The following is a 113209-nucleotide window of genomic DNA, read 5'->3' on the forward strand; positions in this document are numbered from 1 at the left end:
AGTATTAAATTGCTCCTTGAAAGTTATGTGGTGTAAAATGGAAGTATATCTGCAAGAAAAAGAGAAAGATACAGGGTCAAAAAGGGAAATACAAACAATGAGGTGGAGTATAAACATGAAATGGAATGCAAAATGGTTAGTGCCAATAATGGTCTTACTTACATTCATGGTACCTTTAAAAGCATTTGCTGATGCAGCGCCTGGAGATGTAATCGTAACACTTGGCGAAGATCTGACACCGGACCAAAAGGCAAAAATCTTAGAAGAGATGGGTGTTGACTCTAACGTTGATTCCGTAAATGTAACGAACGAAGAAGAGCATCAATATCTCGGTAAGTATATTTCCAAAGCGCAATTAGGAACACGTGCTATTTCATCTTCAAAAATCACACTTGCTGAGAAGGGTAAAGGGCTGCATGTGGATTCGAAAAACATCAACTGGGTAACCGACAGCATGATTGTTAATGCTCTTGTAACAGCAGGAGTAAAGGATGCAGACATCTATGTTACTGCTCCGTTCGAAGTGTCTGGAACAGCTGCTCTTACAGGAATCCTAAAGGCCTATGAACAGAAAGCTAACGTGAATATCCCTGAGGAAAAGAAGCAAGTTGCCAATGAAGAGGTTGTAAGAACGGCACAGCTTGGTGATCGAATCGGAACGAAGGAAGCCACACAGCTTATTACAGAAATCAAACAAGAGCTGGCCAAACATCCGGTTAATAATGAAGATGAACTTCGTGATCTCATCAAACGGGTAGCTGAGCGTCTCGGAATTCAGCTGACAGATGAAGAGCTGAACGGACTCGTTTCACTATTTAACAAAATGAAGGATCTTAACATTAATTGGGATAATGTTCAAAATCAGCTGCAGAATGTCCGTGATAACCTGGATGGATTTTTAAATAAAGACGAAACGCAATCTTTTCTCCAAAAGTTCATCGACTTTATTATTTCCATAATTGATGGCATAAAAGGCCTGTTCCAAAAATAAGAAAAAGCAAAGAAGGAGCCTGGTTAGGGCTCCTTCTTTTTTTATCCTTTTGGCTGTGGAGTTTCTTTAATGGAAAGATGAAGAAAAACAGAAGCCACTGCCCAATAGATGAGAAAAGAGAAGGGGACGTCTGTATGTAAAAGTTTCATGATGGCAAAGAAAACAGTAGGAAGTGTTACGGCATAGGCAGACATGATCCACAGCTGCCTGTAAGAAAGCTTTCGATGGCTGATATTTTGCAGCACTAATCCGATGACGGCCAAAACCGTAACCCCGATAAACTTTAACGCGACCGTAAAGACATAGATAAATAAAAATAACAAAGGTATCAGAACAGGCAGCAGATCGAATAAGGTGTTTGTCCAGGAGCTGATATCTTTCTTTGTCAACTTCACATCGCCGAGGGTGTTGTAAGGAACCTTCTGAGTTTCCCCGCCAGATATGACGATTGCTTCGTTATGCAAGAGAGCGATCACGTTTGTATAATCTGAGAGATCATCTTCTTTTATTGATCCTGTTGTATCAAAAATGAAGGTTTCACTGCTGTCTGTATGAACAACAGGCTTTTTCAGATCGGATGTTAGCTTTCCGTTTTGCAGCGAAAAGTCAGGAATCTCAGAAGTCATCGATTGCTTGAACTCTTCTATGCCCGATTTAAAGGCTAAAGAAAAGGCAATACCCACCGGGATTGATGTCAGCAGGATCAAAAAAAATACATAGCCTATGGCTTTGCCGATTCCCTGAAAACGGAGACGGGCAATCATTGGAGGGGAATACAGGCTTTTGAAAAAATGGTTGAAAATTCTCATTGAACTCCTCATTTCCTGAATGGTCTATATTAATTTTAGCGAATTATGAGGAAACAGACAATGAGGAGAACATTCCTTTGTAAAGGTTTTGCGAAGCGACTTTACATGACCTTCATAAAACTAGATAATGGCATAAGAATGATTAGATAAAAGGGGTTGTAATTCTATTGGGTGTTCAGGATATGCTGTTTCAATTTTTAGGCGGGCTCGGCCTTTTTCTATTTGGAATTAAATATTTAGGTGAGGGTCTGCAAAACTCTGCCGGTGATCGGCTGAGGAACCTTTTGGACAGTCTGACGACCAATTCATTTACAGGAATTCTGGCTGGCTTATTCGTAACCATGCTCATTCAATCCAGTTCTGCCACAACGGTATTGACGGTAGGGCTCGTAAATGCAAGAATGCTGACGCTTAGACAGGCAGTTGGGATCATTATGGGGGCCAATATCGGTACTACTTTCACTGCCTTTATCATTGGATTTGATGCAGCGGGATTTGGTCTGCCACTGCTTGCGGCAGGGGCATTCTTCGTTTTTTTTATCCGGAGTTACAAATATGTTTTCATCGGAAGAATTTTATTCGGCCTGGGCGGGCTATTTTATGGCCTTCAGCTAATGGGAGCAGGGATGGAACCTTTGCAGTCCTCCCTTGATTTTCAAAACATCACGGCACATTTAAACGATCAGCCGTTTTTGGGCATCGCCATTGGAACTTTGGCAACGATGATCCTTCAATCCTCAAGCGCGACCGTGGGCATACTGCAGCAGATGTTTTCAATGGACCTGATTCATTTAAACGGTGCCCTTGCTGTTCTTTTTGGTGATAATATCGGAACCACCATCACAGCTGTGATCGCATCGTTCGGGGCCTCTCAGAATGCCAAGAGAGCAGCACTGGTTCATGTGCTGTTCAATCTCATAGGGACGATTATTTTTGTGATTATCTTTATCCCTTACAAAGGGTTGATCCAATGGATTTCAAGCAGTCTCCATCTGGAGCCTGCCATGCAAATTGCCTTTGCGCACGGAATTTTCAACATCGGCAATGTTATTATCCTGTTTCCATTTATTTCATTGCTGGTCTTTACAGTCTCAAAATTGATTAAAGATGATCAATGGTCTGTTGACAGCAAGACGGTAAAATTGGACGAGAAAGTCATCAACAGTTCTCCGGAATTTGCCCTGCATCAAGCTAGGCAGGAGCTGCTGAAAATGGCTGATTATTCAAGGGAGGGTCTCAGCCAGGCGTTGCTTTTCTTCCAAACCCGGAAAAATAAGCATGCCGATACAGCCATGCAGTATGAAGAAGAGATTAACCGGTTTGACAGGCAAATCACCAAGTTTCTCGTTAAACTTTCTATTCATTCTTTGTCCAAGAATGAATCTAAAGAGCATACGATGCTTCTCAATCTGTGCAAGGACATCGAAAGAATCGGGGATCATATGAAAAATATGATTGATCTGGTCTGCTTTATGGCACGAAATAATATTAAACTTTCGGAAGTAACGTCACGCGACTTTGAAAACATGATGATCCTGACCCAATCCTGCCTGACAAAAGCGATTATTTCTCTTGAGAAGAACGATAAACCGATGGCTGAGGAAGTTCTGAACATTGAGGACGATATTGATGAAATGGAGAAAACACTGAGAAAGAAACACATTCAGGACATCAACAACAATTTAAGCACCGGCCAAGAAAGTGTGGTGTATGTTGACTTTATCAGCAATCTAGAACGGATCGGAGACCATTCTGTCAATATTGCAGAAGCAGTGCTTGATCGATAAACCTACTTAAAACACTACAGGAGGCTTACTGATGGATTATGTATATTGGATATTAATCGGCCTGTCGTTCGTTCTGGCATTCGCTGCCCTGATCTTTCCCATACTGCCTGGAGCGCTTTTTCTGGCTCTTGGGTTTGTGCTCTATGGAATTTTTTATTCCTTTCAGCCATTTACGCCCTTTTTCATCGGTGTAGAAGTGTTTTTGCTGGCAACTCTTTTTGTAGTGGATTATTTCAGCAATTTGTTTGGAGTAAAAAAACGGGGCGGTTCCAAAGCGGCCGTATGGGGCAGCACGATCGGCCTGCTCCTTGGCCCATTTGTGATTCCTGTTGCCGGCATCATCGCCGGACCGTTTCTGGGTGCGTTTATTGCAGAATTGATCATCGGGCGAAAATCAATAGGAGAAGCGGCTAAGGTAGGGTTTGGCTCAGTTCTTGGTTTTTTGGGAGGAACGGTTGCTAAGATCATCATTCAAGTGATCATGATTGGCTATTTTCTTTTTGTTGTATTATAAAAATAGTGCTTGCTAAAATGTTGGAGACGTGCTATATTTATGTCTGTCTCACCGAGGGCTTTCAAAATGGTCATGAAAAAAAGGTTTGACTTACATAGCTTAAAAATGATATAGTAATTCTTGTCCCTTAGAGGACAACATTGTTCCACAGTAGCTCAGTGGTAGAGCTATCGGCTGTTAACCGATCGGTCGTAGGTTCGAGTCCTACCTGTGGAGCCAAATTATGGCGGTGTAGCTCAGCTGGCTAGAGCGTACGGTTCATACCCGTGAGGTCGTGGGTTCGACTCCCTCCGCCGCTACCATATTTTTTTAGGCGATGGCGATCGTGGCGAAGTGGTTAACGCACCGGATTGTGATTCCGGCATTCGTGGGTTCAATTCCCATCGGTCGCCCCATTTTTATTTACATAACTATCTTAATACATAAAATGGACCCTTAGCTCAGTTGGTCAGAGCGGTCGGCTCATAACCGATTGGTCGTAGGTTCGAGTCCTACAGGGTCCACCATTTTTCAGCACATGGAGGTATACCCAAGTCCGGCTGAAGGGATCGGTCTTGAAAACCGACAGGGGTGTAACAACCCGCGGGGGTTCGAATCCCTCTACCTCCTCCATAATTTCTTAATTTTTATATCATCGCAGGGTGGAGCAACGAGCGTTACAGCATGATTATGCTGCGAGTACCTCGACGGATACACTCCAATGATTACTCGAGTAGAGGAAGAGGTAAAGCCTCTGAGAGACAGTCAATAATTACGGAGGAATAACATCGTCCGTAAACTTAATATCATCGCGGGGTGGAGCAAGCCTTCGTCCTTGAATCAGCATCTTAGCTGGCTTGTCTCGACGGATACACTTCAGGAATATGCTTGTAGAGGAAGAGACAGTAATAACTGCGGAGGAGTGACCTCGTCCGTAAACTTAATATCATCGCGGGGTGGAGCAGTCTGGTAGCTCGTTGGGCTCATAACCCAAAGGTCGCAGGTTCAAATCCTGTCCCCGCAACCATAATATCTAAAGTGGCTCGATAGCTCAGTCGGTAGAGCAGAGGACTGAAAATCCTCGTGTCGGCGGTTCGATTCCGTCTCGAGCCACCATTTTCATACATAGTCAACCTTTGCCCAACGTGGTGAAGGTTTTTTGTTTTTAATGAGAAAACTTTTGTTTTAATATCTCCCATAACGAGGGATAAAAGAAGTCCAGCTATGTACATAATAAACTTTGATTAAAGAGGGTTAATCGTTGAAAGTTCCGGGTAAATCTGATAATGTATGAGTTGGGATACTTATTAAACATTATTGTTGTTTAACTATGTTTTCAATTTTGGGGTTTTTTCTCCAAAATGAAATATAAAAAATGTTTACATACCAAGGAGGAGATTGATCATGGCAAAGTTTGAACTGCCTGCTTTACCTTATGCTGCAAATGCACTGGAACCACACATTGATGAGACTACAATGAATATTCACCACGACCGTCATCACAAAACGTATGTTGATAACTTGAACGCAGCACTTGAAGGCCAAGCTGAGTTTGAAAACAAAGGCCTAGAGGACCTTCTTTCCAATCTTGATGCATTGCCTGAAAACATTCGCACAGCTGTACGCAACAATGGCGGCGGACATGCGAACCACAGCTTATTCTGGGAAATCCTAAAACCAGGCGGATCCAACGAACCTACTGGTGAAGTAGCTGAACGCATCAACAGTAAATTCGGAAGCCTTGATTCATTCAAGGAAGAGTTTGCAAATGCTGCAAAAGGCCGTTTCGGATCTGGTTGGGCTTGGCTAGTTGTTAATAACGGTGAGCTTGAAGTAACAAGCACAGCGAATCAAGATAACCCTGTGATGGAAGGCAAAACTCCAATCTTAGGTCTTGATGTTTGGGAGCATGCATATTACTTGAACTATCAAAACAAACGTCCAGATTACATTAATGCATTCTGGAATGTAGTAAACTGGGATGAAGTTGAAAAACGTTATAACGAAGCAAAATAATGCAGAAAAGCCGGCCAGGTTCTTTGAAAAAGACCCTGGCCGTTTTTTTTATACTCTTTTTCTAATGATATACAATAAAAACCAATTCTTCGTTTGGCGAATAGCCCCTTTCAGGATGTGAAAACTACATGTGAATTGCAAAGGGGCGAGAACAAAATGAAGTTCAATTTGTTTGGAGACACGGACAGAACGAAAGAATTGCTGCTATTGCTTGTGGTAGGAGGGCTTTTTGCATTAAGTACGGCTCTGTCTAATACGTTTGTTAATATTTATTTATGGAAGCAATCTGGTGAGCTGAAGGATATCGCTCTGTATAATTTATCGATTGTGTGCATTCAGCCTGTTGCTTTTTTTATTGCAGGTAAGTTGACAAAAAAAATAGACAGGGTTATTGTACTCCGGATTGGTGTCATCATATTATCGCTTTTTTATTTGTATGTGCTTTTCCTCGGGAAGCAGGCAAGTGAGTATCTGCTCATTCTTGGCGGACTGCTCGGAGCTGGGCTTGGCTTTTATTGGCTCGCTTTTAACGTGCTGACCTTTGAAGTGACAGAACCTGATACAAGGGATAACTTTAATGGCTACCTTGGGGTGCTAACTTCCTTGTCCGGTATGGTCGGCCCGATTACCTCCGGGTTCTTAATCTCGCAGCTGGATAAGTTTACTGGCTACCGCATCATCTTCAGCGTTTCATTGGTTTTATTTTTCAGTGCGGTTATCATCAGTTTTTTCTTAAGCAGACAGAAGGCCGAGGGGAAGTTTTTTGTCTGGCAGATCCTAAAGTCGAGAGAAACCAACTTAAATTGGGGCCGCATCCTAAATGCCCATTTTTTTCAGGGATTCAGGGAAGGGACGTTCATTTTTTTGATTGTCATATGGGTATACATTATTTCAGACAGTGAATTTGCTCTTGGGACATTTGGGCTTGTTCAATCTGCCGTTTCTTTTGTTGGTTATTTTATCGTCTCCCGGATGATGACAAGAGATAGAAGGAAAAAATCCATCTTTGTCGGAGGATTGATCCTATTCCTTTCTCCGTTCCTTTTTCTGCTTCAAGTCACGTTTCCGCTGCTTCTCTTTTATGGTGTGGTCATCTCCATTGCCTATCCGCTGCTGCTCGTTCCCTATGTTTCCCTGACATATGATGTGATTGGCCGCTCGGATAACGCTGGGCCGATGAGGGTCGAATATATTGTGGTGAGGGAATTGTATTTAAATGCAGGACGGATTCTTTCTATTGTTATTTTGCTTATTACGATCACTTACTTTAATGGAGACTACAGTATTCCGGTGCTGCTGCCTGTACTGGGAGCCGGTCACTTTATCATTTATTTTTGTGTAAGATCAATTCGGTTTGCTACCCTTCAAAAATCTGAGATCATGTCGAACTATTCACAGAACAATACAGACAAGGAAGATGGGACTAGGGTATGACGTTTTTCTTTCGGAAACATTGATTTACTGTTAAAATTATTTTAGTAAATCAATTTGTCGAAAATGGAAAAATAGTATCGAACTATTTCCATACATAAGTAAGGGTGGAATGAATGACTAAAGAAAAAAAGAAAAAGAATCATGTACCGGTGCGTTTAAATGCGTTGTTTCTGGCTGTTTTTTTCCTTTTTTCAGTTTTGATCTTCAGATTGGGCTATGTTCAGATCGTACAGGGTGAAGAATATCACAGGTCCGCTGATAAAAAGGAAAATGTGACTGCAAGGCTGGATGCTCCGAGAGGGAAAATGTTCGACACACAGGATCGAGTGGTGGTTGACAACAAGCCGCTTTATTCCATCACGTATACCCGCACTCAGAAGACGAGTGCAGAGGACCGGCAGGCGATCGCAAAAAAATTGGCGGGCTATATTCAGAAAGATACAAAAAGCGTAACAGAACGCGATAAGAAAGATTATTTTATCTTTTTAAATAAAAAAGAAGTAGAAAGCAGGATCAGCCTGAAAGAGAAAAAAGGCCTGAGCGATGATGCTTATTACAATCTTATGCTTGATCGGATCACTAAGAAGGATCTGAAAAGCTTTACTCCTCATCAAATTGAGGTATTGGCCATCAAACGGGAGATGGACAGAGGATATGCCCTGACACCTCAACGAATTAAGATTGACGCAACTCAAAAAGAGATTGCAGCCATAAGTGAGCATTTGGCTGAATTGCCGGGTATAGATATCAAGCCTGATGCAAAAAGAGATTATCCTTATGGTGACACGTTCAAGGCACTGTTCGGGCAAGTAAAACAGATCCCGCAGAGTAAGATGGATTATTATGTTTCACGGGGAAATGAGCGCAATGATCTAGTGGGAACCAGTTTCCTTGAACAGCAGTATGAAGCTCTGCTTAGAGGACAAAAATCGAAAATGAAGTTTGTGACCGATAAATCGGGCAACCCGGTAGGTGATCCCGTTGAAGTGGACGGATCCAGGGGGAAAGACCTCATTCTGACCATTAACATGCAGCTTCAGCAAAAAGTCGAACAAATCATTGAAAAAGAACTGAAGAAAGCCAAGTCAGGAGGCTCGGCTTACGCAAACCGTGATCTGAACGAAGCGTATGTGGTAATGCTCAATCCGGAGAATGGTGAAGTGCTTTCCATGGCTGGAAAACAATACGATAAAAAGACAGGGAAATACAAGAATGCCCCATTTGGAACAGTGTATAATTCCTTCGCCATGGGTTCTGCCGTTAAAGGAGCAACCGTGCTTACTGGTTTGCAGCAAGGTGTGATCACGCCAAATACCCATTTTTACGATGCACCATTAACGTTTGGCGATGGCAGAAAGATGAAATCCCATGAAAACTTGGGGAGCATAGGCCCTGTAAAAGCGCTGGAAGCTTCCTCCAACATTTATATGTGGAACATCGCCATGAAACTTGCCGGCTATGACTATTCTCATAAGCGGTATATTGACCGCCATGTGAACGAGGCATTTAAAGTATTAAGGGATTCTTACAGCCAGTTCGGCCTTGGTGTACCGACAGGGATCGACCTGCCTTCAGAGGCCACAGGTTATAACACAGGCATGAGTGACCAATTGGCACAGGCGATGTTCTTTGCGATCGGACAATTCGATACTTATACACCTCTTCAGATGGCACAGTATGTCTCCACGATTGCCAACAATGGATATCGGATGCAGCCTCATCTGCTGAAAGAGGTTCGTGAACCATCCGTTCAGCCGGGTAAAATGGGGAAACTCGACTATAAGTTTGAACCCAATGTTATGAATAAAATTGAAATGAAACAGGAGTACCTTGATGTTGTTCATCAGGGGTTCCGCCAGGTTATGGTCGGAAGCAAAGGAACGGCCGCAGCTTATTTCAAACATAAGAGTTATAACCCTGCCGGCAAGACAGGTACAGCTGAAGTAGACAAGAAGTCAGGCTTAAACAACAAAACATTGATCGGTTATGCTCCATATAACCATCCGGAAGTGGCTTTTGCTGTTGTCGTCCCAAATGTACGAGAAGGCTCGATCAATAACGAAATCGGTGCAGCTGCACTGGATGAATATTTTAAACTGAAAAAAGACGGAAATAAGAAAAATTAACTAGATAAGTTCATTGCAAAACGCGTCCTTTGGGCGCGTTTTTTTCTGTGTATAATTTATTCTAGTTAGAAAAACATAGGACTGTAGTCTTGTTAAATTTACAATCTCTTTACATTCCATTCAAACAGCATTAATAATCCTCGCTTATTCTAGTAATGTAAAGTGATTAACAGAACTTGTTGGGGGTGTGCGATAGAGACAAAGGACACACAGATGAAGCAAAATCTCTATCAAAAAAATCTTTTAAAAATTATTCTAGGGGGACCAAAACATGAAGAAAATGAAATCCGCTTACCTTTTAGCAGTACTGGCCATGCTCCTCGTGTTCGCTACAGCATGTGGAAACAAAAATAATGAAGGTGCGTCAACAGATGGCGGCAAAAAAGCATCGGGCTCCATCGTTATCTCTGGTTCAAGTGCAATGCAGCCGCTTGTTGCAGCAGCAGCAGAACAATTTAAACAAGATAACCCTGACGCTGATATTCAAGTACAAGCAGGCGGGAGCGGAACAGGCTTAAGCCAAGTTGCTCAAGGTGCTGTTAAGATCGGTAACTCTGATGTTTTCGCTGAAGAAAAAGAAGGGATCCCGGCTGACAAGCTTAAAGATCACCAAGTTGCAGTAGTCGGTATGTCTGCAGCGGTGAACCCGGAAGTAGGCATTAAAGATATCTCTAAAAAAGACCTGATTAAAGTATTCACAGGAAAAGTGAAAAACTGGAAAGAACTTGGCGGGAAAGACCAAAAGATCGCGTTGATCAACCGTCCTGACTCTTCAGGTACTCGTGCTACATTCGTAAAATATGCTCTTGATGGACAAAACCCGGTTGAAGGTGCTGCGACAGAAGATTCTTCCAACACGGTTCAAAAGCTAATCAAAGAAACTCCTGGTGCCATCGGTTACCTTGCGTTCTCTTACTTCACAGATAACAGCGGTGTAACACCACTTAGCATTGATGGAGTTAAACCAACTGATGAAAACGTACAAACAGGTAAATTCCCAATCTGGGCTTATGAGCACTCTTATACTAAAGGAGAGCCAAAAGGCTTAGAAAAACAGTTCCTTGATTATTTAATGAGCGATGACATTCAAAATAAACTTGTTCCTGATCAAGGATACATCCCTGCAAGCAAAATGCAAGTTAAACGTGATGCTGAAGGGAAAGTTACGAAAAAGTAACCATAAAGAAAGTTAAGAATGCCTAAACAAGGGTAAGTGTCCATATTGAAGTGGATATTTACCCTGTTAGGGCGTTTTGGGGAGGTACGGAAAATGGATAATAAGACAATGACAGCCAGTCAAAGGCTGCTGAAAAAATCAAACAAGTCTGCACTTCAAATGGAAATGCGGGGGAAGTCCATAGTGTTAATCAGTGCGCTGATCATTATCAGTGCGACGATTGCTATTACAATTTTCCTAGGTACGAAAGGTTTACAAGCCTTTTTTAACAATGGGGTAAGTTTATATGAATTTCTAACCAGCACGAATTGGAATCCGACCAATGCAGAGAGTCCGGCGTATGGTGCCGTTCCGTTTATTTTAGGTTCTTTTGCTGTTACCATTTTATCTGCTTTGATTGCAGCTCCACTTGGTATTGGAGGAGCAATCTTTATGACGGAAATTGCACCTTCATGGGGTAAAAAAATTCTCCAGCCGGTCATTGAATTACTAGTTGGTATTCCATCTGTTGTTTATGGATTCATCGGCCTTTCCGTTCTTGTTCCGTTCTTGCGCGATACAGTGGGCGGACAAGGATTCAGTTTGCTCGCAGGTATGATCGTTCTTTCCATTATGATTCTCCCTACAGTAACAAGTATCGCAACAGATGCGATGAGTTCGTTGCCAAAGGGGCTCAGGGAATCTTCGTACGCGATCGGAGCGACACGTTGGCAAACCATTTGGAGAGTATTGATCCCTGCGGCTATGCCAACACTTTTAACCGCTGTGGTTCTTGGGATGGCTCGTGCGTTTGGTGAAGCACTTGCTGTTCAGATGGTCATTGGAAACGTCCGTACACTTCCATCTGCGATCACTGATCCATCAGCTACATTAACGACCATCATTACGTTGAATATGGGGCACACGACCTTTGGCAGTGTGGAAAATAATGTTCTTTGGTCGCTTGCGCTTATTCTTTTAGCGATGTCCTTTATCTTTATCATCTTAATTCGTTATCTTTCTTCAAGGAGGCAGTTCTAATGAACAGCAAAGTTACAGACCGTATTGCTACCTCTATTTTTTACTTGATCGCAGCAACCATCGTCACTGTTCTAGTGGGACTGCTCGGATACATTATCTTTCATGGTTTTTCAAAGCTTAATCTTGAATTTTTAACCTCTCCATCAAGCTCATTCAGAGCAGGCGGAGGAATCGGGAACCAGCTCTTTAACTCGTTCTACATCTTGTTCCTAACGATGGTGTTCACTGTTCCTCTTGGTCTTGGCGGCGGTATTTACATGGCAGAGTATGCCCGTCCAGGTAAACTTACGAACGCGATCAGAACGTGTATTGAAGTATTGGCTTCATTGCCTTCGATTGTTATCGGTATGTTTGGATTATTGATGTTCGTTAATCTTACTGGCTGGGGTTATTCCATCCTCGGCGGCGCTCTTGCGCTTACCGTGTTTAACCTTCCTGTAATGGTAAGGGTATGTGAAGATGCCTTGCGCACCGTTGCAAGGGATCAAAAAGAAGCAAGTCTTGCTCTGGGCATCACACACTGGCACACGATCAAAACGGTCCTGCTGCCTGCAGCGTTCCCAAGCATTTTGACAGGGGCGATTCTTGCATCAGGCCGTGTCTTTGGTGAAGCGGCAGCATTGCTCTTTACGGCAGGTCTTACTACGCCTACGCTTGATTTTGCAAACTGGAATCCGTTCGATTCGACTTCTCCTCTTAACGTGTTCCGTCCGGCAGAAACACTTGCGGTGCACATTTGGGCTGTCAATACACAGGGCTTAATTCCGGATGTGCGCGAAGTGGCAGACGGATCCTCTGCAGTTCTGATTATCTCTGTATTGATCTTTAACTTGCTGGCCCGCTGGATCGGCAGTGTGGTTCACAGAAAGATAACAGCTTCTAAATAACTTTAGAATATAGGTGGGGTAACATGAAAACTGTGATGGAAAAAAAAGAGACAAAACCATTAACTGAACAACCGAATAAAGAGAATAATCCGGTTGCTTTAAATATCGAAAACTTGAATATTTATTACGGTGACAACCATGCGGTAAAAGAGGTCAATTTTACAATCGAGAAGAACGGTGTGACAGCGTTGATCGGTCCGTCAGGCTGCGGAAAATCAACCTTCCTTCGTTCCATTAACCGTATGAATGACCTGATTTCCGGGGCACGAAGCACAGGTGGAATCATCTATGACGATGTTAATCTGATCGGCGATGACATAAATGTTGTCGCTCTTCGGAAAGAAATCGGCATGGTGTTTCAAAAGCCCAATCCATTTCCTAAGTCTATCTACAATAATATTACGCATGCTTTGAAGTTCAACGGAATCCGTTCGAGAAAGAAGCTTGATGAAATTGTGGAAGAAAGCCTTCGGAAGGCCGCTTTGTGGGATGAAGTTAAAGACAGGCTTCATGAGTCGGCTTTATCATTGTCTGGCGGGCAGCAGCAGCGCCTTTGTATTGCCAGAACCCTGGCCATGAAACCGAACATCCTTCTCCTTGATGAGCCTGCGTCTGCATTGGATCCTATTTCTAATGCTAAGGTTGAAGACCTGATCATAGAGCTGAAAAAGGATTATACCATTGTAATTGTGACGCATAACATGCATCAGGCTTCACGTATTTCAGATAAGACCGCTTTCTTCTTAAATGGAGTGCTGGTTGAATTTGATAAGACAGATAAGATCTTCACGAATCCATCAAAAAAGGATACAGAAGACTATATTACAGGCCGCTTCGGATAAGGGGGATAATGATGGGACAAGCAGTATTGGCAGCAGAGAAAATGGTTTTTGATATCAAGAATTTAAATTTGTGGTACGGAAAAAATCTGGCACTGAAAGATATCGATTTTACGATTTACAATAATGAGATAACAGCAATCATCGGACCATCGGGATGCGGGAAATCAACGTTTATCAAAACGTTGAACCTAATGATCCAGAATATCCCGGGAGTCAGGATGTCCGGTGAAATTAATTACGGCCATCATAACTTAATCAATGGAAAGGTGGACCTTGTCGATTTGAGAAAAAAAGTCGGTATGGTGTTCCAGAAAGCCAATCCTTTTCCAAAGTCAATCTATGAAAATGTAGCCTACGGACCCAAAATTCATGGGGTAAAGAAAAAAGGGAAACTGGATGAGATTGTAGAACGTTCATTAAGAGATGTGTTTTTGTGGGATGAAGTGAAGGACCGGCTAAATACATCTGCTTTAGGCTTGTCAGGAGGCCAGCAGCAGCGGTTATGTATTGCCAGAGCCATTGCCACCAAGCCGGATGTCATTTTGATGGATGAACCAACATCTGCACTCGATCCGATCTCAACTATAAAAATCGAGGAACTTGCTCTTGAGCTGAAGAAAAACTATTCCATTGTTATGGTTACCCATAACATGCAGCAGGCGGCAAGGGTTTCTGACCGTACGGCATTCTTCTTGATGGGTGAACTGATTGAATACGATCTGACGAGCAAAATCTTTTCCGCTCCTTCAGATAAGCGGACAGAGGACTATGTGACCGGACGTTTTGGATAATAAGAAGAGGAGTGACGAAAAATGGTGGTACGTGAAAACTTTCAGATCCAATTGAATGAACTTAAAGAAATGCTCGTTGAAATCGGTGAATTAACAGAGTACGCATTAAAAGAATCCATGGAAGCGTTAAAGGAACAAAATGTGGATAAAGCTCTTGAGGTAATTGAAAATGACCAGCGGATCAACCAGCTCGAAGATGAGATCAATGACGCGGCAATCCTCCTTATCGCAAAGCAGGCACCAGTGGCTTCAGATCTGCGCAGAATCATTGCCGCGATTAAGATCTCTTCCGATGTGGAGCGCATGGCTGATTTTGCCGTCAATATCGCAAAATCAACGATTCGAATCGGTGAAAAACCACTGATCAAACCACTCGTAGATCTTCCGAGGATGGCTGATATCGCGATCGGCATGCTCTCAGATTCCATCAGAGCATATGTTGACGAAGATATAGTACTGGCGAAAAACCTTGCTGATACCGACGATTCCGTTGATGAACTGTATGGAAAGATTATTCAGGAGCTGTTAGAGCTGATGACCCAGCATCCAGATTCTCTCGCTCAGATCACCCAGCTGTCTTTCGTATGCCGCTATATTGAAAGAACGGCAGACCATGCGACGAATATCGCTGAAAACATTTTATATCTCGTAAAGGGCAAACGCTACGGCTTAAATGAATAGCACAACAGAAAGGGAGTCAGCAGTTAAGCTGGCCCCCTTTTTTTTTATTTTGTTAATGAGTGTATTAGGTGAGGGTGTCAGCAAGCTTTTTGAAATTCATCTTGCTGTTCACCTTATAACTTCCAAACCGGACTTCCCCTTCAAGCTTATGGCTGCGGAGATATTTAAGGAACGATTTTCCGTCCTTGATGATCTTCTCTTTTTCAAGGAAGTCACAAACCTCTCCTGTGCTCATTCCTCTTGAAACGTGCAAAGTAGTGTTGTAGACTACTTTTTCTGCAGGTTTCGCCTCAGTAGCAGGCTCACTCGCTTTTGGAGCGGCAGCTGCCCGGCTTGCTTTGAGGGTTTGAAGTTCTTCGGTGGTAATAGCTGTCATATTTTTGGAGTGTAGATAGGTATTGACTGTATTGTCATTTAATTTGGCTTCTTTCTCCGGAGGAGCCTGTGTAAAGTAAACTCCTGCAATTAATCCTGTAGCCAGGATCATACCGGCTGAGAAACCTCTTAATGTATTATTTGTCATCATGAATCCCTCGTAATTAATTTATTTAGCTTTCTCGTTGATCATCATTTCATCTTCAAGGACTTTAAGCTTTTTCTTTACTTGATACATTTCTTTCATTAATTGAATCGAAAAGTTTTCAAGCTGTACTTCCAGGTTATTGCTTTTGTCCTTGCGGAACGAGATGACGAGTAAAATGATTCCTAATGCCAATAGGGAAAAAATGATAATTTCCATTGTATCCTCCTCTTATAAATACATTCCACCTATTTTTATACCATAGTATTCATAGGAAGAGTATATTTTTCGCCAAATCGCCAAACTTTTTGCGTAAATTCGACAAACGATATCATGGATTAAAGAAGCAATCCGTTCAAAGTCTTTTACTATTTGTAGAAAATTGGCGAATATTAATAGTTTTCTGCAAATAGTTTGTAAAGCAAACGGTTTCAAAAAATTTACAAAGCTTATTCTATCAGACATGCTAAGCAATCTACATTTTTCTACAATTTCCGTTTATTGTGAAAAAAATTTTGTGATGATACGATTACTTCAAATTAATAGGGAGGCATATAAATACTATTCTGCAAGATGTAATAGACCAATGTCTAACTAAACGACCGGGGGGAAAAAAATGATTAATGAGATCGTCAAAATGAAGGAAAAGGGTCTTACCCTTCAGCAGATCGCCGAAAAGATGAACCTCTCACTCGGCAAAGTGCAATACCGGTGGAACAAGTATCGGCAAGAAGCTGGAAAAGTGAGGGAAGAGGAGAATGCAGAGGAACTGATTCTGGCTGATCCTCCAAAACAGGAGCATAGCATCCAGTGGGTGATGCCATACGAATTTGACGAAGATACTTTGTTTGCCATGGTTCAGTCCCCAACGAGTATTTATGTATACTGGAGTATTTCGTCCATGAAGCAAAAGATGGTTGAACATCACTTCAGAACACCTTGGAGTGAACTGCCTAAACGAATGAAAATCTATGATGTAACAGATATCATCTTCCAGGGTCATAACGCACACCGAAACTTTGAAATCGAGATCCCTGAGATGACCAACAACTGGTTTATCCAGCACTTGGAACCTGATCGTACCTATGTCATTGATGTAGGAACAAGAACGTTTGATGGAAGCTTCTTCACAGTGCTTAGATCTAATTCTGTAGAGACACCAAGGGACCAGTCAAATGAACACCGTACCGGGAGCGTTATGAACTGGAAGAATGGTAACGCTGATGTACCAGAATGGATGGAAAATTTCAGCAGTTATTCATACTATCAAAAAATCAGATAGGAGCTCTAAATCAATGAAAAGTGGCTATTTCACATTTATACTGCATGCCCATCTTCCCTACGTAAAGCACAGAGAGGCTAACCGGCTCGAAGAACGATGGGTGTTCGAAGCAATGACAGAGACCTACATCCCGCTGCTTTGGGTGCTTGAGCGTCAGCCTGAAGGCTTCACCTGGAGTATTTCCTTTTCGCCGCCGGTGATGGAAATGCTGGCAGACCCTGTACTGCAAAGAAGATATTTGGAGTATCTGGATAGTACGGAAAATCTCATTAAAAAAGAAAAACTTCGCACTCTCGATCAAGACGAAGCGAAAGCCATCCAATTTTACAGTGAGCGTTATAAGAACATTCGGGACACATTTTTTAAATGGAACCAGAATCTGCTCAATGGTTTTAAACATTACCATTCGGCGGGAGCACTCGAATGCTTCACAACAGCGGCTACACATACGTTCTTACCTTACGTTCAGACCCGCGAAGCCTTACATGCTCAAATCGATATGGGTATCGCAACATTTAAACATCATTTCGGTGAAAAACCTAAAGGATTCTGGCTCCCGGAGTGTGCGTACACTCCCGGCATCGATCAGCTGCTCCATCAGAAAGGGATCTTGTACACATTTGTCGATGAACAAACGCTCCTGAACAGCAGCCCCAAATCTGCACGAGGCATCGGTTCCCCCGTCTACTCGCCGCATGGAGTGGCACTATTTCCAAGAAACCGCGAAATATCCGGAAAAGTATGGAGTTCGGTGAACGGTTATCCGGGTGATGTAGACTACCGTGAATTTTACCGGGATATCGCCTATAACAGGGAGCTTGATTATATCCTTCCTCATATCCATCCAGAAGGAATCAGGATCGATACCGGCCTGAAATATCACCGGATCACAGGTCCCGTCGAAGATAAACAGATCTATGTCCGTGAATGGGCAGAAGGAAAAATAAGACAGCACGCAGAGCACTTTACAGAGACGATAGAAACCCGGCTCAGAGAAAAGGAAGACGAATGCTTCCCTCCTCATCTTATTACGGCACCTTTTGATGCTGAATTGTTCGGGCACTGGTGGTTCGAGGGTACAGATTGGATCTCTGCGTTTCAGCAAGCAAGTGCCGGGAGAGTAGAATGGATTACTCCATCTGAATTTATAAGCCGCCATTATCGTGACCTTGAAACTGTACACGCTTCTTTTTCAACTTGGGGACGCAATGAATACGGAGAAGTCTGGTTAAATGAGAAGAATGCGTGGATGTACCGGCATCTGCATAAATGTGAAAGAGAGATCATATCAGCCGTTGCGCTGCACTCGCCGCTCACACCTGTTACAAAACGCTACGTTCAACAGTTGATTAGGGAATGGATGCTGGCTGCCAGCTCAGACTGGGCATTTATCATTGATAATGAAACATCAGCACAGTATGCCAATGAGCGTTTTAAAACCCATATTGAACGATTCCATACCATCAAGGAACTGTTACAGCAAACTCCAAATAATACTGCATCAATCGAAGCTTTTGAAAAGGATTTCCCATTTTTAAAAAGTATTGATACAAGTTATTTTGAAACTCCGCATGACCTCTATATACAGCAGCATTACAACCAGAAGCCTGAACAAGAAAAACGAAAAATCCTTATGCTATCCTGGGAGTTTCCGCCAATGGTAGTCGGCGGGCTCGCCCGTCATGTATTTGATCTAGCCAAAACGCTTGTTAAACAAGGCCACGAGGTCCATGTCGTCACATGCCATGTAGACGGTTACCCTGACTATGAGATCAACCAGGGAATATATGTTTATCGAGTAAGGTCCAATCAGCCTCAGACCGAGGAGTTCTTCCACTGGACGGGCAGCCTGAACCTTGCGATCGCCGATCAAGGGAGAGAACTTTCCAAAAAAATTGATTTTGATTGCATTCATGCCCATGACTGGCTTGTCAGTGTGGCCGCTAAAGGATTAAAACAGGAACTGAATATCCCGCTGATCGCAACGATCCATGCGACCGAACATGGCCGCAACAATGGAATTCATAACGCCCTTCAATATGAGATCAATCAAAAAGAGTGGGAACTTTGCTATGAAGCGAGCCAAGTCATCGTGTGCAGCCCATATATGAAAAAAGAAGTTGCCGCGGTGTTCAGGTTACCTGAAGAAAAGATTCATATCCTTCCAAACGGGGTTGATCCTGAACTGATTCAGACAGAAGAGGTTTTGGATGGTTTCCGTTTTAAAGAGCACCATGAAATTCTTGTTTTCTCAGTAGGGCGTGTAGTAAAAGAAAAAGGATTCCAGACCATCATCGAAGCCGCACATCTGGTCAAACAGAGGATGGGCAACATCAAGTTTATGATTGCCGGCAAAGGTCCGATGCTGGATGAATACCGCGATCGAATTCATAGGGAGGGACTTGAAGATTACGTTACTTTTACCGGTTTTGTATCAGATGATGACAGAAACCGGATCCTGTCGGAATGCGATATTGCGTTATTTCCGAGCCTGTATGAACCGTTCGGCATTGTTGCCCTGGAAGGGATGGTGGCAGGAAAAGCAACCGTTGTTTCAGATACGGGCGGACTGAGAGACATTATCCGCCATGAAGAGACCGGGCTGAAAATCTATCCCGGCAATCCGGAAAGTCTGGCATGGGCAGTCCTGACCCTTGCTCAAGATGAACATTTACGGCGCACTCTCGCCATCAACGGCAAGAGAGAAGCGGAAACCGTATTTAACTGGAAAGAAATTGCTCAACAAACAAGCGCATTGTATGAACAATGTTTAGAAAAAAATCCGGTATAAGGGGCTGTGTATAAATGAAAGGTGTAATAATGGCTGGGGGAAAAGGAACCCGTCTTCGTCCACTGACTTGCAATCTGCCTAAACCAATGGTGCCGCTGCTGCATAAACCCGTAATGGAGTACAGCATTGAGCTGCTGAAAAAATATGGCATCACGGATATCGCAGTAACGCTGCATTATATGCCAGAGGCCATCAAAAATTATTTTGGAGATGGCAGTGACTTTGGCGTTAACCTTCATTATTTTGAGGAAACGACGCCGCTAGGGACAGCAGGGAGCATTAAAAACGCAGAAGATTTCTTGGATGAGCGCTTCATCGTGATCAGCGGTGATGCCTTGACGGATTTTGATCTACTAAAGGGAATCCAATACCATCAGGAAAAGGACGCTCTCGTTACGATCTTTATGAAACAGGTCGAATCTCCGCTTGAATACGGTGTGATCATGACCAATCAGAACGGAGAGATCATCCGTTTCCTTGAAAAACCAAGCTGGAATGAAGTATTCAGCGATACAGTCAACACGGGCATTTATGTCCTCGAACCGGAAATTTTTCAATATATGGAGAAGGATTTTCAGACGGATTTCAGCAAAGACTTGTTCCCTCTCCTGATGAAAGAAGAGCGGCCATTGTATGGCTACCCGGCAGAAGGCTACTGGTCGGATATCGGAAGCCTGCATCAGTACCGGCAATCACACCGCGACATGCTGGATGGCCTTGTCAACCTGCCGTTCTCAGGGCATGAGATCGACCAGGGAATCTGGGTCGGGAACAATGTTGTCATTGAAGACGGCGCAAAACTGGAACGGCCGGTACATATTGCGGATGGAACAGTCGTCAGGGCAGGAGCGGATATAAAAAGCTATTCTGTCATTGGCCGGAATAATGTCATTTCTTCTCAAGCGTCATTAAAGAAAAGCATTCTTTGGCATGATGTTTATGTGGGATCCGAAAGCGAGCTGAGGGGTGCAACCATTGCAAATGGAACGATGGTCGAGCAGGGAGCAACGATCTACGAGCATGCTGTTGTCGGCAATCATTGCAAGATCGGAAAACGCTCCACTTTAAAGCCGGAAGTGAAAATCTGGCCGGAAAAAGAGATCTACGATGAAGCACTTGTGCATACTTCATTGATCTGGGGAAGAAAAGCGACCAAGTCATTGTTCGGCAGCCGCGGGGTCTCAGGGATCGCCAATGTAGAGATCACACCTGATTATATCGCAAGACTTGCTTCTGCGTATGGAGCTGTGCTGCCTTACGGTTCCAACATCGCGATCGCCAGTGATTCTCATTCTTTCTCCGGAATGATTAAACAGGCCTTCATCCAGGGATTGTTGTCATCTGGGGTAAATACTCTTGATACGAGCCCTACGGTAGCTCCTGTCGTCCGTTTTGCGATTGAGATGGATAATCTTCAAGGCGGTGTCTACATCCGTTTTTCAAACAGAGGCGGAGAAAAGCAAGTGTTAATCGAGTTCTATGACCACAAAGGCCTGCCGATCCATCCTGATCAGGAACGGAAGATCGAGAATGCTTATTGGCAAGAAGATTACCGACGTGCCGCTTTTGACATGATCGGCAAAAGTACCTACAACAATTATAAAAACGAAGAATATATTGAAGCCCTTTTACAGACCGTCAATAAAAAAAGAATCAGAAATTCAAAGTTTCGAATCGTTGTAAACTATAATCACCAGCCGTATCTCAGCTTTATTCCTATCCTTTTTCATAAATTGGATTGTGAGTTCTTGACCGTTCCATCTGAGACGGGACCTGAGGAAATGGCTTCCTTTGTCAGAGTGACGAATGCCAATCTTGGGATTCTTGTCGGTGAGGCCGGAGAAACGCTCAGCCTGATCACGGAGTCTGGAAAACTGCTCGATGAGGAAACGATGCTTTCTCTATATGTTCTCGTGACGTTTTACGAAGGAAAACAACACGAAATGGCTATCCCGGTCTATGGTTCTTCTGACCTTGACAGCCTGGCCGGCCGTTTGAACGGAAGGCTCATCCGCACGAAAGCCAATCCTCGATCCATTATGGAAGTCGGCACCGGGGTGATGAATTTTCAGTACGACGCCCAGTATGCACTCATTCACATCCTGGAGATGATGGCTACCCAGAAGATCACACTGTCAGAACTAGTAGGGTTGCTGCCAAATGTGAATATGCTGAGAGAGTATGTTCCTTGTCCATGGGATAAAAAGGGAAAAGTCATGAGAAAGCTTATGGAGGATATCCGTGATAATAATGTGGAACTCGTCGACGGCATCAAAGTCTTTCATCCTGAAGGCGGCTGGACACTGATTCTTCCGGATGTAGAACAGCCGGTCTTCACTGTGTATTCGCAGGGATCGAACATGGATCAGGCGAAAGAAGCTGCAGCTGAGTTCATCGATAAAATCCGGCTGTATCAGAAGGTTTAATGGATCATGCCGAGGCAGCTTGTAGCCGGAAACGGAAAAATTCTCGTAAACATTGATCAGCACCTTCAGATTAGAGACATTTATTATCCTTATGTCGGACAGCAAAATCACGTTCAGGGACATGCAAACAGAGTGGGGATATGGTCAGATGGCCATTTCTCCTGGCTGTCTTCGGAACACTGGAGCGTCCATACGGACTATCATAAAGATTCTCTTGTAACCTGCTGTACGGCTGAAAACAAACAGATGGGCATTCGCCTTGTATTTGAAGACGGTGTTCATCAGCGTGAAAATATGTTTTTGCGCCGAATAAAAGTGACGAACACCTCGAAGAAGGAAAAGAAAATCCGGCTCTTTTTTCATCAGGATTTAAATATTTATGAGACAGAGGTTGGAGATACTGCTTTTTACGCCCCGGATTCAAGGTCTATTATCCATTACAAAAAGAATCGCTATTTTTTGTTTAATGCTCTTTTTGGAGATAATGGCATATCACAGTATACGACAGGAATCAAACGGTTCCAAAGCGCTGAAGGAACATGGAAGGATGCCGAGGATGGATCGCTGCACATTAATCCGATCGCCCAGGGATCTGTAGACAGCACCTTTTCTGTGGAACATGAAGTTCGAGGAGAAGAAACCGTTGAAGCCTTTTATTGGATGACCATTGGGAGGAACAGGGAAGAGATCCTTGCACTGAACGAATACATCAAAGAAATCGGACCATCATTGACTATTGATAAGATCATGATCTACTGGAGGAGATGGGCGAATAAATCACCGCTGCCAGATACAGATCTGGAGGAAGAGATTTTAGCTCTGTATAAACGGAGCCTGCTCATTGTCCGGACTCAGACTAATGAAAATGGCTATATCATGGCTGCCAATGATTCTGACATCCAGCAATATAACCGGGATCATTACAGCTATATGTGGCCGAGGGACGGTGCACTTGTGGCAGCGGCAATCGCCAAAGCCGGCTATCAGGGGATGGTGAAAAATTTCTATAGAAGGTGTGCAGACGTGCTGACAAAAGAAGGTTTTCTGCACCATAAATACAATCCAGACGGCTCGATTGGTTCAAGCTGGCATCCGACTGTCGGAAAAGACGGGAAAGAACAGCTGCCGATACAAGAGGATGAAACGGCACTCGTATTATGGGCGTTTTGGGAGCACTATAAAGAGACCGGGGATATCGAATTTGCCCAATCTCTTTACCGATCGCTTATAAGGCCGGGTGCCCGTTTTCTTCTTCAGTTCATGGATGAGGAGCTTGATCTGCCCAATCCGTCCTATGACTTGTGGGAAGAAAGAAGGGGAATCTTTTCGTTTACGTGCTCAGCTGTTTACGGCGGTTTGATGGCAGCTCACTCTTTTGCTCTTTTATTTGGGGAAGATGACAGGGCTGCAAGGTACAAAGCGGGAGCAGAGCGCGTAAAAAAAGGAATGGAGAACCATCTTTACGATCAAGAAGCCGGCCGGTTCCTCCGGGGAATTTACTTGAACGAGGAAAATCGGGAAATAACGAAAGATTATACGATAGAAAGCAGCATGTACGGCTTGTTTGCATTCGGTGTTTTTTCCGCCAATGATGAAAGAGTGCAGTCTACGATGGAGGCAATTGAGCGGGAACTGTATATCAAAACACCGATTGGCGGAGTCGCAAGGTATTTTAACGATTATTATTTTCAGCAGACCCATGAAGTGGAGAAGGTGCCAGGCAATCCTTGGCTAATCTGTACACTGTGGCTTGCGAAATGGAAAATTGCTGCAGCCGTTGACCGGAACGGCCTCAAGCAATGCAGGGAATACTTGCACTGGGTGGTCTCCCACGCATTTTCAAGCGGAGTTCTGCCTGAGCAGCTGCATCCATTCTCTGGTGAACCGCTGTCCGTCGCCCCATTAACATGGTCCCACGCGACCTTCGTGGATGTCGTTGTCGATTATATTCAAGCTTATGAACGTCTTGAATAAAATGCACTTGCTGAAATTAAATGTGTCTGGTATTATATTAAAGTATGAATTAATTTGGAAACAAATCAATCAAAGCAGTACGCCATTTTTGTAATGGTTAAGGTTTGGAGGGAAAATACATGCGTGTAAACATCACTCTTGCTTGCACTGAAACTGGTGATCGCAACTATATTACGAAGAAAAACAAACGTAATAACCCAGAGCGCTTAGAGCTTAAAAAGTACAGCCCAAGACTAAAAAAATATACATTGCACCGTGAAACGAAGTAATGTAAGGAAAAGCCACCTAAATCCTTGGTAGACATGGGATTAGGTGGCTTTTTTATTTGCTTTTTTTCTCTTCATCACTTCTTCATTACTTCCTTTTATAATGAGCACATAGCTTTAAAGGGAGTGATAACGGCAGTCCTTGCTTTATGGAGGAAGTTTTGATGCAGGGAATAACAGTCAGTATACAGTTGCTGTTAGATAAGTAACTGGTAAAATAAGAATGAGAATGATTTTTAAGAGGAGATGCGGTATGGAGAAGAAGAACTTAAGAAAAGAAATGAAAAACAAACTGCTGTCTCTGGACTCAACGTTACATAAAACGAAGAGTAAAGATATTGCCAGGCAGTTATTCAACATGCCGTTATGGTCGAACGCGAAGCATATCGGGATTACGATTTCGAGGGGATTTGAAGTAGATACCCGGGAGATTATAAAAAAAGCATGGGTCGAAGGAAAAGAAGTAAGTGTTCCAAAGTGCAGCACTGATGGGGAGAGGGCGATGGATTTTTATAAGATCACCTCTTTTGAGGACCTGGAAAATGTATACATGAACCTTTATGAACCGATTCGTTCCAATACTCAGCTATCTTCTGCCGATAATATCGAGTTGATGATCGTACCTGGCTTGATCTTTAGTCCAGAAGGTTACCGCATCGGTTTTGGGGGCGGATTTTATGACAGGTACCTGGCATCCTATGACGGAAATACGGTTTCTTTGGCTTTCGACTTTCAGCTCTCACATTCGATACCTGTTGAACCGTTCGATATTCCTGTCCAATGGATTGTAACAGATCTAGGTGTTTATAAGGCGGAATTTTGATGGGATGGATCGTCTTTGGCATCATCCTGGGCTGCTTTGTTTTTGCGTCCTTTAAACTTAAAATGCTCACACTGAGCGGAGCATTTGCCAGCTGGGGAATGGGTATGGTTGTTTATGGGGCTTTTGGTTTCAACGGGCTGAGCGTGCTCCTTCTTTTCTTTATCAGCTCCTCACTTTTAAGTAAATGGGGAAAAGTGAAAAAGCAGCAGATGAGAACGATCGTAAAAGAATCAAAAGGGAGAGATGCGGGACAGGTCTTTGCGAATGGAGGCGGCGCGTTTTTTGCAGGAGCAGGCTATTTAATGTTTCCGCATCCTTTTTGGCTGCTTCTCTTGCTCGGCAGTTTGGCAGAAGCCGCAGCTGATACTTGGGCTTCTGAAGTGGGAGTCCTCTCTAGAGCAAAACCATATCATATCCTCCGCAGACAACGAGTAGAAAGAGGAATATCGGGCGCGGTGTCTCCCCTTGGGCTCACGGCAGCCGTACTGGGTTCTTTTGTGATCAGTGTGGCAGGGGCAATGCTGTTTTTTCATGGCGGCCGGGCCTTTATCGTCTTCTTGGCTGTGGGCATTGCCGGATTTTTGGGCAATGTTCTCGATACTCTGATCGGCGGGACAATTCAACTTTCCTACCGATGTAAGGTATGTGGAATTGAAGTGGAAGAGGCGGATCACTGCGGTGTAAAATGCAGCAAACTAAAAGGCTCGCCTGCCGTCACAAACAATGCCGTGAATTTTGTTTCCAGTGCAGCTGCAGGGCTAGCAGCAGGGGTGCTGATCCTATGGTTATGAAAATGAATTGTACGGGTGTAGTACTTGCCGGAGGAGAATCATCCCGTTTTCCCATTCATAAATCATTTGCTCGTTATGATGGTGAATATTTTTATGAACGGGCTGTCTCTTGTTTGAAACCTGTTGTATCCTCTGTTTATCTCGTTGCGCATCCATCCATCGCCCATAAACTGTCAGCTTCATCTGCAATGGTGATCCAGGACCTTCCATACCTGCAAGGACAAGGGCCGCTGGCGGGAATTCTTACGGCGATGAACATCAGAGAGGAAGCTGACTGGTACGCGGTCATCACGTGTGATATGCCTCTCATGAAAACTGAAATATATGAGATCCTTTTAACCGCTGCGTTGAGTATTCCGGGAATTCAGGCAGTTGTGCCTGTCGTGAAAGAACGCCAGCAGCCGCTTGCCGCACTTTACCATAAGAGCTGCAAACCGGTCATATCCCAGCTTCTTACTGAAGGGAAGAGGAGCATGCATGGTTTGCTGCAATCTGTAAATACGAAGTACATCGATGAACTCTGCGGTGATTGGAATCCACATGATTTTATAAATATTAATACACAGGAAGATTACTCCCTTTATATAGAAAAAGGGCTAAGGGAATAATTTGCACAATCATGGCAAAAAGTAAGAGCAAGGAGGAATGCTCTGTGACTAGATTTATATTCAAGCTTGCCCTTGTTGTTTCCTTGATCCTGATAGGTTATCAGTACAGATATCGGCTGCTCAATGTCATACTGGGAGTGCCTTTGCTCCGAAGATTCGCGGTTGGCCGAATGATGTCGTTTCCGGGTTTGCGTGATAAATTTATGAAGGAAATGTTCTGAGGCGCTGTTCGCGCCTCTTCTTTTTGGTATGAAAGCAAACGGAATCTTTTTTGATCTTGATAATACACTTTTTGATTATGACCGTGCTTTTGGGCTTGCCGCTATGCAAAGCTTCTCAGAAATGTATGGGGAACGGATGATAGTAGGGTGCACCAAAGTGAATATTGAACTGGATTGGTTTATAATTTTCAAAACATACTGCGACCATTTTTGGGCTGGCTATGAGTGCGGTGATCTTTCCCGTACCGCGTATCAGAACAAAAGATTTATAACTTCTTTGCAGGCATGCGGACTGCAAGCAGGATCCCATAGGGCTGCTGCTGTTTTTGAAGAACGTCTCAGAACGTACATCCCATCGTATTGTAAGCTGTATGCAGGGGTCTCACAAATCTTACAGGAACTTTGTGATCGTAAAATGTTGATGGGCATCATTACCAATGGAGAGAAAACGGTTCAGAGAAATAAAATAGAGGCCTTAAACCTTACGAACTGGATAAAGCCTCAACATGTCTTTATATCTGACGAGATGAATGTACAAAAACCCAATCCCGCCATATTTGAAAAGATTCAAGAGAAAACGGATTGCAGCAATCCTCTTTATGTCGGTGATTCTTGGGACCAGGATATTTTTCCTGCCACCGTGTCCGGATGGAAAGCGGTCTGGCTCACTACAAGAAGGAGTGAGCCGAAAACACAAGGCAGTCATTTGGAATACAGAAGAGCTGCTTCGGTCTCTGAACTGAATCAGCTTCTTATCTCGTATATTGAATGAGCTGGATATACTCTCCGTCCTTGAGCTTAAACAGGACCATCAAATGGGTCTTATCCTTGCTGAACAGGATAAGCGGCATGCTGCTGCCGATGGGGCCCACTTTGGATCCATTGCTTTTCTTGACACCGAGAAAATAATTTTTATACAGTCCTTCCCACAGGTTGCCGATAATTTTATTCGTCTGGTCTTGTGTGAAACCAGGGAGCGGACTGTTTTGGTACTGGGGCAGATCGTTTAGTGCCACAGCATTGTAATTCGCGCCGTTCACATTGTAGAACTGTTTGGCCCCGCTCCAGGTCTGCTGAAGAAATGGATAGGTCTTAACATCCAATTTGGTTTTTACAGATCGCTCACTGCTGTTCTTTGGGTTTTGGAAAGAAGAGAAGGAGCTGCCTTTGTGATAGACATAAAGATTTTTTTTGCTCATCGCCTGGGCGCTGCGATAGGTGTCTTCATTTCTATGAATTTCAGCATAGTGATAGCTGACACTCTGAGACAATTGATCGTTCCCTCCAGGCACTTTTTTAGACTGATTAAGTGTTCTGGTGTCTTGTTCCCATTTGTTCATCGTGCTTGTTAATACACCGTTCGCATACAACATGGAAATATCTTGCCGAAGATAGGCAGGCTTGTTCGTTTCAGATGATACATCCCAATTGAGTGTATAATTTTCAGCAGTTGAGCCGCCCAAAGTGACATTCGTCGTTGCTTTTGTGAAGGTTACTTGGGTGTCTATGGGAAAAAAGATGATACTTTCTTTGACAGGTTCCCTGCCAAAATAATACATAAAAAAGAGTATTGCGAAAAAAACAGGCAGAACGACACCAAGCCAATTTCTCATTTTCATAGGAATTAACCACCCCGCTGGACAGACTGTTGTTCCATGTTTATGCATAGCCGGCTAAAGAAAGAAGAAGGAATTTAATGAGAAGGAAAGAAATTCTTATAGTGAAGAACTAGACGATTATAGGAGAGAGGCACATCATGATCAATGAACAAGAAATACTTCAGAATATTAGTGACTTAGTCAGTATTCCAAGCCCAGCAGGCTATACAGATCACGCGATTTCCTATGTGAGCGATTTCCTGAAAAAGGAAAACGTTCCGTATTACATTAACCATAAAGGCGGGCTGATCGCGACAATTAAAGGAAAGGACGATTCGAAGCATCGTTTGCTGACGGCGCATGTGGATACGCTGGGTGCAATGGTGAAAGAGATAAAGGGCAGCGGACGCCTGAAGCTCACCATGATCGGAGGATTCCGCTGGAACGCAGTCGAAGGAGAATATTGCAAGATACATACAACTGACGGAAAAATTTATACAGGGACCATCCTAATGCATCAGACGTCTGTCCATGTTTATAAAGATGCGGGTGACGCAAAAAGGGACGAAGTGAATATTGAAGTTCGGATCGACCAGCAGGTGAAAACAAAAGAGGAGACAGAAAAACTCGGTATCTCGGTAGGGGATTTCGTATCCTTTGAACCAAGGGTGGAAATTACAGAGAGCGGATTTATTAAATCGAGGCATCTCGATGATAAAGCAAGCGTCGGTATATTGATGCATCTTATTAAAGTGATTAAAGATCAAAGGATTGAACTGCCTTATACTGTGAATTTCCTTATCTCAAACAATGAAGAGATCGGGTACGGCGGAAATTCCAATATTTCAGAAGAGACGGTTGAATATATCGCAGTCGACATGGGAGCGATCGGTGACGGGCAGGCGACCGATGAGTACACTGTGTCGATCTGTGCGAAAGATTCCAGCGGCCCTTATCATTACGGACTGCGCAAACATTTAGTCAAACTGGCTGAAGAGCATAGTGTCGACTACCGTGTGGATATCTATCCTTTTTATGGCTCTGATGCATCGGCGGCCATTAAAGCAGGCTATGACATTAAGCACGGATTGGTAGGAGCAGGGATCGATGCTTCACATGCCTATGAACGCACTCACGTACAGTCCTTGCGGCATACGGCGACTTTGCTGCTTCATTACATGCAGTCTGAACTCGTCTGATGAGTTTGAAGATTTTTTCATAAGAAACAGAAAGAAACCGCTGTCTTTTCAGCGGTTTTTTTCTTCTGTCTCTGCTATAATAATCAGGGTGATAAAATGAAAACGCTATATGATGTGCAGCAGCTCTTAAAGAGATTTGGAATCTTTATTTATACCGGACACCGGATGGCTGATCTTGAGCTGATGCAGGATGAACTAAGAACCCTGTACGATTCAGGTTTGATCGATCAACAGGAATTTAAGATGGCACTGCTGATTATTAAAGCTAACTATCAAAAATTCAGCTAATAAAATTGATATAAAAGGGTGACAGCTATGATTGAGAAATGGTATGTAGGCGTAGATCTTGGCGGAACAACAATTAAAATGGCATTTATCAGCGACTATGGTGATCTGATCAAGAAGTGGGAGATCCCAACGGATATCTCTGAAAAAGGAAAAAATATCACAACAGATATTGCGAAAAGCATCGACTCTGTTCTGGAGGAGCTTGGCGAAAAGAAATCCAGGCTCAATGGAATCGGCATGGGAGCTCCTGGATTTATAGATCTGTCCCGCGGATTTATCTACCATGCGGTCAACATCGGCTGGGTAAACTTCCCGCTGAAAGAACGTCTGGAAATGGAGACAGGGCTGCCTGTAGTCGTAGATAATGATGCCAATCTTGCAGCTGTCGGAGAAATGTGGAGGGGGGCCGGCGATGGAGCCAAAGACCTCCTTTGTGTAACACTTGGTACGGGTGTTGGAGGCGGAATCGTCGCCAATGGGAAAATTCTTCACGGAACCAACGGAATGGCAGGAGAGATCGGGCACATTACAGCCATTCCTGAAGGTGGTGCACCATGCAATTGCGGCAAAACCGGGTGTATTGAAACCATAGCATCTGCTACAGGCATATGCCGCCTTGCTCGTGAAGGTTTGGAAAAATATCCGGATTCCATCCTTCATAAAGAACAGGAAAAAGAGGATGGAATCACGTCTAAGGATGTTTTTGACGCTGCTGATAAGAAGGATGAGCTGGCGCTGTATGTCTTGGAGCTCGTGGGATATCACCTCGGTTTTATGATCGCGAACCTTGGGAATGCGATCAATCCAGGGAAAATTGTTTTTGGCGGCGGAGTATCAAAAGCTGGAGATAAAATCCTTCAGCCTGTCAAACAAAACTTTGATAAGTTTGCACTTCCGCGTGTAAAAGAAGGAGCGGAATTTGCTATTGCTTCACTAGGAAACGATGCAGGTGTATACGGGGGAGCCTGGATGGCGAAAAAATTGCATGAGGAAACAGTACTATAAACCGTATAAAGCTTTTCAGAAAGGGGCTGTCCTGAAAGTCAAAAATTGACCTTCAGGCAGCTCCTTTTTCGCGCAAAAAATCTTCAATGAAAAGTTGATTATAGTGGAAGGTGCGAGACTCCTGCGCGACTAGCGTGACAGGTGAGACTCCCGCAGGCGCTTGCGCCAAGAGGCTCACCGCACGCCCCGCGGAAAGCGAGCGGTCTGAAACGGAAATCAACGGCTTCCAGACTTCTTGGACAGCCCCTTTTTCTTTTCATTCATGACTTAACTTCGGGTTGAATACACTGAAAGGTAGAGGTTACATGATGAGGAGGAGCTTATGAAAATAACGGTAAGAAAGGGAGATACGTTTTCTTATTACAGCCAATTATTTGGACTCCCCTTACAGCTGCTGCTGGATTCCAACTTGCAAACGGATCCCGAATATTTGCTGCCCGGATCTTCGCTGCTCATTCCCGGCTATTTTCATCATGAGCATACGGTAAAAAAAGGAGACACATTCCATTCCCTCTCTAGGAGATACAATGTCTCTTTAGATGGCTTGTTTATATTGAATCAGGAAAATAATGCACAGCTTCTCAAAGAGGGAATGGTCGTGAATGTTCCGGAGCGAGCGGTACACCGTGTCGTTTCAGTCGGTGTGCCGTATGATTATAGTGTTCTGAAATACGATCTTCAGCGTTTATGCTCTCTTTATCCCTTCATTCGCTCTGACTGTTTTGGACAATCGGTATTAAAAAAAGACCTTGTTCAGCTGAAATGCGGAAGAGGGCGAAAGAAGGTGCACGTGAATGCCTCTTTTCATGCAAATGAATGGATAACGACCGGCATCTTGATGGTTTTTTTAAACGATTACTTGTTGGCGCTGACAAATAATACACCCATCCGGGGAATCAATATGCTGCCTTTGTACGAATCAGCGACGCTGTCAGCCGTTCCAATGGTCGATCCTGATGGTGTCGATCTCGTACTGCAGGGTCCGCCCGATATAGAGCCGTACCGCAGCCTGGTCAAAACCTTAAACAAGCAGCATCCCAATTTTAAAGACTGGAAGGCCAACATCAGGGGAGTGGATTTAAACAACCAGCTTCCGGCACGGTGGGAGATCGAAAAAGCTAGAAAGCCGGCAGAACCGGCTCCAAGAGATTATCCGGGAGATTATCCGCTTTCCGAGCCCGAAGCGAAGGCGATAGCCAATCTGACGGTCGACGAAAATTTTGACCGTGTTATCGCTCTTCACACCCAAGGGAAAGAATTTTATTGGGGCTTTGAGAAGGAAGAACCGGATGAAGCCGAAAAGATCGCCGAAGAATTCGAACGTGTAAGCGGCTATAAAGCAGTCCGCTACGTAGACAGTTACGCGGGATACAAAGACTGGTTCATACAGGAGTTTCGCAAACCGGGTTTTACTATCGAACTGGGGATCGGTGTAAATCCGCTTCCTCTTTCGCAATTCCAGGAAATTTATAAAGATACGCTTGGTATATTTCTGGCCAGTCTGTACATGTAAAGAAGCGGAGAAACCAGCAGCCATAAAAGAAGTGCACCCAATTGTGAGTCCAAACTAACAATTGGGGGCACTTCACTAGGTGCTGGTTTTTTCTTATGGGTTAAATCATGGTACACTGTTAGTATTCTCGATTCTATTAACTCAGGAGGTTATTATGGCTATTATAGACATTACGGTTATCCCGATCGGGACAGAATCCCCGAGTGTCAGTACATATGTTGCAGGAATACAGCGTGTTCTTGAAAAATATAATGATCAGATTAACTACGAACTGACCTCGATGAACACCATTGTAGAAGGGGAGCTGGATGTTTTATTAAACGTCATCAAAGAAATGCATGAAGCGCCCTTTCAGGAGGGCATACAGCGGGTGGCTACAAATATCCGCATTGATGATCGAAGAGACAAGAAATCTACGATGAAATCCAAACTGGAAAGCGTACGGAACAAAATGCAAGGGTAAATAAAAAACCATCCGCGATACTTCGCGGATGGTTTCTTGCTGTTCGGTTTAGTGGCCTGTAGAGCCTCCGCCTGTGAACAAATCGATAAAGGTCATGATGGTAAACCAGCCAAATACTGCAAATGTAAGAAACGCAAAACCAGAACCTAACATATTCTTAATTTTTAATGACCGCAGTAAACCTAGAGCAGCAAAAATTGTAACAATTGCGAAAATAATGGCTAAAGCCATATCCTATGCCCCCCTTACTCTGGAGTAATCTACTTAAATACTGAATTCCCTATGTATAGCAAAAAATCCGGGTACTGCCTTGTACTATTTTACTTGTTTTGTTAACTTTTGTACAGTCTCCATTTTATTAAGATTGGACTGTAATGGCAATATTGTAAGCACTTGCATATTTTTCGATCAGTTCTTTTTCTTCTTTGTCAACGAAGTACTTTGAGCTGTGGTCCCGTTGTTCTGTCCCAATTAAATGTTCGTCGAGCTGAAACAGGGCCATGCTGATCCCCTGGATGGTACCTCCGTTTATCGTGAAGGATAGAACAGTGTCTTCAAAGAGGTAAAAGTGTTGAGAAGCTGATCGGAATCCATAGTCCCAAAAGCGGTCTGTAGGCTGGAAGGATTCTGGAGAGTAAAGGGGATGCAACTCTTCGAAATAGTTCTGCGTTTCATAATAGGCTTTTAGTGCAAGAGCTTCTTCCATCGTTTTTACAATAATGATCTCTCCGCTCCGGTCGAACACATTGGCCAGTTCGGCTGTCTTTCTGACAACTTGGGCTGCAGCAGCAGGGTGTTTTTTAGAAACCGGTTTTATCTCAACTCCATAACAAAGCGACAAAGCCGTCTCCTCCGCATCTTTTTTAATTTTAGTGTAAAATAGGGGGAAATAGATTGCAATGGAGGGATACATATGAAATGGGAACGGCTGACTGTCGGACCAGTTCAGGAGAATACATATGTTTTATGGAATGAAAAAAAGGAAGGGATCATTTTTGACCCGGGCGGCGAGAGCAAAAAGATTATCTCCTTGGTTGAAAAACGAGGGGTAAAGCCGCTTGCTGTGTTGCTGACACATGCCCATTTTGATCATATTGGTGCTGTAGACGATGTAAGGGGAAAATGGCAGATTCCTGTTTATGTCCATAAAAAGGAAAAGGACTGGCTGGAAGACCCGAACAAGAACGGTTCCGCTCATTTCATGCAGGATATAACAGCAAAAAAAGCAGACCATCTGATCACGGAGGAAGGAGAGCTGCAGATCGGCAGCATTTCCCTGCAGGTGCTGGAAACTCCAGGACATTCTCCTGGCAGTGTATCTTATTATGTTTCAAGCATGGAAACGGTCTTCTCAGGAGACGCTCTTTTCGCAGGAAGTATCGGAAGGACAGATTTATATGGCGGGAATCAGGAGCTGCTCTTGAAGAGCATTCATGACAAGCTCTTGAACCTTCCTGAAGAAACGATGGTTCTTTCGGGCCACGGACCGGAGACAGCAATTGGCGCCGAAATGGATTCCAATCCTTTCTTAAGCGGTTTTTAAAATGCTCTCTTTGATCAGGGAGAAGATAAAAAACTCGCCAAACCAGGTCATATCCTATGAGGAATATATGAGACTGGCTCTGTATGCTCCTCAAATGGGCTATTATCAAAACGAGCGGGTGAAGATTGGAAGGAACGGGGATTTTTATACGAGCAGTGCAGCTGCCGATGCTTTTGGAGCCGTTTGGGCAAACGCGTTTTATCGAATGTTCCAGGAACAGCAGCTACCTTTTATTCTTTGTGAGATCGGAGCAGGGGACGGCAGGTTTGCCAAAAGCGTCCTCCATGAATGGGAGGCCAATGGTTATCCGCATCTGGAATATATCGTGGTTGAGTCGAGTCCTTATCATGCACGAAAAATAAAGGACAAGCTTTCTGAGGACCGTTTCATCCATTATTTTTCTCTTGAAGACATGAAGGCTGAATACCCATTTTTTCAAGGGATTCTATTTGCCAATGAACTTCTTGATGCGATGCCTGTTCATGTTGTTAAACAGGAAAAAACAGGTATGACTGAAATCATGGTATGCATAGATGAGACAGGAAACCTGGTAGAGCAGGAACAACCATTGGTTAATGCAGAACTCGGCATGTGGATCGCAGAACACCTCGGAGGGCTTTCCATCGGGCAGACCATCGAGGTTCCGCTGGCTATGACACACTGGCTTAACGATCTTTATGGATGGGTTGAAAACGGAGCAGTAGTGCTCGTCGATTACGGATATACGAGGGAAGAGTGGGACATGCCCCATCTTTTAAACGGGAGTCTGCGCGGTTATTTTCGTCATCAGCAAATCAACGATCCGCTGAAATTCCCCGGGGAGATGGACCTAACGTCTCATGTTCATTGGGACAGTGTAAAAACGATCGGTAAAATAGCAGGATTCCGGGCGGATGATTTTCAAAAGCAGACAGATTTTCTTCTGGAGAACGGGATTCTAGATCATCTGCGCGATACTGGCAGCCAAGATCCGTTCTCACCTGTGCATAAGAAGAACAGAGCGATCCGTTCCCTGATCATGGAGAACTCCATCAGCTCTTATTTTCAAGTTCTAATCCAAAAAAAAGACGGCTGCCGTTAAACGGCAACCGTTTTCTTTTTTCTTTTTAATGGCCGCCCGCTCCGGGAGTCATCATGAACGTTGTCCAGTATGTAAAACCGACAAAAAAGACTGTTAGATAAGCTCCAAAAATGTAAATATACATACGCTCAGATAAATTTAAGTAGCTTAGTGAAACAAATAAAATAGTTTGGCCCAAAAACAACAGTGACATGTTGGTTAAGTCCCCAAGATAGGCCATTACTGCGATAATCCCAGTCCAAAAGCCCAAAACCTTGTACATTCTTGCCATATGTATCCCTCCCTTTTCACCGAAGAACTCATTCCCTCTGTATTATATATGAATTTTTACTGGATTGTAAATGCCATTCTAACTGGATTTGGAAAAACAAAAAAAGAACACATGGCAGGTGTTCTTCGTAAAAGATGGCTGGGCTAGCTGGATTCGAACCAACGAGTGACGGAGTCAAAGTCCGTTGCCTTACCACTTGGCTATAGCCCATCGGAATAATTTTAGTATGGGTTGTGTCGAAAATTTTATGCAAGAAAGTGTAAATTATTTGAAGGGATTTAGCAGATTATGTCGTAAAGTTACCTTTAAGTTAAGAAAGAAGGTGATAACGCGTTGCCCATTGAAAAGAAAAGTGATGAACTGCTCCAACTCGCAGCAAGAACCAATGCTTCAGATATTCATTTTGTCCCCAAGAGGGAAAAAGGCCTGATCCAGTTCAGGATCGATGGCCAGCTTCATCAGGTAGAAGAATTAGCCTATGTAATTTTTGAAAGACTTGTTTCCCATTTCAAATTTAAGGCTGGTATGGACATCGGTGAACGCCGCAGGCCTCAGGACGGTTCGATGGATGTTACCATCAAAGACCATCTCCTTCATCTCAGGCTTTCCACACTGCCTACTGCCTTTCATGAAAGCCTCGTCATCCGCTTGCTTCCCCAGACCCATCCTTCAGAATTTCAATCCTTAGCCCTGTTTCCGCACTCACTCGAAGGACTTTCCCCCCTATTGCAGCGTGCCAGCGGCCTTATTCTCTTCTCAGGACCGACCGGTTCAGGAAAAACGACCATCATGTATTCTCTTCTTCAGCATATCCAATCCTTGTATACCCGCCATATCTTAACACTCGAAGATCCCGTGGAAAAGAAAGTTGATCTGTTTTTGCAGATGGAAGTGAATGAAAAAGCAGGAATTATGTATGGGGAAGGCTTTAAATCACTCCTTCGCCATGATCCCGATGTTATCATGATCGGTGAGATCAGGGATGAAGCTACAGCCAAGCTCGTGGTCCGGGCCGGAATGACGGGGCATTTAGTGCTTTCGACAGTCCATGCAGAAGACACATTAGGCTGTTTATTCCGGTTGATCGAATTTGGTTTGACCATTCAGGAACTTGAACAAACACTGCTCGGCATTGTTGCTCAGCGGTTGATTTCGCTGCGCTGCCCCTATTGCGGTGAAGTGTGCGACACTAATTGTTTTATGAGAAGAAAAAATAAAAGAATGGGTTTATTTGAACTGCTGTCAGGATCCGGGCTGGAAAAAGGTATAGAGTGGATTCGGGGCAACTCGAATCGGCCGGATGGTGAGAGAACATTGAATCATTTTATAAAACAAGGCATTGCTCTAGGATTTCTGCCTGCCCATAGCCTTGAGAGATGGGGGGTGGACAGGCTGTGAAAAAGGGAAGGAACTGGTCGAACAAACAGCAGGGAGCTTTTTTGATGCGCCTTGGCAGGCTGCTGGAACAGGGCTACACACTCCCAAAAGCAATTGCAATACTTAAGCTGCATCAGAACCGCTGGATGCAAGACGGTCTTCACCGGGTGTATGATTGCCTTAAAAGAGGATACTCCCTTCATGAAGCATTGGCACGAGAGAGATTTACAGGCGATGTGCTCGGTTTTCTTGAGTTGTCCGAAAAACATGGTGATTTGCGCTTCAGTGTCATGGAAGGTGCCAAAATGCTGCAGAAGAGGGAAGAAATCAAAGAACGATTCATTAAAGCGACAAGGTACCCGATATTCTTATTTGCTGTCGTTTTGTCGATATGTTTCATCATGTTTCGCTTGCTGATCCCCCACTTTTTATCTTTGTACTCCTCTTTAGACATCAATTTCCCTTATTTTACAATCGTAATGATTTCCATAATAAAGAAAGTTCCTTTCCTCTTTTTTCTGTTTGCTGCGTTTACTGTCACGGCTGCTGCAGCGTATATCGCTGTAATGAAAAAAATTTCTCCTTCCAAACGCATCTCGCTGCTCTTAAGAATTCCCATTGTAAAAAGAACACTTCCTGTCCTGATCACCCATCAATTTTCTATTCAGCTGGGCAGCCTGCTAAAAGGAGGATTGGCGATCAATGAGGCGTTAAAGATCCTCGAACAAAATCAATACATGCGATTTTTTCGAACAGAGGCTGCTTTGATGAAGCAAGAGCTCGTGAACGGGCTAAGATTTGAAGATATCGTTGCTCAAAAGCGCTACTTTGTTCCTGAGCTGTCTATGATTATTGCTCATGGACAATCCTGCGGAATGCTCGGTAAAGAATTGATTGCTTACAGTGAAATACTGCTCGCTTATGCAGAAGAAAAAATGGCAAAGTACATCGTTGTGGTCCAGCCGGTACTGTTTCTATTCATAGGGGTCATGATTCTTGTCATGTTTGTTTCGATGCTTTTGCCTATGTTTAAAATGATGGATTCCATTCAATAATTAAGGAGAGTTAGGATGAAAGATATGAACGAAAAAGGTTTCACGCTGATCGAAATGATGATAGTTCTCCTCATCATTTCTGTATTGCTTTTAATAGCGCTGCCGAGCATGGCAAAAAACCTTGGCGTCGCTAAAAATCTCGGATGCAAGGCAACACTGGATCTGGTTCAGGGCCAGGTAGGTGCTTATGAAGCCGATAAAGAAGAAAAATTGACGGATTTAGATACGTTGGTGACGGAAGGGTATGTGGATACGGTCAAATGTCCGAACGGAAACGCGCTGGAATTAAAAGGCGGAACGGTCGTTGAAACGGCTGATTAAACGGATCAACGGCTATACCTTGCTGGAGCTGATCATCGTTCTTTCGATCGGGAGTATCCTGTTGAGTGTTGCCTGCGCCTCACTTCAGAAATACTACAAAGGAAGGGAAGTGCATTTTTTTCTGGAGCAATTCAAGCGCGACTTGTATTTTACACAGCGAACAGCGATAAACGAGCAAAAGCTAGTTCATTTGCATATTTTCCCGGGTGAGAACCGGTATATTATTACCACCGGCATGAACGAAGTGTATAAGAATGTTAAATTCCCAAAGCAGATTCAATTTGAATCTGCAACGATGTCCTTGAAGATTACGTACAATAAAATAGGAAACATCAGTACTTCAGGAACGATGATTATCAAAACAGATGCTGGCAGATATAAGGTGGTATTTCTGTTGGGAAAAGGCAGGTTCTATGCTGAAAGATTCTAAAGGTTACTATTTGCTTGAAGCACTTCTCGCCTTAAGTGTCTTGTCAATCGTAATTGGCGGAGTTAGCCCGGTCTTGCACACCCTTTATACAGAACGCTTCACTCTTAAGCAAGACAGGGAGGCTTTAGAGCTTTTATCTAACAAACTGATTGAATTCGGAAATGATGATGAAGGGGGGACGTCCATAATCCGTGGACGTACGGCAGATTTTCAATGGAAGAAGAAAGAAGGGAGGATCTGCATTGAATTTACGGGGAAGAATGGAAGAGCCTATCGTGAATGTGATGTTGTTAAACAATGAAGGTTAGCCAAAAAGGGTTTACGCTCGTTGAAGCAATGGTGGCGCTGTCCATCTTTATCGTGCTGGCGGGCTTTGCGCCGCTGCTCATAAAAGTACTTTCGCCTCCGGTGCAAAGCGGTGTCTCAATGGAAGAATTGGAATCCTTTTATTCAGCGATCGGTCAGGCCATAAGGGAAGCGGTTAATGCGGAAGCAAGCGAAGAGAAACTGACCTTAACCACTTCTTCTGGACAGTCCGTCACCTATTCCTTCTATCAAAACCGGATACGAAAGCAGATCAATGGACAAGGATATGAAATCTGGCTGTTTTCTGTAAAGCGTTTTCGCCCTTCTGTAACTGGCCAGCTGGTTACGGTATCCATCACTGACACAGCCTCCCATGTCTATAAACGCGTGTTTGCCAGACAGGCAGAAATTGTTCTGGTGAATTCTTGAATAGCCGAGGATATATTTTCCCCACGGTTCTCGTTTTTTGTCTTATCTTCTCGATGCTGGCAGCACATCAGCTTCTCATTTTTATCGGTGAGAAACAGTTCATTGACGCACAGAGGGAACGGATGCAGCTGGATGCAATGATCGAGAAGTCCAGCCGGGATGCGATTAACAGCATAAAGAAAAATAAGAATCCAGCCGGCCGGTTTGCGTTCGACCATGGAGTGGTGGATTGCGTGGTGTCCACAGGGCAACCTCCTTCAATAGAAATAAAAATATCGGCAAGTTTGCGAAACCATCAGACAAAAAGCGTGGTTATATATTATAATAGCGAGACTAAAAGCATTACGAAGTGGGTGGAGGGTGCAAGTTGAAACCGATTTTTTTAACAGGATTCATGGGATCCGGCAAAACCACGATCGGTTCGCTGCTCGGCAAGAGATTAGACTTGCCGGTCGTTGATACTGATCACTACATTGAAGAAAAATACAATCAAAAAGTGGCAGAAATCTTTGCAGTTCATGGAGAAGTAGTGTTCAGGGGCTATGAAGCTTCTATCCTTCCTGAACTTCCTCAGCAGGATGCGATCATTACGACGGGCGGAGGAATGGCCGTTTCAGCGGAAAACCGGAAATACATGCTGGAAAACGGGTTTGTTATTTTTCTAAGCTGCCCGCTCGATACCATTTTTGAGAGACTGAAAGAAGACAGAAGCCGGCCATTGTTCAATCATGAAAAAAAGATAGAGATGGAGAAGCTGTACGATAGGAGGCTTCCTCTTTACCGTGATTGCCATTGGGTAATCGAGACCGGGGGATATGAGCCAGAAGAAACGGTCGAAGAAATTACAGCGAGGTTAGGTCGTTCCGATTTCGGGCAAACTGGTGACAAACAATAAAAAGGTGATGTCATCTTATGAATACCTATTTTAAGTTTGTCATTGAAGCAATCGTTAAGAGAATGAGCAGGTCTCCAGAGGAAAAACAAATGTTAAAACAGCAAAAAGCGGAACGAAAACAGCCTGTGCTCGTTTCTCTTTTTGGCATGGTCCCTTTTTCTCTGGGATTGATGTTCAAGAAGCGCCGGAAGTGAAGTTCCCTTTTGTTCTTATCATTTTTCAATCTACTGGAAGTATGATAATGTTGAACTATCATTTAAACGAAGAAGTGTGGTATAGATGGCTATAGAAAATGGGATTTATGATCGGCTGAAAAGACCGCTTAAAGATTTGCGGATCTCAGTCACTGATCAATGCAATTTTCGCTGCACCTATTGTATGCCGAAAGAAATCTTTGACGGGGACTATCCATTTTTAGAAAAAACAGAGCTGCTGAGCTTCGATGAGATCGTAACGATTGCCGAGCGCTTCATCTCCTTGGGTGTAACGAAGCTGAGAATAACGGGCGGTGAGCCTCTTATGAGGAAGAACCTCCCGGAACTGATCGGCCGGTTGAATCAGCTGCACGGTCTGAAGGACCTTGCTCTGACGACCAATGGCGTGCTTCTGCCCCGTGTCGCTCATGACTTAAAGAAGGCAGGAATGGACCGGGTTACTGTAAGCCTTGATTCTCTGGATTCCGAACTATTTGGCAGAATTAATGGAAGAGGGCTGGAAATCGATCCTGTTTTAGAAGGGATGAAGGCAGCCCACGAAGCAGGACTTAAAGTCAAAGTCAACATGATGGTCCGCAAAGGGGTTAACGATCAGGAAATTTTGCCGATGGCAGCCTATTTTAAAAAAACCCCCTACATCCTGCGGTTCATTGAATTTATGGATGTCGGCACAACGAACGGCTGGAACATGAAGGAAGTAGTTACAAAGGAAGAAATTCTTAAAGCCATTCAAACAGAACTTCCTCTTCTCCCGTCAGTTGAAAATTATTACGGGGAGGTAGCTTCCCGCTATCAATATGCTGATGGGGAAAATGAGATTGGCATCATCTCTTCAATTAGTGATTCTTTCTGTTCATCCTGTACACGGGCAAGGCTATCTGCAGATGGAAAGGTGTTCACTTGTCTCTTTGCTTCGAAGGGAATGGATTTTAAGACACCACTTCGTGAAGGCGCAACAAAAGATGACCTTGATAACATGATCACAAATCTTTGGGAAAACCGGAGCGACCGCTATTCTGATGAGAGAAGAGATGGAGCAGGCAAGAAGGAAAAAATTGAAATGTCATATATCGGGGGCTAAAGATAGCCCCTTTTTTTGCACTATTCTTTTGGTGTTCATGATGACAGAAAGGTATCAGACAAATAAAAGAGCCCGCCATTTATGATGTCCACGGTAATTTTCGGTTCGTATTGCGTACGGAGTGCCTCTTTTTCTACCTGATAATATTCCGGCTTTTCGATTTCATCCTCATAAAACCGATCCAATAGTTCTTCATCCTCCCGCCACCTGTTTTCGGCATCCTCCGCCCAGCTGTGATCATCTTCATGTATTTGCTGCTCAACGATTGCTTCGATTCGTTTTAATCCGCTCAACGGACGGATGAAGGGAGACAGTGTGTAGCAGAAATCCGGGATTTTCCGGGTAAGAGGAAGTGAACGAAGCTGTTCATGAAAGTTGCTTTCTATTTTCCCAGTAATCAAATGAATGCCGTAAGAAGAGATCATATCTTTTTTACGGTCACATTGATAGGAGGTTTTTAAATTCACACAGAGCCATGGATTTAAGGGGATGTTCTGCCCGGAGTCCTGGCGGATCGCTTCGTACATGCGGATGAACGAACCGAGTTTCTTGGTGGAGGCAAAAATCTGATGCAGCCTCGGTGAACCGAAGTGAATAAACTCCCCATTTGCGTCGGGGGGATGCTGCTGGCCTGTGATGAGAGTAAGAGCCATCGGGTTCGGTGTTCCGCCTGTTTTCTCTAGATAGTGCCAGTAAAAGGGCCGGTTCATCAGCAGTTTATCCAGCTCAACGGTGAGCTGGATCTTCATGTAACTATGATTTTTTTCCTCTACGATACAGTCGTTCGATTCAAAATAACGTTCAAGAAAATGATGAATCTCGTGCTGCTGCATGCTCTTCCCATCCTTTCTTTTTAATGCCTCCGTCCAGATTAATAAGAGCGGCAAGATTGTCCATTTTTACTTTTATTTCTCCTTCGCTTTCCGAGTTCAGCATGATATCCGAGATATAAGTTTCGATGTTTTTCAGTTCGAATTTTGCAAGGATCTCATCAAGCTCACCTATTACACTTTCAAACAAATTGATCTTATTATACAAAAGGTTTAAGATTCGTTCTTCAATGGTGTCCTGTGTCGCGAAATTATAAATATGAACGTCTCCTTTTTGCCCAATGCGGTGTATACGCCCGATCCGCTGTTCAATGCGCATAGGATTCCAGGGAAGATCATAGTTAATGATGTGCTGGCAAAATTGGAGGTTGATTCCTTCGCCACCTGCTTCAGTGGCAATAAGAACCTGTGCATGGTTTTTAAACAAGTGGGTCATGTAGTCTTTTTTGCTTCGCTTAAAGCCTCCCCGAAAAGGGACGGAGGAGATGCCATGCTGTTGAAGAAACCATTGCAAATATAGCTGTGTCGCTCTATATTCCGTAAAAATTATAACTTTATTTTTAATGGACTGTATCAGTTCCAGTGTTTGCAGTGCTTTTGAATTCTGTGAAACGTTCTCAATCTTTTTCATCAATGGGAGAATGGTCTGTTCAGTAGCGATGTTTCCGGCATCTTTCTGTAGCATGTTCTTTAAAGTAAGAAAGCAGGCTTCTCTTGAACTGCATACCTCTCGCTGCAATGTCAGGATCGAGAACTTGCTTCTATTAAAGTTTGGCTGCTCTTTAAGATCCGAGATGCTATTGTACAAGTCTCTCTCACTCTCAGAGAGTGTGATTGGAATCGTTTTGACCAGCCGTTTCGGCCATTTTAAGCCGGTCTCTTCTCTGCGGTTCCGGACCATAACTTTATTGACGAGCTGTTTTAGCTTCTCTTCATTTTTCAGTGAATGTTTATCGTTGCGGAAGTCTTTATCAAAATTCTCCTGATTGCCAAGATGTCCGGGTTTCAATAAAGTCACTAAGTTAAAAATCTCTTCCACCCGATTCTGTACAGGTGTGGCGGTAAGCAGCAGACAGAATTTTTTCTTCAAATGCTGTACGAATTCATAGTTTTTCGTATTTTTGTTTTTAAGTTTATGTGCTTCATCAATGACAATGATGTCGTAATCCTGATTGAGTACGATGTCCCGGTGGGGCTGCCTTTTTGCCGTATCAATCGATGAGACGACAACATCACACTGCTCCCACACATAGGATTTTTTCTGCGCTATTGCAGGGATGAAGAATTTTTGATTCAGTTCTCCTGTCCATTGAAGAACAAGGGATGCCGGTACGAGAATGAGCACCTTTTTAGCGAGTCCCCGGATCATATATTCTTTAATAATCAAGCCTGCTTCAATGGTCTTTCCCAGACCGACTTCATCTGCAAGAATGGCCTTTCCGTTCATTTTTTCAATGACCGTTTTTGCGACCTCAAGCTGATGGGGGAGAAATGTCAGCTGCGGAAGATGATCCGGTGCCTGAAGGCCGAGAAAATCAGGGATTGACAGGTTCTTCTCCGCTTCAAGCGCAAGATTATATAACTCCCATTTTGTCCAGGGTCCGTCATCTTCCATTCTTTTCACAAAGTCTTCATGCCAGTCCCGGTTAAAGTTAATGTTGAGATTCATCTACTGCTTTCCTTTCTCTGTACGGATAGCGCACCTATAGGTAATGGTATACAGATTCCCAAAATGGCGTTGCTTTTTAAACTGAAATAATGATAGGATAATAATGTGTTTCCAAGGTAAAAACATATATTTAGTATGGACGATGGAATATAATTACATACTTGCGAATGAAAGCAAGAGGAGAGACTATTTCGGTAGCGCCGAAGGAGCAAGCGGGAGCGAAACTCTCAGGCAAAAAGACTCTTGTTTGACGCGTCTCTGGAGAGCGTCCGCGGTCACGCGGCCACCAACGAAGAAACGAAGGGGCAAGCCCCTGAGAAACTTACTGGTTAAAGGACAGAGGGATACCTGGCAAAGGTATTTCTCTGTCCTTTTTTCGTGATATCCTGTTCAACGGATCAACTTGTGTGATTTTTACTTGGAATTTTTTGAATATTACCAATGATGGATTAAAAGGAGGAAGAGTAATGGGGGAATTAAAGCGTACACCACTTTTTGAAGTTTACAAGGGCCATGGCGGCAAAGTCATCGACTTTGGCGGATGGGAGCTTCCTGTCCAGTTTTCCCGTATAGGGGAAGAGCATGAGGCAGTCCGTACAAAAGCCGGGCTCTTTGATGTATCTCACATGGGTGAATTTGAAGTGAAAGGTGAAGGAGCAACGAACTTCTTGCAGTACATGCTCACCAATGACATCTCCAAGCTGAAAGACGGAAGCGCACAATATACCATAATGTGCTTTGAAAACGGGGGCACTGTTGACGACCTGCTTGTCTATAAGCACAGTGATCAGCATTATCTTCTCGTTGTGAATGCATCCAACATCGAAAAGGATTTTAACTGGCTTGAGTCACATGTAACAGAAGGCGTTGAGCTGACCAATATCTCTGATTCTACAGCTCAGCTCGCTTTGCAGGGGCCCGCTGCAGAGAAGATTCTTCAGAAGCTGACTGATACAGAGCTGTCCTCCATTGGCTTTTTTAAATTTAAAAATGATGTAGACCTGCAAAGCAACAGAGCGCTTGTATCACGCACGGGCTATACAGGTGAAGACGGATTTGAAATCTACTGCCGTCCTGAGGCTGCAGTCAAGCTTTGGGATCTTATCCTCAAAGCAGGTGCAGAAGAGGGAATTCTTCCATGCGGTTTAGGTGCAAGGGATACGCTGCGTTTTGAAGCGAAACTTGCGCTTTACGGCCAGGAGCTGACAAAAGACATCACTCCGATCGAAGCGGGAATCGGTTTCGCAGTAAAAACGGATAAAGAAGCAGATTTTATCGGCAAGGAAGTCCTCAAACAACAGAAAGAAGAAGGCGCACCTCGTAAGCTGGTGGGTATTGAGATGATCGACAAGGGTATTCCACGGTCTCATTATGAAGTTTTCAAGGATGGAGAACGCATCGGAGAAGTCACCACAGGCACTCAATCACCGACTCTGAAAAAGAATCTGGGTCTGGCTCTGATAAAAAGCGAGTTTACTGAATTAGGAACAGAAGTGGAAGTACAAGTAAGACAAAAACGATTAAAGGCGGTTATCGTTAAGTCGCCGTTCTATAAACGCAGCTAAATTAGCCACTGGGGAGGATATTCACATGACGTTTCGTTATTTGCCGATGACAGAGCAAGATAAAAAGGAAATGATGAAAGCTGTCGGTATAGCATCGACAGAAGAATTGTTCAAAGATATTCCAGAAAAGGTCCGCTTTAAAGGAGAACTTCAGATTGAAAAGGCCTTTTCTGAGCCAGAGCTTGTAAAATACATGTCAGGACTTGCGCAAAAAAACAAAAATACGAAAGACTATCCAAGCTTTTTAGGTGCGGGTGTCTATGACCATTACACACCATCAATCGTAAACCATGTAACACTCCGCTCTGAATTCTATACAGCTTATACACCGTACCAGCCCGAAATCTCTCAGGGAGAACTTCAGGCAATCTTCGAATTCCAGACGATGATCTGTGAGCTTACAGGCATGGATGTAGCGAATTCATCCATGTACGATGGGGGAACAGCCCTTGCAGAAGCGGCATTGTTATCTTCAGGACAAACGAAACGCAAAAAGATTATCGTATCCAAAAGTGTTCACCCGGAATCCCGTGCTGTTCTTCAAACCTACGCTAACGGACAGTTTCTCGAAGTTGTTGAGGTGGGAACAAAGGATGGACTGACGGATCTGGATCAGCTTAAAGAAGCGGTGGATGGAGAGACCGCCTGTGTACTCGTACAATATCCTAACTTCTTTGGCCAAGTGGAATCATTGAAAGAGATTGAGGAAATTGTTCACAGCGAAAAAGCCATGTTCGTTGTTTCGAGTAATCCGCTGTCATTGGGAGTACTTACTCCTCCTGGCAAGTTTGGAGCAGACATTGTCGTGGGAGATGCACAGGTTTTCGGAATTCCTCAAGGGTTTGGCGGACCTCATTGCGGCTATTTTGCCGTAACACAAAAGCTGATGAGAAAGGTTCCGGGACGTCTCGTCGGACAGACGGTCGATGAGAACGGCAAAAGAGGTTTTGTATTGACACTGCAGGCTCGTGAGCAGCATATCCGCCGCGACAAAGCGACCTCTAACATCTGTTCGAATCAGGCATTGAATGCCCTGGCTGCTTCTGTTGCCATGACCGCTCTTGGAAAGCAGGGCATCAGAGATATTGCAGGACAGAATATCCAGAAAGCGCATTACGCAAAGAATGTTCTTGAAGAAAAAGGTCTTTCCGTTCCATTTAGTGCACCTTTCTTTAACGAATTTGTCGTAAAACTGAACAAACCTGTAAAAGCCATCAATAAAGAATTGATTGAAAACGGGATGATCGGCGGATATGATTTGGGCCGGGATTATCCTGACCTTGAAAATCACATGCTCATTGCAGTTACTGAACTGCGTACTAAGCTTGAGATTGATAAACTGGCAACGGTATTGGAGGGTCTATAATGAACAATCATGATACAGCACTTATTTTTGAATTGTCCAAAGAGGGCAGAGTCGGCTACAGTCTTCCCGATCTTGATGTTCCGGAAGTAAGCCTGGATAGTCTTATTCCTTCTGATTATGTCCGTGAAGAGCCAGCTGAGCTTCCTGAAGTTTCCGAGCTTCAGATTATGCGCCATTATACGGCTCTTTCTAAACGCAACCACGGTGTAGACTCCGGATTCTATCCGCTTGGTTCCTGCACGATGAAGTACAATCCAAAAATTAATGAAGATGTGGCACGATACCCTGGATTTGCACAGATCCACCCTCTTCAGGACGAAGAAACTGTTCAGGGTGCGATGGAGATGCTTTATAACCTTCAGACCTCTCTTGCTGAAATTACGGGGATGGACGAAGTAACCCTTCAGCCGGCAGCCGGTGCCCATGGAGAGTGGACAGGATTAATGATGATCCGTGCTTACCATGAAGCAAATGGTGACAGCCACCGTACAAAAGTCATCGTTCCTGACTCGGCTCACGGAACGAATCCTGCATCAGCAACCGTTGCGGGTTTTGATTCTATTACCGTTAAATCCGATGAGCGCGGACTTGTTGACCTTGACGACCTTCGCCGTGTTGTAGGGGAAGATACAGCCGCTCTTATGCTGACGAACCCAAATACACTCGGTCTTTTTGAGGAGCACATCCTTGAAATGGCGGCTATCGTCCATGAAGCCGGAGGAAAACTTTACTACGATGGTGCCAATATGAATGCCATCATGGGCTACACACGCCCGGGAGACATGGGTTTTGATGTCGTGCATTTAAACCTTCATAAAACGTTCACAGGCCCTCACGGCGGCGGCGGACCTGGATCTGGTCCGGTTGGAGTGAAGAAAGACTTGATCCCGTTCCTGCCAAAACCTGTTCTTGTGAAAAAAGAAGAAGGATTCACGTTTGAATACGATCGTCCACAATCCATCGGCCGAGTAAAACCATACTACGGAAACTTCGGCATAAATGTCCGCGCCTACACCTATATCCGTACGATGGGTCCAAAGGGACTTAAGAATGTATCAGAGTATGCGGTGCTAAACGCCAACTATTTGATGAGAAGGCTTGAGCCGCATTTTGATCTTCCGTTCACACAGCATTGCAAACACGAGTTTGTACTGTCCGGCAGAAGACAGAAGAAGCTCGGAGTACGTACACTGGACATGGCAAAGCGCCTGCTTGATTTCGGTTATCATCCGCCGACCATCTATTTCCCTCTTAGCGTAGAAGAGGCGATTATGATCGAACCGACAGAAACCGAGTCAAAAGAGACGCTGGATGAATTCATCGATGCGATGATCCAAATTGCTCAGGAAGCCGAAAAGTCTCCAGAAGTCGTTCAGGAGGCGCCGCACTCAACAGTTGTCAAAAGACTGGATGAGGCGATGGCTGCCCGTAAACCAGTGTTACGTTATGTAAAGTAGAATACTAATAAAAAAGGTTCGGGAGATTACTCCCGAACCTTTTATCATGATGATTTAACTTTGCCAGTCCATTTTTTAAATCCGCCTCTCAAATGAGAAAGGTCAGTATATTTATTTTTACGCAGGAATTGTGCGGCTCTGGCACTGCGCATACCGCTCTCGCAGTATAGATAGACCGGCTTGTCCTGGCGAATTTCAATTTTACGCTGTTTCATTTGTGTCAGAGGAATGTTCCTCGCACCAAGTATATGCCCTTTTTTAAATTCCTCCGGTTCCCGGACATCAATCAGCTGTGCTTTACGGTATCCAGCTCTGAATTCCTCTTCGCTTAGCGTTGTTAAATATTTCTTTTGATACAGCGCGGTCACTACGAGGTAGACGAGAACCGCTGCCAAAATAGCAAGAACGATAATCCATTCCATTTCATTTGCACTCCTTTTTTCTATCTCCTACAATTATATCTTCACAGCCCGCCAGAATCAAAAGAATAATATAAAAAAATTGGCAGTACTTGATGTTTTGACAGGAGTCATAGTTTTGATAAACTAGTAGGGTACTAAAAAGGAGATAGTTATATGGAGAGAGAAAAGTGGTTATTCATTGATTCAGGAAACTGTGATCCTGCCTATAACATGGCATTGGATGAAGCATTACTGACGTGGCACAGCGAAGGCAAAATTCCACCGGTCATACGGTTCTATGGCTGGAATCCAGCAACGCTGTCCATCGGCTACTTTCAGAAGGCCGAAAAGGAGATTAACCTTGAGGCGGTTGAAAAATACGGCCTTGGCTTTGTGCGCCGTCCGACGGGAGGCCGCGGAGTTCTCCATGATCAGGAGCTTACATATAGTGTGATTGTTACCGAAGAGCATCATAACATGCCAAAAACAGTGACGGAAGCCTACCGGGTTATATCCGAGGGCATTCTGCAAGGTTTCCGCAACCTTGGTTTGGACGCCTATTTTGCCATCCCGCGTACAGAGGAAGAGAAGGCGGGATTGAAAAACCCTCGCTCGGCTGTCTGTTTTGATGCTCCTTCCTGGTACGAACTCGTGGTAGAGGGGAGAAAAGTAGCCGGCAGTGCTCAAACCCGCCAAAAAGGGGTTATTCTGCAGCATGGTTCCATCCTCCTGGATCTGGATGAAGACAAGCTGTTTGATCTTTTTGTGTACTCCAGTGAACGTGTCCGTGAGCGGATGCAGAAGGCTTTTAAGAATAAGGCGGTAGCCATGAACCAGCTCAGGGAAACACCGGTCACACAAGAAGAAGCGAAGAAAGCTTTCCATGCCGGGTTTGAAGAAGGATTGCATCTCGATCTGCAGCCGTACACTTTGAATGAAGAGCAGGAGAAAGAAGTAGAACAGATCGCTGAATCAAGATATAGAAGCAAAGAATGGACGTTTAGAAGATAAGGTGGAAATCGGGACAACGATGGCTGTCTCGGTTTTTATTTTTTGCACTTGTCAAGCCAGAAAAAATTTTTGGGCCGTCCACAAGGATGTTCAATAAAGCCCGATGTTACAAGGTTCCTTTCGTTGGTATTTTTTTCAATCTTTAAATGTGTAGAATTGAGGGGATTTGAAGCGGGAAAAACATCAAATTCTATGTTTTTCTTAATAAAGCTTGGTTTTTCTAGTTTGACAAGATAAATATTTTGACAACAGGTTTACCTATATATAGTATAGTGGTAACTTAACTACATACAACATATAGAAAAAAGATTGGATTTTTTCATAAGGAGGAGAATGATGGGAGTAGCGGTACATGACCCTTCAGGAATTAACATTGAAATGCTGAATAAGGATATTGAACAATTTCCCCAAGTACACCCCATAACAGGTGACATGAAAACAGCGCATAAAGGTGTTTCCCGTCTTGTAATGCTGGACAGGTACAGTTTTAAAGATACAGAGAGGAAAACATTAAAGGAAGGAGATTTCGTTGTATTAACGGTCAAAGAAGACCCGAAATTCCCTGCGAGAGGACTTGGATACATCGTCAGTATCGATTGGGAAGCGAAAACTGCGCGTGTCAGGGTAGAAGATGAGTTCAAGTCTGCCCTTGATAAGCCGGAGGAAGCGGAATCAGGAATTATCAACCGTTCTTTGGACGTGATGGACAAGCCGCTTGAAGTGTTTTATGAGCAGATCGCAAAGAGAAATGCGACAGGGCTAGCAAGTGTGGAAACCACTGAAGAAAAACGTCAGGAATCTTTCGAGAAGTTTTACAAAGAACTTTCCGAGATGAACTTTATTCCGGCAGGACGTGTTCTATATGGTGCCGGTGCAGAAACAGACGTTACGTATTTCAACTGCTACGTGATGCCTTATGTAAAGGATTCAAGAGAAGGAATCTCTGATCATCGTAAACAAGTAATGGAGATCATGAGCCGCGGCGGAGGGGTAGGAACAAACGGTTCGACCTTAAGGCCGAGAAACGCTCTGGCGCGCGGAGTAAACGGGAAATCATCCGGATCGGTATCATGGCTGGATGATATTGCGAAGCTTACCCATCTGGTTGAGCAGGGCGGGAGTCGCCGCGGCGCTCAGATGATCATGCTCGCGGATTGGCACCCTGACATTATCGATTTTATTATTTCAAAAATGCAAAACCCAAGAATCCTTCGTTACCTGATCGAAAATACAGAGGACGAAAAAATTAAGCAGGTCGCTCAGGACAAGCTTAAATTTACTCCGCTGACACCGACGGAAAAAGCGATGTATGAAGGAATTCTACGTTACAAGGAGATTCCGGGAACAGGTGGATTTGATGCAGATGTTCACCGTGAGGCAGAGCGTATGCTGCGTGATGGGGGAACATACAGTGTTCACAATTCCGAATTCCTGACAGGGGCGAATATCTCAGTAACGATCACGAAAGAATTTATGGAAGCTGTAGAAAATGATGAAGAGTACGCTCTTCGCTTCCCGAACGTTGAAAATTACACACCGGAAGAAATGAGAGCTTACAACAAAGAATGGCATGAAGCTGGTGATGTAAGAGTCTGGGAAGAAAAGGGCTACAGCATCCGTGTTTATAAAAGGATCAAAGCAAGAGAGCTTTGGAACCTCATTAACATTTGTGCAACCTATTCAGCTGAACCAGGCATCTTCTTTATCGATAATGCTAACGACATGACCAATGCTGTTGCCTATGGGCAGAAGGTTGTAGCGACAAATCCATGTGGAGAACAGCCTCTTGCACCATATTCTGTCTGTAACCTTGCTGCTGTTAACCTCGGCACCATGGCAGACAAAGAGTACAAAACGATAGATTTTGAGAAATTGGAGCGCACAGTAGAAGTTGGCGTTAGAATGCAAGACAATGTAATTGACGCGACACCTTACTTCCTTGAACCAAACCGCATCCAAGCACTCGGTGAGCGCCGTGTCGGCCTTGGTGTCATGGGTCTTCATGATCTACTCATCTATTGCGAAACAATGTACGGTTCAGAAGAAGGAAACAAGATGGTGGATAAAATCTTTGAAACCATCGCCACTACCGCATACCGTACATCCATCGAGCTTGCCAAAGAAAAAGGAAGCTTCCCGTTCCTGGTGGGCAAGACAGAAGCAGAAACGAAACAGCTTCGTGAGAACTTTATTAAAACCGGCTATATGAAAAAACTGCCGGAAGATATCCATCAAGGCATCTTGAAATACGGGATCAGAAACTCGCATTTATTAACTGTGGCTCCTACAGGAAGCACCGGGACCATGGTTGGTGTCTCGACAGGGCTTGAACCTTACTTCTCCTTCTCGTACTTCAGAAGCGGAAGACTGGGTAAATTTATTGAAGTGAAAGCGGATATCGTCAAAGAATATTTGGATCGGAATCCGGAAGCGGACGAAAACAACCTGCCTGAATTCTTTGTTTCAGCTATGGAATTGTCTCCTGAAGCGCATGCGGATACGCAATGTGTGATCCAAAACTGGGTAGACAGCTCCATAAGTAAAACGGTGAACGCGCCGAAGGGCTATTCTGTCGATCAGGTGAAAAAAGTGTATGAGCGTTTATACAAAGGCGGAGCAAAAGGCGGGACCGTGTATGTGGACGGAAGCCGTGATGCCCAAGTCTTAACGCTGAAGGCTGAGGAGTCATTTGAACAAACAGAAATGAACCTTGGGGAAGAAGAAAAAAGTAAAGTAGTACTTGTAGATACGATTACCGATCTTCGCTCAACAGATGTTACAGTCGGAAACGAGGTTGGCAATACATGCCCAGTCTGCCGCAAAGGAAAAGTAAAAGAAATCGGCGGCTGCAACACGTGCACGAACTGCAACACTCAGCTAAAATGTGGATTGTAAGAACAGTTCTTTTATAAAAGAGGCATGACCTGCGGGTCGGCCTCTTTTTTTACGGACGGAAGTACTGGAAAGGCAAAATCCCACTGCCGGCCGAATATTTTCTTAAGGCGCCCGAAAAAACTTCTCAGCCGCCCGAAAGCAGTAAATTCATCACGAAAGCGCAGAGCCCAGAGTGCACTCTGTTACATATAAATCAAACAGCCTTGTCACCCTTTCTTTTGTATAGTAAAATTTTAGACAGAGCAGAGAAAGAATGAATCGGAGGGAACAGCATGCCCCCAACACCCAGCATGGAAGATTATATTGAACGAATCTATGCGTTAATTGAAGAAAAAGGATATGCCAGGGTTTCTGATCTTGCTGAAAGTCTGGAAGTACATCCCTCCTCAGTTACAAAAATGATACAAAAGCTGGATAAAGGAAAGTACCTCGTCTATGAAAAGTATCGCGGATTCGTATTAACCCCAAACGGAAAAAAACTCGGCAAACGCCTCGTTTACCGGCATGAATTACTGGAAGGCTTTTTAAAAGTTATCGGTGTTGACCAGGAAAAAATCTTTGACGACGTAGAAGGAATCGAGCATCATTTAAGCTGGAATGCCATCGACAGGATCGGGGATCTTTTGCAATATTTTGAGGAAGATCCGCAGAGAGTTGAAGCATTAAAAGAGATACAGCAAAAAAATCAGGAACAATCATAACAGGCGTTGTGATTGTTTTTATTTTTGTTGAATATTGTACTTCCCCTCGTGATTAGGATAATAAAGGGGGGAATTCATGATGATGGTGGATGGAGTATTCTCAGGCGGTGGCATTAAGGGGATATCATTGATAGGTGCCATTCAGGCAGCAGAAGAGAGGGGCCTTCAATTCAAACGTGTAGCCGGAACGAGTGCCGGGGCGCTCGTGGCTTCCCTCGTAGCAGCTGGATATACTTCTGATGAACTGAAAGATCTTATTCACAATGTCGATTTGAAACAGTTTCTTGATGAAAAGAAATCATGGGTGCCCATACCGTTTATGAATTGGCTGAAGGTGTATTGGAAATTAGGCCTTTATAAAGGGGATGCCCTTGAAAGATGGGTTAAGGAGCTTTTAAAGGCAAAAGGCATTGAGACTTTTGCGGATATTCAGGACGGATCGCTGAAAATTATAGCTTCAGATATTACCCGTGGAAGGCTGGTCGTTCTGCCTGATGACCTGCAGGAATACGGTTTGCTGAAAGAAAAGTTTCCGGTAGCCAGAGCGGTACGGATGAGCTGCAGCATTCCTTACTTTTTTTATCCGATCACCCTTTATAATCGCCTGGGCCAAAAAAGCTTTATTGTAGATGGGGGTGTTTTAAGCAATTTTCCGATTTGGCTGTTTCAGCGAAAAGACCGAACATCTGAACGGCCGGTCCTTGGGTTTCAGTTAAGTTCATCGTACGGAAATATTCCGACGCATAAAGTGAACAATGCCTTTAACTTGTTTAAGGCTCTGTTTCAGACGATGATGGAAGCCCATGATAACCGCCATATTTCCAAGTATGATGCGAGTGATATTATTTTTATCCCTGTAAAGGAAATTTCAGTCGTTGATTTCGAAATGGCAGAGGAAACGAAAAATGCTTTAATGGATTTTGGGTATCTGCAGGGAACAGAGTTTTTAAACCGGTGGGTGGCAGGAAAAAAAATATGGACCCCATATAAAAATCGAGCCTAAAAAGAAGCTCGATTTTTTTTCTTATTCTTTTTTCCTTCAATTACTGTGAGGTTGTGTTCTTTTTTACGTTTTTTGAATGGAGCGGGTTTGTTTGCAGCTGAACTCTTCTTAATCGGTGGGGCAGATTGATTATATTTTCGTTTGGACTGCTTTACCGCTTTTTTGTATTTTCCGTTTTCACCGGGACGAAACCGCTGAAAGATAAAATAAACAAGAGCAACAACCAAGCCGATCATGAGCAAATTCGTGATTAACTTTTGAGGTGAAAAGAATAATTGTGACCCAAGTCCAATTACTGCCAACACGATAATAACCCAAATGACTGGATGAAATGATTTTCGATGCAACAGGTTCACCTCCTTGAAGAATTAAACGATTTTTGTACTGTTTTCGAGTTTTCTTTTTTCATGTTCGGCATCCCGGCGGAGCATTTCGGTAAATGACAGGATGGCCACTTCGGTCTGTTCACGGTCAGGTTCTTTCGTGGTGAGAAGCTGTAGCCATAAGCCAGGAAATCCGAGATATTTGAGAACAGGGATATTCCTTAGTTTGTTCGTAATCTGCAAAACTTCAAAAGAAACACCGAGGACTACCGGAATCAGCACTAGTCTGTAAACGACCCGCTGCCATAAAGGATCAGACGGAACGAACAGATAGATAAAGACTCCGACCACTACCGTAAACAGTATGAAACTGCTTCCGCAGCGGTAATGAAGCCTGGTTTGCTTCTTTACATTATCAACGGTAAGTTCAAAACCGTTCTCGTAGGCATTAATTACTTTGTGTTCCGCTCCGTGGTATTGAAAGACTCTTTTTATTGTTGGCGTTAAAGACACAAAGTAAATGTACGATAGGAGAAAAAGAAATTTAAAGAATCCCTCCAGCAGGTTTTGGCCGATATGGCTTTGCACCCAAGGCCTGAATGCTTCTGCGAGAAAAACAGGAACTAGGGTAAAAACAAATTTTGCAAACAGAAAAGAGACGATGCCAATAATGGCCAGACTGAAAACGAACATCGCTTTGGATGGGGAGGACTCTTCCTTTTTTAATTCCTCACCTGGCGAGACGTTATATCTTTCAGTAGAGTAGTTCAAATGTTTGGTTCCGTTTGAACTGGCCTCCAGAATAGCCGCGATCCCCCGAAGAAAAGGAACCTTTTTAATCTTGTTCAGCCATGGGCTGTAGCGCTTAATCACTTCGAAATACTCAATACTGTCATCATTCCTGCGGATGGCGGTAACATATGTGTGCTTGCCGGCAAACATCACCCCTTCGACGACTGCCTGGCCGCCGTATGCCGGTTTTTTGTTTTCTGTCATTTCTACACCTCTACCCTTTATGTTTATTAGCTTAATTCTACAGGAAAAAGCTATAAACCTCTAGGCAATCGTGCGTTATCTTTATTTTTCCCATTTTATACATTTTTAACACGGAATATTAATAGAACTCAACTTATTGAAAGCAATGAAAGAAAACGGGACATACTGTAAGATGGAGGTGTTTTTTCCAATGGATGATTTTAAACAGGACAAGAATAAGCGAGAAGAACCGATTTCCTTTATGGCCAGGGTGGTCAGTGTTGGATTCTTTGGGGGGCTTTTCTGGGGGCTTGTCGGTTATTTTGCATACTACCTTAATTTGTCCAAGATTGGACCAGGGCTCATCCTTGCACCATGGGCGCTTGGAAAATGGAAGTCGCTATGGCTTGGCCAGCTCATCGGTGTTATTTTTATTTCTCTTCTTTCCATTCTCGTTGCTATTTGTTACCGATATCTTCTAGCAAAAGTAAAAAGTATGGCTGGCGGCCTCTTTTTCGGTATTGTTCTCTGGGTCATCGTTTTTTACTTGCTGCACCCCATATTTCCAGGCTTGGAACCGATGAGTAAAATAGGAAGAAATACGATTGCCACTACACTGTCCCTGTATATTCTGTATGGCATTTTCGTAGGGTACTCCATATCTTTCGAATATCAGGAACGGCAACCTTCAAAAAGCGGGGAAAGTACCTAACTATTCAAAAAAATACCTGTATGATAGAATGTTCATGGAACATTCTATTTTTTTAAGGGGGCCAATCATGGAACGAATACTGGTCATTAACGGCCCGAATCTGAACCGGCTCGGTACAAGGGAGCCCTCCATATACGGTGATGACACACTGGCTTCTCTTGAACAGCGGCTCATTCATTTCGGAGAGATAAAAAACGTGAAGGTAGAGTGCAGGCAATCCAATCATGAAGGGATCTTACTGGACTGGATTCAAGAAGCAGAGAGTAAATTTAGCGGGATCGTCTTAAATGCAGGGGCCTTTACACATTATAGTTATGCAATTCGGGATGCCATTGCTAGTGTGAACATCCCGGTTGTTGAAGTACATATTTCAAACATTCATGCAAGAGAGGAATTTCGCCACCATTCGGTCATCGCACCTGTTGTGGCCGGACAGATCGCAGGTCTCGGGTTCAAGGGCTATGAGCTTGCGGTTTTAGCACTGCTTGATTCGTTCAGCTAAAATAGGGCATTAGGGGAGGAAAAGGCATGTCAAGATTAGAGAAATTGAGAGCGGAATTTCAAAACCATGATATTGACGGGCTCATCGTAACATCCGGGAAAAATCGAAGATACCTCAGCGGATTTACAGGAAGTTCTGGTGTGCTTGTCATCTCTGAAAAAGAAGCGAAACTCATTACCGATTTCAGGTATATGGATCAGGCAGCAGAACAAGCGAGAGACTTTGAGGTTATTAAGCACACTGCTGCTATTCAGGAAAAAGCTGTTCAAGCCGCGGCCGAAATGGGAATAAAGAAAGCCGGGTTCGAGCAGGATCATCTCACCTTTGCGCAATACCGCACGTATGAGAAGTACATCTGCAGCCAGGACACGGAGCTTGTGCCGATTTCCGGTCTGATTGAAAAATTACGCTTGATTAAGGATAATTCAGAGATTAAGATATTAAAGGAAGCCGCACAAATTGCGGATGCAGCATTCTCTCATATCACTTCTTACATAAGGCCTGGCCTAACTGAGCTTGAGGTCTCGAATGAGCTTGAATTTTTCATGAGGAAGAATGGGGCATCGTCTTCTTCTTTCGATATTATTGTGGCATCAGGCTATCGCTCCGCACTTCCGCATGGAGTAGCTTCTCAGAAGAAAATAAACGAGGGGGAACTCGTCACCCTTGATTTTGGAGCATACTATAAAGGCTATTGCTCGGATATTACACGGACGGTTGCTGTTGGCGAAATTTCTTCGGAGCTTCGGAAGATTTATGAAACGGTTTATGAAGCACAGGCAAGGGGAATGCAGGGAATAAAACCCGGAATGACTGGAAGGCAGGCAGATGCCTTGACGAGGGACTATATTACCGAACAGGGATACGGTGAAAATTTCGGGCATTCGACGGGTCATGGCATTGGCCTCGAGGTTCATGAAGGACCTAGTCTTGCTGTCCATTCAGATATCGTTCTTGAGGCGGGTATGATCGTCACGGTAGAACCGGGAATCTATGTTTCCGGTTTAGGCGGAGTAAGGATTGAAGATGATGCCCTTATTACGGAACAGGGGAATGAATCTCTTACTCATTCTTCAAAAGAACTGCTTATTTTAGGTTAGTATAATCAGGAGGAAAAGCGATGATTTCAGTTAATGATTTTAGAACAGGATTGACCATTGAGGTAGACGGCGGGATTTGGCAGGTAATGGAGTTCCAGCACGTAAAACCAGGAAAAGGAGCTGCCTTCGTTCGTTCTAAGCTCCGCAATCTCCGTACAGGGGGCATTCAGGAAAAAACGTTCCGCGGCGGTGAAAAAGTAGCTAAAGCTCACATCGAGAATAGAAAAATGCAATATTTATATGCTTCAGGTGATACACATACGTTCATGGATAATGAATCGTATGAGCAAACCGAACTCACATCCGCTCAGCTTGAGCATGAATTAAAATTCCTGCTTGAGAACATGGTCGTTCAGATCATGACCTATCAAGGCGAAACCATCGGGGTTGAGCTGCCGAACACGGTAGAATTGGAAGTTACAGAAACAGAACCTGGAATTAAAGGCGATACAGCTTCAGGCGGATCAAAACCAGCTACCCTTGAGACTGGCTTGATTGTACAAGTTCCTTTCTTTATTAACCAAGGCGACAAATTAATCATTGATACACGTTCAGGTGACTACGTTTCCAGAGCGTAAATTTACACATGCAAAAAGCTTCATTCCTCATCGGAGGGATGGAGCTTTTTTGTATTTCCTCAGGTCATAAAGCGTGCTGACAAGCATAAGGTATAATACCTATTTCTTTTTGGGGTGGTGCGCTTGGAAAATGTAATGGCCGTGTTGCCGGAAGCTGTCTGTAAATTGATTATAAAGTACCCGAAGGAGCGGTTAGATCAACTTGAGGAAATCCGTTTTCGATTGCAAAAACCGCTTGAACTGATCATTAATGGCAAACCTGAATACCCTTCCACCGGAAGCGGATATTATATCGTTCGTCCGGAAGATGGCGTTCAGCTGATCAATAAGCTAAGCCGGTATTCCCTTTACGCTCTGGAAGAAGAACTGAAGAGAGGCTATATCACCATCAAAGGCGGACACCGGGTGGGTCTCGCGGGTAAAGTGATCACGGAAAAAGGTGAAGTAAAAGCGATTAGAGATATCGGTTCTTATAACATCCGCATCGCCAGACAAAAAATCGGAAGCGCTGATCCTTTCCTTTCGGTTCTCTACCATAACCGCCGGTGGCTTAACACTTTGATCGTGGGAGCGCCTCAGACAGGAAAAACAACGCTGCTGCGGGATCTTGCAAGAGCGGTCAGTGCAGGATGGCCGGAAAACAATATACCATCCAGCAAAGTAGGCATTGTTGATGAACGCTCAGAGATTGCAGGGAGTGTGAAGGGGGTGCCGCAGTTTGTATTGGGACAAAGAGTAGACGTGCTCGATGCCTGTCCCAAAGCGGAAGGCATGATGATGATGATCCGGTCGATGAGCCCCGAGGTGCTGATTGTTGATGAGATCGGAAGAAAAGAAGATGTGGATGCCATTCTGGAAGCGATGAACGCAGGGGTAGGAATGATGATGACCGTTCACGGACACTCCCTTGAAGAAGCGCTCCGGCGTCCTGCCATTTCCCCTCTTGCTGATATGAAGCTTTTTGACAGGTACATTGAACTGACAAGGGCAGGCAAGCCTGGCACCGTCCGAGGGATATATGATGAGAACAGGAAGCGTATCTCTGCAGAAATGAAGAGCAGGCCATGAACTGGTTTGGAGCGGTACTTATTCTACTGTCGACTACGTGGATCGGCTTTGAGCTGGCTAAAAAAGTAAGAGAAAGGCCGAAACAGCTTAGACAGCTGAAAGTAGGCCTCCAATCGCTGGAGGCAGAAATCATGTACGGCCTCATTCCGCTTGATGAAGCCTTCCTCCATCTCAGTACCCAGCTGAAAGGGCCGGTTGCCGAATTTTTTCTCGATGTATCGAATCGGCTGGAGGAATCGGCTTCTTCTGTACTGGATGCTTGGGAGAGTGGTTTAGCCGGTCTGTCCGACGCCTCTGCCTTTAAAAAAGAGGAGATCGAGATCCTCAGGCAGTTCGGCGCAACCCTTGGGAGACACGACCGGGAAAACCAGCAAAGACAAATCAAGTTAACACTCGCACATCTGGAGAGAGAACTTTCTGAAGCGAACGAAGCACAGTTGAAATATGAAAGAATGTACAAGAGTCTCGGTATTCTTGCGGGGCTGCTTCTCATCATCTTATTGTTCTAGTCATGGGAGGAAATCAGATGGGTTTTGAAGTGAACGTTGTCTTTCAAATTGCTGGTCTTGGAATCATTGTGGCGATGCTGCACAGTGTTCTGAAGATGGTTGGAAAAGAAGATTATGCAAATTGGGTGACACTGCTTGGGTTCATAGTAGCGTTATTTATCGTTATTTCACTTTTAAGCGACCTGTTTCAAAAAGTGAAAGGCGTCTTTCTTTTTCAATAACTGAAGGGGGTTTCCAACATTGAGATTCTTCAAATTGTAGGATTAGGTTTAATAGGTACGTTTCTTGCTCTCATTCTGAAAGAACAAAAAACGTCCTTTGCCTTTTTGCTTACCCTCGTTGTAGGAATTACGATCTTTCTATTCTTGATCGATCAGATTGCTCTAGTGTTAAGGATGCTGGAGCACCTGGCTGAAGAAGCACATATCAATCTTATGTACGTTGAAACGATCATGAAGATCATCGGTATTGCATATATTGCCGAGTTCGGTTCACAGATTACGAGGGACGCCGGGCAGGGTGCAATCGCTGCCAAGATCGAACTTGCGGGCAAAATTCTCATTCTTGTCATGGCGATCCCGATCTTGTCTATCATTATTGAGACAGTCATTAACTTGATTCCGAAGTAGGAGGTGATGAAGACGGCACAGCAGGAATTATTATCCAAGAAATTAATCTTTTTATTTCTTTTGTTATATGGACTCTATACATGGAACAATGGAGTGCAGCCGGCCAGAGCCTCTTCCATCACCCAAAACATCATGGATGATCAGCTGTCCAAGCTTGGGGTAGAGGATATTAAAGAATATTGGACAACCATTATGACAGACTACGAAGGCTTTTTGCCGGAAACGCAAAAAGGGTCTCTGATGGAATTCATAAAAGGAGAAAAAGATTTTAGTATAAAAGCATGGGCATTAGGCATCTTAAAATATTTATTCTATGAAGTTCTTATTCAAGGGAAGCTGCTTGGCACGCTCATTTTACTGACTGTTTTCAGTATGCTGCTGCAGACGATCCAAAATGCTTTTGAGCACCATACTATCAGCAAGGTCGCATACTCTATCATCTATATGGTATTGATCATCCTTGCCTTAAACAGCTTTCACATCGCCATGCAATATGCCCAGGAATCGATCAGCACGATGATGAACTTTATGATGGCTCTCGTTCCTCTCCTGCTCGCTCTGATGGCCACAGTTGGAAGCGTGACATCGGTTGCATTTTTTCACCCGGTCATCGTGTTTCTGGTCAATTCGAGCGGTCTTTTAATCAACAATTTTGTTCTCCCCCTATTATTCCTGTCGGCGTTGCTGAGCATTGTGAGCACACTGTCTGAGCATCATAAGGTCACCCAGTTGGCAAAGCTGCTGAGATCTATTGGAATGGGGGCGCTGGCTGTTTTTTTTACGGTTTTTCTAAGTGTGATCAGTGTACAGGGAGCTACGACAGCGGTAGCTGACGGAATTACGGTAAAAACCGCCAAATTTATCACCGGCAACTTCATCCCGGTCGTGGGCCGGATGTTCACGGATGCGACGGATACAGTCATGAGTGCCTCAGTACTATTGAAAAATACAGTTGGTATTGCAGGCGTTGCCATCTTGTTTCTCCTGGCTGTTTTTCCAGCCATCAAAGTACTTGCTCTGGGGTTTATCTACAGTTTTGCAGCTGCAGTCCTTCAGCCGCTGGGAGGCGGACCGATCATCGAATGCCTGGGTATTATCGGAAAAAGCGTGTTGTATATTTTTGCAGCCCTGGCAACTGTCTCCATCATGTTCTTTCTTGCGGTAACGGTTATTGTAGCAGCAGGAAATCTATCATTAATGATCCGTTAGCAGGAGGCCAAGATGAATTTTTTGACAGACTGGATTTCAAATATCGTTCTGATCATTCTCCTTGCTGTCATCGTAGATTTGCTCATACCCAATAGCAGTTTTCAAAAATATATCAAAATGGTGGTCGGACTGCTTCTGATCCTGGCAATCCTCAACCCGATGCTAAAAATTGCTGGATCCAATGTGGACAAAGTATTCGAGGCGATCGGTGTTGAGCATAAGTTCAATGAGAATGATATAAAAATTTCGATAGAAAAGAATAAAAGAGAAATACAAGACTCCCAGTCTGCATATATTTTAGAACAAACGCGTGTCCACATGGAAAACCTAGTAAAAGAGGAGTTGAAGGCAAACTATGGTGTAACGATACTAAGTCTGCAATTGATCCCTAAAAATGGACCTGCTCAAGGTAAGCTGAAAGCAAATGACATAGATTCAGTCCATGTCATCATCGGGCAGGGCGGAGATAAGAAAGACATAATGGTACCGGCTGTTAAGAACGTGGAAATAAACGCAGATCAACCTGTCCAGAAAGAAAAAGAAACGCAAATTAAAGCTAATCCTGTTCAAACGTTCCTAGCAAAGAAATGGCAGATGAAAAAAGAGAACGTACTGATCTCTACGGAAGGAGGAGAGGAAAATGGCGGGTAGGAGTAAGGGATCGCTTCAAAAAATATTGGACCTGCTTCCCGGCGGCAACGGAAAAAAAGGGCCGCCTCCTTATATCTGGCTTCTTCTGCTGCTTGGTTTTGCCATTATGATCGCAAGTAAAATTTTCACCCCGCCATCTTCGGAGAACGGTAGCTTGCCAACGGCTGCCATAAAGGCGCCGGAAGAAGCAAAAACCGTATTTAAATCCTCCGGGACCTCTACTTCAAAGAAGTTCAGAGCGTACGAAGATAACTATGAAACACAATTGAAAGACATTTTAGAGCAGATCTCCGGTGTTAAGAAGGTCAGGGTGATGGTTACTCTTGATACTACGGAGATCAAGGAGATTGAGAAGAATGAGAGAAGGCAAAATCAGACGACCAAAGAAACGGATAAGAACGGCGGAGAGCGAACGATCAATGACATCAAAACCGATGAAGAAGTGGTGACGATTAAAAGCGGTGATGAAGAAAGGCCCATCATCATAACGACGGAGAAGCCTAAAGTCCGGGGTGTAATCGTGGCTGCAGAGGGGGCGGAAAACCTGCGCATAAAGGAAATGATCATAGATGCGGTTACAAAAGTATTTGATATTGGAAGCGACAGAGTATCAGTGATACCGAAAAAATTTGAGGGGGAATAAGAAATGCTATTAAAGAAACAAACTGTTTGGCTATTAACAATGCTTAGCTTGATCATCGTCCTGTCCGTATACTATATCACCGCTCCAGGATCGGGAGATGACCTTGCTTATTTAGAAAAGGGAAAAAATACAGCGTCATCTAAGCAGGAGCAGGCAGCAAAGAACAAGAAAGGATCTGAAGCAGCCGTTACAAGTGCTGCAGGAGATGATCTATTTACCGCTCTCCGCATGAAGAGAGACGAATCACGCGACGAACTAAGCAGCAAGTATACAGCGGCTATCGCTTCACCAAATGCTTCAGCCGAGGTTCAAACGGAAGCGCTTGCTAAAATTTCAGAACTGCAGTCCCTGACCATGAAAGAATCTACATTGGAAACCTTGATTAAAACAATGGGCTACGATGATGCTCTCGTAAATACGATGGATGATGAAGTCAGAATCATTGTAAAAGGAAAACATTCTTCTAAGGAAGCAGTTAAGATTATGAAAAAGGCTGAAGAACAGCTGGGGAACAAACAAGTGGCTGTTGAGTTTCAAAAACCTGCAAAGTAAGCCGGGGATTATGCCCCGGTTTTTTATTTTTTTCCATTTATTCCAGGTAGTATGACAATTGGTAACGTTGGTCAAGATGATACTGAAGAAAAAATAGAGCAACCGCTTACAATGCAGAAAGAATTCATGTAGTATGTACATGTAAAGCGATTTAATCTATTCTTTATACCTAAATTATGATATGCTTTGCTAGTACCAGGTAACAATAGAAGGTGCTAAACTACGGCAGACAACACCGTGTATAGATCGAAAAAGGAGTGGAATTTGCGTGTTGAAAATACAAGAAATCCGAGAATTGATTAAACTAATTGACAAATCCAGTATTGATGAATTCCAATATGAGAATGACGGTGAAAAAATCGTCCTAAAGAAAAATGAAACGAGTGTACAGCAAGGATATGAACCAGCTGATGCACCGGCAGCCATTCAGGCGGCGCCTGCTCAGGCTGCTCCTGAAGCTTCAGTTCCGGCAGAAGCTCCTCAAGCTCCTGTTACTGAGAAAAAGGAAGATGCCAACTTACATAAGATTGAATCTCCAATGGTTGGGACGTTTTACGCATCATCATCACCAGAAAACCCTGCTTATGTAAAAACAGGAGATAAAGTCAGCAAAGACTCCATCGTATGTATTATTGAGGCGATGAAGCTGTTTAATGAAATTGAAGCAGAAGTAAACGGGGAAATCGTAGAAATCCTCGTTGAAAACGGGCAGCTCGTTGAGTATGGACAGCCCCTCTTTTTAGTTAAAGCGGAATAGAGGTGTCTTCTACTATGATTAAAAAGCTGTTAGTTGCCAACCGGGGAGAAATTGCGGTCCGGATCATCAGAGCATGTAAAGAATTAAACATAGAAACGGTCGCTGTCTACTCAGAAGCGGACAAGGATGCGCTGCATGTGCGTTTAGCGGATGAAGCGTATTGCATTGGGCCTAAGTCTTCTAAAGACAGCTATTTAAACTTCACCAACATCATGAGTACGGCGATGCTGACAGGCAGTGATGCCATTCATCCAGGCTACGGATTTTTAGCGGAGAATGCTGATTTTGCTGAGATTTGTGCAGAATGCAATGTTACGTTTGTCGGGCCGAGCGCTGAAGCCATTAATAAAATGGGCATAAAAGACGTTGCCCGTGCAACGATGAAAGAAGCAGGTGTGCCGATCGTACCTGGTTCAAACGGAATTATTTCGGGTAAAGAAGAAGCAATTGAACTTGCGGAAGAAATTGGGTATCCTGTTATTATTAAAGCCACTGCCGGGGGCGGAGGAAAGGGTATCCGTATCGCAAAGACGGAGGCGGAACTGATTAAAGGCATCTCCATTACTCAGCAGGAAGCCGCAACAGCATTTGGAAACCCGGGAGTTTACATTGAAAAGTTCATTGAAGATTTCCGTCATGTTGAAATTCAGGTTCTTGCTGATAATTACGGAAATGTCATCCACCTTGGCGAAAGAGACTGCAGTATTCAGAGACGGATGCAGAAGCTATTAGAAGAAACACCATCACCGGCCATCTCACCGGAAAAGCGTGAGGAGATGGGAAGTGCCGCTGTGAAGGCCGCAGAAGCGGTAAACTATTCAGGGGCCGGAACGGTTGAGTTTATCTTCGATCATAACAGCGGTGATTTTTACTTCATGGAAATGAACACCCGAATCCAGGTTGAACATCCGGTAACAGAGATGGTAACTGGCATTGATTTGATCAAACAGCAGATTCGTGTCGCTTCTGGTGAACATTTAAGTGTTTCGCAGGAAGACATAAAATTCCAGGGCTGGTCCATCGAGTGCCGGATTAACGCAGAGAATCCTGAAAAGAATTTTATGCCGTCTGCAGGCAAGATTGAAATGTACCTGCCTCCGGGCGGGTTGGGAGTCCGAGTGGATTCAGCCGCATATCCGGGCTACACGATTCCTCCGTATTATGATTCCATGATTGCAAAGGTGATCACATATGGCAATACGAGACAAGAAGCAATCGACCGAATGAAAAGGGCATTGAATGAGTTTGTCATTGAAGGCGTGCATACCACCATACCGTTCCATCTGCGCCTTTTAAATCATGCCACTTTTGTAAACGGCGACTTTAATACTAAGTTTTTAGAAATTCACGACTTGACGTCAAAGTCTGTAAATTAGGCACGGAGGTGTAATCAATGATGAGTGAGCTTACATTTGAGATGGAAGAGCATCAATCTGAACTTGGAAGAGTGGAAATATCTCCCGAAGTGATTGAAGTGATTGCCAGCATCGCTGCATCTGATGTTGAAGGTGTCGCTTCAATGCGAGGCAACTTTGCGACAGGTGTAGCTGAGCGCTTCGGGAAAAAGTCTCATAGCAAAGGCGTAAAAGTTGAGCTGGGAGAAGAAGGTATTGCCATTAGTGTATATGTGATCATGAATTATGGTGTTTCTATACCTGAAGTGGCACAGAGTATCCAGGACCATATCCGGCAAGGACTCAAGAATATGACAGCCCTTGAGGCAAGTGAGATTAACATTTTTGTTGTCGGTGTCCAGTTTGAGACAAAAGAAAAGCCGCTGGAAGCGCCTGAAGCATACTGATAAAGGGGATTCTCATATCCCCTTTATTTTTTTGCGATTGTTAACTCTTAAGGACATATGATATGATTTCACTTATATTAAGGTACGAACGAGAAAGGAAGTAAAAAATGAAACGTAGACTTGCAAGAGAAAAGGCATTTCAGTCTTTATTCCAAATCGAGGTCAGTGATATTGAACCGGAAGCTGCAATCGCACATGTTTTGGAAGAAGGAGAAAAAGAGGACGAATTTCTTCATTCCCTCGTGTTCGGAACGGTTCAAAATAAACAGGAGATAGATGAAATCATCGCCAATCATTTGGAAAACTGGAGCTTCTCCCGTTTAGCGAACGTTGAAAAGGCAGTACTGCGCCTTGCAGTTTATGAAATGCAGTTTCATGGGGATATTCCCGTGAATGTATCCATGAATGAAGCGATTGAACTTGCAAAGATCTTCGGAGGAGAAGAGTCAGGCCGTTTTGTCAACGGTGTTCTCGTAAAGATTGTCCAGCATTTTTCAAAATAGGGTACCTGCAGGAGATGCGGTAGGCTCAAAATCAAAAGGAGACGTTTCATGCAAAATGACCGTTATGTAACGATAAGTTCAGTTACCCGTTACATTAAGCGGGTATTCGAAGAAGATGACAACCTCAATAACGTCTGGGTCCGCGGAGAACTATCCAATGTCAAACGACATAGCCGCGGTCATTTGTATTTCACACTAAAAGATGAACAAAGCAGAGTCAATGCCGTGATGTTTGCCGGCAATAATCGCTTTCTTTCTTTTCAGCCCGAAGATGGGATGAAGGTACTGATTCAGGGCGAAATCTCGGTATATGAACCGCAGGGCCAATACCAGCTGTATGCCCGGACCATGAAAAAAGACGGAGTAGGAAATTTGTTTCTGGCTTATGAAGAGCTGAAAAAAAAGCTCGAAATGGAGGGTCTGTTCGAATCTTCCCGGAAAAAGAAAATTCCTTCGTTTCCGGATGAAATCGGGGTCATCACTTCACCGACCGGAGCAGCGGTAAGGGATATATTGACAACGATTAAACGCCGCTTTCCCATTTCAAAAGTAACCGTTTATCCTGTGCTTGTTCAGGGGGCCGGAGCGGCTGCTTCTATCGCAAATGCGATTGAAAAGGCCAGCAGGGGCTCTGCCAATGTCTTGATTGTTGGCCGGGGCGGCGGATCCATTGAAGAACTTTGGGCTTTTAATGAAGAACTGGTAGCTAGGGCGATCTATCAATCCTCGATACCCGTTATTTCTGCCGTCGGACATGAGACTGATTTTACCATCGCCGATTTTGTAGCTGACTTGAGAGCGCCTACCCCGACTGCAGCTGCTGAATTGGCTGTTCCTCATATCGCTGAGCTCGAAGACAGGCTCGCTCAGCGCAAATTGAGGTTGACCCGTGCGATGGGTGACCAAATCTCACAAAATCGCCAGCAGCTGTCAAGGCTGCAAAAGTCATATGCCTTTCGCTATCCTGATCAGCTGATCAAGCAAAAAGAGGTTGAGCTCGACAGGGTGCTTGAAGCGATGACGAGAGAGGTGCAGCGGAATATCGAGCGCCAGAAAAACAGGATCAGCCAGAATCAAAAACAGCTGTCCTATTTCTCACCTGGGGATCAGATCCTTAAATTGAAAGAGAAGCAGCTGAAGCTTAGGAAATCATTGATTCGATACATGGAACAGCAAGTAAAGGGCGGTCAGTCAGGCTTTCAAAGCCAACTTTCACGCTTGAATGCCTTGAGTCCGCTGGCGGTTATGGAAAGGGGCTACAGTCTTGTTTATACGGAAGACGAGCAGCTCGTAAAAAAAGTGAGCCAGGTGCAGCCTGGAGATACCATTAAGGTTCGCCTGCAGGATGGAAAACTGGATTGCCAGGTTTGGGGATTGGAGGAGAAGAACAATGGCTGAAAAAAATAATATTACCTTTGAGGAAGCAATGGAACAGCTTGAACAAATCGTTGAGCGTTTGGAAGAAGGGGATGTTCCTCTAGAAGAGAGCATAGATCTGTTTCAGCAGGGAATGGCTCTTTCGAAAGTATGCCATTCTAAACTGCAGAACATTGAAAAGAAAATGGATACCATCATGAAAGATAATGGAGATGCTGCACCGTTTATCATTCAGGAAGAAGATCAATAATATGGATATCCAACATTACCTGCAAGGCAAAAGGCAGCTCATCAATGATCATCTCCCTTCCTTTTTAGCTGAAAAATCCATACCTAGCCTATTAAAAGATTCCATGCTCTATTCGCTTCAAGCAGGAGGAAAACGGCTGAGGCCCATCTTGACATTGGCTGTTCTTGATGCGTTCGGAAAGAATTCGGAAGCTGGTATTGAAGCCGCCTGTGCACTTGAGATGGTGCATACATATTCATTGATCCATGATGATCTTCCTTGTATGGATGATGATGATTACAGGAGAGGCAAGCCGACTAACCATAAAACTTTCGGAGAAGCGACAGCCATACTGGCAGGGGATGCACTGTTAACGTTCAGTTTTCAGATGATTGCTGGCAGCAGCACGTATACCCCCGAACAGAAAGTGGCCCTTCTTACCATTCTGTCAGAAGCATCCGGGGCAGAGGGAATGGTGGCCGGACAAGCTGTGGATATGGAATCAGAAAATCAGGAACTGACGCTTGAGGAACTGCAATCGATCCATGAAAGGAAAACTGGGCGATTGCTTGAAGCATCTGTTCTTTTTGGCGCTGTACTGGCAGATGCCGATGCTGAAGAATTCGAGCGCCTCGGAGTGTTCAGCCGGCATCTGGGAATCGCTTTCCAGATACAGGATGATATTCTTGATGTGACCGGCGATTCCCAGCTCATGGGCAAACAAGCCGGAAGCGATGAACATAACTATAAAAGCACCTATCCAAAACTTCTGACTCTTGAGGGAGCCAAGGTACAGCTAGCTCATCATATCAAGCTGGCTAAAGATAATCTTCGGAAAACAAAAGTGGATCCTGTCATACTTGAAGGGATCACGGATTATATTGTAAGTAGAAACCACTAGTGTTTCAGCCATATTGTTGGTATTCGAGATTTATGGTATGATAGAAAATACTTTGGAGTGGTGCAGTATTCTAGTCAGTCTCCCATTCTTGAAGGCGGGCCTAAAAATCCGCCAAAGGGCACATCGATGAAGTTCCTGGTGTTGGCTTGAGGCGCCCAGCCTTGGGTTAACGCTGGGAGTTAAGGTCGCAGGGCGATCCACAATGGCATGTGGGCGTTGACCCTGCTTCCGCGGAGACCCCCATCTTTACGGCTTGCGTTCTAATACCTTGCTGTGAAATGGGGTTTGAACCTGTTTATGTTCTGCGAACAGCGGAAACATGCAGCGTAGCCTGCCTTGAGTGGAGCTTGAGGGGATTATGGTCATAGGGACGATGGATGGTTGGCCGCCTGAAATCTGTTCATGCTATATGAAATCATCTCTGCAAAAGAGGCTAGGGAAATGGGGAAGGGCTGTTGAGGAAAACTCCTAGACTGTTCCCACCGACATTCAAAAAGGATTATAGTGCGGACTAAGTGGCAATCCAGTCTAACGTTTGGCGACATCGTTAAGGAGGAAGTAAAGGGAAACCGCGGAGATGGCGACATTTCCGTTTCCTCTTGGGAAAACCTACTGGACCTAAGCCGCAGCGTTTACTTTTTGAATGACCACTCCTATTACATAATTCAAATGGAACCTTACGTTTGATCTTGGCGTAAGGCGTTCATTATATTTAGGGAGATTTTATGAAACATTCTTTTCATAAATCGCTAAAATGGAGTACAGGCATTGCCGTTATCACGCTCGTGTTAGCGGCAATTTTTTCAGTAGCTTCCACCCTGCTGCTGAGTGGTGTATCATGGGGCATGGGTATGGTGATTGTGTTAATTATTGTTCTTATTGGGGTATTTTTTGATATCATTGGAGTAGCATCAACTGCAGCTAATGAAGTTCCCTTTCATGCCATGGCATCTGAAAAAGTGCCGGGTGCCAGACATGCCATACTAATTACAAGGAATGCTGACAGGGTAGCCAATTTCTGCAATGATGTGATTGGAGATATATCAGGCATTATCAGCGGGACGGCTTCGGCCGCGGTAATTGTTGAATTGACAATGAACCTTGGGCGTGGAGAAGGAACGGTGTTTGAACATACAGTTTCCATCTTGTTTACCGGGATTATTGCGGCTATTACGGTTGGAGGAAAAGCGTTCGGAAAATCATATGCGATCCATCATGCCACAGCCATTATTTTTCAAGTGGGCCGTTTAATATATTTTTTTGAGGAAAAATTAAAGATTAAACTATTTGATACTTCTTCTAATAGAGGAAAGAGAAGGAATTAAATTGGAAAGTGAGGATTTTCCATGAAACTGGAAGATATTCAAAACCCTCAGTTCTTGAAGTCCTACGATCAAGAACAACTTATGAAGCTTGCGCAGGAGATCCGACAATTTTTAATCAGCAAGCTCTCTGTTACAGGCGGGCATCTCGGTGCCAATCTTGGGGTAATAGAACTGACACTTGCCCTTCATAAGGTTTTTGACAGCCCGAAGGACAAGCTGATCTGGGATGTCGGCCACCAGGCTTATATCCACAAAATGCTGACAGGCAGAACATCGCAATTTGATACATTGCGCCAATATAAAGGGTTATGCGGATTTCCGAAACGAGTTGAAAGCGAACATGATGTCTGGGAAACAGGACACAGTTCTACTTCCTTATCAGCTGCTATGGGGATGGCCATTGCCCGTGATCTAAAAGGGACAGATGAAAAAGTAGTAGCCGTTATTGGAGATGGCGCTTTGACAGGCGGTATGGCTCTTGAGGCACTGAACCATATCGGGCACGAGAAGAAAGATCTGATCGTCGTTTTAAATGACAATGAGATGTCCATTGCCCCGAATGTCGGTGCTCTGCACAGTGTGCTCGGCCGCATGAGGACAGCTAAGAAATACAATAAAGCAAAGGATGAACTGGAATCTCTGATCCGCAAAATCCCTGCTTTTGGCGGGAAGCTCGCAGCAACTGCTGAAAGGGTGAAAGACAGCCTGAAATACATGCTTGTGTCAGGAATGTTCTTCGAAGAACTGGGATATACCTACCTTGGCCCTGTGGACGGACATGACCTTTCTGATCTGGAAGAAAACCTTCGTTATGCGAAAAAGACAGAAGGACCTGTTATTGTCCACGTATTGACGAAAAAAGGCAAAGGCTATAAACCGGCTGAACAGGACCTTACGGATCATTGGCACGGAGTTGGGCCATATAAAATTGAATCCGGAGAGAAGATTAAAGCGAAACAGGCTGCTCCTTCTTACAGCAAACTCGTCAGTGATACACTGAGTACGTTGTCAGAGACTGATGAACGGGTTGTGGTGATCACACCTGCCATGATCTTAGGCTCACAGCTTCAAGGGTATGCTCAAAAGTTTCCTGACAGGCTGTATGATGTTGGGATTGCAGAGCAGCATGCCATGACGATGGCTGCAGGGCTCGCTACTCAAAACATGAAGCCCGTGCTTTCCATCTATTCTACATTCCTGCAGCGGGCGTATGATCAGCTCGTACATGATGTGGCGAGACAAAATTTAAATGTGATCTTAACAATTGACCGTGCAGGACTTGTTGGAGCTGATGGTGAAACCCACCAAGGCGTTTTTGATATAGCGTTCATGCGCCATATTCCAAACCTGGTGATCGCTATGGGGAAAGATGAGAATGAACTTCAGCATCTTGTCCATTCCGCGGTGAATTACGATGATGGCCCGATTGCAATTCGGTTCCCACGAGGAAACGGACTCGGAGTTGAATTAGATCCTGAGTTGGAAGAGATTCCAATCGGAAGCTGGGAAGTATTGAAAGAAGGAAACGAAGCCGTCATTCTTACATTTGGAACAACGGTTCCGATGGCATTGAAAGCTTGGGAAATCCTTGCAAAACAAGGTGTTTCCGCAAGGGTGATCAACGCCCGCTTCATCAAGCCCTTTGACCATGAGATGATGATGGGAATCCTTCGTGAAGGGTTGCCGATCCTCACAATCGAGGAAGCAGTCCTGCAAGGCGGTTTCGGCAGTGCAGTTCTTGAGTATGCCAACGAGCATCAGTTCTACTCATCTATGGTAGACAGGATGGGGATACCGGATTGCTTCATTGAGCATGGGAGTGTAACAAAGCTGCTTGAAGAGATCGGGATGACGACAGAAGCGGTTGTAGAACGGACGAAGAAGCTCGTTCTAGAAAAAAAGAAAAAGGGTCTATATACATGAAGAAAGAACGAATCGACGTTTTGCTTGTTGAACGGGGTTTGAGTGAGACGAGGGAAAAAGCAAAACGTTCAATAATGGCCGGGCTTGTCTATTCGGGAAGCGAGCGATTAGACAAACCGGGTTTAAAGATCGATATTGAAGCTCCTCTGGCGGTAAAGGGCAATGCACTGCCATACGTGAGCAGGGGTGGTTTAAAGCTGGAGAAAGCGATCAAGGTATTCAGCTTGAACCTTGAAGGAAAAATAGTTCTGGATATCGGGGCATCCACCGGTGGGTTTACCGATTGTGCCCTCCAAAATGGGGCGAAGTTTGTCTATGCCCTTGATGTCGGATACAATCAGCTTGCCTGGAAAATCAGACAGGATGAACGTGTAGCTGTAATGGAAAGAACAAATTTCAGGTACGTCAAACCAGAGGATCTTGCCTTTGGTCTGCCGGAATTTGCTACGATTGATGTTTCGTTCATTTCGTTAAAACTGATTCTGCCTGTTCTTAAGACCATCTTAAAACCGGGCGGAGAGGTCATGGCTTTGATCAAGCCTCAGTTTGAAGCCGGGAGAGCGGATGTTGGCAAAAAAGGAATCGTACGAGATCCTGCTACCCACGAACGGGTTATCGGAGAAATCATCCGATTTTCCCGCAACGAAGGCTACAGTGTTAAGCATCTTTCTTTTTCTCCTATAACTGGCGGGGAAGGAAACATCGAATTTCTTGTTCACTTAAAGTCTGAAGAAGAAACAGCAGATACCTTTCAAGAGGAAGATATTGCGAAAGTCGTTTCGGAAGCTCACCTTCAATTCAAAAAAACAGATGCAGAAGAATAAATAAACAATGGCCCGTATTACAAATCAGTGATACGGGTTATTTTTTTGCTCATAGTGGTTATTGTAAGAATAGAGAAAAAATGTACAAGTACCGGACAATATTATAAGATAAGAGCAGATGACTTAAGAATTTGGGCTCCAATTGATATTAAATGAGGTGAAAGACGTGAACAAAGGCCAACGTCATATTAAAATAAGAGAAATCATTACACATAAAGAAATTGAGACACAAGATGACCTGGTCGAGCAGCTTCGCAATGCTCATTTTAATGTGACACAGGCTACGGTTTCCCGTGATATTAAAGAACTGCATCTTGTAAAAGTGCCGATGTCAGACGGAAGATACAAATACAGCCTGCCTGCAGATCAGCGTTTCAACCCGCTGCAAAAGCTAAGGCGGACACTGATCGACAGCTTTGTAAGCATCGACCAGGCTGATCACTTAATTGTTATGAAAACGCTGCCCGGTAATGCCAACGCGATTGGTGCCTTGATCGATAATCTGGACTGGGAAGAGATTATGGGAACCATCTGCGGTGATGATACGATTCTGGTAATATGCCGTTCGAAAGATGTTTCTCCCGACGTGTCACAGCGGTTTCTTGACATGCTGTAAAATCAATGGGTTTCTAACCTCAAAAGCTTAAAAAGTAAGGTGTGATGTAATTGCTGGCAGAATTAAGCATCCGCAATTTTGCGATTATTGATGCATTAACCATCTCCTTCAATAAAGGGCTCACCGTGCTAACCGGGGAAACTGGTGCCGGTAAATCCATAATTATTGATGCCATCGGTCTATTGATCGGAGGGAGAGGTTCCTCAGAGTTCGTACGCTATGGAACACCAAAAGCGGAGATTGAAGGGTTATTTTTAGTGGATGCTCCTCATCCCGTTTTTTCAAAAGCTGAAGAATTGGGGATCGATATACAGGATGGAATGGTCGTTTTAAAAAGGGACATTATGGAGTCCGGCAAAAGTGTATGCAGGATTAACGGGAAGCTTGTGACGCTGTCACTTTTAAAAGAATGCGGGCAATCTCTGGTTGATATCCATGGGCAGCATGAGACACAATACTTAATGCAGCCTGAGATGCATCTTTCGTTGCTCGACAGCTTTGGCGATGATGATATGGAGCTTCTCGTCAGCCAATATCAATCCGTCTATTATGAATATAAGGATTTGAGGAAGCAGTTAAGAAATCTGACAGAAAACGAACAGCAGATGAACCAAAGGGTTGATCTGATCCAGTATCAGCTTGAAGAAATCAACAGCGCCGAACTATTGCCCAATGAAGATGAAGAACTGCAGGAAGAGAAACTGAAGCTCGGGAACTATGAGAAGCTTTTTAACAGCCTTCAGGATTCTTATCAGTCGCTATATGGTGAACAAAAAGGGATTGAACACGTTTCTGTCGCATTGAGCCATCTTCAGAATATTTCCCATCTCGATGATGAGCTGAACCAGCTGCAGGAGAATGTGGCAAATCATTTTTATGCACTGGAAGAAGCGGCTTTTTCCATCCGTAATTATTTTGAAACCATGGAATTTGATTCGGCAAGACTGGATTTTATAGAGACGAGATTGAACGAAATCAGCAAGTTGAAACGAAAATATGGCAACACTGTAAATGAGATATTGGAATATGCATCTAAGATTGAAAAAGAATTAGATATTCTGCAGAATAAGGACGGCAATATCGAAGCATTAAGACAGCAGCTTCAAAAACAGGAAAAACTCCTTCAGAAACATGCTCAAAAGCTTAGTAAAAAAAGAAAGAACCTTGCCGAGCGCCTGACTTCTGAAATTCTTCAAGAATTAAAAGAACTGTATATGGAGAAGACTGTGTTCGACATTAAGATTACTTCATTGCAACATGAAACCGAGCAATTGCGTGAACAGGATTTCGGTAAATACGGCTCTGATCAAGTGGAGTTCTTCATCTCCACTAACCCTGGAGAACCATTGAAGCCGCTGGCAAAAGTGGCTTCTGGAGGAGAGCTTTCCCGTGTTATTCTAGCGCTGAAATCCATCTTCTCACATCATCAGGGAATTACTGCAATTATATTTGATGAGGTGGATACAGGGGTAAGCGGGCGTGTCGCACAAGCGATTGCTGAAAAAATCTTCCGGGTCTCAGAAGGTTCCCAGGTGCTTTGTATTACTCATCTTCCGCAGGTGGCAGCCATGGCAGATACTCATTTGCATATCTCCAAAGAAACGTCGAAGAAAAGGACGACGACACATGTCGTCTCACTGGAAACAACACAAAAAGTCAATGAGATCGGAAGAATGATCTCCGGAGTTGAGATCACAGAGCTGACAAAACAGCATGCAAGGGAACTGCTTGATCTTGCCGAAGAAATAAAAAAAACATCATAAGCGTTAAAGTCATTTTGGGCATTATACGTATGTAAAGCTATCCATTTAAGGATAGCTTTTTCTTTTTAAGCGGTTATAATCTTACAGTTCTAAGGCAAAATTAGTAGTACAGCCATGTTGGAGGTGTGGGTAAGGAGCGAGGAGAGTGAAAGATGGTTAAAGATAAATTAAGGCGGATTTTAGGTGTGATTCTCCTTGGTTGCCTGGTGGGAATTGGTTTCCTTGAGCCGGTCCAGGATTATGTAGGCCTGCCTTCAGCCCTAAAGGTGTTTAAAGGTCAGGATCGTATCGTTTCCAACCTTCCTGCGGGAACTGAGGTTGCTTCAGCAAAAGGAACAAATGCAATCTTTTCAATAGGCAAATCGAGTGGCGGACACTCATTTTCAGTCAATGCTCGTGAGGATGGTGATTCTGTGGTCACGCTCGAAGCAGGAGGCTTTCCGGTGAAAAAAATGGGGATAAGTGTATTGCCGGAATTGAAAGTGGTGCCAGGGGGACAATCAATTGGGGTTAAACTGAATACCTTAGGTGTTTTGGTCGTAGGCCATCATCTTGTAGATACTAAAAAAGGACAAAGATCACCAGGTGAAATCGCAGATATACAAGTTGGTGATATTATTACTAAAATCAACGGTGAAAGCATTGCAAAAATGGGAGATGTTGCCCCATTTGTAAGAAAAGCCGGTAAATCAGGCGGCATGCTGGATGTAACAGTGATCAGAAACAAAAAAACGTACCATCGAACATTACAGCCGCTCCAGGATAAACACGACTTATCTTATCGTATCGGGTTATATATCAGAGATTCTGCTGCAGGAGTCGGAACACTGACGTTCTTTCATCCTCAGTCACATAAGTATGGAGCACTTGGCCATGTGATCTCAGATATGGATACGAAGCAGCCGATAGTCGTGAACAAAGGAGAAATTTTAAAATCAACCGTTACTTCTATTGAAAAGGGAAGCAATGGTCATCCTGGCGAGAAATTAGCGCGTTTTTCTGACGAAAATGAAAGCATTGGAAGTATCTCGAGAAACAGTCCATTCGGTATATTTGGAAAGCTGAATGACGGTTTATCAAACGGACGGTGGGATAAACCCCTGCCGGTTGCTTTTTCTGATGAAGTAAAAGAAGGACCCGCCAAGATCCTGACGGTCGTTAACGGAACGAAAGTACAGGCATTCCAAGTGGAAGTTGTCAGTTCAGTTCCTCAAAAGTTCCCTGCAACAAAAGGGATGGTTATAAAAATTACCGATCCGAAGCTCTTGAAAACAACAGGCGGAATCGTTCAGGGGATGAGTGGGAGCCCGATCATCCAGAACGGAAAGCTCATTGGTGCGGTTACTCATGTGTTTGTAAATGATCCGACTTCAGGGTATGGTGTTCATATTGAATGGATGCTGGATGAAGCAGGTATAAATATATATGGAAAACAAAAGCAGAAGGCGAGTTAAAAGCAGCCTCTGCTTTTTTTCCATCAAAAGGAAAACCTTCTCCTTTTCATAGACATTTGAATGAATATTTTATACAATACATAGTAGATAAAGAAAATTCGACAAGCGTGGTTAAGAAAACTGATATAGTGTCGAAAATCTAAGATAATTGAAGAGAAAATGTGATATATTAACCAAAATTAAAAATTTGAGAAAAAATAAAGGGAAAACAGGTTTTTTGTGGAAATCTTATAAGAGAAACGAAGAAAATGTTGGATAGGGAGGAATATCCGTGCAAAAAATAAAAGTTTGTTTAGCGGACGATAACCGTGAATTAATTAGTTTGTTAAAAGAATATTTGGCAAATCAGGATGATATGGAAGTGATTGGTGTCGCTTTCAATGGTCAGGAGTGCCTGAACGTCCTTGAAGATAAAAATCCTGATGTCCTTGTACTGGACATTATCATGCCTCATCTTGACGGGCTTGCAGTACTTGAAAGAATTCGTTCAAACGATCATCTTCCGCAGCCAAACGTCATTATGCTGACGGCATTTGGCCAAGAGGACGTAACAAAAAAAGCAGTGGAACTTGGTGCTTCTTACTTCATATTGAAACCGTTTGATATGGAAAATCTCGCTAGTCAGATTCGCCAGATCAGCGGAACGGAAAAGTCTTTTGTACAGCGTCCATCAACTGCTCGATCAGCAGCATTAAATACAATGAAACAGCCGCGGAATCTTGACGCGAGCATCACAAGCATCATCCACGAGATTGGGGTTCCTGCCCATATTAAAGGATACATGTATCTGCGTGAAGCCATATCAATGGTATACAACGATATTGAATTGCTAGGATCCATTACAAAGGTCCTCTATCCTGATATCGCTAAAAAGTTCAATACAACCAGCAGCCGAGTCGAACGTGCGATCCGCCATGCTATAGAAGTAGCGTGGAGCCGAGGCAACATCGACAGTATTTCATCCCTGTTCGGTTATACGGTGTCCATGTCAAAAGCAAAACCGACCAATTCTGAGTTTATCGCCATGGTCGCAGACAAGCTGAGAATCGAACATAAATCCAGTATGACCGTTTAAATTAACGCCCTGGCTTTGGGAATAGGGAGAACGAACTTGTATTCAATTCCTTCCTAGCCTTTGAATGTATACCTCCTTATTCCGCAGAAGACTCCGCAAGAGTCTTCTGTTTTTGTGTGCAATAAAAAATAGTCCACGGAAGAATAGTTCTTCTGCGGACTATTTTTTTTGGAAACGGGTCTGAACTTTATTTCTTTTTCGGTCACGGTAAAATACAAAGCCGGCTACAAATGACAGACCGCAGACAAACAGGATGAAACCGGCCGCAAACTGAAGCCACAGGGCACCGAATCCGTAATAAATGCCAAACAAAACATCTCTCATTAATTTTATTCCGACTACACCAGCAATTCCCGGGATCACCATAATGAGCAGAGCAATTAAACGTTGCATGGTTGTCCTCTCCTTTTACTCCTTCATTTTACTGCAGTTGTAGTTGGGTGTCGAATGAAAATCCCAATCTTGCAAACCTTTTCATAAAAACGTATGATTAGGGTGTGAAAATAATTGCAAAACTAAGGAGCTGGGTATGCAAAAAGCAGTTATTTACGGGACAGGGGAGCATCTTGAGTCTCTGGTACTTCTTTTGGCTTCGTCCCGCGTGATTCAAATCAGTGCCATAATTTTAAGATCTTCTGCTTCTGAAGGATTAAATCGGCTGGCAGAGCAATTTAATATCCCGATCGAAGACAGCTTGGATGGAGCTGCTGACCGTTCTGTTGATTTTTTGATCGATTTTACCAATCAACTGCCAAGACAAATGGCAATGCTTCATTTTGGGGACCGGGTCAGTATTATCCCATCCTCAATTGCCTGGGAGTTCTGCCAGACGCTGTCTGCGAGTGAACATTATATCCCTTCTTATAAAAGCAAACTCCATAAGATTAATACTATACTTGATTCGACACATGATGGAATGATTGCTATTAATGAAAATTTATCTGTCACTTTATTTAATAAGAGTGCAGAAAAAATGACGGGGAGCAAGAAAGAAGATGTACTTGGCCATCCTGTGCATGAAGTGATCCCCAACAGCCAGCTGCCTAGAGTAATGTCCGATGGCAAGGAAGAAATCAACCAGGAACAAATACTGGACAATGGCACAAAAATTATTACAACCCGAATTCCGATTATTGATGATTTTGGCAACAAGATGGGTGCATTTGCAGTATTTAAGGATATCACCGAAATGATTGATCTTGCAGAGGAAGTCACCAATCTGAAAAGCATCCAGTCCATGCTTCATGCGATTATTCAGTCTTCTGAAGAAGCAATCTCGGTTGTTGATGAAGAAGGAAAAGGGTTGATGATTAACCCTGCCTATACGAGGCTTACCGGACTAACATCAGAAAAAGTGATCGGAAAGCCTGCTACGATTGATATCTCTGAAGGTGAGAGTATACATATGCAGGTCCTTAAAACGAGAAAGCCTGTCAGAGGTGCCCGGCTAAAAGTTGGGCCGCAGCGGCGCGATGTTGTCGTCAACGTGGCACCTATTATTGTAGACGGTGTGCTAAAGGGAAGTGTCGGCGTGATCCATGATGTATCGGAAATTAAATCCCTTACTGAGGAGCTGAGCCGTGCCCGACAAATTATCCGTACACTTGAAGCTAAATATTCCTTTGAAGATATAAAAGGTGAGTCTGAGGAAATGAAATTTGCCGTCGAGCAGGCCCGTCTGGCCGCTTCAACACCCGCAACCGTACTGCTGAGAGGAGAATCTGGAACAGGGAAGGAACTTTTCGCCCACGCCATCCATAATGGGAGCAGCAGAAAGTACAATAAATTTATCAGGGTCAACTGCGCTGCCATATCAGAATCCCTTCTTGAAAGTGAGCTGTTCGGTTATGAAGAAGGAGCTTTTTCTGGCGCATTGCGCGGAGGGAAAAGAGGGCTGTTTGAAGAGTCCAACGGAGGAAGTATCTTTCTGGACGAAATCGGTGAACTGGCTCCAGCCATGCAGGCCAAACTGCTTCGGGTGCTTCAGGAAAAGGAAATAAGGAGAGTAGGTGGAACAAAGTCCGTTCCAATAAATGTAAGGGTCATTGCGGCCACGAACATTAACTTGGAAAGGAAAATTGGTGAAGGTGCTTTTCGGGAAGATCTCTATTACCGCCTGAACCGGATGCCGATTTATATTCCACCTTTACGTGCCAGAAAACAGGATATCCGGCTATTGGCAAGCCACCTTATCCATAAGCTCAATCAGGATTATGGAAAAAATATTGAGGAAATAACAAATCAAGCTGAAGAAATACTAAAACAGTATGAATGGCCGGGCAATGTCAGGGAGTTGGAGAATGTTCTCGGAAGAGCGATGATTCATATGGATCATCATAAACAATCCATTAGCTCCAGCCATATTGATCTGCCATCGCTGGATAAAACTGAGGATCAAAAGTCTCGGCCAATACTGGCTGGAGAGTTTAAACCCTTATCGCTGCAGATGGAAAAAGTTGAAAGAGACATCCTGCAGGATACGTTAACTAGTGTCCAGGGCAATAAAACCAAGTGCGCAAAAGCACTCGGCATTTCATTGCGAAGCCTCTACTACAAACTTGAAAAGTATGGAATAAGCCAGGATGAATGAAAATGCATGCAATTTTGTTCACGGTGTGCAATTATATTCATAGGAAAAATAACAATTTAGCCAATTTAAAAGGGGGAAACAGCTGGCACGGTTCTTGCATGGTAATAGAAGGGTGGCAAAGGGAGGCTGAACATTGAAACTAGAACATCTGCTGAACTCCATTTCAACGGAATCAAAAAAAGTAGTGGCAGTTGCCGCTGCTGAAGATGAAGAAGTCATTCTGTCAGTGAAGCAGGCCTATGAAAAAGGGGTTGCATCATTTATCCTTGTTGGAAATAAAGAAAAAATCCAATTTTTGCTACAGCGAAGTAAGCTTGAGCAAAATGAAGAGCTTCAGATTATGGAGGCAAAACCTGAAAACGCTGCACTTGAAGCTGTGAAAGTGGTTAGCAGCGGTCAAGCTGACATCGTGATGAAAGGACTGATTCCTACAGCTGACCTGCTTAAAGCAGTCCTTCACAAAGAAAACGGGCTGCGGACGGGTAAGATTCTGTCACATGTCGCTGCCTTTGAAGTTCCGGGCTATGATCGGCTGCTGTTTGTAACCGATTCAGGAATGAATATTGCTCCAGATCTTCAGCAAAAAGCGCAGATCATCGAGAACGCCGTGCAGGTTGCAAGAGGTATCGGAGTGGAAATGCCTAAGGTTGCGGTCTTGGCGGCTGTTGAATCCGTGAACCCGGCCATGCAGGCAACGCTGGATGCGAGTGCTCTGATGGTGATGAACAAGAGAGGACAAATCAGCGGGTGTATCGTCGATGGTCCCCTTGCATTGGATAATGCCATTTCAGTAAAAGCGGCTGAACACAAAGGCATATCCAGCGAGGTTGCAGGGCATGCCGATATACTGGTTGTTCCTGCGATCGAGACAGGCAACGCTTTGTATAAATCACTTATCTATTTTGCAAATGCCAAAGTGGGAGCAGTTATCGCAGGTGCCCGTGCACCAATCGTTCTGACTTCCAGAGCGGATACGGCTGAAAGCAAGCTGTACTCTATTGCTCTTGCTGTAAAATCACTTGAAAAAAATAACAACAACCAGGAGGAAAAATAAAATGGAACTATTCAAATACATGGAAACTTATGATTATGAGCAAATGGTGGTTTGCCAAGATAAACAATCAGGATTAAAAGCCATTGTTGTTATTCACGATACAACACTTGGGCCAGCATTAGGCGGGACAAGAATGTGGACGTACAACACTGAAGCAGATGCATTTGAAGATGCACTTAGACTCGCACGCGGTATGACTTACAAAAATGCGGCTGCAGGTCTGAACCTTGGCGGCGGAAAAACGGTTATTATCGGCGATCCGAAAAAAGACAAGAATGAAGAAATGTTCCGTGCGTTCGGACGTTTTATTCAAGGTCTTAACGGCCGATACATTACAGCTGAGGATGTAGGTACAACGGTTGAAGACATGGATATCATCTACCAAGAAACACCATTCGTAACAGGTGTCTCACCTGCTTTCGGTTCTTCAGGCAATCCATCACCAGTTACAGCTTACGGTGTTTACCGCGGAATGAAAGCGGCAGCCAACGAAGCGTTTGGCACGGATTCACTTGAAGGGAAAGTAATTGCAGTTCAAGGTGTGGGACATGTTGCCTACAATCTTTGCCGCCATTTAAACGAAGAAGGCGCACAACTAATCGTTACAGATATCAACAAAGAAGCGGTTGACCGTGTCGTTGAAGAATTTGGTGCGAAAGCCGTCGACCCTGACGAAATCTATGGAGTTGAATGTGACATCTTTGCACCATGTGCATTAGGTGCGATCATCAACGACCAAACGATCGGCCAGATTAAGGCAAAAGTCATCGCGGGTGCCGCAAACAACCAGCTTCGTGAAACACGTCATGGTGATGCGATCCACGAAATGGGAATCATTTATGCTCCTGATTATGTAATCAATGCGGGCGGTGTTATCAATGTAGCAGATGAATTGAATGGCTACAACCGCGACCGTGCAATGAAAAAAGTTGAGACAATCTATGACAACATTGCGAAAGTTATCGAGATTTCTAAACGCGATGGTATCCCGACTTATTTGGCAGCTGACAGGCTCGCTGAAGAACGAATTGAAAGAATGCGCAATTCCAGAAGCCAGTTCCTTTTGAACGAACGTCATATCCTGTCCAACAGGACCCGCTAATCTCGGTTTGAACATTGGAGGTTTATATGGTGCCTACAAAAGAATATCGCTTACTCGTCATCAATCCAGGATCAACCTCTACCAAAATCGGGATTTTCGACAATGAACGTGCTGTTTTTGAAAAAACTATACGGCATGACAGCGACAGTATCAATAAATTTGAAAATATTATCGATCAATATGAATTTCGAAAAAATACAATTCTCGAAACCCTTGATCATGAAGGAATCAACATTTCTAAATTAAGTGCGGTAGTAGGGCGCGGCGGTTTGCTGCGTCCCATCGAGGGCGGCACGTATCATGTTAATGATCTGATGCTTGCGGATCTTAGAAAGGGCTATGCGGGAGAGCATGCTTCTAATCTCGGCGGGATCATCTCATACGAAATCGCATCCGGACTAAACATTCCATCATTTATTATTGATCCTGTTGTCGTCGATGAGATGCAGCCGCTAGCGAGAGTCTCGGGAATCCCAGAGATTAAGCGGAAGAGTATTTTTCATGCATTGAACCAAAAAGCTGTTGCAAGAAGGGTATCCTCTCTACTTGGTAAGCCATACTCTAGCCTTAGGCTCATTGTTACGCACATGGGCGGAGGAATTACCGTTGGTGCTCATTTTTACGGCAAGGTTATTGATGTAAACAACGGTCTTCACGGCGAAGGTCCATTCTCTCCTGAAAGAGCCGGAACCGTTCCAGTCGGAGATTTAGTGGAATTATGCTTTTCAGGCGAATACTATGCCGATGAGATCATGAAGAAACTGGTCGGACAAGGCGGCCTTGTCGGATACCTTGGCACGAATGATGCAGTAAGGGTCGAAGCGATGATCGCGAATGGAAATGAAGAAGCGGCGCTGATCTACGATGCGATGGCCTACCAGGTGGCAAAGGAGATAGGCGCTTCCAGTACCGTATTAGAAGGGCAAGTTGACGCGATCATCATTACCGGAGGACTAGCTTACGGCAAGGAATTTGTGAAAAAGATTACAGAACGTGTAGAATGGATTGCTGATGTTATCGTTCAGCCCGGTGAAAATGAGCTTCAGGCTTTGGCCGAAGGAGGGCTTCGCGTATTAAAGGGCGAGGAAGAAGCCAAAGAATATCCTGCATCAGATGTTTCTGTCCGAACGAATTAAAGTGATAAAGGAGAAACAGTATGGCAACTGATTTTGATTTAGTCATCCTCGGCGGAGGTACAGGCGGCTATGTTGCAGCCATCCGTGCAGCTCAAATAGGCAAAAAAGTAGCGATAGTGGAAAAAGGATTGCTTGGCGGAACTTGCCTTCATAAAGGGTGTATTCCAAGCAAAGCCTTGCTGCGAAGTGCAGAAGTTTATTCTACTTCTAAAAAAGCAGCTGAATACGGTGTTTCCATTGAAGGTGTGTCCCTTGATTTTAATAAAGTACAGGAACGCAAACAAAAAATTGTTGATCAGCTTCATAACGGTGTAAAGCACCTCATGAAAAAAGGAGACATTCAAGTCTTCGAAGGGACAGGCCGTATCCTTGGGCCATCCATTTTTTCTCCGATGCCTGGAACCATTTCGGTTGAATTTAACAATGGAGACGAGAATGAAATCCTCATTCCGCAGAATGTTATTGTAGCGACTGGATCCAGGCCTCGTACACTGCCTGGGTTAGAGATTGACGGCACATTGGTCATGTCTTCAGATGATGCACTGAAAATGGAGACTCTTCCAGCATCCATCCTGATCATCGGAGGCGGAGTAATCGGCATCGAATGGGCTTCCATGCTCAATGATTTCGGTGTCGAAGTTACGGTTGTAGAATATGCGGACAGAATCCTTCCGACAGAAGATGAAGAGATTTCCAAGGAAGCTGCGCGCATCTTGAAGAAAAAAGGAATCAAACTTGTTACAGGTGCGAAAGTTCTTTCAGAAACGCTGAAAAAAGAAGAATCTGTTCAGATTGATGCTGAGCATAAAGGCGGAACGGCATCGTTTTCAGCAGAAAAAATTCTTGTTTCCGTTGGACGCCAGGCAAATGTGGAAGGAATTGGCCTGGAGAACACAGCGATCAAAGTAGAAAAAGGGTTTATCGAAACAAATGAATATTACCAAACGGCAGAAAGCCATATCTATGCCATCGGAGATGTTATCGGTGGGCTGCAGCTTGCTCATGTGGCATCACATGAAGGCATTGCAGCAGTTGAGCATCTTTCCAACCAGAACCCGCACCCTATTGATTATTCCATGATCTCTAAGTGTATTTACTCCAGCCCGGAAATGGCGAGTGTGGGATATACGGAAAAGGAAGCGAAAGAAAAAGGGTATACTGTAAAGGTCGGAAAGTTTCCGTTCAAAGCAATCGGTAAGGCTCTTGTTTATGGAGAATCAGACGGATTTGTTAAACTTGTAGTGGATGAAGCAACGGACGATCTTTTGGGAGTCCATATGATTGGACCGCACGTTACCGATATGATTTCTGAAGCAGGTCTGGCGAGAGTTTTGGATGCTACACCATGGGAGATCGCCCAGACTGTTCATCCTCATCCTACACTTTCTGAAGTGTTCGGCGAAGCAGCGCTTGCCGTCGATGGAAAAGCGATTCATTTCTAAAAATAGGAGGGATCTATCATGGGCGAAAACCGCCATGAAAGACTTGGTTTAACGGACGAAAAAGTCCTTGAAATGTATAGAACGATGCTGATGGCCAGAAAAATCGATGAGCGTATGTGGCTGTTGAACCGGGCTGGTAAAATCCCGTTCGTAATCTCTTGCCAGGGGCAGGAAGCAGCACAGGTCGGAGCCGCGATGGCGCTGGACCGTGAAAAAGATTTCGCATTGCCGTATTACAGAGACATGGGAGTCGTCCTTTGGTTTGGGATGACTGCAAAAGACTTGATGCTTTCAGGTTTTGCAAAAGCAGAAGATCCTAATAGCGGCGGAAGGCAGATGCCGGGTCACTTTGGAGGAAAAAAATATCGAATCGTTACAGGTTCTTCCCCGGTTACGACTCAAGTTCCACACGCTGTCGGTATGGCACTTGGCGGAAAACTTGAAGGAAAAGATCTTGTTACATTTACCACATTTGGAGAGGGTTCTTCCAATCAGGGAGATTTTCATGAAGGCATCAACTTTGCCAGTGTTCACAAACTTCCTGTTATCTTCATGTGTGAAAATAATAAATACGCCATTTCTGTACCGATCCAAAAACAGCTGGCGTGCAAAAATGTTTCAGACCGTGCTTTAGGCTATGGCATTCCTGGTGTTACCGTAGACGGAAACGATCCGTTGGCTGTATATGAAGCAGTAAAAGAAGCTGCAGACCGCGGACGTCGCGGAGAGGGTCCAACATTGATCGAAGCCGTGTCATACAGGCTGACTCCTCACTCCAGTGATGATGATGACCGTGCCTATCGTACAAGGGAAGAAGTTGAAGAAGCAAAGGCAAAGGATTCGATCTTTACGTTTGCTCAATATCTAAGAGATGCAGGCGTTCTAACTGACGAGTTTGAGAAGCAATGCCATGAAGAAATTGCAGCGATCATTGATGAAGCAACTGAATATGCAGAAGCAGCGCCGTATGCAGCCCCAGAATCTGCAATGCGCTTTGTTTATGCAGAGTAAGGGGGAGAAACCATGCCGATTATTTCCTATATAGATGCAGTAACACAGGCGATACGAGAAGAAATGCAACGGGATAAAAAAGTTTTTGTGGTTGGAGAAGACGTTGGAGTCCGCGGAGGAGTGTTCCGTGCCACTGCTGGATTGATAGAAGAGTTTGGTGAAGATCGAGTAATTGATGCTCCATTGGCGGAGTCCGCGATTGCAGGCGTAGGAATTGGTGCAGCGATGTATGGCATGCGGCCTATTGCTGAAATGCAGTTTGCTGATTTCATCATGCCTGCTGTAAACCAGATTGTTTCCGAGGCTGCGAAGATCCGTTACCGTTCGAACAATGACTGGACATGTCCGATCACTATCCGCGCTCCGTATGGCGGCGGGGTTCATGGTGCTCTGTACCATTCTCAGTCAGTCGAAGCATTGTTCGCTAATGTTCCTGGACTTAAGATCGTGATGCCTTCGACTCCTTATGATGTAAAAGGCCTTCTGAAAGCTGCGATTCGTGATGAAGATCCTGTTCTATTCTTTGAACATAAACGCGCTTACCGTTTGATTAAAGGTGAAGTTCCAGAAGAAGAATATACACTGCCGATCGGCAAAGCCGATGTTAAACGTGAAGGTGATGATATTACGGTCATTACATATGGCTTATGTGTACATTTTGCTCTTCAAGCAGCAGAAAAGCTTGAGAAAGAAGGAATTTCCGCTCATGTTCTTGACTTAAGGACCGTATATCCTCTTGATAAAGAAGCGATTATTGAAGCTGCTTCAAAAACAGGCAAAGTAATGCTATTGACTGAAGATAATAAAGAAGGAAGCATTATGAGCGAAGTTTCTGCTATTATCGGTGAACATTGCCTCTTTGAACTGGACGCACCGATTAAACGTCTTGCAGGGCCTGATGTGCCTGCAATGCCTTACGCTCCAACGATGGAGAAGTATTTTATGGTGAATCCAGATAAGGTAGAAAAAGCAATGAGAGAACTTGCTGAATTCTAAAACAGCACTCTAGCAGGAGGGTGAATAAATGGCTACGGAAAAAATCTTAATGCCCCAGCTCGGGGAGAGCGTTACAGAAGGAACAATCAGCAAATGGCTGGTACAGCCTGGTGATCATATAAAGAAATACGATCCGCTTGCTGAAGTAATGACCGATAAGGTAAATGCAGAAATTCCTTCTTCATTTACTGGAGTTATTAAAGAATTGTCTGCTCAGGAAGGCGACACACTCGCTGTAGGCGAGTTGATCTGTTATATCGATACGGAAAGCGGGACAGCGGAAAAAAGTAATGATCAAGCAGCACCGGCAGCTTCTTCTTCTGATAAAAAAGAAGAAGGAACGGCGACTGCTTCTGCAGAAACTGGGCTTCCTAAGCGGGACAAATCTGAGAAAAACCGTTTTTCACCAGCTGTCCTTCGAATAGCGGATGAACATAACATTGATCTGAACCAAGTGGAAGGTACCGGAATGAATGGCCGGATTACCCGCAAAGATTTAATGAAATTGATTGAATCCGGTAATATTCCGGCACAAGGAACAACACCGGCTCAAGCTCCGATTCAGGAGGCAGCAAACGTCAAGGCCCCAGAACCACAGGCGGCTCCTCAAACTGAAGCACCAAAACCAGCACCATCGGTTGAAAGCCAGCCTGGCGATATTGAGATTCCAGTTACAGGTGTAAGAAAAGCGATTGCTGCCAACATGGTGAGGAGCAAACACGAAGCTCCTCATGCGTGGACGATGGTCGAAGTAGATGTTACTAACCTGGTGTCTTACCGCAATGGCGTGAAAAACGATTTTAAATCAAAAGAAGGCTACAACTTAACGTTCCTGCCTTTCTTTATCAAAGCTGTCGTCGAATCACTGAAAGAATTCCCTCAATTGAATTCCATGTGGGCGGGCGATAAGATTATACAGAAGAAAGACATTAACATTTCTATCGCTGTAGCAACCGATACTGCACTTTACGTTCCTGTTATCAAACAGGCAGATGAGAAGAGCATCAAAGGTATAGCGCGTGAAGTGAAGGAACTGGCAGATAAAGTCCGTACGAACCGTTTGGGCGCTGATGATATGAAAGGCGGCACGTTCACTGTCAATAATACCGGCTCTTTTGGATCTGTCATGTCTACACCGATTATTAATTACCCGCAGGCAGCGATTCTTTCGGTAGAATCCATTGTAAAACGTCCGGTTGTTATGAATAACGGTATGATCGCAGTCCGTGATATGGTTAATCTTTGTTTGTCACTTGATCACCGCGTACTTGACGGACTTGTCTGCGGAAGGTTCCTTGCCCGTGTTAAAGAACGCTTGGAAAATATTTCGAGTGAAACAACATCTATTTATTAAAAAGAGGTTTATGTGGGAATGAAAAGGGTAAGTAAGAAGTATCAACACCTCCATACCCCATAACCCCCTAAAGAAAAGACGCTGGGTAAGCGTCTTTTCTTTGTATTCATAGAGAAAACGGGTAAAATAAAAGCAGAAAGGGGAGGTCAGCAATGAATTTAAATTTTAACTTTTTCATGAATGATGCCGTTGAATCAGCACGAAAAGAAATCGTAGAGGCTGGATATACGCAATTAACGACGCCTGAAGAGGTAGATGAAGCACTAGCTAAAAATGGAACAACGTTGGTTATGATCAATTCTGTATGCGGATGCGCAGGCGGTATTGCCAGGCCGGCTGCTTCTTATTCAGTTAAGCAGGGTATCCGCCCGGATCATCTTGTTACCGTTTTTGCCGGACAGGATAAGGAAGCGACAGAGAAAGCGCGTTCTTATTTTACCGGTTATCCTCCTTCTTCCCCATCCTTTGCCCTTCTAAAAGATGGAGAAATTCAAACGATGGTGCAAAGACACGAAATTGAAGGCGAAGAACCGATGGAAGTTGTCAATAAATTAATCAATGCGTTTAATACCTATTGCAAATAAACATTTAAGACCCATTCTCTCTTAGAGGATGGGTTTTATTATGCGCTATCATGAATAGAAATACATTCGGAATTATCTAAAAACTAATATCACTCACTTTCTGTGTTAAAATACATTATATTGAATAAATATGAATGCATAAATTTTATAGAGACACTTTTTAAGAAAGTTGGGGGATATAATGCTAAAAAGAACCTATGTATTGCTTTCACTTGCGCTATTGATCATTTTCAGTGCAGTGGGGGCTGTATTGCCAATAGGCGAGCACCAGGCTTTAGCAAAAGAAAAACATAAAAAAACACTGGTTATGGGAACATCTGCCGATTATGCGCCTTATGAGTATATCGATACGACCAAAGGCAACAAAATCATTGGTTTTGATGTGGATGTGGCTAATCACATCGCGGACAAGCTTGGCTATAATCTCGTCATAAAAGATATGGATTTTAACGGTCTGGTTCCTGCACTTGATTCAAAGCGGGTCGATTTCGTCATGGCTGGCATGACGCCGAATGCAGAGCGGAAGAAGAAGGTGGATTTCTCAAACACCTACTATCAAGCTAAGCAGCTGGTCGTTACAGATAATCCTAAAATTAAAACGATTCAGGATTTAAAAGGAAAAACAATTGGTGTCCAGCTAGGTTCCATCCAGGAAAATGAAGCGAAAAAAATTGCTGATAAAGTGGACAAGGTTCATATTGAAAAAAGAAATAAAGTTCCTGACCTTGTACAGGAAATTATGTCTAAAAGATTTGATGGAGCCGTTATTGAAGACGGAGTCGCTATTGAATATCTAAATAAAAACTCAGATTTAAGTGCTTTTGAAATACCTGATTCCGCATCTGCCGGTTCTGCGGTTGCTCTTCAAAAAGGAAGTAAGCTGACGGATGATTTTAATCAGCAGATTGCGCTGATGAAAAAGAATGGCGAGCTGGATAAAATCGCCAAAAAATGGTTTGAACCGAAATCTAAGAAAAAAGCAGAGAAGAAGTCGATTGTTGACTTTTCAACTATCATGCCATCTGTACCGTATATTTTAAAAGGGATATTAACGACCCTAAAATTTGTGGTTGTGTCCATTCTTTTAGGCTTTGTGCTTGGTACGATTCTTTCTCTGTGCAAAATAAGCAAAGTGAAAGTGCTTCGATGGGGAGCAGACGCTTATACATCCATCTTCCGTGGAACACCGCTTATTCTTCAGCTGCTGATTATCTATAATGCGACACCTCAGCTGACAGGATATAAAATCGAACCATTTCTTGCAGGTGTACTGACCTTTGGATTGAACTCAGCGGCTTACGTTTCCGAAATCATCAGGGCCGGAATCAATGGAGTTGATAAAGGGCAGCGTGAAGCTTCTATGGCGCTTGGGGTCTCCTATGGTTCAATGATGAGACAGATCATCCTTCCTCAGGCCTTGAAGAACATTCTGCCGGCACTGATGAACGAATTTATTACATTAACGAAGGAATCAGCCATCATTGCGGTGATTGGTACGACAGATATCATGAGGCGCGCACAGATTGTCGGGGCAGATACGTACCGTTATTTTGAGCCGCTGATAACTGCAGGAATCATCTATTATCTGATGGTAATGGCATTAACTGTTCTGGGACGCATGCTTGAAAGGAGAATGAGCCGCGGTGATTAAAATCGAAAACCTTCATAAAACATTTGGAAAAAACGAAGTATTAAAAGGCATTTCCACTGAGATCGGACAAGGCGAGGTCGTTGCGATCATCGGCCCTTCCGGTTCAGGGAAATCGACCTTCCTCCGATGTATAAACATGCTTGAAGAACCGACGGATGGAAAAATCTTATTCAAGGATCAGGAGGTAACTGCCCAAGCATCTAAAATCCAGCAAGTCCGAAAGAAGATCGGGATGGTGTTTCAGCATTTTCATCTCTTTCCGCATATGACTGTAATGGACAACTTAACGTATGCACCGGTTACCGTTAATAAAGTTTCTAAACGCGAGGCAGAAGCAGCTGCCCGTGAGCTTCTGAAGAGAGTCGGTCTTGCTGATAAAGAAGCCGAATATCCAGGCAGGCTTTCCGGTGGCCAGAAGCAGCGTGTAGCGATTGCAAGAGCTCTCGCGATGAATCCGGAAGTAATGCTCTTTGATGAACCTACTTCTGCTCTTGATCCTGAGATGGTAAAGGAAGTACTGGACGTCATGAAATCCCTTGCTCAAAGCGGGATGACCATGGCCATCGTTACTCATGAGATGGGCTTCGCCAAGGAAGTGGCGGACCGTGTTATATTTTTGGATGACGGTGTGCTTGTGGAAGATGCTGAGCCGGCTGAATTTTTTGAACAGCCAAAAACAGAAAGAGCGAAATCCTTTCTTGAAAAAGTATTATAAGAGGCCTTTTCAGGTCTCTTTTTTTGCTTCTTTCTATGTGCATGTGAAAATTCTTTCTGCCGCATGCTAAACATGAGATAATCGTTGGGAGTACAGCAGGAAAGGAAGGCTAATATGCCAGCAATCAAAATCGGCTACAGGACGGTAAAGACAGCAATCGGGACGGCTCTTGCTATCGGCATCGCTCAGTGGTTGGGTCTGGAATTCTACAGCTCCGCAGGAATATTAACAATTCTTTGTGTTAAAGTGACGCAGAAACGGTCCTTGATAAGTTCCTGGGAACGGTTTGCGGCATGTATCATCGGTATATTGTTTGCCGCCGTTTTTTTCAATGTTCTAGGTTATCATCCATGGAGCATCGGGCTGCTGATCCTGCTGTTTATCCCTGTCCTTGTTGCCTTAAACCTTAAGGAAGGCATCATTACCAGTTCGGTTATCATTCTTCATCTGTATACACTGGAATACCTCAGCTGGAAAGCGGTAGGGAATGAAGTTGCCCTGATTTGTATCGGAATCGGCATGGCCCTTTTTGTCAACTTGTATATGCCAAGCATGGAACATACCGTAAAGAAGATCCAGTCGGACCTCGAGGAACAATTCAAATCCATCTTTCTTGAGTTTCGGGACTATCTGTATGACCATAACCATCTCTGGGACGGGCATGAGATCACTAAAGCGGCTCGGCTGATCGATGAGGGGAAGGATCTTGCTTTCCGCGATGTGGAGAATCATACGGTACGCTATGAAAATGAATATTACCTTTATTTCAGGATGAGGGAAAAGCAGCTTGAACTGATCGAGAGGATGATGCCGATCCTTTCTTCTATTGATCAGAGATATATGCAGGGGTACATCCTTGGGAATTTTTTCAATGAATTGAGTGAAGCCGTACATCCGGGCAATACGGCAGTCATCTATCTTGATAGTATTGAAAAATTGAGAAGAAAGTTCCGAGAGATGGATTTGCCGAAAGACCGGGAAGAATTTGAGACAAGATCGAAGCTGTTTCATCTTTTAAATGAGATTGAGCGCTACTTGCAGATTAAGAAAAGCTTTAAGAAAAGTGATATTTAGTGCAAAAAAAAATAAGCCGTAAAGGCTTATTTTTTTGGTTTTTATTAGAACAATGCACTTATCCCCGTCAGCAGGGTTGTCAGCAGCAAGGAGCCAAGCATGATAAAGACTATGGTTTTTATTAATTTTCGAGACATCATTACCCTCCTTATCCAATTATTATTGTACAAGGAATTGAACAGTGTAACAAGATTTCCTTCCATCTGTCTATAATTTTAGCAATTTTGGCAGGAAAAAGCGTTTTCAAAAAGAAAGTAATGTAAGAAAGAAAATGTCGAATGATAGGTTATAGGAGGCAGCCATATGAGCAAGCATCAGGAGAGAGTAAATAATTGGAAGCTGGCAACAGAGAAAAGCATGCAGCGGTTTCCAGAACGAAAGCAAACATTTGAAACGAGTTCAAAGTTTGAGATCGACAGGCTTTATGGAGCAGAAACAGAAGATTACGATATAGAGAAACTTGGATTGCCTGGCGAATATCCCTATACTAGGGGTATACAGCCAACGATGTACAGGGCCCGTTACTGGACGATGAGGCAATATGCCGGCTTCGGTTCTGCTGAAGAGACCAACAAGCGGTTCCGCTACCTGTTAAAACAAGGGCAAACGGGCCTTTCCGTCGCCTTTGATCTTCCTACCCAGATAGGCTATGACTCTGATCATGCGATGTCCAAGGGAGAAGTAGGGAAGGTAGGGGTTGCCATCGATTCATTGGAAGATATGGAAGCGCTTTTACGGGATATCCCGCTGGATCAGGTCAGTACTTCGATGACAATCAATGCACCTGCATCCGTCTTGCTGGCAATGTACATTGCTGTGGCAGAAAAGCAGGGTGTTTCTTCGGAAAAAATATCCGGTACGATTCAGAATGATATTTTAAAAGAGTACATTGCGAGGGGAACGTATATTTTCCCTCCTAAGCCCTCTATGCGCCTCATCACGGATATATTTGCATATTGCAAGGAACAGGTGCCGAAATGGAACACCATAAGTATATCAGGCTACCATATCCGCGAAGCCGGGGCGAATGCTGTTCAAGAGCTGGCATTTACGATCGCCAATGGAAAAGCGTATGTCGATGCAGCGTTGGAGGCCGGATTGAACATCGATGATTTTGCACCGAGGCTGGCGTTTTTCTTTAATGCCCATAATCAGTTCTTTGAGGAAGTCGCCAAGTTCAGGGCAGCTAGAAGAATTTGGGCCAAACTTATGAAAGAACATTATCAGGCAAAGAACCCGAAGAGCTGGCAGCTTCGTTTTCACACCCAAACAGGCGGTTCTACGCTGACGGCCCAGCAGCCAGATAACAATATTGTCCGTGTAACCATTCAGGCGCTGTCAGCCGTAATGGGAGGCACTCAAAGCCTGCATACGAATTCGAGGGATGAAGCACTCGCCCTTCCTACCGAGGATTCTGCGAGAATCGCGTTAAGAACTCAGCAGATCATCGCCCATGAGAGCGGGGTGGCGGATACGGTGGATCCTCTGGCCGGATCTTATTATGTGGAGCACCTGACGGATGTCATGGAGGATGAAGTCAAACTTTATCTTGAAAAAATAGAATCACTGGGCGGAGCAGTGGCTGCCGTTGAACAAGGCTACATGCAGCGTGAAATTCATCATACGTCTTATGAAATACAAAAGGCGATTGAAAAAGGGGATGAAGTCATCGTAGGCATGAATTCATTCACGGTTGAAAATGAAGTCCAGCCTGAACTATTAAGAGTCGATCCAACACTGGGGGAGAAGCAAAAAGAAAAGCTGAACCGTCTGAAGTCTGCGAGGGACCACGACCGAGTGAGCGCTCGGTTGGGTGCGCTGCGCCAAGGTGCTCAAGGAGCAGAAAATCTTATGCCGCTCATTTTGGACTGTGTGCGTGATTATTGCACGATCGGAGAGATCTGCGGCATCCTTCGGGAAGAGTTTGGAGAATTTACAGGAATATAGACAGACAGGAGTGGGAAGAACAATGAATAAAAAAATACGTGTGCTGGTAGCAAAGCCAGGGCTTGACGGGCATGACCGCGGAGCTCTTGTGATCTCTCAGGCTCTTCGTGATTATGGGATGGAGGTCATTTATACCGGCCTTCGCCAGACGCCAGAACAAATTGTAGCTGCTGCTGTGCAGGAAGATGTGGATGCCATCGGTTTATCTTGTCTGTCTGGAGCGCATAATGAACTGTTTCCCGAGGTGATGTCGCTTTTAAAACAGCGGGGAGCAGATGATATTATCGTGATAGGAGGCGGTGTTATCCCCTGGGAGGACATTCCCTTCCTTGAATCAGCCGGAGTAAGAAAAATATTTACACCCGGCACACCGACAGTTGAGACAGCCAAATTTATTGAAGCAGCAGTGCTCGAGCGGGATGGTTATCCAGCACCAGCAGGCATGGAACCGCCAAAAAAAATCGATCATATCGGCATTGCCGTTGAATCCCTTGATGAGGTCCTCCCTTTTTATGTGAACACACTCGGGCTTAAGCTTGAAGCAGTGGAGGAAGTGGAATCTCAAAAGGTAAAGGTAGCTTTTTTGAAGATCGGCCAGACAAGGCTGGAGCTTCTAGAGCCAATGGATGAACAGAGTCCGATCCGGCAATTTATTATCAAACGCGGACAGGGTGTCCACCATGTGGCTCTTGGTGTTGAAAATATTGCATCAAGAATCGAAGAATTGAAAAAAGCTGGCGTAAAGATGATCCAGGAACAGCCGGTGAAAGGTGCCGGCGGGGCATCCATCGCATTCATCCATCCATCTTCTACTCATAAGGTGCTGTTTGAACTGTGCGAAAAACCTGAAACGGAAGGAGGAGTGTCCTGATGAATATGTACGATAAAATGGACGAATTATATGACAGGAAACGTGAGATTGAGCTTGGCGGCGGAGACGAGAAGATTGATAAACAGCATGAACGCGGAAAACTTACCGCAAGGGAGCGAATCGATCTTTTGCTCGATGAGGGAACGTTTGTGGAGTTGAATCCTTTTATTGAGCACCGCTGCACCGATTTTGGTCTGCAGAATATGAAGGCTCCTGGAGAGGGAGTCGTCACAGGCTATGGAAAGATTCATGGCCGGCCGGTTTATTTATTTGCTCAGGATTTTACGGTTTTTGGAGGAGCGTTAGGAGAGATGCATGCTCACAAGATCGCCAGTGTGATGGATCTTGCGGCTAAGAATGGAACACCGTTTATCGGACTGAACGATTCAGGAGGAGCGAGAATTCAGGAAGGTGTTGTTTCTCTGGACGGCTACGGGCAGATCTTTTACAGAAACTCCATCTACTCTGGTGTCATTCCGCAGATTTCAGTTATTCTGGGGCCTTGTGCAGGTGGAGCTGTCTATTCACCGGCTATTACGGATTTCGTATTCATGGTGGAGCAGACAAGCCAAATGTTTATCACTGGCCCGAAGGTCATCGAAACAGTAACGGGCGAGAAAATTTCATCTGAGGATCTTGGCGGGGCAAAGGTACATAGCACGAAAAGCGGTAACGCCCATTTTATGGGGGAAACCGAGGCACAAGTTCTGGAGCAAGTGCGGGCGCTCGTATCGTTCCTTCCTCAGAACAATAAAGAAAAACCGGCCAGATCGGAGAAACTGGAGCATGAGAACGATGACCGCCCGGATATTGCCGAGGTGGTACCTGTGGATGCGACCAAACCGTATGACGTTCGTAAGGTCATCGAGCAAGTGGTCGATCAGGATACTTTTTTAGAAGTTCAAGCGTATTTTGCCAGAAACATAGTCATTGGTTTTGCCAGGATTAAGGGTGAAGTGGTAGGATTAGTATGTAATCAGCCAAAAGTTATGGCTGGCGGCCTTGATATTGATTCTTCGGATAAGGCATCGCGCTTTATTCGTTTTTGTGACGCTTTTAACATTCCGATTATCACCTTTGAGGACGTCACCGGATTTTTTCCAGGAATTAAACAGGAACACGGCGGCATTATAAGACACGGAGCTAAAATCCTGTACGCCTACTCTGAGGCTACTGTCCCGAAAATAACGATTATCACCCGTAAAGCATACGGCGGTGCCTATGTCGCCTTAAACAGCAAGTCGATCGGCGCTGACCTTGTTTTTGCCTGGCCAAATGCGGAGATCGCAGTCATGGGACCGCAGGGTGCGGCGAACATCATCTTTGCCAGAGAAATCGAACAAAGCGATGATCCTGAAGCGACAAGGCAGGCTAAGATTGACGAGTACCGGACGAAGTTTGCCAATCCGTACGTTGCAGCTGCAAGAGGAATGGTCGATGATGTCATCGATCCACGGGATACGAGGATCAAATGTATTCAAGCACTGGAAATGCTGCGGACGAAGCACGAGGAAAGGCCCTGGAAGAAACATGGCAATATCCCGTTATAATGGAGGAAGACACAATGGTTAATGAGCAACGATTACTAGAAGAGTTTTTGGAATTGGTACAGATCGATTCTGAAACAAAATTTGAAAAGGAAATCTCCAAAGTCCTTACTAAAAAATTCACTGATCTTGGTGTCGAAGTATTCGAAGACGACGCTGAGTCCAAAACTGAACACGGCGCCGGCAACCTGATTTGTACGCTGAAAGGCAACAAAGGCGGGGTGGATCCGATTTATTTCACCTCCCATATGGATACGGTCGTACCTGGCAATGGGGTAAAACCTTCGATTAAAGATGGGTATGTTGTAACCGATGGAACGACCATCCTTGGGGCGGACGACAAGGCAGGCCTCGCAGCGATGTTCGAAGCCGTTAAACTTTTAAAGGAACAAAATATTAAACACGGAGACATCCAGTTCATCATCACAGTTGGGGAAGAGTCAGGGCTTGTAGGAGCGAAAGAACTGGATCCTGCCCGATTAACCGCAAGATTCGGTTTCGCGCTCGACAGTGACGGCAAAGTCGGTGATATTATTGTTGCAGCGCCGACACAAGCCAAGCTGATGGTTGATATCTATGGAAAGACAGCGCATGCCGGTGTTGCTCCTGAAAAGGGTGTATCAGCCATTACAATCGCTGCAAAAGCCATTTCTAAAATGCCGCTCGGAAGAATTGATGAAGAAACCACGGCTAACATCGGAAGGTTTGAAGGGGGCACACAGACCAATATCGTTTGTGATCATGTGGCCATTTTGGCAGAAGCCCGTTCTCTCGTAACAGAGAAAATGGAAGCTCAGGTTGCTAAGATGAAAGAGGCATTTGAAACAACGGCTTCTAAGTTCGGCGGACGTGCTGAAGTGAATGTGAAAGTCATGTACCCTGGATTTAAGTTTAGTGATGGAGACCATGTCGTTGAAGTGGCTAAGAAAGCTGCTGAAAGGATCGGACGTTCTCACCGCTTGCTGCAAAGCGGCGGCGGAAGTGATGCGAATGTGATTGCCGGCCATGGAATTCCAACTGTTAACCTTGCTGTAGGCTACGAGGAAATCCACACTAAAAATGAAAAAATGCCGATCGAGGAACTGGTGAAAACAGCCGAGATCGTGGTTGCAGTCATTCAGGAAGTAGCAGGAGAGTAGAGCTAAGGAGCCGGCCATGAAAGGTCTGGCTCCTTTTTTTGTTACGAACCTTCAAGTCGAGGTTGACATAAATAGCTCGAATTAGTATATTTGGTTGTAGTTTAATCATGGAAAAAAATGTCTAAATAGGATGGGAAGCCGGAGGGATTGGATGAGTGAACTTGCGAACATGCATATGATGATGAATTATTTGCGGGGAGTATACAAGGTTCTTGAAGATGAATGGCAAAAATCAGCGAAATCATTGGGATTGACTCAAGCTGAACAGCACATTCTATGGATTGTATCCTTTGAACGAGAGGCGACGATTTCCCGCATAGCACACCTCGGATTATGGGATGTTTCGACAGTCATGCAGGTTATAAAACGCTTGAAAGATAAAGGCTTAATACAATTATTGAAAAAAGATCATGATCGGCGAATTTCGTACGTAATGCTTACGGAAGAAGGAGCAAAAAAACAGCAGATGTCTTCTGAAGGCAAATACTCAGTGTACAGTTATCTGCAGGCCTGGAGCAAGGATCATGGGAACCAGGAATTTCTGGTGCAGCTTGTAAACTTACATAGGGATATGAATGAGCATTTTCACGGAACAGAATACGTGGAATGGATTGAAAACACAGGCAGGCAGCTGCGGGATAAAGTGGAGACAAGGTGAATAAACCTTGTCTTTTTTATGGTGTGAACCCTGTGATATGAACGGCTTTCGCTTTTCTTATGTTCTCCCATTTCATATAATGGGAAAGGAAAAGGATTGAAGGAGATGGAACAACATGGATAGGTCTGCCAATATAAAACGAAGATTTATCCTGCATGTCGACATGAACAGCTTTTATGCTTCTGTAGAAAGTATGATGGATCCCACTTTAAAGGGAAAGCCTCTTGCGATAGCCGGCAATCCCGAAGAGCGCCGCGGCATCATCGTAACCTGCAGCTATGAAGCACGTAAGTTTGGAGTAAAAACTACGATGCCTCTGTGGCAGGCAAAAAAACTTTGTCCATCTCTTATCGTCTTACGGCCGGATTTTCAAAAATACAGGACGATGTCTCAGAAGATGTTTCAGCTGCTTCGGGAATATACTGAGCTTGTAGAGCCTGTTTCAATCGATGAAGGATATCTTGATATTACGAGGATATCCATGAGCCCCATCGAAGCTGCCGAGGAAATTCAAAACAGGCTGTATCATGAACTGGGTCTTCCTTCCAGCATAGGGATTGCCCCGAATAAATTTCTTGCGAAGATGGCTTCAGATATGAAGAAACCTATGGGGATTACCGTCTTGCGAAAGCGGGAGATCCGGCAGATCCTCTGGCCGATGACCGTAGGTGAAATGCATGGGATCGGAAAGGCCACAGAAGAAAAACTAAAAAAATATAATATTCATACGATCGGTGACCTGGCAAAGGAAGACGCGTACAGTTTAAAACACCGCTTCGGAAAAAATGGAGTGAGGATGTGGGAGCGTGCGAACGGGATCGATGACCGCCCAGTAGACCCGGAGCGCGCCTCAGAATTTCAATCCGTTGGCAACTCGACCACTCTGGCTGAAGACGTGAGTGATGAAACGGAGCTTAAACGCGTCTTTTCAGTTCTGGCTGATTCTGTTGAACGCCGGATGAAAGGGAAGAAAGTCGTCGGTCAAAATCTTCAGATCGTGATCCGGTATGGAGACAGGAAGACGGTTACGAGAAGCAAGACACTGGAGAATCCCTTTCATGATAAGAGTGAAATCCTGAAACATGCCTGGTCCTTGTTTACAAAACACTGGAACGGTGAACCTGTACGGCTGCTCGGCATTACGGCCGCGGATGTTATCCCTAAAGAAAAAGCCTATAAACAGATGGACTTGTTTACTTTTGAACAGGAAAAAAAACGGGATGATGTAAATCGATTGATCAGCGATATTCAAAAAAAGTTTGGTGATCATTCCATTATTCGAGGCAAACTAACAGATGATCCATCATAGCTATAGGTTGTAGACAGCTTTTTATCGAGCCAAAGGCCGGGTGATTATGATTGAAGAAAAGTATCCATCTGCCATACGTGCTTGGATTTTTGTTGCTTTTTATTTTCTTTTTTCTGCTTGCAGCCGTCTATCGGGAGGCTGGCGTAAAGAGACTGGATCAGACGGTGATTGATGCAGTAACGGCATATCAGCCCCACGAGCTGACCCGAGCTTTTATAGTGATCACAAACAGTGCAGCAAGGACCAATGAATTTATAGTGCTTGCCGTGTTCTCTGCTTTTTCTATTTTATGGAGGAGGAGCTGGCTTGAACCGGTAATCCTGGGGATTTGTTTGTTTGTCATCCGTTACGGTAACGCTTTTCTTAAAGGAATCTATGAAAGAAAGAGGCCATCCCTCCATCGCCTAGTTGATATCGGAGGATATAGTTTTCCGAGCGGACACGCCATGATCTCCATCGGTTTTTTTGGACTGTTATTCTACCTGCTTGTGAGACAGGCTAAGCATAGTTGGGTGCGGCATCTTTTAACCGTTGGGGGATGTGTTTATATCGTGCTTGTCGGATTAAGCAGAGTCTATCTTGGTGTGCATTATCCGAGTGATGTGCTGGCAGGATTTCTTGCGGGAGGAAGCTTGCTCCTTTTTTTCATTGTCACTTATCGCCTCATGATTTCTATTTTAAAGCATGAAAGGAATAGCTGATATGGAACTTCATTTTCTGGGAACGGGAGCCGGAATGCCTTCAAAGGAACGGAATGTTTCTTCGGTTGCCCTTAAATTCCTGCAGACGGGAGGAGAAACCTGGCTCTTTGACTGCGGAGAAGCTACACAGCATCAAATCCTGCACACTTCTCTAAAACCGCGTAAGATCAATAAAATTTTCATTACTCATCTGCACGGTGACCATCTATTCGGTCTGCCGGGCCTGCTGGGAAGCCGCTCCTTCCAAAATGGTGAAGAGAGTCCGGTGTCCATATACGGACCAAAGGGAATAAAGGCCTTCATCGACACTTCTTTGAACATAAGCCAGACGCATCTTACCTATCCGATTCAAGTGATAGAAATAGATGAAGGGCTGATCTGTGAAGAGGAAGGCCGCCGGGTATATGCCAAGAAACTTGAGCACGTGATCCCTTGTTTCGGTTTTCGCGTAGAAGAGCAGGCACAGCCTGGAAAGCTGGAAGCCGGCTTGCTAAAAAAGATGGGCCTGCCGCCCGGTCCTTTATATCAGCAATTGAAAGAAGGAAGGGATATTACTCTGGAGGACGGAACGGTGCTCAAGAGCAGTGAATTTGTTTCCCCTCCTGTTCCTGGCCGGATTGTCGCTATCCTTGGCGATACGAAATACTGCGAGAATGCGGTGGAGCTGGGAAGAGATGCTGAGGTACTTATTCATGAGGCTACTGTTCTTCACGAACTGGCTGAAAAGGCAGCGGAATTCGGCCATTCTTCAGCCAGATTGGCTGCTGTTACCGCCAGACGGGCAAATGCAGCTGCCTTGATCTTGAACCATATCAGTTCCAGATATCATAAAGAGGAGAAGACTCTTCTTTTAAAAGAAGCACGGGAAGTCTTTCCGAATACGCAGATTGCCGATGACTTCAGCGTCTTTCCAATTGAAAAACTCAGCAAAAAATGAGCGGGCAGCCCGCTCATTTTTTTTTTAACTTATTATACATTTCAAGGATTAAGCTTTTTTGTTCAGTAATTTCTCCATTTCTAACAGCCAACGCCACATCGGGTACATCAGTGATGATGGCATCCACCCGCCAATTCATTAAATAATGCATCCATTTTTCTTGATTGACGGTATAAGGCCTGACCCGTATTCCATGCTCATGAAGGCTTTGCAGGATCACGGGATGAAGGCTCTTAAATTGAGGATGCACACTCAGCGAACCCATGCTTCTTGCATAGTTCCATGGCTCGTAGATGGCCGAAGAGTAGAGGGGAGCAATGTCAATGTAAGAGTCCATGCTCCTTAATTGCACAAGGCTGTAATGGTTAAAAGATGAATAGATCGTTTTTTCTTTCATTCCATAAGCATTTACGAGATCGTATACTTTTTTCTCTAAATCTTCATACATCACTTTGTTATTCTTCAACTCTATATTGAGAAGCAGCGGCTTGGTACAGATCCATTGCAGAAACTCTTCTAGTGTGAGGATCCGTTCATTTTGAAAGGTTGGAGAAAACCAGCTTCCCGCGTCCAGCTGTTTAATTTCAGCGAGCGTGAAATTTTTTACATATCCTTTTCCGTTGGTTGTCCGTTTGACCGTATCATCGTGAATGATGACAGGAACACCATCGCTTGTTAAATGGACATCAATTTCAAGTCCGTCTGCGCCCATTTCATAAGCCCGAGTGTAGGAGGCCATTGTGTTTTCGGGGCATACCTTGCTTGCGCCCCGGTGTCCAAAGATTTTTGTCATAGCGGGAAAAACTCCTTTCCTCTTTATATTTTACCTTAACATAAGCAGGTCAAACGTTCTAAATCCAAGAAAAAAACAAGCCCATTTCCTTTCAGGGGCTTGTTTAGGTGGCTCGCGCCGATGTGCGTTCGATGCTCACATCATTTTTTACGATCCATTTTATAAAATCTTTTTCCTTTTTTGTCAGTGGCCGTGTAAGAAACTGCTCAAACTCTTTAAACAACAGATTGTACCGCTTGAATTCTTCTTGATCAAGCATCTTATACCTCCCGTTGCTGCTCTATAGTCGTTTTATTATAAAATTAAATAACAGAATTGTCAAACTATTCCTTTGGCAGAGGGCGGGGTGTACATGCTCCCGAGCTCTTCAGAGCGCTGTGCGGCACGCTTGACGCATGATTCAATCGCTTCTTTTACTTTAAAATGGTCCAGCATTTGAATTCCGGCTTCGGTGGTTCCACCCGGACTGGTTACCTTTTGCCGAAGCAGCCGGGGATGTTCGCCGCTCATTTTCAGCATATGGGCAGCACCCAACAGGGTCTGCGCGATCAAATCCCTTGCCTCAGTTTCACTGAGATTGAGCGAGGAGGCTGCCTGCTGCATCGCTTCAACTAAATAATAAACATAAGCGGGGCCGCTTCCAGCCAACCCGGTTACTGCATGCAGGCTTTCTTCTTTCAAGCAGGTGGTCGTTCCGATGCAATTAAAAAGCTCTTCGGCCTGTTTTACATGTTGCTCTTCAGCATACTTTCCAGCGGCGAGGCCGGTTGCAGAATAACCGATCGCAGCAGATGTGTTCGGCATCGCCCGTATGACAGGGGCATCCGTATGAAGCAGAGTGGAGATGTGATCTGTTGATATCCCGGCAAGTACTGAAATGATAAGGTGCTGTTTATGGATAGCGTCCCTGATCGAGTGCAGGGCGTCTTCAGCATCTTTCGGCTTCATAGCAAGGATGATGATTTCTGCCTCATGCACTGCATCTGCGGCTGAGGCGGAAATTTTTATTTCATACTTCCTTTGCAGTTCAAGAAGCCTTTTTCTGTTCATTCTGTTTGTGGCAATGATCTGTTCAGGTGAGGCCAGCTTGTTGGCGATCAATCCTGAAATCATTGCTTCTGCCATGGCACCTGCTCCGATAAACGCGATTTTTTTATTCACGGCAATCCCTCCAACTTAGGTTAACGTAAAAACGCACTCCTCGATCCTTGGAAAAGGACGGAGGAGTGCGGTCCGCGGTACCACCTTAATTGGCTTGGTAAAAAGCCCAGCTTATCGCCTGTATCGAAGGCATACGATCAGGTTCAATCCCTGATGGCTCGGGGGATAGGTTCATTCATTTCGCACTGCTGGAATCTTTCAGCCGATGGATTCCATTCTCTTTCAGCCGTTTAATGAATTACTGGTCCCTTTCAGCGCCGTGTTCAGCGTTCAGTTATTACAAAACATTATGCAATGAGTCAGTACAGTATGTCAAGTTTATAAAAAAGATAATTTTGAATATTTACTTTTTTTATAGTGCTGATCTTTTGCTATACTGTTTGATATATATATGCATGAGAAGAGGTCAGGTGAAAATGTTGAACCAGAATATTATAACCATCGCGCTTCCGACACCGTTTCCGGTAGGGGATGTCAATGTCTATCTCATACGGGGAGAAAAGCTTACCCTTGTTGACTGCGGACCAAAAACGCCTGAGGCATGGAGCATCTTTCGGGAGAAACTGGCGGAGAACGGGCTGGAAGAAAACGATATTGAACAGGTGGTCTTTACCCATTATCACCCGGACCATGTCGGACTTTATTCATACTTTACGAGCCCGGTGCCTGTTGTGCTCGCAAGTTTAGAAGAAATACCCTATCTCAGCCAGCAGCAAGAATTTTTTGTACATAGAAATCAATTTTATGAGGGGTTTTACAAAAAAATGGGAATGCCGGAAGAAGCCGTCCGGTTTGAACATAGGAAATTAAAGAAGTATCTTGAGTTTTCTGCTGTGGTCCATGCTTCCCCGGCGTTGTATGAAGGAGAAGAAGTGCCAGGGCTGCCAGGGTGGACAATCATGAAAACACCGGGCCATTCTCCAGATCATCTTTCTCTGTTTCATCAAGAGAGCGGTATTATGATCGGAGGGGACTTTTTGCTGCAGCGTATTTCTTCCAACGCACTCATCGAGCCTCCCCCTCTCACGAAAAGAGACCGGCCTAAACCGCTGCTGCAATACCGGGATTCACTAAAGACAGCAGCCGAACTCCCTATAACCGTCATCCTGCCGGGGCATGGACTTCCGATCTCCAACAGTTCTGAGTTGATCGAAGAAAGGCTTGCACAGCAGAACAACCGGGCGGATGTCCTATGGGAGATGCTCGCCGGATATAAGACGGCTTATGAATTAAGCAAGCTTTTATTCCCGAGGATCTATCAAAAGGAACCTGGGCTTACTCTCTCCGAAACCGTGGGGCATCTTGATCTGCTTGAAGAGGAGGGAAGGATTCAAACGGAGGACATAAAGGGTATTATTTACTACAAGCGGGCAGAAGGAGCGTAAGATATGAAGAATTTAAAAGGAAAAACGGTGGTTATCACAGGGGCTTCCGGAGGGCTTGGAGCCCGGATCGCGTTTGATGCGGCAAGCCTTGGTGCTAAGCCGGTGCTGATCGCCAGAAGTCTGGACAAACTAGTGAACGTAAAAAAAGATCTAAAAGAACATTTTGAGGTGGAAGCGCTGATCTATTCGCTGGACGTTAGCAACGCAGAAGAGGTGAAAGCGGTTTTCGCAGAGATCACTCGTACGGTTTCTGTCGATGTTCTGATCAACAACGCTGGATTTGGAATATTCGACTACTTCATTGATGCGGACCTAAATGATCTTTCCTGCATGCTTCAGACCAACGTGGTCGGCCTGATGGCTTGTACACAGGCAGTGCTGCCGCAAATGCTGGAACGGCGTTCTGGCCATATTATCAATATTGCGTCACAGGCAGGAAAGATATCCACTCCGAAGTCGACCGGATATGCCGCTTCTAAACACGCTGTTCTTGGCTTCTCAAACGGATTGCGGATGGAGCTCGCAAACAGTGGAATATGGGTAACAGCCGTCAACCCGGGGCCGATTGAAACGAACTTTTTTTCCATCGCAGACAAATCGGGTTCCTATGAGAAAAACATCAAGAAGTGGATGCTGTCCCCGGAGTATGTTTCTAGAAAAATCATTTCGGCGATCGGCCGTCCTGTCCGTGAGATCAATCTGCCTCTTTGGATGAATGCAGGCAGTACGCTTTATCAGCTTTTTCCCCGGCTTATAGAAAAGCTTGGCGGAAATGCATTCAAACAAAAATAGACAATAATAATATTATGTAAACAAAAAGATGCGCTAATATACGCATCTTTTTTCTTTTCCTAAACCTTCACCAAAAGGAAGAAAGTCTTAATTTGATAGGTCTAAAGAACCTATTGTGGTTTGTCTGGGGAGAGAACGGGTATAAGTAACTTACACGTTATAGACCGCAACAACAGAAAGAGGGGTAGCAGTTATGAATAAAAAAGTTTTATTTATATCAGACCATGGAGACCCGCTGGCAAAACTGGGCGGAAAGCAAGCTGGAGGACAGAATAATTATGTGTACCATTTGGCGCTTGCCATGGAAAATAGGGGATGGGATGTTGATGTCATAACCCACTGGTGTGATAAAGATGCTCCGCAGATGGAGGCGTTTGGAAAACGCTCTAGAGTTATCCGTATCCAAGCCGGTATCAAAGGCTTTGTATCCAAAAATGAAATGTTTCAAATACTGCCCGCCTTTTTTAAAGAAATCGAGGAACTTGTTCCTGTTGAACAATATGATATAATTCATACTCATTACTGGCTGTCAGGAATATTAGGCCGCCAGCTTCGCAGAAAGTACAATATACCGTTTGTCCATACTTCACATTCCCTTGGAGCAGCTAAAGAACGGGCCACAGGAGAAAGGGATGAGCGCAGGTTCCAGTATGAACGAACCATTCTCCGTTCCGCTAACCGCGTGATCGCCACGACCAACAGCGAGAAGAGCCTGATCCATGACTTTACTAAACAGCCTGCACCTGTTGATGTCATTCCGATCGGTGTATCTCCAACTTTTTATCCTTTAAACCAAAAACCCGCAATAAAACAAAAATTGGACGTTCACGGCCCCCTCGTGTTTTATGCCGGCCGTCTGGAAGAAACCAAGGGTGTTGAAACCCTCCTTAAAGCATTCAGATACTTGATTCAATGGGGTGACGTCCCGTCAAACACAAGACTGATTCTTGCTGGAGGACAGAAAGAAGAAATCGGTGATGACCAGCTTCCGATTCAGGAAAAACAGCGTTCTTGGGTGAAAGGAATTGAGCGTTATGTTCAGTTTGTAGGGCCGAAAAGCCAGGAGGAGCTGGCGGAATACTTTAACGCTGCCAACGTTGCTGTCGTGCCTTCCTATTATGAATCGTTCGGAATGGTGGCTGCAGAGGCACAGGCATGCGGATGTCCAGTGATTGCCTCACGTGTCGGAGGGCTTCAAAATGTGGTCGTTGAAGGAGAAACAGGGCTGCTCGTCAACCCAAAAGACGCTCAGGACTTGGCGCTCACCCTGGAAATTATTTTAAACAATAACATCATTGCGCAAAGGCTCGGCAAACAGGCATCCTCTCTTGCAGAACGCGATTACCGCTGGCCGAATGTGGCAGCGAGGGTAGAGCAGGTGTACGAGGAGGTTCTGTCAGGTGAAACGAGAAAACGTTACACATCTTTTAGCTACTGATCTAGACGGAACCTTGGTGGGAGAGAAGGAACTGACTTCTTTGCTGTTTGATTATTATAAAGAACGTCCCTACAATGTGCAGCTCGTTTATGTTACAGGAAGACACTATGCTTCTACCATGGAGCTGATCAAAGAGGAAGAGCTTCCGATGCCTTCCATTCTCATATCGGATGTTGGTACGGAAATGTATGACTTGAATGATCCAGAGCTTCATGAGCGCTGGAAAAAAACATTGGAAGAAAAGTGGAATCCCGCTGAAATTTCTCGCATCGTTCAATCCTGCAGCGGCTTAACGCCTCAATCGATTCCATCCGTGCATCGGCTTTCCTATTTTGCAGAAAGCGATGAGGCGGTTGAGGAAGTGAAACAAAAGCTGAGCGGCAGTTCGGTGCCGCACAAGCTGATTTTCAGTTCCGGAAGAGATGTAGACATTCTTCCGCCGAATGCAGGGAAGGGAGAGGCGCTATCCTTTCTGCTTCGGGAAAAAGGCTGGGAGAAAGCAAATGTATTAGTTGCCGGCGATTCTGGCAATGACCGTGATATGATTACACTTGGATATCCGGCTGTCGTTGTCGGAAACTGCCAAAAGGAATTAAAACAGCTGCCAGACCACCCTATGATTTTCCGTGCGCAAAAGCATTGTGCAGGCGGAATTCATGAAGCGTGGGAGCATTTCTTTGAAAAAACTCCAGTTAAGAATAGCATATAAAGCAAGCAAACCCCTTATAAGCCTCGCTTATCGGGGGTTTGCTTATTCTTTTGTAATAAAGCTGTATACGACATCTTGAACCGTCAAATAAGGATCTTCTGCCTCTTCGGTTTGAAGTTCTTTTTTTATTCGTTCCTGCAGGAGAGCATAATCCTTTTCAGTATAAGGGATGGCCTCTTTCTCGTAAAAATAATCCAGCAAAGCCTTTTCCAGCCATTTGCGCAGCAGCTGATTTTCCATTCTGCACTTCCTTTCTTCTCCCAACAATGTAGCCTACGAATGCCTGCCGGTCAATGGATTTTTTAAGCCGGAAAGCCCCCTGAAAAAATTTCCATTGAGAAGGGAACATATATTCGGTTAAAATGGGTATACATAATAAATGAGAACGAGCGTTTGCTTTTGGAGGGGTGAAGGAAGTTGATCGATTATTCTATGATTCAAAATCGTTCAATTCTGTGCATGGACATGAAAAGTTTTTATGCCAGCTGTGCGGCTGTGCGCTTAGGGCTGGACCCGCTGACCTGTTACCTTGCTGTAGTAGGGAATACAGAGAGGCAGGGAAGTGTGGTCCTGGCTGCTTCTCCTTGTCTGAAAAGAGATTTTGGAATAAGAACCGGAAGCCGGCTGTTTGAGATTCCGAAAGACAGCCGTATTCACATCGTGGATGCCCAAATGGCTTTTTTTCTACAGCGTTCCATGGAGATCACGCGCCTGCTCAATCGGTTTGTTCCAAAAGAGGCCATTCATACTTACAGTGTGGATGAAAGTTTTATTCAGGCAGACGGGACAGAACGCCTGTGGGGAGGGCCGGTGCAGCTGGCCCAGGCCATCCGGATTGCCATAAAAGAAGAGTTCGGTCTGCCTTGCGCCATCGGAATCGGGCCGAACATGCTGATGTCTAAGCTCTGTCTGGATTTGGATGCGAAGAAGAAAGGCGTGGAAGAATGGACGTATGAGGACATTCCGGAGAAGCTATGGAAACTTTCTCCCTTGAGCAAGATGTGGGGCATCGGTTCCCGTGTGGAACGGACGCTTAATCTGATGGGCATTACAACCGTAGGCGATCTTGCCCATTATCCGCTGGAGCTCTTGGAAAAAAAATTCGGCGTGATGGGAAATCAGCTTTATTATCATGCGTGGGGAGTGGATCTCTCGGAGGTGGGGGCTCCCATCATGCAAGGCCAGATCAGCTATGGAAAAAGCCAGATCCTCCTTCGTGATTATACCGATCCGAAAGAGGTTCAGCATGTTATTTTAGAAATGTGCGAAGAAGTGGCAAGGCGGGCCAGAACAGCGAAAAAAGCAGGAAGAACGGTCAGTCTGGGAATCGGCTACAGCAAAGAAGAATGGGGCGGGGGTTTTTACCGCTCAAAGACCGTAGCTGAACCGACTAACATTACGATGGAGGTCTACCAGGTGTGCCTGGAGCTCTTTCATACCTTTTATGAAGGAAAGACGGTCCGTAAAATCACCATTGCTCTATCCAATGTATGTGAAGATAACGAAACGCAGCTAAGCATCTTTACACTTGAGCATCCTAAAAAGCGAAAGCTTGGATACGTGATGGACGATATCCGCAGGAAATACGGCTCCAATGCTCTTCTCCGGGCCGTTTCCTATACGAGCGGAGGAACGGCTCTGCACCGCAGCACCCTTTTAGGCGGCCATAAAGCGTAAAACCAGAATGGAGGGACTCTAATGATCAAAGACCGCGGAAGCATCAAATGGACGGCAATGATGCTGCCTGAGCACGTAAAGCAGTTAAGGGACTGGGAGCGGGAAGAGGCGTGGCTTGAGAACACTGAGCTTGATGAACAGCAGTTGGAGGAAATGAACCAGCAGATCTTTTTTGCGATGGAAAAGGCAAGGAAAGTAGCCGTCCTTTGCCGTAAACCCCTTGGTGAAAAAGCAATACTGGGCCTCATCCATTACTATGACCCTCATCGCCGTCTGCTCAGAATAATGAATGATGAAGGAAAGAAACAGGATGTTTCTCTCGATGCCATCATAGGGATAGAGATGGATGTTTAAAGACAAATAAAAAAAGGGGCTGTCCTGAAAGTCGAAAATTGACCTTCAGGCAGCTCCTTTGACGTGAAAAATCTTCAATGAAAAGTTGATTGGAGTGCAAGGTGCGAGATAGCGTGACAGGTGAGACTCNNTTCTTGGACAGCCCCTTATTCGGCCTCAGCAAACAGATCAGAGGCCAATAATTTTCTCTGCAGGGAGTCAAGATTCGCTTCGCTTGAAATTTCGATTTCTTGCCCTGGCTGTATGGATAATGCGATAAGGCCGAGCAGGCTTTTTCCGTCGGCTGTCTTATCTCCTTTTTTAACATACACGGCTTCTTCATAACTTCCCGTGAACTGGACGAATTGGCTTGCGTTTCCGGCATAGATGGGTTTTTTCGCAATAATTCTCAAGTTAATCTCTCTCCCTGCATATCCTTTTTATACAGCTTATGAAGGGTGAATTGAGAAATGTCATAAAATTTATTTTAAATTAAAGTGACTTCTATCGGAAAATAAAGGAAAATATAGAAATAAGATGTGTGGAGAGGAGCAGTAAAGAGTGATTCGCAATAAAAAAAGAATAATGAACTATTTAATTATATTAAGTTTGGCAGGCTGCCTTTTATATATCAACCAACGGTATTTAAATTTAACGCCGGAGCGGTTTAGAGGCTGGATTCTGTCGTGGGGAGTTTGGGCTCCAATCGTTTATATCGCTTTATATGCCTTCCGGCCGTTTGTGCTGTTTCCGTCATCCGTGTTTGCAGTGACAAGCGGCTTGGCCTTCGGGTTATATTGGGGGTGTCTGTATACATACCTGGGATCCTTGTCAGGCGGACTCATGACGTTTTTAGCAGTGAAATGGATCGGCAAAAAAAGCGTAAAAAAGGAATGGAAGGGAAATTATCAGAAGATCCAGGAGGGCATCAAGCAGCGTGGATTTATTTATGTGCTGATCCTCCGCCTCCTGCCGATATTGAATTATGATCTTGTGAGCTACTTGACGGCCGCGGCAAACGTCAAGTTTAAAGATTACGCGGCAGCCACGGCCATCGGAATCATACCGGGCACATTGGCATACACGTACATAGGAGCTTCAGTGGCGAATACAGGAATGAAGGAAATTTTAATTTCATCCATCATCATCATTACTTTGATTATTCTTCCGGTTGTAACAAGGAAGAGATGGCAAAAAAAACTGGGCCTCTAGCCTCTCTCATGGAAAAAGAAGCGCTGAATGGCATTAGCGCTTCTTTTTTATGCTTATGTAGTCGCTTTGGAAGGGAGAAGCTGCTGAAGAAGCTGCTGGATGGCCGAATCAGCATCGGCCCCCTCGGTGATCAGCAGAAAAGATTCACCTTTTCGGAGCATCATGAAAAACGTAACAAGGCATGTTAGTTTTTTCGCGTGCAGGGTGACTCCGTTTTTACATAAAAAGACGTTGGACTGAAACGATCTGGATATTTTTACGAAATCCGTAACCTTTTGAATGGTGAATTTAGAAGCGTCACTGGTAATGGAGACGGTTTTTGAACAAATCTTTTTCATATATAGGATCCTCCTGAAATGGATTGTAATAGTTATCTACAGCGTATCTACCCTGTAATAAACCGTTTCAAACCAGGTGAGATTGAAAACATCAGGAAAGGGAATAGTGAGGGGAAGAAAGAAGGAGGAGGATGCACGGATGTTTGAAATGATCTTTCATTTTTTAAAAGAGTTGGGAGCGGTCGGGCTATTTATTGGGACCGCCCTGGAGGCTTCCTCGATTCCTTTTCCCGGTGCGCTGGTCATTCTGATCTACGGATTTCTGCTGAAGCCAAACCTGGTCGAGAGCTTGCTTCTGGCATTGGCAGTAAGTGCAGTATACACCATATTCAGCTATGTACCTTATATGATAGGTTATAAGCTTGAAAGCAAGATGAAAGAGAAGTTCAACGAGAAGAAAGTAGAGAAAACGAAGAAAGTGTTTAAAAAATACGGAGAGTGGAGCATTGCTCTTTCCCGGCCTTTGGGAATCGGAAATTATGTTTCCTACGCAGCAGGGATGAGCAAGGTCAATCGGTGGAAATTCGGCGGGCTGACCTTTATCGGCATCTTTCCTTTAGCAGTTGCCATGCTGTTTTTAGGCAGGCTGGGGGAAGTCAAGACCGTTAATCATGTGCTGCAGGCTTCACAGTCCTATATTCTTGCAGGGGCAGGAGTCCTGCTGGTTGGTTTTTTACTGTATAAATTCGTTTATAAGAAAAGGACGGCAAGCTAAAATAAGAGACAAATCAAAAAAGCGGAAATCTCGAAGGTTTCCGCTTTTTGATTTTTGAGATCTTCTATAGCTTTGCTCTCTTTTCGCCTTATTATTGATATGTGTATTTTCACAT

120 protein-coding genes, 8 tRNA genes, 1 riboswitch and 1 other annotated feature are annotated in these 113209 nt (G+C 44.3%); of the genes, 107 read left to right on the forward strand and 21 right to left on the reverse strand.

Translation table 11 applies throughout. The features are described 5' to 3' along the window. The first annotated feature begins 115 nt into the window (after positions 1-115). On the forward strand, positions 116-991 hold the full coding sequence (locus P4361_RS09925) for a DUF1002 domain-containing protein (protein ID WP_091005265.1): 876 nt from the start codon (positions 116-118) through the stop codon (positions 989-991). 41 nt (positions 992-1032) lie between these two features. Here the strand turns inward: P4361_RS09925 and P4361_RS09930 are convergent, their stop codons facing one another. Beyond that, entirely contained in the window at positions 1033-1800 is a 768-nt protein-coding gene (locus tag P4361_RS09930) for a DUF1189 domain-containing protein (protein ID WP_328089248.1), read from the reverse strand. A gap of 182 nt (positions 1801-1982) precedes the next feature. On the opposite strand from P4361_RS09930, the gene P4361_RS09935 reads away from it, so the two are divergent. The 18 genes from P4361_RS09935 to phoU all read left to right on the forward strand — a co-directional run bounded on the left by P4361_RS09935 (position 1983) and on the right by phoU (position 15054). Beyond that, positions 1983-3587 carry a Na/Pi cotransporter family protein gene (locus P4361_RS09935; protein ID WP_425590250.1) on the forward strand — a complete coding sequence of 535 codons (1605 nt, stop codon included), beginning with the start codon at positions 1983-1985 and terminating at the stop codon, positions 3585-3587. 31 nt (positions 3588-3618) lie between these two features. Next, the gene (locus P4361_RS09940) at positions 3619-4101 is read left to right on the forward strand and encodes a DUF456 domain-containing protein (protein WP_328089249.1); all 483 of its coding nucleotides are present in this window, start codon (positions 3619-3621) and stop codon (positions 4099-4101) included. A 144-nt stretch (positions 4102-4245) separates the two neighbouring features. After that, a tRNA-Asn gene (locus tag P4361_RS09945) sits at positions 4246-4320 on the forward strand. 6 nt (positions 4321-4326) lie between these two features. Then, positions 4327-4403: transfer RNA gene (locus tag P4361_RS09950), tRNA-Met, on the forward strand. 17 nt (positions 4404-4420) lie between these two features. After that, positions 4421-4496, forward strand: a tRNA-His gene (locus P4361_RS09955). Positions 4497-4530: 34 nt separating this feature from the next. Then, positions 4531-4607, forward strand: a tRNA-Ile gene (locus tag P4361_RS09960). Between the two features lie 13 nt (positions 4608-4620). Then, positions 4621-4713: transfer RNA gene (locus P4361_RS09965), tRNA-Ser, on the forward strand. Between the two features lie 317 nt (positions 4714-5030). Beyond that, positions 5031-5107 (forward strand) — tRNA-Met (locus P4361_RS09970). 13 nt (positions 5108-5120) lie between these two features. Then, a tRNA-Phe gene (locus P4361_RS09975) sits at positions 5121-5196 on the forward strand. Between the two features lie 288 nt (positions 5197-5484). Continuing rightward, complete coding sequence (locus P4361_RS09980; RefSeq protein WP_053357866.1) at positions 5485-6096, forward strand: superoxide dismutase; 612 nt, start codon at positions 5485-5487, stop codon at positions 6094-6096. Positions 6097-6252: 156 nt separating this feature from the next. After that, positions 6253-7530 carry an MFS transporter gene (locus P4361_RS09985; RefSeq protein WP_328089250.1) on the forward strand — a complete coding sequence of 426 codons (1278 nt, stop codon included), beginning with the start codon at positions 6253-6255 and terminating at the stop codon, positions 7528-7530. Between the two features lie 113 nt (positions 7531-7643). Further along, positions 7644-9656, forward strand: a complete 2013-nt coding sequence (locus P4361_RS09990) for a penicillin-binding protein 2 (protein ID WP_328089252.1) — start codon at positions 7644-7646, stop codon at positions 9654-9656. A gap of 271 nt (positions 9657-9927) precedes the next feature. Continuing rightward, a complete protein-coding gene (locus P4361_RS09995; protein ID WP_328089254.1) occupies positions 9928-10833 on the forward strand; it encodes a phosphate ABC transporter substrate-binding protein in 906 nt (301 codons plus the stop codon). A 108-nt stretch (positions 10834-10941) separates the two neighbouring features. After that, positions 10942-11853 carry a phosphate ABC transporter permease subunit PstC gene (gene pstC, locus P4361_RS10000; RefSeq protein WP_425590251.1) on the forward strand — a complete coding sequence of 304 codons (912 nt, stop codon included), beginning with the start codon at positions 10942-10944 and terminating at the stop codon, positions 11851-11853. After that, positions 11853-12740 carry a phosphate ABC transporter permease PstA gene (pstA, locus tag P4361_RS10005; RefSeq protein ID WP_328089257.1) on the forward strand — a complete coding sequence of 296 codons (888 nt, stop codon included), beginning with the start codon at positions 11853-11855 and terminating at the stop codon, positions 12738-12740. Before pstC ends, pstA begins: the two co-directional genes overlap by 1 nt. A 23-nt stretch (positions 12741-12763) precedes the next feature. Further along, a complete protein-coding gene (pstB, locus tag P4361_RS10010; RefSeq protein WP_328089258.1) occupies positions 12764-13582 on the forward strand; it encodes a phosphate ABC transporter ATP-binding protein PstB in 819 nt (272 codons plus the stop codon). Between the two features lie 11 nt (positions 13583-13593). Further along, entirely contained in the window at positions 13594-14373 is a 780-nt protein-coding gene (gene pstB, locus P4361_RS10015) for a phosphate ABC transporter ATP-binding protein PstB (protein ID WP_062234960.1), read from the forward strand. 21 nt (positions 14374-14394) lie between these two features. Then, positions 14395-15054 (forward strand): phosphate signaling complex protein PhoU, encoded by a 660-nt coding sequence (gene phoU / locus P4361_RS10020; protein WP_062234963.1) that lies wholly within the window; start codon positions 14395-14397, stop codon positions 15052-15054. 64 nt (positions 15055-15118) lie between these two features. Here the strand turns inward: phoU and P4361_RS10025 are convergent, their stop codons facing one another. Then, a complete protein-coding gene (locus P4361_RS10025; protein ID WP_328089260.1) occupies positions 15119-15580 on the reverse strand; it encodes a hypothetical protein in 462 nt (153 codons plus the stop codon). An 18-nt stretch (positions 15581-15598) separates the two neighbouring features. Beyond that, positions 15599-15793, reverse strand: a complete 195-nt coding sequence (locus tag P4361_RS10030; protein ID WP_053357876.1) for a hypothetical protein — start codon at positions 15791-15793, stop codon at positions 15599-15601. Positions 15794-16190: 397 nt separating this feature from the next. Here P4361_RS10030 and P4361_RS10035 point away from each other — a divergent pair, with 397 nt between their 5' ends. From P4361_RS10035 to P4361_RS10080, 10 genes are all read left to right on the forward strand, one after another. Beyond that, a complete protein-coding gene (locus tag P4361_RS10035) occupies positions 16191-16856 on the forward strand; it encodes a DUF4912 domain-containing protein (RefSeq protein ID WP_328089262.1) in 666 nt (221 codons plus the stop codon). Positions 16857-16869: 13 nt separating this feature from the next. After that, complete coding sequence (locus tag P4361_RS10040; RefSeq protein WP_328089263.1) at positions 16870-19647, forward strand: 1,4-alpha-glucan branching protein domain-containing protein; 2778 nt, start codon at positions 16870-16872, stop codon at positions 19645-19647. Between the two features lie 14 nt (positions 19648-19661). Further along, positions 19662-22073: a sugar phosphate nucleotidyltransferase gene (locus tag P4361_RS10045; RefSeq protein WP_328089264.1), complete on the forward strand. Its 2412-nt coding sequence runs from the start codon at positions 19662-19664 to the stop codon at positions 22071-22073. A 6-nt stretch (positions 22074-22079) separates the two neighbouring features. Beyond that, the gene (locus P4361_RS10050; protein ID WP_328089265.1) at positions 22080-24047 is read left to right on the forward strand and encodes a glycoside hydrolase family 15 protein; all 1968 of its coding nucleotides are present in this window, start codon (positions 22080-22082) and stop codon (positions 24045-24047) included. 119 nt (positions 24048-24166) lie between these two features. Continuing rightward, entirely contained in the window at positions 24167-24316 is a 150-nt protein-coding gene (gene rpmG / locus P4361_RS10055; RefSeq protein ID WP_007202187.1) for a 50S ribosomal protein L33, read from the forward strand. A 250-nt stretch (positions 24317-24566) separates the two neighbouring features. Beyond that, positions 24567-25136: a 5-formyltetrahydrofolate cyclo-ligase gene (locus P4361_RS10060; protein WP_328089266.1), complete on the forward strand. Its 570-nt coding sequence runs from the start codon at positions 24567-24569 to the stop codon at positions 25134-25136. Then, a complete protein-coding gene (locus P4361_RS10065) occupies positions 25136-25927 on the forward strand; it encodes a DUF92 domain-containing protein (protein WP_328089267.1) in 792 nt (263 codons plus the stop codon). The genes P4361_RS10060 and P4361_RS10065 overlap by 1 nt, the downstream gene beginning before the upstream one ends. After that, positions 25918-26535 (forward strand): molybdenum cofactor guanylyltransferase, encoded by a 618-nt coding sequence (locus P4361_RS10070; protein ID WP_328089268.1) that lies wholly within the window; start codon positions 25918-25920, stop codon positions 26533-26535. The genes P4361_RS10065 and P4361_RS10070 overlap by 10 nt, the downstream gene beginning before the upstream one ends. Before the next feature lie 44 nt (positions 26536-26579). Continuing rightward, the gene (locus P4361_RS10075; RefSeq protein ID WP_328089269.1) at positions 26580-26756 is read left to right on the forward strand and encodes a hypothetical protein; all 177 of its coding nucleotides are present in this window, start codon (positions 26580-26582) and stop codon (positions 26754-26756) included. Positions 26757-26784: 28 nt separating this feature from the next. Beyond that, positions 26785-27528, forward strand: a complete 744-nt coding sequence (locus P4361_RS10080) for an HAD family hydrolase (RefSeq protein ID WP_328089271.1) — start codon at positions 26785-26787, stop codon at positions 27526-27528. Here P4361_RS10080 and P4361_RS10085 read toward each other — a convergent pair. Continuing rightward, positions 27509-28375: a hypothetical protein gene (locus tag P4361_RS10085; protein ID WP_062234995.1), complete on the reverse strand. Its 867-nt coding sequence runs from the start codon at positions 28373-28375 to the stop codon at positions 27509-27511. The two genes, P4361_RS10080 and P4361_RS10085, sit on opposite strands and share 20 nt — an antisense overlap. 137 nt (positions 28376-28512) lie before the next feature. Between P4361_RS10085 and P4361_RS10090 the strand changes: the two genes are divergently transcribed. From P4361_RS10090 to P4361_RS10110, 5 genes are all read left to right on the forward strand, one after another. Continuing rightward, the gene (locus P4361_RS10090; protein WP_062234998.1) at positions 28513-29553 is read left to right on the forward strand and encodes a M42 family metallopeptidase; all 1041 of its coding nucleotides are present in this window, start codon (positions 28513-28515) and stop codon (positions 29551-29553) included. A 96-nt stretch (positions 29554-29649) separates the two neighbouring features. Continuing rightward, positions 29650-29841 (forward strand): YqgQ family protein, encoded by a 192-nt coding sequence (locus tag P4361_RS10095; RefSeq protein WP_053357887.1) that lies wholly within the window; start codon positions 29650-29652, stop codon positions 29839-29841. Positions 29842-29868: 27 nt separating this feature from the next. Beyond that, positions 29869-30846 carry an ROK family glucokinase gene (locus tag P4361_RS10100; protein ID WP_328089276.1) on the forward strand — a complete coding sequence of 326 codons (978 nt, stop codon included), beginning with the start codon at positions 29869-29871 and terminating at the stop codon, positions 30844-30846. A 322-nt stretch (positions 30847-31168) separates the two neighbouring features. After that, a complete protein-coding gene (locus P4361_RS10105; RefSeq protein ID WP_091004673.1) occupies positions 31169-32359 on the forward strand; it encodes a M14 family metallopeptidase in 1191 nt (396 codons plus the stop codon). Positions 32360-32513: 154 nt separating this feature from the next. After that, positions 32514-32822 carry an MTH1187 family thiamine-binding protein gene (locus tag P4361_RS10110; protein ID WP_256226037.1) on the forward strand — a complete coding sequence of 103 codons (309 nt, stop codon included), beginning with the start codon at positions 32514-32516 and terminating at the stop codon, positions 32820-32822. 48 nt (positions 32823-32870) lie between these two features. On the opposite strand, the gene P4361_RS10115 is transcribed toward P4361_RS10110, so the two are convergent. Both P4361_RS10115 and P4361_RS10120 read right to left on the reverse strand, forming a co-directional pair. Continuing rightward, on the reverse strand, positions 32871-33053 hold the full coding sequence (locus P4361_RS10115; protein ID WP_053357891.1) for a DUF2759 domain-containing protein: 183 nt from the start codon (positions 33051-33053) through the stop codon (positions 32871-32873). 127 nt (positions 33054-33180) lie between these two features. Continuing rightward, the gene (locus P4361_RS10120; protein WP_328089280.1) at positions 33181-33663 is read right to left on the reverse strand and encodes a hypothetical protein; all 483 of its coding nucleotides are present in this window, start codon (positions 33661-33663) and stop codon (positions 33181-33183) included. Between the two features lie 72 nt (positions 33664-33735). Here P4361_RS10120 and P4361_RS10125 point away from each other — a divergent pair, with 72 nt between their 5' ends. Next, complete coding sequence (locus tag P4361_RS10125; protein WP_328089281.1) at positions 33736-34365, forward strand: MBL fold metallo-hydrolase; 630 nt, start codon at positions 33736-33738, stop codon at positions 34363-34365. A gap of 67 nt (positions 34366-34432) precedes the next feature. Continuing rightward, the gene (locus P4361_RS10130) at positions 34433-35446 is read left to right on the forward strand and encodes an SAM-dependent methyltransferase (RefSeq protein ID WP_328089283.1); all 1014 of its coding nucleotides are present in this window, start codon (positions 34433-34435) and stop codon (positions 35444-35446) included. Between the two features lie 25 nt (positions 35447-35471). Here P4361_RS10130 and P4361_RS10135 read toward each other — a convergent pair whose 3' ends face one another. Together P4361_RS10135 and P4361_RS10140 are read right to left on the reverse strand one after the other, a co-directional pair. Continuing rightward, on the reverse strand, positions 35472-35717 hold the full coding sequence (locus P4361_RS10135; protein ID WP_062235012.1) for a DUF2626 domain-containing protein: 246 nt from the start codon (positions 35715-35717) through the stop codon (positions 35472-35474). Between the two features lie 135 nt (positions 35718-35852). Further along, positions 35853-35927, reverse strand: a tRNA-Gln gene (locus P4361_RS10140). A 123-nt stretch (positions 35928-36050) separates the two neighbouring features. On the opposite strand from P4361_RS10140, the gene comGA reads away from it, so the two are divergent. The 10 genes from comGA (at position 36051) to moaA (ending at position 41826) form a co-directional block, all read left to right on the forward strand. After that, positions 36051-37115, forward strand: a complete 1065-nt coding sequence (gene comGA / locus P4361_RS10145; RefSeq protein WP_328089285.1) for a competence type IV pilus ATPase ComGA — start codon at positions 36051-36053, stop codon at positions 37113-37115. Continuing rightward, on the forward strand, positions 37112-38149 hold the full coding sequence (gene comGB / locus P4361_RS10150) for a competence type IV pilus assembly protein ComGB (RefSeq protein ID WP_328089287.1): 1038 nt from the start codon (positions 37112-37114) through the stop codon (positions 38147-38149). The genes comGA and comGB overlap by 4 nt, the downstream gene beginning before the upstream one ends. Positions 38150-38164: 15 nt before the next feature. Further along, positions 38165-38470: a competence type IV pilus major pilin ComGC gene (comGC, locus tag P4361_RS10155; RefSeq protein ID WP_053357898.1), complete on the forward strand. Its 306-nt coding sequence runs from the start codon at positions 38165-38167 to the stop codon at positions 38468-38470. Beyond that, a complete protein-coding gene (gene comGD, locus P4361_RS10160; protein WP_328089288.1) occupies positions 38454-38900 on the forward strand; it encodes a competence type IV pilus minor pilin ComGD in 447 nt (148 codons plus the stop codon). The genes comGC and comGD overlap by 17 nt, the downstream gene beginning before the upstream one ends. Further along, on the forward strand, positions 38884-39201 hold the full coding sequence (locus tag P4361_RS10165; RefSeq protein ID WP_328089290.1) for a hypothetical protein: 318 nt from the start codon (positions 38884-38886) through the stop codon (positions 39199-39201). The genes comGD and P4361_RS10165 overlap by 17 nt, the downstream gene beginning before the upstream one ends. Next, on the forward strand, positions 39198-39635 hold the full coding sequence (comGF, locus tag P4361_RS10170) for a competence type IV pilus minor pilin ComGF (protein ID WP_053357901.1): 438 nt from the start codon (positions 39198-39200) through the stop codon (positions 39633-39635). Before P4361_RS10165 ends, comGF begins: the two co-directional genes overlap by 4 nt. Then, positions 39632-40006, forward strand: coding sequence for a competence type IV pilus minor pilin ComGG (comGG, locus tag P4361_RS10175; protein ID WP_328089291.1), 375 nt, complete (start codon positions 39632-39634; stop codon positions 40004-40006). Before comGF ends, comGG begins: the two co-directional genes overlap by 4 nt. Further along, positions 40003-40530 carry a shikimate kinase gene (locus P4361_RS10180; protein ID WP_328089292.1) on the forward strand — a complete coding sequence of 176 codons (528 nt, stop codon included), beginning with the start codon at positions 40003-40005 and terminating at the stop codon, positions 40528-40530. Before comGG ends, P4361_RS10180 begins: the two co-directional genes overlap by 4 nt. 17 nt (positions 40531-40547) lie before the next feature. Further along, positions 40548-40724, forward strand: a complete 177-nt coding sequence (locus P4361_RS10185) for a YqzE family protein (protein WP_082683439.1) — start codon at positions 40548-40550, stop codon at positions 40722-40724. A gap of 85 nt (positions 40725-40809) precedes the next feature. Further along, positions 40810-41826, forward strand: coding sequence for a GTP 3',8-cyclase MoaA (moaA, locus tag P4361_RS10190; protein ID WP_328089293.1), 1017 nt, complete (start codon positions 40810-40812; stop codon positions 41824-41826). A 35-nt stretch (positions 41827-41861) separates the two neighbouring features. On the opposite strand, the gene P4361_RS10195 is transcribed toward moaA, so the two are convergent. Together P4361_RS10195 and P4361_RS10200 are read right to left on the reverse strand one after the other, a co-directional pair. After that, a complete protein-coding gene (locus P4361_RS10195; protein ID WP_328089295.1) occupies positions 41862-42659 on the reverse strand; it encodes a YqhG family protein in 798 nt (265 codons plus the stop codon). Further along, complete coding sequence (locus tag P4361_RS10200) at positions 42628-44325, reverse strand: DEAD/DEAH box helicase (RefSeq protein ID WP_053357906.1); 1698 nt, start codon at positions 44323-44325, stop codon at positions 42628-42630. Before P4361_RS10200 ends, P4361_RS10195 begins: the two co-directional genes overlap by 32 nt. A 167-nt stretch (positions 44326-44492) precedes the next feature. Beyond that, a riboswitch (glycine riboswitch) is annotated at positions 44493-44578 on the forward strand. 214 nt (positions 44579-44792) lie between these two features. Between P4361_RS10200 and gcvT the strand changes: the two genes are divergently transcribed. From gcvT to gcvPB, 3 genes are read left to right on the forward strand one after another with little or no spacing between them, the layout of a single operon-like run. Next, positions 44793-45890, forward strand: a complete 1098-nt coding sequence (gene gcvT / locus P4361_RS10205; RefSeq protein ID WP_062235039.1) for a glycine cleavage system aminomethyltransferase GcvT — start codon at positions 44793-44795, stop codon at positions 45888-45890. Between the two features lie 25 nt (positions 45891-45915). Further along, on the forward strand, positions 45916-47256 hold the full coding sequence (gene gcvPA, locus P4361_RS10210; protein ID WP_256226025.1) for an aminomethyl-transferring glycine dehydrogenase subunit GcvPA: 1341 nt from the start codon (positions 45916-45918) through the stop codon (positions 47254-47256). Next, a complete protein-coding gene (gene gcvPB, locus P4361_RS10215; RefSeq protein ID WP_328089297.1) occupies positions 47256-48713 on the forward strand; it encodes an aminomethyl-transferring glycine dehydrogenase subunit GcvPB in 1458 nt (485 codons plus the stop codon). Before gcvPA ends, gcvPB begins: the two co-directional genes overlap by 1 nt. A 44-nt stretch (positions 48714-48757) precedes the next feature. Here gcvPB and P4361_RS10220 read toward each other — a convergent pair whose 3' ends face one another. Next, entirely contained in the window at positions 48758-49135 is a 378-nt protein-coding gene (locus P4361_RS10220) for a rhodanese-like domain-containing protein (protein WP_248253111.1), read from the reverse strand. A gap of 153 nt (positions 49136-49288) precedes the next feature. Between P4361_RS10220 and P4361_RS10225 the strand changes: the two genes are divergently transcribed. From P4361_RS10225 to P4361_RS10240, 4 genes are all read left to right on the forward strand, one after another. Next, positions 49289-50125, forward strand: a complete 837-nt coding sequence (locus P4361_RS10225) for a biotin/lipoate A/B protein ligase family protein (protein ID WP_328089299.1) — start codon at positions 49289-49291, stop codon at positions 50123-50125. A gap of 336 nt (positions 50126-50461) precedes the next feature. After that, complete coding sequence (locus P4361_RS10230) at positions 50462-53020, forward strand: vitamin B12-dependent ribonucleotide reductase (RefSeq protein ID WP_053357912.1); 2559 nt, start codon at positions 50462-50464, stop codon at positions 53018-53020. Between the two features lie 272 nt (positions 53021-53292). Then, a complete protein-coding gene (mntR, locus tag P4361_RS10235) occupies positions 53293-53721 on the forward strand; it encodes a transcriptional regulator MntR (RefSeq protein ID WP_091004697.1) in 429 nt (142 codons plus the stop codon). 76 nt (positions 53722-53797) lie between these two features. After that, positions 53798-54724, forward strand: coding sequence for a patatin-like phospholipase family protein (locus P4361_RS10240; protein WP_328089301.1), 927 nt, complete (start codon positions 53798-53800; stop codon positions 54722-54724). Here the strand turns inward: P4361_RS10240 and P4361_RS10245 are convergent. Together P4361_RS10245 and P4361_RS10250 are read right to left on the reverse strand one after the other, a co-directional pair. After that, positions 54721-55080, reverse strand: a complete 360-nt coding sequence (locus P4361_RS10245) for an SA1362 family protein (RefSeq protein ID WP_234293245.1) — start codon at positions 55078-55080, stop codon at positions 54721-54723. The genes P4361_RS10240 and P4361_RS10245 overlap by 4 nt on opposite strands. Before the next feature lie 12 nt (positions 55081-55092). Further along, positions 55093-56043, reverse strand: a complete 951-nt coding sequence (locus P4361_RS10250) for a DUF1385 domain-containing protein (RefSeq protein ID WP_328089302.1) — start codon at positions 56041-56043, stop codon at positions 55093-55095. 190 nt (positions 56044-56233) lie between these two features. Between P4361_RS10250 and P4361_RS10255 the strand changes: the two genes are divergently transcribed. From P4361_RS10255 to spo0A, 26 genes are all read left to right on the forward strand, one after another. Continuing rightward, entirely contained in the window at positions 56234-56734 is a 501-nt protein-coding gene (locus P4361_RS10255) for a YqhR family membrane protein (RefSeq protein WP_328089304.1), read from the forward strand. A 67-nt stretch (positions 56735-56801) separates the two neighbouring features. Continuing rightward, a complete protein-coding gene (gene aroQ, locus P4361_RS10260) occupies positions 56802-57236 on the forward strand; it encodes a type II 3-dehydroquinate dehydratase (RefSeq protein WP_328089306.1) in 435 nt (144 codons plus the stop codon). A gap of 26 nt (positions 57237-57262) precedes the next feature. Next, the gene (locus tag P4361_RS10265; RefSeq protein ID WP_328089307.1) at positions 57263-58336 is read left to right on the forward strand and encodes a Xaa-Pro peptidase family protein; all 1074 of its coding nucleotides are present in this window, start codon (positions 57263-57265) and stop codon (positions 58334-58336) included. A 20-nt stretch (positions 58337-58356) separates the two neighbouring features. Further along, positions 58357-58914, forward strand: coding sequence for an elongation factor P (gene efp, locus P4361_RS10270; RefSeq protein WP_053357919.1), 558 nt, complete (start codon positions 58357-58359; stop codon positions 58912-58914). Between the two features lie 123 nt (positions 58915-59037). After that, positions 59038-59982: a stage III sporulation protein AA gene (spoIIIAA, locus tag P4361_RS10275; protein ID WP_053357920.1), complete on the forward strand. Its 945-nt coding sequence runs from the start codon at positions 59038-59040 to the stop codon at positions 59980-59982. After that, positions 59979-60491 carry a stage III sporulation protein SpoIIIAB gene (spoIIIAB, locus tag P4361_RS10280; RefSeq protein ID WP_053357921.1) on the forward strand — a complete coding sequence of 171 codons (513 nt, stop codon included), beginning with the start codon at positions 59979-59981 and terminating at the stop codon, positions 60489-60491. Before spoIIIAA ends, spoIIIAB begins: the two co-directional genes overlap by 4 nt. A 17-nt stretch (positions 60492-60508) precedes the next feature. Beyond that, positions 60509-60712, forward strand: a complete 204-nt coding sequence (spoIIIAC, locus tag P4361_RS10285) for a stage III sporulation protein AC (RefSeq protein ID WP_053357922.1) — start codon at positions 60509-60511, stop codon at positions 60710-60712. An 18-nt stretch (positions 60713-60730) separates the two neighbouring features. Continuing rightward, positions 60731-61120 (forward strand): stage III sporulation protein AD, encoded by a 390-nt coding sequence (gene spoIIIAD / locus P4361_RS10290; RefSeq protein WP_082683440.1) that lies wholly within the window; start codon positions 60731-60733, stop codon positions 61118-61120. 6 nt (positions 61121-61126) lie between these two features. Next, the gene (spoIIIAE, locus tag P4361_RS10295) at positions 61127-62329 is read left to right on the forward strand and encodes a stage III sporulation protein AE (protein WP_053357924.1); all 1203 of its coding nucleotides are present in this window, start codon (positions 61127-61129) and stop codon (positions 62327-62329) included. A 12-nt stretch (positions 62330-62341) separates the two neighbouring features. Continuing rightward, on the forward strand, positions 62342-62980 hold the full coding sequence (gene spoIIIAF, locus P4361_RS10300) for a stage III sporulation protein AF (RefSeq protein WP_328089310.1): 639 nt from the start codon (positions 62342-62344) through the stop codon (positions 62978-62980). Continuing rightward, on the forward strand, positions 62970-63623 hold the full coding sequence (gene spoIIIAG / locus P4361_RS10305) for a stage III sporulation protein AG (protein ID WP_328089311.1): 654 nt from the start codon (positions 62970-62972) through the stop codon (positions 63621-63623). Before spoIIIAF ends, spoIIIAG begins: the two co-directional genes overlap by 11 nt. Positions 63624-63626: 3 nt before the next feature. Continuing rightward, positions 63627-64175: a SpoIIIAH-like family protein gene (locus tag P4361_RS10310; RefSeq protein WP_062235081.1), complete on the forward strand. Its 549-nt coding sequence runs from the start codon at positions 63627-63629 to the stop codon at positions 64173-64175. Positions 64176-64443: 268 nt separating this feature from the next. Further along, positions 64444-64932, forward strand: a complete 489-nt coding sequence (gene accB / locus P4361_RS10315) for an acetyl-CoA carboxylase biotin carboxyl carrier protein (protein WP_328089313.1) — start codon at positions 64444-64446, stop codon at positions 64930-64932. Between the two features lie 14 nt (positions 64933-64946). Beyond that, the gene (accC, locus tag P4361_RS10320; RefSeq protein WP_328089314.1) at positions 64947-66308 is read left to right on the forward strand and encodes an acetyl-CoA carboxylase biotin carboxylase subunit; all 1362 of its coding nucleotides are present in this window, start codon (positions 64947-64949) and stop codon (positions 66306-66308) included. Between the two features lie 20 nt (positions 66309-66328). Beyond that, positions 66329-66733 carry an Asp23/Gls24 family envelope stress response protein gene (locus P4361_RS10325; protein ID WP_053358532.1) on the forward strand — a complete coding sequence of 135 codons (405 nt, stop codon included), beginning with the start codon at positions 66329-66331 and terminating at the stop codon, positions 66731-66733. A gap of 107 nt (positions 66734-66840) precedes the next feature. Beyond that, positions 66841-67236: a transcription antitermination factor NusB gene (gene nusB, locus P4361_RS10330; RefSeq protein ID WP_062235088.1), complete on the forward strand. Its 396-nt coding sequence runs from the start codon at positions 66841-66843 to the stop codon at positions 67234-67236. A gap of 48 nt (positions 67237-67284) precedes the next feature. Beyond that, complete coding sequence (gene xseA, locus P4361_RS10335; RefSeq protein WP_328089317.1) at positions 67285-68634, forward strand: exodeoxyribonuclease VII large subunit; 1350 nt, start codon at positions 67285-67287, stop codon at positions 68632-68634. Next, a complete protein-coding gene (locus P4361_RS10340) occupies positions 68627-68863 on the forward strand; it encodes an exodeoxyribonuclease VII small subunit (protein WP_053357932.1) in 237 nt (78 codons plus the stop codon). Before xseA ends, P4361_RS10340 begins: the two co-directional genes overlap by 8 nt. A gap of 1 nt (position 68864) precedes the next feature. Further along, positions 68865-69743 (forward strand): polyprenyl synthetase family protein, encoded by an 879-nt coding sequence (locus P4361_RS10345; RefSeq protein ID WP_091004715.1) that lies wholly within the window; start codon positions 68865-68867, stop codon positions 69741-69743. Between the two features lie 725 nt (positions 69744-70468). Continuing rightward, complete coding sequence (locus P4361_RS10350) at positions 70469-71068, forward strand: hypothetical protein (RefSeq protein ID WP_256226015.1); 600 nt, start codon at positions 70469-70471, stop codon at positions 71066-71068. A gap of 21 nt (positions 71069-71089) precedes the next feature. Beyond that, positions 71090-72991: a 1-deoxy-D-xylulose-5-phosphate synthase gene (gene dxs / locus P4361_RS10355; protein ID WP_328089319.1), complete on the forward strand. Its 1902-nt coding sequence runs from the start codon at positions 71090-71092 to the stop codon at positions 72989-72991. Beyond that, positions 72988-73815: a TlyA family RNA methyltransferase gene (locus P4361_RS10360; RefSeq protein ID WP_062235102.1), complete on the forward strand. Its 828-nt coding sequence runs from the start codon at positions 72988-72990 to the stop codon at positions 73813-73815. The genes dxs and P4361_RS10360 overlap by 4 nt, the downstream gene beginning before the upstream one ends. A 166-nt stretch (positions 73816-73981) precedes the next feature. Continuing rightward, positions 73982-74431 carry a transcriptional regulator AhrC/ArgR gene (gene ahrC / locus P4361_RS10365; RefSeq protein ID WP_053357937.1) on the forward strand — a complete coding sequence of 150 codons (450 nt, stop codon included), beginning with the start codon at positions 73982-73984 and terminating at the stop codon, positions 74429-74431. 50 nt (positions 74432-74481) lie between these two features. Next, a complete protein-coding gene (recN, locus tag P4361_RS10370) occupies positions 74482-76194 on the forward strand; it encodes a DNA repair protein RecN (protein WP_328089322.1) in 1713 nt (570 codons plus the stop codon). Between the two features lie 152 nt (positions 76195-76346). After that, positions 76347-77648 carry a SpoIVB peptidase gene (gene spoIVB / locus P4361_RS10375; protein ID WP_328089323.1) on the forward strand — a complete coding sequence of 434 codons (1302 nt, stop codon included), beginning with the start codon at positions 76347-76349 and terminating at the stop codon, positions 77646-77648. Between the two features lie 271 nt (positions 77649-77919). Further along, positions 77920-78723 (forward strand): sporulation transcription factor Spo0A, encoded by an 804-nt coding sequence (gene spo0A, locus P4361_RS10380; protein WP_053357940.1) that lies wholly within the window; start codon positions 77920-77922, stop codon positions 78721-78723. Positions 78724-78882: 159 nt separating this feature from the next. Here spo0A and P4361_RS10385 read toward each other — a convergent pair whose 3' ends face one another. After that, complete coding sequence (locus tag P4361_RS10385) at positions 78883-79116, reverse strand: DUF2627 domain-containing protein (protein ID WP_328089324.1); 234 nt, start codon at positions 79114-79116, stop codon at positions 78883-78885. A gap of 136 nt (positions 79117-79252) precedes the next feature. On the opposite strand from P4361_RS10385, the gene P4361_RS10390 reads away from it, so the two are divergent. The 12 genes from P4361_RS10390 to P4361_RS10445 all read left to right on the forward strand — a co-directional run bounded on the left by P4361_RS10390 (position 79253) and on the right by P4361_RS10445 (position 93432). After that, positions 79253-81313, forward strand: coding sequence for a sigma-54-dependent Fis family transcriptional regulator (locus tag P4361_RS10390; protein ID WP_328089325.1), 2061 nt, complete (start codon positions 79253-79255; stop codon positions 81311-81313). Between the two features lie 133 nt (positions 81314-81446). Continuing rightward, positions 81447-82367, forward strand: a complete 921-nt coding sequence (gene yqiS, locus P4361_RS10395) for a phosphate butyryltransferase (protein ID WP_328089326.1) — start codon at positions 81447-81449, stop codon at positions 82365-82367. A gap of 1 nt (position 82368) precedes the next feature. Next, positions 82369-83469: a branched-chain amino acid dehydrogenase gene (gene bcd / locus P4361_RS10400; RefSeq protein ID WP_328089327.1), complete on the forward strand. Its 1101-nt coding sequence runs from the start codon at positions 82369-82371 to the stop codon at positions 83467-83469. A 26-nt stretch (positions 83470-83495) separates the two neighbouring features. Continuing rightward, positions 83496-84605 (forward strand): butyrate kinase, encoded by a 1110-nt coding sequence (buk, locus tag P4361_RS10405; RefSeq protein ID WP_062235121.1) that lies wholly within the window; start codon positions 83496-83498, stop codon positions 84603-84605. Between the two features lie 20 nt (positions 84606-84625). After that, entirely contained in the window at positions 84626-86047 is a 1422-nt protein-coding gene (gene lpdA / locus P4361_RS10410) for a dihydrolipoyl dehydrogenase (RefSeq protein WP_328089328.1), read from the forward strand. Positions 86048-86065: 18 nt separating this feature from the next. Further along, the gene (locus tag P4361_RS10415) at positions 86066-87058 is read left to right on the forward strand and encodes a thiamine pyrophosphate-dependent dehydrogenase E1 component subunit alpha (RefSeq protein WP_328089329.1); all 993 of its coding nucleotides are present in this window, start codon (positions 86066-86068) and stop codon (positions 87056-87058) included. 12 nt (positions 87059-87070) lie between these two features. Further along, positions 87071-88054, forward strand: a complete 984-nt coding sequence (locus P4361_RS10420) for an alpha-ketoacid dehydrogenase subunit beta (RefSeq protein ID WP_328089330.1) — start codon at positions 87071-87073, stop codon at positions 88052-88054. Positions 88055-88082: 28 nt separating this feature from the next. Beyond that, positions 88083-89408 carry a dihydrolipoamide acetyltransferase family protein gene (locus P4361_RS10425; RefSeq protein ID WP_328089331.1) on the forward strand — a complete coding sequence of 442 codons (1326 nt, stop codon included), beginning with the start codon at positions 88083-88085 and terminating at the stop codon, positions 89406-89408. Between the two features lie 152 nt (positions 89409-89560). Next, positions 89561-89992 (forward strand): BrxA/BrxB family bacilliredoxin, encoded by a 432-nt coding sequence (locus P4361_RS10430; protein WP_248253076.1) that lies wholly within the window; start codon positions 89561-89563, stop codon positions 89990-89992. 181 nt (positions 89993-90173) lie between these two features. Further along, positions 90174-91643 (forward strand): ABC transporter substrate-binding protein/permease, encoded by a 1470-nt coding sequence (locus P4361_RS10435; RefSeq protein ID WP_328089332.1) that lies wholly within the window; start codon positions 90174-90176, stop codon positions 91641-91643. Continuing rightward, positions 91636-92358, forward strand: coding sequence for an amino acid ABC transporter ATP-binding protein (locus P4361_RS10440; RefSeq protein WP_256226007.1), 723 nt, complete (start codon positions 91636-91638; stop codon positions 92356-92358). Before P4361_RS10435 ends, P4361_RS10440 begins: the two co-directional genes overlap by 8 nt. A gap of 114 nt (positions 92359-92472) precedes the next feature. After that, on the forward strand, positions 92473-93432 hold the full coding sequence (locus tag P4361_RS10445) for an aromatic acid exporter family protein (protein ID WP_328089333.1): 960 nt from the start codon (positions 92473-92475) through the stop codon (positions 93430-93432). Between the two features lie 44 nt (positions 93433-93476). Here the strand turns inward: P4361_RS10445 and prli42 are convergent, their stop codons facing one another. Beyond that, the gene (prli42, locus tag P4361_RS10450; RefSeq protein WP_156316366.1) at positions 93477-93569 is read right to left on the reverse strand and encodes a stressosome-associated protein Prli42; all 93 of its coding nucleotides are present in this window, start codon (positions 93567-93569) and stop codon (positions 93477-93479) included. A gap of 166 nt (positions 93570-93735) precedes the next feature. On the opposite strand from prli42, the gene P4361_RS10455 reads away from it, so the two are divergent. The 8 genes from P4361_RS10455 (at position 93736) to rnz (ending at position 102541) form a co-directional block, all read left to right on the forward strand. Then, positions 93736-95379: a methylmalonyl-CoA mutase family protein gene (locus P4361_RS10455; RefSeq protein WP_328089334.1), complete on the forward strand. Its 1644-nt coding sequence runs from the start codon at positions 93736-93738 to the stop codon at positions 95377-95379. 22 nt (positions 95380-95401) lie between these two features. Next, positions 95402-96250, forward strand: a complete 849-nt coding sequence (gene mce, locus P4361_RS10460; protein WP_248253072.1) for a methylmalonyl-CoA epimerase — start codon at positions 95402-95404, stop codon at positions 96248-96250. Continuing rightward, positions 96250-97800: an acyl-CoA carboxylase subunit beta gene (locus tag P4361_RS10465; protein ID WP_328089335.1), complete on the forward strand. Its 1551-nt coding sequence runs from the start codon at positions 96250-96252 to the stop codon at positions 97798-97800. Before mce ends, P4361_RS10465 begins: the two co-directional genes overlap by 1 nt. Before the next feature lie 14 nt (positions 97801-97814). Further along, complete coding sequence (locus P4361_RS10470) at positions 97815-98936, forward strand: tripeptidase T (protein WP_328089336.1); 1122 nt, start codon at positions 97815-97817, stop codon at positions 98934-98936. Positions 98937-99087: 151 nt separating this feature from the next. Beyond that, positions 99088-99594: a winged helix DNA-binding protein gene (locus tag P4361_RS10475; RefSeq protein ID WP_328089337.1), complete on the forward strand. Its 507-nt coding sequence runs from the start codon at positions 99088-99090 to the stop codon at positions 99592-99594. A 115-nt stretch (positions 99595-99709) separates the two neighbouring features. Continuing rightward, positions 99710-100903, forward strand: coding sequence for a DNA polymerase IV (locus P4361_RS10480; protein WP_328089338.1), 1194 nt, complete (start codon positions 99710-99712; stop codon positions 100901-100903). Positions 100904-100953: 50 nt separating this feature from the next. After that, complete coding sequence (locus P4361_RS10485) at positions 100954-101604, forward strand: phosphatase PAP2 family protein (RefSeq protein WP_328089340.1); 651 nt, start codon at positions 100954-100956, stop codon at positions 101602-101604. A gap of 1 nt (position 101605) precedes the next feature. After that, complete coding sequence (gene rnz / locus P4361_RS10490) at positions 101606-102541, forward strand: ribonuclease Z (protein ID WP_328089341.1); 936 nt, start codon at positions 101606-101608, stop codon at positions 102539-102541. 13 nt (positions 102542-102554) lie between these two features. On the opposite strand, the gene P4361_RS10495 is transcribed toward rnz, so the two are convergent. From P4361_RS10495 to proC, 3 genes are all read right to left on the reverse strand, one after another. Beyond that, complete coding sequence (locus P4361_RS10495) at positions 102555-103334, reverse strand: glycerophosphodiester phosphodiesterase (RefSeq protein ID WP_248253065.1); 780 nt, start codon at positions 103332-103334, stop codon at positions 102555-102557. A 103-nt stretch (positions 103335-103437) separates the two neighbouring features. After that, positions 103438-103593 carry a hypothetical protein gene (locus P4361_RS10500; RefSeq protein ID WP_156316367.1) on the reverse strand — a complete coding sequence of 52 codons (156 nt, stop codon included), beginning with the start codon at positions 103591-103593 and terminating at the stop codon, positions 103438-103440. 59 nt (positions 103594-103652) lie between these two features. Next, the gene (gene proC / locus P4361_RS10505) at positions 103653-104495 is read right to left on the reverse strand and encodes a pyrroline-5-carboxylate reductase (protein WP_425590244.1); all 843 of its coding nucleotides are present in this window, start codon (positions 104493-104495) and stop codon (positions 103653-103655) included. Positions 104496-104545: 50 nt separating this feature from the next. Continuing rightward, positions 104546-104759: a binding site (T-box leader), on the reverse strand. Positions 104760-104911: 152 nt separating this feature from the next. Between proC and P4361_RS10510 the strand changes: the two genes are divergently transcribed. The 4 genes from P4361_RS10510 (at position 104912) to P4361_RS10525 (ending at position 108819) form a co-directional block, all read left to right on the forward strand. Beyond that, complete coding sequence (locus tag P4361_RS10510) at positions 104912-105880, forward strand: MBL fold metallo-hydrolase (RefSeq protein WP_328089342.1); 969 nt, start codon at positions 104912-104914, stop codon at positions 105878-105880. 3 nt (positions 105881-105883) lie between these two features. After that, positions 105884-106672 (forward strand): SDR family oxidoreductase, encoded by a 789-nt coding sequence (locus P4361_RS10515; RefSeq protein WP_328089343.1) that lies wholly within the window; start codon positions 105884-105886, stop codon positions 106670-106672. Positions 106673-106865: 193 nt separating this feature from the next. Continuing rightward, entirely contained in the window at positions 106866-108110 is a 1245-nt protein-coding gene (locus P4361_RS10520) for a glycosyltransferase (protein ID WP_328089344.1), read from the forward strand. Beyond that, entirely contained in the window at positions 108073-108819 is a 747-nt protein-coding gene (locus P4361_RS10525; RefSeq protein WP_256225995.1) for an HAD-IIB family hydrolase, read from the forward strand. The genes P4361_RS10520 and P4361_RS10525 overlap by 38 nt, the downstream gene beginning before the upstream one ends. 42 nt (positions 108820-108861) lie before the next feature. Here the strand turns inward: P4361_RS10525 and P4361_RS10530 are convergent, their stop codons facing one another. Further along, complete coding sequence (locus tag P4361_RS10530) at positions 108862-109059, reverse strand: YqzH family protein (RefSeq protein ID WP_062235177.1); 198 nt, start codon at positions 109057-109059, stop codon at positions 108862-108864. 177 nt (positions 109060-109236) lie between these two features. Here P4361_RS10530 and P4361_RS10535 point away from each other — a divergent pair, with 177 nt between their 5' ends. Continuing rightward, on the forward strand, positions 109237-110496 hold the full coding sequence (locus P4361_RS10535) for a DNA polymerase thumb domain-containing protein (protein ID WP_328089346.1): 1260 nt from the start codon (positions 109237-109239) through the stop codon (positions 110494-110496). 21 nt (positions 110497-110517) lie between these two features. After that, positions 110518-110850 carry a YolD-like family protein gene (locus P4361_RS10540; RefSeq protein WP_328089347.1) on the forward strand — a complete coding sequence of 111 codons (333 nt, stop codon included), beginning with the start codon at positions 110518-110520 and terminating at the stop codon, positions 110848-110850. A gap of 146 nt (positions 110851-110996) precedes the next feature. On the opposite strand, the gene P4361_RS10545 is transcribed toward P4361_RS10540, so the two are convergent. After that, positions 110997-111242: an HPr family phosphocarrier protein gene (locus P4361_RS10545; RefSeq protein ID WP_053357969.1), complete on the reverse strand. Its 246-nt coding sequence runs from the start codon at positions 111240-111242 to the stop codon at positions 110997-110999. A 148-nt stretch (positions 111243-111390) separates the two neighbouring features. On the opposite strand from P4361_RS10545, the gene P4361_RS10550 reads away from it, so the two are divergent. Further along, on the forward strand, positions 111391-112041 hold the full coding sequence (locus tag P4361_RS10550; RefSeq protein ID WP_328089348.1) for a TVP38/TMEM64 family protein: 651 nt from the start codon (positions 111391-111393) through the stop codon (positions 112039-112041). Between the two features lie 53 nt (positions 112042-112094). Here the strand turns inward: P4361_RS10550 and P4361_RS10555 are convergent, their stop codons facing one another. After that, positions 112095-112379 carry an HPr family phosphocarrier protein gene (locus P4361_RS10555; RefSeq protein WP_256225993.1) on the reverse strand — a complete coding sequence of 95 codons (285 nt, stop codon included), beginning with the start codon at positions 112377-112379 and terminating at the stop codon, positions 112095-112097. A 139-nt stretch (positions 112380-112518) separates the two neighbouring features. On the opposite strand from P4361_RS10555, the gene P4361_RS10560 reads away from it, so the two are divergent. Next, positions 112519-113094 (forward strand): DedA family protein, encoded by a 576-nt coding sequence (locus tag P4361_RS10560; protein WP_062235186.1) that lies wholly within the window; start codon positions 112519-112521, stop codon positions 113092-113094. Positions 113095-113209 lie beyond the last annotated feature (115 nt).

Origin of the sequence: Fictibacillus sp. B-59209 (assembly GCF_036216745.1) — a bacterium.
GTDB lineage: Bacteria > Bacillota > Bacilli > Bacillales > Fictibacillaceae > Fictibacillus_C > Fictibacillus_C marinisediminis.

What these genes read in the sequence shown, in the direction of transcription:
- P4361_RS09925 (WP_091005265.1), top strand. Translation starts at nt 116, where the DNA reads ATGAAATGGAATGCAAAATGGTTAGTGCCAATAATGGTCTTACTTACA.
- P4361_RS09930 (WP_328089248.1), bottom strand. Translation starts at nt 1,800, where the DNA reads ATGAGAATTTTCAACCATTTTTTCAAAAGCCTGTATTCCCCTCCAATG.
- P4361_RS09935 (WP_425590250.1), top strand. Translation starts at nt 1,983, where the DNA reads ATGCTGTTTCAATTTTTAGGCGGGCTCGGCCTTTTTCTATTTGGAATT.
- P4361_RS09940 (WP_328089249.1), top strand. Translation starts at nt 3,619, where the DNA reads ATGGATTATGTATATTGGATATTAATCGGCCTGTCGTTCGTTCTGGCA.
- P4361_RS09980 (WP_053357866.1), top strand. Translation starts at nt 5,485, where the DNA reads ATGGCAAAGTTTGAACTGCCTGCTTTACCTTATGCTGCAAATGCACTG.
- P4361_RS09985 (WP_328089250.1), top strand. Translation starts at nt 6,253, where the DNA reads ATGAAGTTCAATTTGTTTGGAGACACGGACAGAACGAAAGAATTGCTG.
- P4361_RS09990 (WP_328089252.1), top strand. Translation starts at nt 7,644, where the DNA reads ATGACTAAAGAAAAAAAGAAAAAGAATCATGTACCGGTGCGTTTAAAT.
- P4361_RS09995 (WP_328089254.1), top strand. Translation starts at nt 9,928, where the DNA reads ATGAAGAAAATGAAATCCGCTTACCTTTTAGCAGTACTGGCCATGCTC.
- pstC (WP_425590251.1), top strand. Translation starts at nt 10,942, where the DNA reads ATGACAGCCAGTCAAAGGCTGCTGAAAAAATCAAACAAGTCTGCACTT.
- pstA (WP_328089257.1), top strand. Translation starts at nt 11,853, where the DNA reads ATGAACAGCAAAGTTACAGACCGTATTGCTACCTCTATTTTTTACTTG.
- pstB (WP_328089258.1), top strand. Translation starts at nt 12,764, where the DNA reads ATGAAAACTGTGATGGAAAAAAAAGAGACAAAACCATTAACTGAACAA.
- pstB (WP_062234960.1), top strand. Translation starts at nt 13,594, where the DNA reads ATGGGACAAGCAGTATTGGCAGCAGAGAAAATGGTTTTTGATATCAAG.
- phoU (WP_062234963.1), top strand. Translation starts at nt 14,395, where the DNA reads ATGGTGGTACGTGAAAACTTTCAGATCCAATTGAATGAACTTAAAGAA.
- P4361_RS10025 (WP_328089260.1), bottom strand. Translation starts at nt 15,580, where the DNA reads ATGATGACAAATAATACATTAAGAGGTTTCTCAGCCGGTATGATCCTG.
- P4361_RS10030 (WP_053357876.1), bottom strand. Translation starts at nt 15,793, where the DNA reads ATGGAAATTATCATTTTTTCCCTATTGGCATTAGGAATCATTTTACTC.
- P4361_RS10035 (WP_328089262.1), top strand. Translation starts at nt 16,191, where the DNA reads ATGATTAATGAGATCGTCAAAATGAAGGAAAAGGGTCTTACCCTTCAG.
- P4361_RS10040 (WP_328089263.1), top strand. Translation starts at nt 16,870, where the DNA reads ATGAAAAGTGGCTATTTCACATTTATACTGCATGCCCATCTTCCCTAC.
- P4361_RS10045 (WP_328089264.1), top strand. Translation starts at nt 19,662, where the DNA reads ATGAAAGGTGTAATAATGGCTGGGGGAAAAGGAACCCGTCTTCGTCCA.
- P4361_RS10050 (WP_328089265.1), top strand. Translation starts at nt 22,080, where the DNA reads ATGCCGAGGCAGCTTGTAGCCGGAAACGGAAAAATTCTCGTAAACATT.
- rpmG (WP_007202187.1), top strand. Translation starts at nt 24,167, where the DNA reads ATGCGTGTAAACATCACTCTTGCTTGCACTGAAACTGGTGATCGCAAC.
- P4361_RS10060 (WP_328089266.1), top strand. Translation starts at nt 24,567, where the DNA reads ATGGAGAAGAAGAACTTAAGAAAAGAAATGAAAAACAAACTGCTGTCT.
- P4361_RS10065 (WP_328089267.1), top strand. Translation starts at nt 25,136, where the DNA reads ATGGGATGGATCGTCTTTGGCATCATCCTGGGCTGCTTTGTTTTTGCG.
- P4361_RS10070 (WP_328089268.1), top strand. Translation starts at nt 25,918, where the DNA reads ATGGTTATGAAAATGAATTGTACGGGTGTAGTACTTGCCGGAGGAGAA.
- P4361_RS10080 (WP_328089271.1), top strand. Translation starts at nt 26,785, where the DNA reads ATGAAAGCAAACGGAATCTTTTTTGATCTTGATAATACACTTTTTGAT.
- P4361_RS10085 (WP_062234995.1), bottom strand. Translation starts at nt 28,375, where the DNA reads ATGAAAATGAGAAATTGGCTTGGTGTCGTTCTGCCTGTTTTTTTCGCA.
- P4361_RS10090 (WP_062234998.1), top strand. Translation starts at nt 28,513, where the DNA reads ATGATCAATGAACAAGAAATACTTCAGAATATTAGTGACTTAGTCAGT.
- P4361_RS10095 (WP_053357887.1), top strand. Translation starts at nt 29,650, where the DNA reads ATGAAAACGCTATATGATGTGCAGCAGCTCTTAAAGAGATTTGGAATC.
- P4361_RS10100 (WP_328089276.1), top strand. Translation starts at nt 29,869, where the DNA reads ATGATTGAGAAATGGTATGTAGGCGTAGATCTTGGCGGAACAACAATT.
- P4361_RS10105 (WP_091004673.1), top strand. Translation starts at nt 31,169, where the DNA reads ATGAAAATAACGGTAAGAAAGGGAGATACGTTTTCTTATTACAGCCAA.
- P4361_RS10110 (WP_256226037.1), top strand. Translation starts at nt 32,514, where the DNA reads ATGGCTATTATAGACATTACGGTTATCCCGATCGGGACAGAATCCCCG.
- P4361_RS10115 (WP_053357891.1), bottom strand. Translation starts at nt 33,053, where the DNA reads ATGGCTTTAGCCATTATTTTCGCAATTGTTACAATTTTTGCTGCTCTA.
- P4361_RS10125 (WP_328089281.1), top strand. Translation starts at nt 33,736, where the DNA reads ATGAAATGGGAACGGCTGACTGTCGGACCAGTTCAGGAGAATACATAT.
- P4361_RS10130 (WP_328089283.1), top strand. Translation starts at nt 34,433, where the DNA reads ATGAGACTGGCTCTGTATGCTCCTCAAATGGGCTATTATCAAAACGAG.
- P4361_RS10135 (WP_062235012.1), bottom strand. Translation starts at nt 35,717, where the DNA reads ATGGCAAGAATGTACAAGGTTTTGGGCTTTTGGACTGGGATTATCGCA.
- comGC (WP_053357898.1), top strand. Translation starts at nt 38,165, where the DNA reads ATGAAAGATATGAACGAAAAAGGTTTCACGCTGATCGAAATGATGATA.
- P4361_RS10165 (WP_328089290.1), top strand. Translation starts at nt 38,884, where the DNA reads ATGCTGAAAGATTCTAAAGGTTACTATTTGCTTGAAGCACTTCTCGCC.
- comGF (WP_053357901.1), top strand. Translation starts at nt 39,198, where the DNA reads ATGAAGGTTAGCCAAAAAGGGTTTACGCTCGTTGAAGCAATGGTGGCG.
- P4361_RS10185 (WP_082683439.1), top strand. Translation starts at nt 40,548, where the DNA reads ATGAATACCTATTTTAAGTTTGTCATTGAAGCAATCGTTAAGAGAATG.
- moaA (WP_328089293.1), top strand. Translation starts at nt 40,810, where the DNA reads ATGGCTATAGAAAATGGGATTTATGATCGGCTGAAAAGACCGCTTAAA.
- P4361_RS10195 (WP_328089295.1), bottom strand. Translation starts at nt 42,659, where the DNA reads ATGCAGCAGCACGAGATTCATCATTTTCTTGAACGTTATTTTGAATCG.
- P4361_RS10200 (WP_053357906.1), bottom strand. Translation starts at nt 44,325, where the DNA reads ATGAATCTCAACATTAACTTTAACCGGGACTGGCATGAAGACTTTGTG.
- gcvT (WP_062235039.1), top strand. Translation starts at nt 44,793, where the DNA reads ATGGGGGAATTAAAGCGTACACCACTTTTTGAAGTTTACAAGGGCCAT.
- gcvPA (WP_256226025.1), top strand. Translation starts at nt 45,916, where the DNA reads ATGACGTTTCGTTATTTGCCGATGACAGAGCAAGATAAAAAGGAAATG.
- gcvPB (WP_328089297.1), top strand. Translation starts at nt 47,256, where the DNA reads ATGAACAATCATGATACAGCACTTATTTTTGAATTGTCCAAAGAGGGC.
- P4361_RS10220 (WP_248253111.1), bottom strand. Translation starts at nt 49,135, where the DNA reads ATGGAATGGATTATCGTTCTTGCTATTTTGGCAGCGGTTCTCGTCTAC.
- P4361_RS10225 (WP_328089299.1), top strand. Translation starts at nt 49,289, where the DNA reads ATGGAGAGAGAAAAGTGGTTATTCATTGATTCAGGAAACTGTGATCCT.
- P4361_RS10230 (WP_053357912.1), top strand. Translation starts at nt 50,462, where the DNA reads ATGGGAGTAGCGGTACATGACCCTTCAGGAATTAACATTGAAATGCTG.
- mntR (WP_091004697.1), top strand. Translation starts at nt 53,293, where the DNA reads ATGCCCCCAACACCCAGCATGGAAGATTATATTGAACGAATCTATGCG.
- P4361_RS10240 (WP_328089301.1), top strand. Translation starts at nt 53,798, where the DNA reads ATGATGATGGTGGATGGAGTATTCTCAGGCGGTGGCATTAAGGGGATA.
- P4361_RS10250 (WP_328089302.1), bottom strand. Translation starts at nt 56,043, where the DNA reads ATGACAGAAAACAAAAAACCGGCATACGGCGGCCAGGCAGTCGTCGAA.
- P4361_RS10255 (WP_328089304.1), top strand. Translation starts at nt 56,234, where the DNA reads ATGGATGATTTTAAACAGGACAAGAATAAGCGAGAAGAACCGATTTCC.
- aroQ (WP_328089306.1), top strand. Translation starts at nt 56,802, where the DNA reads ATGGAACGAATACTGGTCATTAACGGCCCGAATCTGAACCGGCTCGGT.
- P4361_RS10265 (WP_328089307.1), top strand. Translation starts at nt 57,263, where the DNA reads ATGTCAAGATTAGAGAAATTGAGAGCGGAATTTCAAAACCATGATATT.
- efp (WP_053357919.1), top strand. Translation starts at nt 58,357, where the DNA reads ATGATTTCAGTTAATGATTTTAGAACAGGATTGACCATTGAGGTAGAC.
- spoIIIAB (WP_053357921.1), top strand. Translation starts at nt 59,979, where the DNA reads ATGAACTGGTTTGGAGCGGTACTTATTCTACTGTCGACTACGTGGATC.
- spoIIIAC (WP_053357922.1), top strand. Translation starts at nt 60,509, where the DNA reads ATGGGTTTTGAAGTGAACGTTGTCTTTCAAATTGCTGGTCTTGGAATC.
- spoIIIAE (WP_053357924.1), top strand. Translation starts at nt 61,127, where the DNA reads ATGAAGACGGCACAGCAGGAATTATTATCCAAGAAATTAATCTTTTTA.
- spoIIIAF (WP_328089310.1), top strand. Translation starts at nt 62,342, where the DNA reads ATGAATTTTTTGACAGACTGGATTTCAAATATCGTTCTGATCATTCTC.
- spoIIIAG (WP_328089311.1), top strand. Translation starts at nt 62,970, where the DNA reads ATGGCGGGTAGGAGTAAGGGATCGCTTCAAAAAATATTGGACCTGCTT.
- P4361_RS10310 (WP_062235081.1), top strand. Translation starts at nt 63,627, where the DNA reads ATGCTATTAAAGAAACAAACTGTTTGGCTATTAACAATGCTTAGCTTG.
- accC (WP_328089314.1), top strand. Translation starts at nt 64,947, where the DNA reads ATGATTAAAAAGCTGTTAGTTGCCAACCGGGGAGAAATTGCGGTCCGG.
- P4361_RS10325 (WP_053358532.1), top strand. Translation starts at nt 66,329, where the DNA reads ATGAGTGAGCTTACATTTGAGATGGAAGAGCATCAATCTGAACTTGGA.
- nusB (WP_062235088.1), top strand. Translation starts at nt 66,841, where the DNA reads ATGAAACGTAGACTTGCAAGAGAAAAGGCATTTCAGTCTTTATTCCAA.
- xseA (WP_328089317.1), top strand. Translation starts at nt 67,285, where the DNA reads ATGCAAAATGACCGTTATGTAACGATAAGTTCAGTTACCCGTTACATT.
- P4361_RS10340 (WP_053357932.1), top strand. Translation starts at nt 68,627, where the DNA reads ATGGCTGAAAAAAATAATATTACCTTTGAGGAAGCAATGGAACAGCTT.
- P4361_RS10345 (WP_091004715.1), top strand. Translation starts at nt 68,865, where the DNA reads ATGGATATCCAACATTACCTGCAAGGCAAAAGGCAGCTCATCAATGAT.
- P4361_RS10350 (WP_256226015.1), top strand. Translation starts at nt 70,469, where the DNA reads ATGAAACATTCTTTTCATAAATCGCTAAAATGGAGTACAGGCATTGCC.
- dxs (WP_328089319.1), top strand. Translation starts at nt 71,090, where the DNA reads ATGAAACTGGAAGATATTCAAAACCCTCAGTTCTTGAAGTCCTACGAT.
- P4361_RS10360 (WP_062235102.1), top strand. Translation starts at nt 72,988, where the DNA reads ATGAAGAAAGAACGAATCGACGTTTTGCTTGTTGAACGGGGTTTGAGT.
- spoIVB (WP_328089323.1), top strand. Translation starts at nt 76,347, where the DNA reads ATGGTTAAAGATAAATTAAGGCGGATTTTAGGTGTGATTCTCCTTGGT.
- P4361_RS10385 (WP_328089324.1), bottom strand. Translation starts at nt 79,116, where the DNA reads ATGCAACGTTTAATTGCTCTGCTCATTATGGTGATCCCGGGAATTGCT.
- P4361_RS10390 (WP_328089325.1), top strand. Translation starts at nt 79,253, where the DNA reads ATGCAAAAAGCAGTTATTTACGGGACAGGGGAGCATCTTGAGTCTCTG.
- bcd (WP_328089327.1), top strand. Translation starts at nt 82,369, where the DNA reads ATGGAACTATTCAAATACATGGAAACTTATGATTATGAGCAAATGGTG.
- buk (WP_062235121.1), top strand. Translation starts at nt 83,496, where the DNA reads ATGGTGCCTACAAAAGAATATCGCTTACTCGTCATCAATCCAGGATCA.
- lpdA (WP_328089328.1), top strand. Translation starts at nt 84,626, where the DNA reads ATGGCAACTGATTTTGATTTAGTCATCCTCGGCGGAGGTACAGGCGGC.
- P4361_RS10415 (WP_328089329.1), top strand. Translation starts at nt 86,066, where the DNA reads ATGGGCGAAAACCGCCATGAAAGACTTGGTTTAACGGACGAAAAAGTC.
- P4361_RS10420 (WP_328089330.1), top strand. Translation starts at nt 87,071, where the DNA reads ATGCCGATTATTTCCTATATAGATGCAGTAACACAGGCGATACGAGAA.
- P4361_RS10425 (WP_328089331.1), top strand. Translation starts at nt 88,083, where the DNA reads ATGGCTACGGAAAAAATCTTAATGCCCCAGCTCGGGGAGAGCGTTACA.
- P4361_RS10430 (WP_248253076.1), top strand. Translation starts at nt 89,561, where the DNA reads ATGAATTTAAATTTTAACTTTTTCATGAATGATGCCGTTGAATCAGCA.
- P4361_RS10435 (WP_328089332.1), top strand. Translation starts at nt 90,174, where the DNA reads ATGCTAAAAAGAACCTATGTATTGCTTTCACTTGCGCTATTGATCATT.
- P4361_RS10445 (WP_328089333.1), top strand. Translation starts at nt 92,473, where the DNA reads ATGCCAGCAATCAAAATCGGCTACAGGACGGTAAAGACAGCAATCGGG.
- prli42 (WP_156316366.1), bottom strand. Translation starts at nt 93,569, where the DNA reads ATGTCTCGAAAATTAATAAAAACCATAGTCTTTATCATGCTTGGCTCC.
- P4361_RS10455 (WP_328089334.1), top strand. Translation starts at nt 93,736, where the DNA reads ATGAGCAAGCATCAGGAGAGAGTAAATAATTGGAAGCTGGCAACAGAG.
- mce (WP_248253072.1), top strand. Translation starts at nt 95,402, where the DNA reads ATGAATAAAAAAATACGTGTGCTGGTAGCAAAGCCAGGGCTTGACGGG.
- P4361_RS10465 (WP_328089335.1), top strand. Translation starts at nt 96,250, where the DNA reads ATGAATATGTACGATAAAATGGACGAATTATATGACAGGAAACGTGAG.
- P4361_RS10470 (WP_328089336.1), top strand. Translation starts at nt 97,815, where the DNA reads ATGGTTAATGAGCAACGATTACTAGAAGAGTTTTTGGAATTGGTACAG.
- P4361_RS10475 (WP_328089337.1), top strand. Translation starts at nt 99,088, where the DNA reads ATGAGTGAACTTGCGAACATGCATATGATGATGAATTATTTGCGGGGA.
- P4361_RS10480 (WP_328089338.1), top strand. Translation starts at nt 99,710, where the DNA reads ATGGATAGGTCTGCCAATATAAAACGAAGATTTATCCTGCATGTCGAC.
- rnz (WP_328089341.1), top strand. Translation starts at nt 101,606, where the DNA reads ATGGAACTTCATTTTCTGGGAACGGGAGCCGGAATGCCTTCAAAGGAA.
- P4361_RS10495 (WP_248253065.1), bottom strand. Translation starts at nt 103,334, where the DNA reads ATGACAAAAATCTTTGGACACCGGGGCGCAAGCAAGGTATGCCCCGAA.
- P4361_RS10500 (WP_156316367.1), bottom strand. Translation starts at nt 103,593, where the DNA reads ATGCTTGATCAAGAAGAATTCAAGCGGTACAATCTGTTGTTTAAAGAG.
- P4361_RS10510 (WP_328089342.1), top strand. Translation starts at nt 104,912, where the DNA reads ATGTTGAACCAGAATATTATAACCATCGCGCTTCCGACACCGTTTCCG.
- P4361_RS10515 (WP_328089343.1), top strand. Translation starts at nt 105,884, where the DNA reads ATGAAGAATTTAAAAGGAAAAACGGTGGTTATCACAGGGGCTTCCGGA.
- P4361_RS10520 (WP_328089344.1), top strand. Translation starts at nt 106,866, where the DNA reads ATGAATAAAAAAGTTTTATTTATATCAGACCATGGAGACCCGCTGGCA.
- P4361_RS10530 (WP_062235177.1), bottom strand. Translation starts at nt 109,059, where the DNA reads ATGGAAAATCAGCTGCTGCGCAAATGGCTGGAAAAGGCTTTGCTGGAT.
- P4361_RS10540 (WP_328089347.1), top strand. Translation starts at nt 110,518, where the DNA reads ATGATCAAAGACCGCGGAAGCATCAAATGGACGGCAATGATGCTGCCT.
- P4361_RS10555 (WP_256225993.1), bottom strand. Translation starts at nt 112,379, where the DNA reads ATGAAAAAGATTTGTTCAAAAACCGTCTCCATTACCAGTGACGCTTCT.
- P4361_RS10560 (WP_062235186.1), top strand. Translation starts at nt 112,519, where the DNA reads ATGTTTGAAATGATCTTTCATTTTTTAAAAGAGTTGGGAGCGGTCGGG.